Source organism: Paenibacillus sp. CB74, assembly GCF_055687625.1.
In genome coordinates, this window is record NZ_CM146009.1 from 1,498,201 (window position 1) to 1,613,543 (window position 115,343).

The following is a 115,343-nucleotide window of genomic DNA, read 5'->3' on the forward strand; positions in this document are numbered from 1 at the left end:
ATCCAGATCAGTTTGACCCGGTGGGCTTGTGTGTGAAGCAGATGCTTCCTTCGGCGACAAGGTGAAATTGTAGTCGGAGCGTGGGCTGGCGATTGCGGTTGAACCATTCTCCAGACGCTCCACATCTCTTTTCAATTCATTCAATTGGCGTTGCAGGCTGGTAACTCGGACCAATACTACTAGGATCAGAAGCGACAGAACGATCCATATCAAGGTGTTCATTTCCATGATGTCATGTGCCTCGCTTTCATGTATTCCTTATTAGCCATTATTTAAGTTGAACTGGGATTTCCTTGACACCACGAACAATCATACCAGGTCTCCATTCCAGTTCATTCACATCTGCCTGAAGCTGCATATTTGGAAAACGATTCAGAAGTGTGCTGACTGCAATCTCACCTTCCAGACGAGCAAGCGGGGCTCCGAGGCAGAGATGAATGCCTTTGCCAAAAGCCAGGTGTGAACTTTTTTCGCGGGTAATGTCGAAGATATCAGCATCCTTAAACTGCTGTTCGTCCCGGTTGGCGGAATCAAGCGCAACGATGACAAGTTCACCTTGAGCAATATGCTGTCCACGGAATTCAATATCTTCAAGAGCCCAACGGGATGTGCTGAACTCTACCGGTCCATTATAACGCAGCATCTCTTCAATGGCATTGTGAATAAGCTCGGGTTGCTTGATCAGCAGTTCGCGTTGCTCCGGATGCTCCAGCAGGGCGAGAATACCGTTCCCGATGAGATTAACGGTTGTTTCATGACCGGCAATGATTAATAAGGAGACCACGCCAAGCAATTCTTGTTCAGTTAACTGCTGCCCGGATTCTTCTGCAATGACGAGCTGGCTGATCAGATCTGTGCCCGGGTCTTGGCGTACTTTCGCGAACCAGGCCGTAAGGTAATCCGTAAATTCCTTCGAATGCTGCTCAAACAGCTCAGCGCTCTCCGCTGTGGAAGCGTCGATTACCGTATTGGACCATATGCGGAATTGGTCACGATCCTGGGCAGGGACTCCCAGAATTTCACTGATAACAATGATGGGCAGCGGGAAAGCAAAATCATCGATCAGATTCATTTTTTCCTGTGACGGGAGGTTGTCCAGCAGTTCATCAGCGATGTCCTGAATATGGCTTCGCATGTTAGCGACCATTTTGGGTGTGAATGCTTTCTGCACAAGTCCCCGAAGACGTCTATGATCTGGCGGATCGGAGAATAACATATTATTCGAGAAAATGCTTTGATTTTCAGCGCCATAACGTCGGACCATGTCTTTGCTGAAGCGAGGATCTTTCAAAATCTGGACTGCATCCTCGTATCGGGTAATAATCCAACCGAATTCTCCATGTGGAAACATGACTCTGAAAACAGGCTCATCTTTTCTTAACTTTTCATACACCGGGTAAGGGTTATGTGTGAATTCTTTGGTAAAAAACGCTGGCTTTGAGGATTCGTTTATTTCATTCGGTTTCAAATGCAAAATCTCCTCTCATATTCCTTCATATGTCTGCACCTTCTATATATTCAATACGTAGGCTTTTGAAACCTTGTTTTTGGTCCAGGTGAATGATTGAGCAGGAAAATAGAGGAAGATGGAAGAAGACATGGTAGATAGAAATGATTATTATGCTTGGTAAAAATGAAAACGAGGTGAACGCTGACATGTCTTACACACAACTTCCTTTGCATCAACACCGGATTCCGGCAAGTCGAATGGTTCTTGGCTGTATGCGTTTTGGGGGCGAATGGGACGGACTTCCCATTACTTCAGATCTTGTCGTGGAGGGTCATCGAGCGGTCGAAGCGGCTATCGAAATAGGGATTAATCACTTTGATCTGGCGGATATATACACACGTGGTAAGGCAGAGCATGTATTGGGGCGAGTCTTATCCGAAACTCCTGGCTTACGTGAACAGATCATTATACAGTCGAAGTGTGGTATACGTCTTGTGGGTGATGATGAAGGACCGCAGCGTTATGACACTTCAGGTGCACATATCCTGGCGAGTGTCGACGGTATCCTGGAACGGCTTGGCATCGATTATCTGGACATTTTGCTGTTACACCGTCCTGATCCACTAGCCCATCCACAAGAGATTGGAGAAGCACTGGCTGAGCTGCATCATTCCGGTAAGGTACGCCATTTTGGTGTGTCCAATATGGGGTCTGAACAGATTCGCCTTCTTCAACTTCATAGTAAAGTACCTCTGATTGTGAATCAGTTGGAGATGAGTCTGGACAAAATTGGATTCGTAGAAGCTGGTGTGACGGTGAATCGCCCCCAAGCCAGAGACAACGTATTTCCCTATGGCACGATGGAATATTGTCAGGCAGAACATATTCAACTGCAAGCTTGGGGTCCACTTGCTCAAGGTCGATTTACGGGCAGGGTCGTCGAAGGACAACGCCCGGAGATTGCGCATACGGCTGGGCTGGTTGATCGAATGGCCAAAGAGCGTGGGGTGACACCGGAATCTATTGTACTGGCTTGGTTAATGAAGCATCCAGCAGGGATTCAGCCAGTCATTGGTTCGATTCGACCAGAACGTATTCTGGCCTGTCGTGATGCAGCAAATATGGAGCTTACCCGTTATGAGTGGTACGAGCTGTATTCCGCTTCATGCGGGCGTAGGATGTAACTAGAGATATCAGAGGATTGCTTTGTTTTGATCGAAAAATTAATAGATATTGTGTGAAAGATGATTGTAGAAGAAGACACGGTTGCTGAGCTGTGTCTTTCTTTGTGATATCTGGCCTCATTTGGTTGAAACACAATATGGAAAGTGTAATGATTCCTATGATCATATGACCTACACTGCGAATGTACTAGTCATAAGCATGCTCTTTTGCTCGAAACCCGTGTGTCGAAACGACTATAAGGATAATTCAACTTCATATTTGTGCTAGAGGATATGTCCATGGGCTTAGGAAGAGTGCTGATAAGAAGGACGTTTCAACCATTTTTATCGTTTTACCGGGTAGATGTCAGGGTGCTGTGATAAAATGATAGGAATAAGAACATACGATCTGTTTATGTGAGAGGAGACACCTTGACGATGGAGATGCTTAAACCACCCGCCGAGACATTATACGAGGTTGAATTACGTGCACTGCGAGAAGAGGATCAGGGAAAACGTCCCCCGAACTGGCTGTTATCTCCCGCCTATGTGCGTGATTTTATTATTGGCAGGGATAAGCCAGCGCTATGGAATGGAGAAGAAATCCCGATTACCCGCAAATTTTATGGCAATGACGTGTTGATCGAACGTGCAGTAGTCACTCTGGCAGGCAATCGGGGATTAATGCTTGTGGGAGAACCCGGAACAGCCAAGACCATGCTTAGCGAACTATTAACCGCAGCGATCTCCGGCACCAGCCTGAACACGATTCAAGGTACAGCAGGTACGACGGAAGACATGATCAAGTATTCATGGAATTACGCCATGTTGCTGGATAAAGGCCCTTCGGAAGCGGCGCTTGTACCATCGCCGTTATATAACGGAATGAAGAAAGGCATTCTTACCCGATTTGAAGAGATTACACGTTGTCCCGCTGAAGCGCAGGATAGTCTGATCAGTATTCTCAGTGACAAGGTTATGAGCATTCCCGAACTGGATGGCGGTGTACTGTTTGCCCAGCCGGGATTTAACGTTATTGCTACAGCCAATATTCGGGATAAAGGTGTTAACGAAATGAGCGGTGCCTTGAAACGGCGGTTCAATTTTGAAACGATCAAGCCCATTCATAACGTGAAGATGGAAGCCAAAATTATTGAATCCCAGGCAAGAAGCCTGTTATTACATAGTGGAATTGATATTGAAATTAACCCGGATGTGGTTGAATTGCTGGCTACAACCTTTATGGAACTGCGCACCGGCATGACACGGGAGGGCTACAAGCTGGATACACCTCAAGCCTCTATGAGTACAGCAGAAGCGGTGTCAGTCTATGTTCAGAGTGCGATGACTTCCTATTACTACGAAGATAAGGCTATTGCGCTGGATCGATTAGTGCAGAACATGCTAGGGACCATTGCGAAGGAAAACGACAAGGATCTGTCCATTCTCAAAACCTACTTCTCCAAGGTTGTTAAAGAACGTTCCAGGGAAGAGGGAATATGGAAGGACTATTATGAGGAGAGAAAATGGATCGGTTAACAGCAGTTCTGGACCCTGATGTTGATCAGTTACAATCCTTGTTCAAGTCCCATGTCTATAACCTGAGTAATCATACGGTCTATTACCCAATACGACACCACAGTCCTGTATGTTCATATCACTTGTTACGATTAATCGAAGAGTACAAGCCGGATATCATTCTGATCGAAGGACCAGAGAGCGGTAATCCATTCATTTCGGTTCTGAGTGATGAGGCAACCTTGCCTCCTGTCAGTCTGTACTACACCTATGAGAGTGAGTTGCAGAGAGAAGCCTGCTATTATCCGATGCTTCGTTATTCGCCTGAATATGTGGCCATGAAAGAAGCAAAACGACTGGGCATTCCGGCGAAGTTTATTGACCTGGACTACCAACATTTCTCCACTCATGCATCCAAATCCGGCCAGATAGAGCAAAAGGAGATCTCCATCCAAGACGAAACCTTGCTTGCAGGGTCGGAATTTATCAACCGATTGTGCCAAAAAACAAACTGTCGCAGTTTTGATGAATTGTGGGAAAAGGTGTTTGAGATTGGTGGACTGGAGAAGTCTACTGAGGAATTCGTGCAGGATGTATTTACGTATTGTACGCTATCCCGAATGTGTTATTCCACGGAACGATTACAGTCTTCAGGTGATTTGGCAAGAGAAGTGTATATGAAACAACGTATTCAACAAGCGGTACTTGAGCATGAGCGTGTGCTTGTCATTACTGGTGGATTTCATACTTATGGACTGTTGATGTCAGAGAAACATGAATCAGAATTGGAACAGCCAGAAATGGATAAACAACATGCAGAACAACATTTGGATGCACAAGTTAAACCAGGTAGGTCTCCACACAGTGCGTTTGATCCAAGTGCGGTTCACCAACAGATGTACCCGATGGTCTATACCTTTGCTGAAGCAGATCGGCTTAATGGATATGCAAGCGGCATGCCTTATGTGAATTATTACGATCAGATCTGGAACCAGCTGCTTCGCAAGAAGAGTACACCATACAATCTAACGGCTCTGGACTTGTTATCTCGGCTGATGCGCAAATTACGGGACGGTCACGAACATGTATCAACCAGTGATGCGATTGAGGCGTACAGTATGATTCAGGGACTTGCCGGTCTTCGGGGTAAAAGGGAAGGCGGCGTGTACGAGTTGATGGATGCAGCACTCTCTTCCTTTGTGAAGGGGGAGCTTACCTTGGCTACCGATAAACCGTTGCAAGAGCTACAGCAGTTATTGACAGGAGACGTCATTGGAAGCGTGGCTCCCAATTCATTCAGTATCCCCATCGTGGAGGATTTCAAGGCGCGTTGTACAGTCTACAAATTGCAGATTCGCACAACAGGACAACACAAGAAAGTGCTGGATTTGTATGCGAAACCAGAGCATCGTCAGATCAGCCAATTGATTCAATGCATCACGTATCTGGTTCCAGAATTCGCAAAACGGCAATCGGGGCCAGACTGGATCGCAGAGCGTGACATGAATCTGGTTCGTGAAACCTGGGTTTATATGTACTCTTCCCGTATTGAGGCCAGATTGATAGAGAACTCACTCTATGGCGGAACGCTTGCTGGAGCAGCCACACGCAAAATGGAAGAACAAATGCAGGAGATCCCGGATCATCATAGCGGTGAACTTGCCGGGCTCATGCTTCAAGCACTGCTCATGGGACTTCAGAACACAGCAATGAAGCTCTATGAACAGGTGCGCTCGGCGCTGAGAACCGACGGGAATTTCCTATCCTTATGTAACAGCTTGCAAGTCTTGAACCGAATTCATCAACACCGCAGGTTGCTGGGATTATCTGACGAGCAACATCTCCCTGACCTGGTATCCGAAGCTTATAGGAACGCCGTGGACAAGTTGTTGCAGCTCTCCAGAGCCAATCCGGATGAACATGAAGCCATTATTCAGGGACTGAAGCTGCTAGCCATGCTCGCGGAGTCATCGGAGGCGTATTTTCAGGATGAGACATTCCGAATTCATCTGAATGAGCTTTTGTCTGATCACCAGCTTCCGGCACAGCTGGAGGGTGTGTGTGTGGCTATTTCCTCAGGTCTCGGAGACAGGCCCCGAGATGAGATTGTTGATCGTGCTCGCGGGTATATCCATGGTACACCGGATCAGACCCGTCAAACGGCACTTTTTTTACAGGGCGTATTCACAGTCGCACGTGACGCTTTTTTATATGAAGATCAGCTCTTATCCGAGTTGAATGTGTTGATTGAAAAGCTGTCATACGACGACTTCATCAGCATGGTACCGGAATTAAGGCTGGCATTCACTTACTTTACACCAATGGAAACAGGTTTGATTGCTGAACGGGTGGCAAGTCTGCATCAGGTTGAACCAGTGGAGATGTCAAGACCTGCGCTTGATGAACAGATGCTGATCCAGTCCAAAGCATGGGACGAAGCGCTTCGAAAGGAGTTTGCCGCATGGAAGCTAATATGAATGAGGCGAATCGGAGAGCGGGCGAATCCAGAGATAACCATGAAAGTTCCAATCTGGATGGAGGCAAACGAGGGGAGCATCCTTCTGCTGAAACCTTAAATCGCTGGCGTCTGATTCTTGGTGAATCGGCCGAAGAAGGGCTGTGCAATACAGACCAATACACTTCGAGTGAATTTCAATATACGGAAATGGATGAGATTCTGGGCTATCTCTATAACCGTGAATACGGTGAAGAACAAGGTTATCGAAAAGAGGGAGGACGCGGTGCGTCCAACCTGACTGTACCGAAATGGTTACACAAGGTCAGGGACCTATTCCCCAAACCAACGGTAGAAATATTGGAGAAGCAGGCACTCGACCGCTATGGACTGACTGAATTGTTAACAGACAAAAAGCTGCTTGAGTCCCTTGAACCCAACATGAATCTGCTCAAGAACATTATGCAGTTCAAAGGACGGATGAAAGGTGAGGTGTTAAAAAGCGCTAAAGAGATCGTGCGAACGGTGGTGGAAGAACTTCGCAGCAAGCTGGAGTCTCAGACTCGAGCCAGTATCATGGGTAAGCGCAGTCGTTATACCTCCAGTTCAGTACGATCCTTGCGCAATCTGAATTTCAAACGAACCATCACCAAAAATATGAAAAATTATGATAAAAATAAGCGCAGATTTGTGATTGATCGACTCTATTTCGACGGGAATATACAGCCCCATAACAAGTGGAACATCATCATTGGAGTGGATGAAAGTGGCAGTATGCTGGATTCAGTCATCTATAGTTCGGTAATGGCCAGCATCTTCTATCGCTTGAATGCGCTACGAACAAAACTATTCATATTTGATACCCAAGTGGTTGACCTGAGCGACAGACTGGAAGACCCGGTAGACGTGCTTATGAATGTACAACTCGGCGGGGGCACACATATTACCAAAGCGTTGCGTTATGGCGAGACGCTGATCGATAATCCAGGCAAAACGATCTTTATTCTGGTCAGTGACCTGGAGGAAGGTTACCCAATCGCGCAGATGTACAAAGCCTGTAAAGATATCATCGACGCAGGCTGCAAATTGCTGGTTCTCACTGCGCTCGATTTTAACGGAGATTCAGTCTATAACCAACATGCAGCACAGACGTTGACCAATATGGGCGCACATGTAGCAGCAATTACCCCAAACGAGCTTGCGGATTGGATTGGCGAGATCATCACTTAAATTCAAGGAGGAATGTGTAATGCTTACCACAGATCGTGCAGTAGAAACTTTGGTGGAGAAATTCGCAGTAACGTGTTCAAACGAGTATTCATTAAAAACAGATCGAAGCTCCGAGATTATTGATTATGTCTTGGGAACGACAGACAAGTTCCCGGATATGTTGGGAAATTCGAGTCATTATGTGTATCAGACGATTGATCTGCTCATGAAGCTCGCCAAAAAAGAGGACGGAGACATCTTTTACCGTGCCGGGGCTATTGTGATATATCTGGAATCGACTTATTCAAAAAGAAATACATGGAGAACGGATGCCTTTACCATCTGTATGGGAAATGATTCTGAAGCCTACGGCTTAAGCGGGAAGAGCAAAAGTTCTGATCGCATGGGCGGGTTGTTGGCCAGGTTGGAGAAGATCCAACAGTTTGCGGGCGAAAACGAAATTCTGGCTGAATTGAAGAGCAAATTAAAACGTGCCCAGTGGCTTTTTGATTCCAAAAAAGCGGACAGTCAGGGGAATTATCGGGATGTCATTAATGCATTAATGCTCCTGCAACTATATTCGAAGCTAAGTGATACCTCTTCTCATGCAGAGGTTGAATCTGCTGCGCAATCGTTGCCAGCGTTGTTTCAACATGTGATGGCGAATGATCCTGATCAGTTGCGGAATGAGCTACATACGTTGATCGAACCTATAGTGGTCAGTAACATTCAAGGGAAGCATAACGGCTCTTCCCAAGAATTAAAAGATGAATTCCTCAAGCAAAAGCGTAGTCAGCTCATAGCTGAGCTGTATCCCAATACGTCTTTCTCTCCTAAAGAGCAATGTTCACACGCTGTATTCCATCAAACGATGGTACTGGTGAGCAGTGCCTTGTTGTACCTGATTAATATTAGTGGAGGCAAACAACGGTTTCTTGATGCAAAGAGTGAGATTGGGAATGTTTTGCTTCACACCCTGCATCAGTTACATGAGATTTATCCACTTGAAGTTCGAAGTTACTTGCTGAGTATGGACCCGAGAGCAAAGAGTCCCAATGATCTGCTTGCTGGACTTGTGCCTCTGGATGAGCCTTATCAGTTGGTTGAAATGCTGAGAGACGAGCTTAATATGTATACCATATCCTGGAACATGTTACGATCCGCGGTCACGAATCATCCTGAACAAGCAATTCGAGCTTACGAGTTGATCAAAACGCCATTCCTCAAACTTTGCATTCAAAAATTCATGGAGGATCAGGGATTGGAGCTGCCCAATGCAGAGGAGTCATTGGAGCAAGCGGTATTCAGCGCTTTGCGGCATCCATTGGATGGGGGGCGCCAGGGAATTGCGATTGCAAGATACTTAAGTGGGGAAAACACCCTTGAGGAATATTGGCAAGACTCGAATAGTCGTGCGTTGTTTAATCAACTGAATCGGGACAAGAAGCGTGTTCATATTCTCATCAGTATTAGTTTTCTGCCCTTGGAGTCGGAAGCAATGCGCAGATTCGCAATCCTGACCACTCATCCCGATTGGACGCTGGATATTGTCTCAGACATGTATAATTCATACGCGTTTAGTGGAGAGAAACTGCTTCAACGTTATGGGCAAGATCCTGAGGTGCAGCGTGAGAAATTGCTGACCAGCCTGATCTCTCTCAATGGCATGACCGACTACAGATACAAAGCCATGCCACATGACGAATACCGCCGAATCATTCAGCAGAACTTGGACTATGCACTGACACAGTACAAGAAGCTGCCAACGGATACGCGCATTTTAATTCTGGAGATTACTTTTGAACAACGTGATGAGATCTCGAAGAAACAACTGTCCGAAGCAATTCGTGCCGGATTGCAGGATTCGTCCAAGAAGGCCAATGGTGTGGCTTTAGCCGAATTTAACCGGATTCCTGATGAGGACTTGTATACGCTCGTATACCTCTCGGAGAAAAAAGCGGGAATCAAGGAGATGGCTCTGACTGCAATCCGCAGTCTCGAAAACAGCAAGGAGCTGTACGGTGAGCTTTTGAAGAAAGAGAAGGCAGCGGATTGGAAGAACCTGATTCAAATTCTGCTCGATACCGCAGATCTGAGCCCGGAGTATGCTCATGCTGCGCTTGCTGATCAGGCAGATAGCAAGAAGCTGTCCAGACTAAGCTGGTTGTCCCTGAAAGATCTCCCATCCCTGATACGGACAGAAGATAATCAGCCGGTAGATGACCGAATTAAGCTTTATGTGCTGGTGCAATCCTTGGATCATACATCTGGTCCCAATGAAAGGTTAAATGAATTACGGGACTACGTAAGTGAGGCATCGCTCGCTCGTTTTGCAAGTGAATTGCTTCAGGTCTGGATTCAGGAAGGTGCTCCCGCGAAAGAGAAGTGGGTGATGTATGTTTCAGCACTCTTTGGTGATATTCAGATTGTAAATATTCTGGCTCCGCAAATTAAGGAATGGACCGAAAACAGTCGTGGTGCGATTGCAGCGGATGCTGTAAAAGTGCTCGCTTATCTGAAAGATCCATCCGCTCTTATGGCGATTGACAAGATCAAACGTGGTGTGAAGAACCGCCAAGTGAAAGGTGCAGCTGAAGAAGCATTGCAGCTTGCAGCTGATAATATGGGACTTACCTCGGAACAATTGGAAGATCGGCTGGTCACTACACTTGGTTTTGATGAAAAAGGGACCATGCAGCTGAGTTACGGGGAGCGCTCCTTCCTGGTTAAGGTGAATGGAGACTTGCAAGTGGTTGTACTCAATGAAGAAACGGGCAAATCCGTGAAGAGTCTGCCTGCTCCTGCACAGAAAGACGATGCTGAACTCGCAGCACAGTCCAAGGCACGTTTTACGCAGCTGAAAAAAGATCTCAAATTCATGGTTAATATTCAGGCGCAGCGTCTGGAAGAATCATTGTCCAAGCAACGTCTGTGGTCTGCCGATGAGTGGAAATCTCTGTTTGTTGATAATGTCATCATGCAAAAATTTGCTGTTGGTCTGATCTGGGGAACGTATGAGGATGGCGTTCTGATCAGCACGTTCCGTTATATGGAGGACGGCACCTTTAATTCCGTGGATGAAGATGAGGTTGATCTGCCTTCAGGTGCACAAGTGGGACTTATACACCCATTGGAACTGGATCAGGCGACGCTTGAAGGTTGGATAACGCAGTTGGAGGATTACGAGATCAAGCAGCCGTTTGAGCAACTGAATCGTGAAATTCATCAGCCTGAAGATGAGGACAAGACCAAGAATGAATACGATCGTCTACCTGAGTCTGATTTCTCACCAACGTCTTTCCCCAAAGCACTGGAGAAATACGGCTGGATCAAGGGGCCTGCACAGGACGGCGGCTGGTATCATGAATTTTATAAAGAGTACGGAGATCTTGTTGCGGAATTGCAATTCAGTGGTACGAGTATTACGTATTACGAGGGATTGGATGACATTACCCTGGAGTCCCTGCATTTCTTCAAACCGAATAACAAGCAATATTATTACTACGGTGACAACAAACCCATTGCTCTGGGCAACGTTTCAGGTCGCGTATTCAGTGAAACGATCTACGATATTTTGAGAGCAACGGGGCGTTGATAACGTGAGTGCGTTCAAGGAGAAATTCCGGATTTTTTCGAAGCTGTGTACAGAGGATTATCTGATCCGTTACGCCAACAAGGGATTGTACAAAAGGTCTTTGAAAGAGTTGGACAATGGTGTAACTGTAACATACACATGGAATGAATCATCCGTGAGCTGCGAGTTAAGTGATGGGACACAATGTACGCTTGAGGATACGCTGGATCATTGGAATTGTTCCTGTCCGTCAGAGCATATCTGCAAGCATGTGCTGATTGCAATTCTATATGATCAACGGAAACATTCGTTAGAGGATTCGATCAGTGTTGACGAGAAGCAAATGCCAGATAAGGACTCAGGGATATCGGAAAAGAATTCCTTGGACGTATTAAAAGGTTTAACAGTAACAGACTTTGTGTCAAACGTAGGATCAAATAGGGATGATTCAGACGTAGTTTCGCATTCGCCATCTCTTGAAATGGAGTCTCGTTTCCGCTGGATGACGGAGTCTGATCTTAGCGTGTTAATTAAACCATATAGTGCTTCCATGATAGAGGAAGTTGTATTCCGCTTAAGGTACCCTGAAGAGGTGAAGATCATTGAAGATTCACTTCTTACGGTACAGCTGACAAGCCAGAACATTGAGGTGTCTTTTACTGAGGAAGCCAGTCTTGCGAAAGCTCTTTGCAAGGTGCAGCAGACAGCCGGAAAGCTGGCCAAGCTTGAAGCATTGTTACGGTATCGTGCACTAAAAGGGCTGGATGATACGGATGCATTAAGTGGACGAGTGTACGAAGCCAAGTTTTCTTTGCAGACCGTGCAGGAATGTCGCATGATGCTGGCAGGATTGTTGAAGACGGGACTGGCCCGTCTTCCGCAGTCCTATATGGCACAATTGGAGACACTGGCCATTGCTGCCCATAGTGGCAACCTGCCTGACATCGAACGCAGTCTGCGAGGGATTCAAGGCGAACTACAGTTGTTTTTCAACAGACATATCCGTTTCTCCATGCAATCCATGCTGGATCGGGTAAGCAAGCTGTATCTTGCACTCCAGGTTCTTGAAGAGAAAAAGGTATCGACCATTCAGCAGAGTCAGCTCATTGGCAGTTTTCGAAGTAAATACTTTACGGTTCCTTCACTTCACCTGTATGGACTGGGAGCCGATGCATGGGAGACACGATCCGGTTTCCGTGGAATCACCTATTACTTCTATTGTTTCGATGATGGGGAAATCTACACCTATAGCGATGTACGTGCTGTGTATTATGATGATCAGCAGTTCTCATATACAGAGCATTATGGTGCATTTACACCATGGCTGCCTCATGTGACCTTTCGTCAGTTTGTGGGTGAAGAAGTTCAATTCCACTCCGTTAAAGTGAATGAAGAACGCCGGATTTCTTCCGGAGAAGGTGCCAAGCTTGCCATTTTGCCACGTTCGGGCGTGGAAACGCTGAATATGGGCAAAATCATGCAAGATGCATCGTCTGTACTTCAAGAGGAATCGCGAACATTTGACTTATTCACTGCGCCTAGAGAACGACTGGCTGTGATCAAAGTTGCCCGAATTGTGGACCATAGCTTTGTCAAACAAACGCAAGATCTTGTCCTAAAGGTTGAGAGTGCCGATGGAGAACTACTGACACTCACGCTCCCGTATTCAACAGATTGGCAGACAATGATCCAAAGACTGGAATCAGGATATGATTCCCAATCCCTTGAACACTTCTATGCGTTTGTGCGTGTGGAATCAAGACGGATTAGCCCAATCAGTTTCCTAAAGGGTCAAACGGTGCTTAGTCTTAAACTGGATATCGGGAATGGAAGGATGGGAAGACTTGGAAGAGCATAATCAGTTCATGCAAAGAATCAGCAGCTGGTCTGAAGAGTTGCTCCTGCGGGGGTTATCCCAGTTTGCGATCCGAGATATTGAAGTTCTTGAGCAGCTGGCAGCTGAATCCATGCAGTTGCAGATGGGTTTCCTGCATGAGTTGTTGAATCACATGATCAAAGAAGGGCGTAGCGTGGCTCTGGGACAAGGTAATGAAGAGATGCTGTTATTTCAGTATTGCCGTCTCACGCAATATGCGCAGCTCAGTGTGCAAGAAGAGACGTGATATTAGTTAATAACCGCGAAGCGAAGGCACATGAAGCGATATGATGTAGAAAATAAGATATAGCATAGAAATAAGAAGATTTGCAGAAGGCCACAAGGTCACTGCAAATCTTTTTTTATCGTGGAGTAAGTAAAAGTCATTTCTCAAACGAATATAAGTAGGAAGCACGGATCAACACCAGCATTTGTGACTCATATGCGCATGGAAGGGAGGGATATATAATCGTGGAAGAAGAACAGATACGGAAGGCAGTAGTGAATCGTGATCCTGAAGCCATGGAATGGGTGATGAACCACTACGCAGGTTTGTTATGGAAGATTGCTCATTCTATCCTACATCATGCATCGGCAGAAGAGATTGAAGAATGCGTAGCAGATACATTTTTTGCTTTTTGGCAGAATCCGGATGCATTCCAATCTGGGCGAAGTAGCTTGAAAAATTATCTTGCAACGATCACAAAACATAAAGCGATTGATCGCTACCGGAAACTTAATCGAAGAACTGAGCTTACATATGTAGAGGAGATTCATTCGGTGCAAACGGATGATTTGTTGGTTCAGATGATCAGTAAAGAGACATATACGGAACTTAATCAAATGATTGAATCTTTTCCAGAACCGGAACGGGAGATTATGAAACGTCGGTTTTACGAAGGACAGAGACCCCATGAGATATCGGAAGCATTGTCCCTACACGTTAGGCAAGTCCATAACAAGCTTTATCGCTCCAGGCAACGATTGAGGACATGGTGGATGAACAGGAAATAAAGGAGGCGATCAAATGCGAAAATCCGAGAAAGAATTCACTGAGCAGAACCTCTTTAATATTAAAAAGTTGTTCTATGATAAATTGGCGATGAATGAACCACCAACCGTTACGAGATCAGATTCATCATTATATCCATCCGCTCCATCTGCACAGACTAAGAAGTCCATGAATAGGGGAAGAAAGTATCGCAAAGCCATCTATATTCCTGTAACCGCTGCGTTATCGTTATGTCTTGTTACAGGTGCAGCTGCATCTGTGGGCATCATTGATCTGCCTTCTATTCTTCATTTTCTAGGTGCAGATCGGATTGGCATTCTTCAGCCTGTTCATCAGGTGAGTGAAGATCAAGGGATTCGAATGGAGGTTATAGGTGCTGTCAGAGACGGAGATACAACGGAAATCTATGTTTCATTATCAGATCTGACGGGTCATCGCATTGACGATACATTGGATGTATATGATTACAGGGTAACCGGAGGTAATGCAAACAACGCTCAGATTATTCATTATGATGATGCTAATAAAACGGCTATTGTCCGATTCCTCATTCAAGGAAAAGTCAGCAAAAATCGAATTACAGTTCAGGTCAATACGCTGATGTCGGGTACCTCTCGTCAAGATGGTTACAATGTCCAAGTAGACTGGGATCGATTGTTACAAGATAAGAAAATTAATGACTATGATATTCTGAATCAAGATCGTATAAGTGGCTTGGGAGGTAAAACCGATATTCAGATGGAAACCGATCCAATTCCGGTATTGCATCAGGATGTAACGAATATCCCTATTGAGGGCATCGCATGGATGCATATTTCCAATATGGGTTTTGTGGATGGCAAGTTACACATTCAGATTAATCCAGATAATGAAATTGGCGAGTACAATCATGGGTACTTCTACTTCACTGATGAGCAAGGTCAAAAGCTCGATATACCTGAATATTCCGTTAGCTATGGACATTATATGAAAGATGGGGTCGGGTATGGAGGAGATTATGAGGAGTATGTGTATGATCTGTCTGCTGTTGACGATTTAGATAAGTTGAGACTTCAAGGCAGTTTTACGAGTATTAGTGAAGTTGTAAAGGGGAATTGGAAAACGACGTTTAACTTGAGTCAAAATGGTTTGAGTAAAACAGGAAACGTTCAGCTTGATGCAAATGGAGCCTCACAGGCAAATGTAACCCTTTCCGCAGTTGGCGTCACACTTACAGGTGAGGCACTGAGCAAGATTCACATGGAGAATCTGAGTATTGAAGTTCACCTGAAGGATGGTACCAAGTTGACTGGCAAATCCGGTTTCCTCCAGCTTGATCAGGATCTCATTAAGTGGATATCCCCTAAGACCATTCCGGTGAACGATGTGAGCTACCTGTTACTCAATGGAAAGAAAGTGACTTTGCAAGATAGATAAATAATTAAAAGTGGATAGCAGTGATCGGAAGGCGGTTTTGTCACCGGAGTTGTAAGTGTGAATATTTTTAAGTCCAACTTATATAAAATGAATTACATGTCATATCCCGATTTATGACGCATACCATTAGGCGAATGCGGTCATAAGGGAGGAAACTGAGATGTCCATGAGCGAACCGCTGTTAACGCAGATTGTGAATCAACATATTCCGGCTGGTGCAACGGTCGTCACTATTGATAAACCTGTTCAACATCAAGCAATCTATGCGGCAGATCTTACCGGTGACGGTATGCCGGAGATTGCTGCAGTCTATCAGTTGAATGGTGAGCTATATTTGCTCATTCTGAAATTTGTTCAAGGGCATTGGATCAAGATGGCACTAATTAAGGGATTGGGTTATGGGGTGACTTTAATGACTGCTGCCCCTGTAACTTCAACGGCAAGGAACAATCTCATCATTGGTTGGCGGATTGGATCTATTTGGTCTAAGCTTGCTGTATATGAGTGGACTGAATCAGGGCTCAAAGATCTGGCGCCTGACGAGCTATATTATAGCTATGCAGAGATTATAGATATGCCTGGTCCGCATGGTCGAGATGGTAAGGTGGAGATTGCACTCTGGATTCATGACACAGGTGAAGCCTATCGTGTAGAGATTATCCGATGGCAGAATGGAAAGTGGGTTCCTGCACCGGACGTATATGCAACCTATTATCCCAAAGTGGTGCAATATTACGAGCAACTAACCCAGCAATATCCTGATTATATCTTCTACTGGTATTACCTTGCGGATGCTCAGTACCATGCAGGTCAGTATCCGGCAGCACTCGTTTCCGTTCAGAAGGCACTCCGTTTCCCGGAAGCGTATCCTTCCAGGGAAGTACTACAGGAACTGGAAAAGAAAATTAAGCAGGCGATGGTCCCCAGAAGCCATGCTCGGGTAACAACATGGTTATACCCCATCTCCGTTCGAACCACGAATGGGACGCGTTGGGGGTATATGGATGCCCAAGGTCACATTCGGCTTGAGCCAGTTCTGGATGACGCGCAAGCGTTCCAGCCCAATGGATTGGCTGTGGTTGTGAAGGATGGTCATGCCGGCGTAATTAATCTTCAAGGGAAGTATGTCGTTCAACCTGTATACGATTCCATCAATTCCTTTTCTGAAGAACGGGCGATAACCATTGATTCTCAAGGATTTAAGATGATTAATGAACAAGGTACAGTCCTGACCAAACGGGCATACCCGTATATCTCGAATATGAAGGACGGCCGAGCGTTGTTTTACGATTCCAATCCTGGTCAGACAGATGGAACGGTGAGTCTGTATGGTTATCTGGATGCTTCGGGCAATGAGGTGATACCGGCACAGTTCACATCAGGGAATGATTTTCAAGATGGCAAAGCGGTTGTGCAGATCAAAGATAATGAATATGCGCTTATTAATCACAATGGACAACGACTCGCTACTTATCCCTATGCCTATGTGGGACCACTGGGGGATGGACTGCTTGCTTTTCAAAAAGAGGCTTCTGGCAAATATGGGTATATCGACGAACGGGGGAATATTCGCATTCAGCCCAAGTTTTCATCGGCATTTCCTTTTAGTGGCGGGCAAGCGATTGTTAATACAGCGGAGGACTACAAATCGAACTATGGTGTCATTAATACGCAAGGATCATTTATTATTCAACCCGCGTATAATGATATTCGCGAATTAGGAGAGCATCGTTATGCGTTAGGGCAAGCCATTAATCCGGAGCAGCCTTATATTGGTTCTGTATACGCGATTGCAGAGATTAATGGCAGAAGGCTTACGGATTTCATATATCGCGATGTAGGCAATTATAAAAACGGTCTGGCATCTGCATCCGACGGAAGACAGACCTATCTGCTGGATCGGAGTGGAAGACCTGCTGCTGGATATCCCCATGTAGAAGGTTCGGGTACGCTGGAGGTCGTGGCACCAGATCTGATTAAGGCCTATGTAGATCAGCGCTTATCATATGTGAACCGGGCAGGACAGATCATTTGGCGGCAAAATACAATCGTTTCACTTCATCCGCCGTACCGTGTACGCGAAGAGAAGTACAAACCGAACAGGGACTACCTCGTATATTATCCGCAAGTGGAAGGATTAATGAACCAAGCGGAGCAAATTGCGCTGAATGCCAAGTTGAAGGAGCTCTCACAGGTTAAACCAATCCCTGCCGATCAGCAGCTAGATTACACGTATACAGGGGATTTTGATATCACGTTCTATCAGCAGCAATTATTGCAATTGCAACTCACAGGTTATAACTACCCGGCTGGTGCAGCGCATGGTATGCCTACGATGATCTATGCGATTATTAATCTGACGAACGGTCAGTTGTATGAGCTGAAGGATTTATTTAAACCGAATAGTGACTATGTCAAAGTGTTAAGCCAGATTGTGGGGGATCAGATCAAAAATGATCCTCAATACTCGTATGTGTTTCCGGACACTTATACGGGGATTAGTGCGGATCAGCCGTTTTTTGTCACTGCATATGCGTTGCATCTCTACTTCAATCCATATGATATCGCACCTTATGCAGCAGGGTTTCCAACGTTTACGATTCCGTTTGTGCAGATCAAGGATATCATTAATACAGAAGGTTCGTTCTGGAAAGCTTTTCATAGTTGATTGAGGGTACAGCCAACATTTTAACGAAAATATACACTAAGGACGTTAAGGCGAAAGACAGCGAATTTTTTCTGCTTTAAGCAAATGTCCGCTGATACTTAGCGTATAAAACAGTCAAAATGTTGGCGCTACCCCATATAGAGCTACTATAAATCAAACAATCCATCCTTTACACACATCAATCCACTCTGAATAACTAGAGTATTTTTCTAATTGTTTTATGGTAAGTTCAATAGCACTATTGCTACTCCCGCAAGCTGGATAGATTGTCTCAAAACGTTTTAGAGATATGTCTAGATAAACAGAAACATCATTTTTGATAGCAAATGGACAAACACCTCCAATGGCATGACCAACCATATCCATGGTTTCATCAGGAGAAAGCATTTTTGCTTTTGTTTTGAAATACTCTTTGAATTTTTTGTTATCCACTTTTGCATCCCCGGCAGCAACTACTAAAACAGCTTGTCCATTCACCATAAAAGAAAGTGTTTTTGCGATTCTCTCTGGCTCACAACCTAATGCAGATGCAGCCAAATCCACGGTTGCACTAGATACTTCAAATTCGATAATTTGAGAATTCATACCATATTGTTTAAAAAAATCTTTTACTTTTTCAATTGCCATAATCACCACACCTCATTTTAAATATTTTCTAGATGATCACAGATGAAACTTGCCTATGTTCTTGGGTAAAAAATCATGTTGTAAATGATACATGGTTCCTGATAGAGATTATTATAGGAATGAAAAACATTAGCACGGAAGCGGAGTGCTTGATTTTCTTTTAAAACAATTTTTTTTGTGTTGACTACCATTTCTAACATACCTTGTACCACAAAAACATATTCTTCCACACCATCAAGGTGTCTTTCAGATGGATGGTGACATCCAGGATCAAATTCGATATAAAATATTTCAACGTTACGGGTAGGGTCAAAAGGAAAAACAGGAAATGCTCTCATTTTTCCATCATTTTCAATGATAGCGTCTTTGGACCGTGTATCAACCACACTGCACTCATCTTCTAGCTCTTCCAATAATAAAGATAAAGGGACTTTTAAGCCGACTGCGATTTTCCAAAGAGTTGTAATCGTTGGTGAAGACTGTCCTCTTTCAATTTGTCCAAGCATAGGCTTACTTACATCAGTCAGTTTAGAAACATCTTCAAGTGTAAGATTTCTAGTTGCTCGTATTTCTTTTAAACGTTCTCCAATAGTTAATACCGGCGATTGCATTGCATCACTCCTTTTGTATGTTATAACATTTTAAAATATATGATAACATACAAGCGGTTGGATTCAATAGGCGACAGTTTAATGATATAAGTAACTACTTCTCATATTTATCCATAATAAATGGAAAATATTACGGGAGTTAAAGATCAAAAAAGTCACATTTGTCTATACAATTAAAAAAACGAAAATTTTCTCCGACGACACTTCTTTTGCTTGGCGAGAATTGTAAATAGAATCAAAAATGAAGCCGCCAGTCGGCTACATGAATATCTGAGCGGTATTCGTGAGATCAAGACACCCACAATATGGGGGGGCAAACGTTTTGAACGGATGCGTCGTTCTTTTGATGAATTGAAGTCAGCTTCCATTGGGTTGGAAGGCATCATGGGACCTACAATTGAGAAGAAAGCAAGAAGGATGAATATCTGGCCAAGTATGATGCGAAATCTGCAGAGTGGAAACAAAAGCTGGAGGCGGCTGTACATGGTGAATCCTTTGCCGTAATTGAGACAAATCCAAACAACCTGGTCGTCTATTGATATAAAGGGGCAGCTGAGATGTTATACGGTGAATGGGGCCTGAAGCGCACAGAGGACTGGGGCGGTAAACAGATCGTACTGGAGGCTCTGGTTACCGTTAATCCGGATCGTCTGCTATTGATGGAGAATAGCGAGAATAGATGGTAGACAGCAAGGTGTGGAATATCATGAATGCAGTGAAGAATGAAAAGATCTATAAAATGAGCTATAAAATGAGCTTATGGACCGCCTGGGTACGATGATTCTGGAAGATCAGAAGTAGTCGTTGGATGAGAGCAATTTACCATGGATTAACTTTAACATTTAACATAACCTAATAACGCCTATGTGTAATTTGTTCGAAATCATGTAACTTGAACGATCCTGGCTGCGTTTAGACATTGGGGTGATCTGATGTTGGTGAACGCGGTTCAACGTTACATGGTATTAGGACTGATATTTATCGGGATCTTCTTTACAGCACTTATCGTTCTTGAGAGGATTGAAGGGTACCATATTACAACGACAGAGTATTACGGCTTACGTAATCTAGGGGGCTTGATATATATTTTGTCGCTTATCCTGGGATTTGGTCACTATTTAGTCGTTGTTTATGTTGTTATTCTTATCCCGATCTCATGGCTGCTGCGGAAATATGTATGCTTTCCTATGATGAGAACTTTCATCTATATGATTGGGTTTGGATGGGGCGGGCTGTGGGTTTTTGATCTCATGTACAATCCATATTTCGTGAATGGATACCATCTGAACCGAATGACATCGATATGGATATTTGCCATCGCCGGTTTAGTCTATGCCATTGTGGAGAATAAGATTTGGCGAAGAGGGCAGACGCAGAACGAACAGAAGGCTACTTAACAAATGTTGAGTAGATTTTCTTGGTTTACATAATTATTATGGTGTATTTATTGGAGACTCAGAAGCTAAATATTAGAAAGGATAAGAGTAAGCAGTGTGAACAGCAATTAAGTTAATTCGAAGTTTGTTATAAAATTCACAAAGGTTGCAATTAAAATGAATAGTATTTATATCGTGAAAAGGTAAAATTTTCTGTTATACTATTTGAGTTGTGTACATAAAGTTAGATATTTTAATGAAGGGAGTTCAGGAAGTAATTTAGAAATTTAGTTTAAAATTGTAGTTTGGAGGAAAACATTTTGTATAAAGCAGGTTTTTGGATTAGATTAGGAGCAAATGTATTGGATAGTCTTATTATTTCAATTCCGTTAGTTATTATTGCAGGTGTGCTTACGGGTAATTTTGATACGGATGAACCGATTGCCAAATTACTTAGTGCGATATATTCAATTTTATTACCAGTTTACTGGTATGGCCGAACCATTGGAAAACGTATATGTGGAATTCGAATCCGTAAATACGATACACACGAACCGCCAAAAATTGGTACGATGCTGATGCGAGTTGTTGTGGCTGGACTTGTGTATGTAATAACTTTGGGTATCGGAGTTATTGTGAGTGCTTTTATGGTTGGTTTACGTGAGGATCGACGTGCGATTCATGATTTTATTGCAGGAACAGAAGTAGTCTGGGATTAAATGGAATGCTTATAATGAATGGGCTGTTGTACGGTGAACTTAAAATACTTGCATTAAAAGTCTTGATACTCAAGGCTTTTTTTCTTATGCACTAATCTTAACTTCACAAAATAAATGAAGTTAAGATTAGTGCATAACTTAAAAATGAACATAAACTTCTTGCATAACTTCTAGCAATAGGTTAATCTATTTTCAATAAATATTGGAATTAATTTCAAGGGGTGATTTATGTATAGTCCAATCCCATTAACTAAGTCAGAAAAAACAGGAGTTGGGTACTGGGAAGCCTACAGTCCTAAACTTAAGCGAGATGTCACCCTTCTGGGTGATCTAGAATACGATTACTGGCTCTTTATTGAAACAGATCCTAGAATTCTATCGTATTGTGAAAGACCAATTTTAATTGAATCCTCTTTCACAAGTAAAATTATCACCTCCGTACCTAGTTATTGGGTGAAATATCAAGATAACACCGAAGCAATCATTAAAGTTAGATTTTCAAAAGTAGAGACGTCAAAAAATGGAAAATTAAAAAATCAGTTGTTAATAGAAGAACAATGGTGTAAAGAAAAAAATATTAAACATTGTGTTGTAAATGATCAAGAAATTCGCTCTAACCCTCTTCTTCTCTCCAACAAGAAACTTCTTATCTCAATAGTGTCTAATAGGCTGCATCCAATTGATACAGACATACATCTAATCTCTCAAATACTTAGTCTGAAAAAAATAACTATACAGGAATTAAAAGCTAGCTTAGATAGTAAGATTCCTTTTTTACGAGTAACTGAAGGCGTTTGCTGGATGATTTATAAAGGATTTATTAAAAGTAGTTTAGATAGAGCTCCAATAGGTCCAAAATTGGAGGTGTGGATCGATGAGTAAAAGAAAATTAATAGAGAACACTGAATTAGGTCATGCTATTGACTTATCACAGTGGTCTACAGTTAACATCGATAAATTATCCAAACATAATCAAATTGTTTATGAGAAGAGAAAGAAAGCCGTAGAAATGTATTTTGCTGATCATTCTCATTTTGAAATAGAAGATAAGACAGGACTGCATCGTAACGAAGTGGCCCGATTGGTGAAAAGATGTCTTGCACTCGATGCTCAAAAGGCTCCATGGGGATACAGGGCCCTTATACCTAACAAAAGAATAACCGTTTATAAGCGTGAAAATCTTCCAAATGCTGAATTTGAATCATCTGGTATGAACGGATCTTTTGAACTCTTACTTGAAACATATCCTACTATCCGTGATGAAATTCATCGGTTGTATTACAGAAAAAAATCACGCTCTGTCTCAGATCCTGTTACAAGAGGTAAAGACATTCACAGAGCAATGGTAAAGGAATGTAGGAAAGTTGGTTTGAAAGCACCCAATGATTATCCGTTTAATACAAAGGAAGTGGCAAGGCGAAGTCTATACTCTTATCTTAAAACTTTAGAAGACCACGATATCAACAAAGCCTCAGGTCGATACGGTCAGGATATATCCAAGTTAATCAAGAGCACTGGTTCTGATGAAGTGTACAGACAGATCATAAGACCCTATGAGCAAGTACAGTTTGATGGCCATAAAATTGATCTACATGCTGTTTTAGTTCTAAAGACTCCTGAAGGTGATGATATCTATACCGTTATAGATAGAATTTGGTTACTTGTTATCTTTGATGTAGGTACTCGGACCATTTTGGGACACTATTTGAGTTTTAACCGTGAATATTCTTCAACCGATGTTTTACATTGTATTCGTAATAGTGTTGTACCTTGGGTACCTAAAATTTTGACAATCCCAGGATTGCAATATCCAACTGACGGAGGATATCCCTCTACGATCATTGAAGAAACTCAGTGGGCAATATGGGATGAAATTCTTTATGATCAGGCAAAGGCTAACTTGGCCACTATAGTCAAAGACAGATTAAAACAAGTTGTGAAGTGTAGAGTGAATCCTGGGAAAGTTGGTTTTCCTATTAAAAGAGCTCATATCGAAAGATGGTTCGGTATTTTTGAAGAAAATGGATTTCACAGATTACCTAGTACAACAGGTAGCAATTCAAAGGATCCGAGAAGGGCGAATCCTTCTAAATTAGCTAAGAAGCATCGTATAACTGTACAGCATGTTGAGGAATTGGTTGATGTCATGATTGCAGACTACAACGGTACCGAGCATGAAGGAGTGAACTTTATGACGCCACTTGAAACAATGAAAAGTCGGCTTCAAAATTTTTCTGTAAACCAACTACCAGAGGAGCAGAGGAACGAAGTAGCTTTTTTATCTTTACAAACAACACGTGAAATCAAAGGTGACGTTAAGCATGGTCGACGTCCATATATTCAATATGAAAATGTTAGGTACACAAGCTCATTGCTTTCTCGTTCACCTGGTTTAATTGGGAAAAAAGTCGATATTTTTGTTAATGTGGATGACCTACGAGTAATAAGAGCATTTCTACCTGATGGTTCCGAACTAGGAAAACTAAAAGCAGCAGGAAAGTGGGGCATTACACCGCATACCTTACAGGTTCGTAGAGAGATATTTAGGCTTAAGCGAAAAAAACTAATACGTTATTCTTCTTCAGAAAACCCTATAGAAGTTTATCAAAAATTTCTAGGAGAAGGAGCAAAAACGAGCAGTAGAAAGGCTGGAAAAGCATACGAACTATCCAGAAATCAAGAAAGAAATAAAGATGTCTCACTTGAGCAAGATGATCATATAGATCAGCCTAGTTTGCCAGGTGAAGTTTACCAAACTGAAGTTAATTCAAATAATACGATTTCCGCGAATCCTAAAAAAATAGTAAAACCGACAGAGGAGGATAAACATGGAGATTCAAGGAAATTTAGAAGAGCTATTATCTACTGAAAAAGAACAAAATTCTCCTCCAAGTTTAAAACGCCCACTACTGCCTAAAGGAGCTCATCCTGTTGAAACTGGTAAATACGATATCCCTACCAATGAAATTAACAATCTTTATGCAAGGGTGAAGGAAAGTATTGAAGACCGATTACCCGGAACAGTTGTCCATGGTAGACCACGTCTAGGAAAAACCCGTGCCATTGCTTATCTAATGAAGGCATTACCTATGGATTTCGAAAAATTGCCTATGTACAATTTGTTATGTCGTGAGCATACAAAACCAAATGAAGATGTTTTTTTTACGGAAATATTAAAGGATATAGGACATGGATTCTACTCTTCAAGAAATGCTGTTCTTAAGCGGGAGAGGTTATTGAAATTTCTTATTGAACAAGCGGATGCTGCTGGACAAAATCGAACTGTCTTTTTTTTAGATGATGCACAGAGGCTTCATGAAATTCAATATGGCTGGTTAATGGATATTTCTAATGAATTGGATCGTTATGGGATAAATCTAACTGTATTTTTAGTCGGCCAGAACGAACTACTTAATCAAAGATCTGTCTTTTTTGAAGAAGAAAAGTATCAAATCATTGGAAGATTTATGGTGGAGCCATACAAATTTCATGGAATTAGATCAGAGGACGATTTAAATGAGTGTTTGCTTTGTTACGATGAGGGGGCTTTTTACCCATACGATTCTGCGTGGTCGTTCACGAGATATTATTTTCCTGAAAGCTTTGAGAAGGAAGAATTCAGGCTGAGTAATTATTCAAAACAACTTTTTGATGTTTTTGTTTCATTGAGACAAGAAGCTGGGATCAGCAAGTCATTCGAAATTCCTATGCAGTATGTAACTAGAACAATAGAATTTGCTTTGAAAAAATATGGGTGTGAAGGAAATGATGTAGAGAGTCTGAATCAAGCCCTATGGAAAAGAGCAATCAAAAGCTCAGGGTATATAGAAGCAGAAATTTATAGAGGTCCAGATTGATGAGCCCGCCTAAAGATGTTTATACATGGAGAGCAAATTGGATAAAGCCTTATGAATCGCCTTGGAGTATATTCGAAAAATTTAAAATTGCTAATGAAGTTCTGGATTTAGATATTATTAGAAAGTTTGGAATAGATGAGGTGAAAAATCTTCGTGTTATTAGACCTAGCCATTATGATTTAGTTAAAATGTTCTCTTTAAATGAACAGTTAATTAAAGACGTATTTGGTATTGACCTAGTTCAAAGAAATCGTAAAAATTTAGATGAACTAATAAGGCTTTTACCTCAAGACCATTTATTGGGTGTAGTTAGTCCATGGGAAAGTGTTTATTTAAGAGAAAAATTGTACTTTTGTGTTCAATGTTTAGAGCAAGGTTATCACTCAATATTTCATCAGTTCAAACTATTGCATCATTGTCCATTCCACAATAAAAAACTCATACAATGTTGTCCAGAATGTGGCTCGGAATATGACTACTCATTATCCAACAAAATGTTTGATTCCCCATTCATATGTAGTTGTGGTCATGAATATTGTCAAATAAACCAGGATCAACTTTTTTATGATTCTTGGAATCAACCCCAAGAACATTACAATACACTTCCACCTGAGCTTCTTCAATGGCTAACACTAACAAATCATCAGAAGTCCAGGCTTAAAAAAATGTACTTTATCCCTCAAACTGATTTTGAAAAACATCCAAATTCACTAATAAACTTTTTAACTGTTACAAATAAAGCGAACAATATTCCAGGCCATAACTTTGTAGAGAGTAGTAAAAGTATTAAAACAATAAGAAGTTTTGAAGAGAAAAAATTTGCATTCAAATATTCAAAGAAAGGTGATTTCTCAAACCTAAATGAATTTTATATCAAAAAGGCTAGATTTGATATATTGCAGAAAGAATTTTACCAAAACTACAAACGGATTATTGCTGGTGTCTCCAAGCATATAAGGCAAACCATCTTAGCTGAACATAAATCTTGTCTATATGAATTGAAAAATTTCAAAGGGCGTGGACCAATTTGTAGTTATGCTTATGCGTATATAGCTTGGCGTAGAACCATTCAAAATTTTGATCATTTCTCATTAGTCGATAATATGGGGCGTCCAAAACGTCTTAATAAACCTATCTTTGAGTTTCCCTCAAGTGCTTACTTTCTCTATGACCTATATGATCAATGGAATAATCAGATAGATGATATTACCTTGAGTAGTCGAGCGGCCACGAAATGGTTGTTAAATCGAATCTTGGTTCAATTTTTGCTAAAGTGGTTTGATAACTGGCTTCAACATTCTAAAGAATTCATTTCAGAAGGAATTATGCCAGCAGTTCCTCAATTTGAAGATAAGTATCCTCTATTTATTGCTGTTTTCTCAAATGAGAGTAATGAAGAACTTGAATTTCATTGGTGGGACGATAAAAGAGAGTATAATGAGCTTGCGTGCCCATTTTCAAATAACAAGTGAGTTCATAAAGGTATAGGAAACTGTTTCATAACCTATACCTAGATCTTTTAATTTTATTTTTCTAAATTCATAATATCGAATAATTCTATAGCTAAAGTCTTAGAACTTGAAATACCTTTTAAATATTTAAAAGGACCATATATAGACCAATCAATCTTTTTTAAGCGTTTCACTGACTTAATAAATTCTTGATGGTCTATTTGTGTTGAGTTTTCTTTTTTACAGTGGAATAGCATTTTGGATGCTGCCATTGCTAATGCATCCAAACATACGATGTGAGTAAGTTTGTATTCTTTATAGTTTAACCATTCATGAGGATATTCTTGACGCATTATATTAAAAAATACAAGAACTATATCTACCTTTTCGTGTTTTGATAAGTTAGTAACTCCAGTGTCTTTGAAAAAATACTTTAACATACGATAAAGATTCTGAAGAGTAATATGTCTTCCTTTACTACGTTTACCTGTGATGCTACCAATATGATAGAAAGGACTATCGTTTAATATCAACAGCTCAGTAGACATCCAGCTTAGCTCGTCGTTTTCTCTTTTCAAAAACTTACTTAAAGAAGTACCTAGCCCTTTGGCTTTTGTATTAATTATATCAAAGAATTGAATTTCTTCATCGTCATCTAAATAATGAAACACCATGAAGGGAACATTTATTTCTGATTGTGTTTCCTTCGTATAACGTTTTATACCACCTAGCCGGTGCTGTCCATCCATTAAAGATGCTTTATTCTTGCAGAATAATCTTCCAAACATTGGTCTACTAGAATCATACGCTGTGAATTCCCACATACCAGATGCATTCAATAGAATCGGTGTGAATAATGCGTTATCCCCTTTAGAAAGGTATAAAGCAAATTCATCAACACGTTTTTGATCAACTGGCCGTTGATATCCTTTTCCAGATGGGTCGTTATATGGTTTAACATAGGTTAAATCCACAGCAATTGAGGATGGAAACGCGCTTTGATAAGCGATTTTTCCCCTCATTTTAGTTTGAACTACATTTTCTATAACTATTTGATGAGGTAATTGTCTCATTAAGTACACTCCTATAGAATTTTTATTATATCTAAATAAAATATATATCTTAAAATATATAATTACTAATGGTAATATATAGTTTGAGTATATTTATTTCATACATAAGTACACCTACTCTTAAAAGAGAGGTGATTGTACTTATGATAAAAATCAGTGCTTTCGTAGGTGAGCGAATAAAATCGTTAAGAAAATCAAAAGGATTGACCCAAGCGAACTTAGGTGAACAAGTAGATCTCCCACAGCCTTATATTGGTGGGATTGAAAAAGGGGAGAGAAACATTTCTTTGGAGACCCTGCAGAAACTAATTGAAGCTTTAGATGTTACACCAGCAGAATTATTCCGTCATTTTGAAAATGAACTACCAAACAAAGAGATGTTTGAAATCTTAGACAGAATTAACGAGGTTCTTTCACAAAGAAATATTGAAGAAATTAGAATAGTTGAGAACTTTATTTATGATCTTCTTAAAACAATTGATAAATTGAAAATTTCTAGTTAAATCTGTTCTTTAGTTATGTTCTTTAAAGCAGTTGATTCAGGTTTAATTAGTTTTTATTTCTAAAGGGAAAACTTGTTTTCTATTTCCTATATTTCTAAAAAATTATTGTCCAAGAGGTGTAAATAATCAAATGATAGAGAAAATTAGATTAAAAGAAATCGCATCTTATAATAATTTTGGCGTTAAACTAGAAAATCTTAAAAATGTCAACTTCATCTTTGGAAATAATGGATCTGGCAAGACAACATTATCAGAGTTTATTCGAAATCCCGTAAATTTCCCAAGTTGTTCTATGGAGTGGAAAGGCAACCCAATGACCACATGCGTTTATAATCGTAATTTCGTAAATGAGAACTTCTTAAGTAATTCCATTAAGGGTATTTTCACACTTGGCAAGGAATCTGTAGAATTACAAACAAAGATTGACGAGTTAAAGGGAAATATTATTAAGCATGATGAAGAGATCAGAAAGAAAAGAATACTACTAGGAGAAAAAAGTCACGACAGAGCGGTTATTGTCGATGAGTTTAAGGAAAAGTGCTGGAGGCTAAAGAAAAGCATTGATCCGGATTTTAAAGAGTTAATTGAGGGGTATAGAAATTCTAAAGAGAAATTCATGCAAAAATGTATAGAGGAATCAAAACTAATAAATTCCACAACCAGTATAAGAACTTTGGAGGAAATTAAGATTCTTAAGGAAGGTTTATATAATGGAAAGGTCGAGCTAGTAGCAATGCCTACACTAATCAATTATGATAATACTTTTGAAAGCGATCCAATTTTTAAAAATAAAATTATTGGAAAAGAAGATGTAGACATCGCAAGGCTTATAACAAAATTAGGAATAAGCGATTGGGTTAAACAAGGAATACTAAAAATCCATGATACAGATGGGAATTGTCCATTTTGTCAGCAATTACTTCCAGATTACTTTACAGAACAAATAAATTTATATTTCGATGATACATATGAACAAAATATTGAAACACTTGGAAATTCCTCTGAAAATTATTTGTTGCACACAGAAGAAATTATCTCTAAAATCAAATCGTTTTGTAATGTTCACTCCAATAATACTTTTGTAGATCTTGAGGAAATAAATTCAACATTACGTTTAATTGAATCAAAACATGAAGAAAATAAATTACTTTTAAAACAGAAAATCAAAGAGCCAAGCAGAAGCATTGAATTGGTTGAAGTTTCAGAATTAGTTCAATTACTAAACATTTCAATAACAGCATCAGTAATAAAAATCGAACACCATAACAAACGTATGGAGAATATAAAGCTTGAGCGAGAAAAATTATCAGCGGAAATCTGGTTATACATAGCAGATCAAATAAGCGAAGACTTGAAAATTTTTGATAATATTATAGCAGATAAAGATAAGATGATCAGAGGAATTGAAAATTCTATATCAAAAAAAATCGAGTATAAAATCTCTCATGAAAAAGAACTGGCTATAAATCAACAACAGATAACAAGCGTCGAACACTCGGTAAATGAAATAAATAAATACTTAAATTCTTTTGGCTTTAAAAACTTTAAGTTAGCAGCTGCTGCCGAGGAAGGAAATTATAAAATCATCCGTGAGAATGGTGAAGATGTAAAAGATACACTAAGCGAAGGAGAGAAAACATTTATTACTTTTCTCTATTTTTATCAATTATTAAAAGGTAGTAACGACATCAGTAAAATAACTACAAATAAAGTTGTTGTAATAGATGACCCAATATCTAGCTTAGATAGTAGTGTTCTCTTTATGGTGAGCAGTTTAGTGCGTGAAATCATGTTTGATGTTAATAGTGGGAAGTCAGATATTAAACAGTTATTTATATTAACTCATAATATATACTTTCATAAAGAAATAACTTTTAACAAAGGCTCCAAAAGGTTTGGAGAAGGGACTTATTGGATAATAAGGAAAGATAACAATATTTCATCAGTAAAATATTTTGAGGAAAACCCTATAAGTACTTCTTATGAACTCCTATGGAAAGAACTTAAATATTCAGATAATATCAGTTTTGTCTCTATCCAAAATAGTATGAGGAGAATACTAGAAAACTATTTTAAATTTTACGGTGGTATAAGTCTTGATGTACTTGAAGATAAGTTTGATCACGAGGAAAGAATGATCTGCCGCTCCCTAATATCTTGGGTTAATGATGGTTCTCATTTCATTAGCGAAGATTTGTATGTAGAAAATAATACAGATTTAATTCAAAAATACCTTGTTGTGTTTAAAGAGATTTTCATAAAGAATGGTCATTCTGCTCATTATTCCATGATGATGAAGGAAAATGTTGAACCAGTCTCTCCTGAAGACAAAATCGAGGATTCCAAACAAAGTATGAAGGAGATCTTATCTGGAGTACAGGAAGTTGCAAGTGTAATTTCCGAGTAAGAAATGCTTTCCGTATTTATCAACGAAAAAACGCATATAAAGGTTACCGTATGGGTATATTGCTATTAGGTAGCTAATTGACCTTAACTCACAATATAAGTAAAAGCGTGAACTAATTAGTGAATAAAAAATGCCTTCATAATGGTATTATCCCCTGTTAGTAGACAGTGTAAAAAGAGGACATGTTACAATGAGCTCAAACTCCAGTGAAGAAAGTCCAAACCTTTAATCGATATAGCGAAGAATCGAAGAAAGAGGCGGTTCGTCTGCTGTCTCAGGAATTATTGTTCCATTCAAGGTCGCTATTTTAGCGGCTTTTTTATTTTATCTGTACAAGTTCTTGTCCCAAGCCAAGGACAAGAACTTGTACAGATTACCGTAATGGGCAAGAACATGATCCGATTGCTGATTAGGTATATAACTAATCGGTTTCCACCCGTTAATCATTAAGCTAACGGGCAGGATAGTTCAATTGAACAAGGGTATAATCTCACCAAAAAAAAGAGGTGCAATTTGTTCCTAGCACATAGCATATGCTCAGCGTACTTTCTTGGAAAGAAGTTGTTAATATGACATAGAACATCACATTGTATGGGTTTGGATGAAAAAAACTCTCTTTTGGGAGAGTTTTTAGTGAAGATAAATTCATTTCATGATGAAACCAGAAATAAGCTGAAGATATTACGTAACCGTGATCGTTCCATAATACATGTACATGCCACAATTGAATTGATACGTTCCAGGCTTCAAGTCATTTAAAGTCACGAAGTTATCTCCCTTTTCGAGATACACATCTAATCCTAAATCAGTAGATTCAACGCTTCTTATACAAGTATAACCTGAGTGTTTTATGAAATTTATTTTTGTTGGAACACCCGCTTTTATCTTTATATTTTCATGGCTGAAACCCTTAGCTGTTACATCGACTGAAACGATTTGATACCCTACATTTTCTTGAAGGGTACTTTGATCGCTTGATTGTGAGTCTTGTGATTGAATCGCAGAGGTTTGGTTATCGTATAACTGGAAAAACAGTAATATCCCGATCGAAACGGTTCCAAAAGCAACCATAAGTACACCCCAAATAAATGGTAAACTAATACCATTTTTCTTGGTTTCATGAGTTTGGCCCGTTTCTTGATTGGCCAATTGGAGAACAACGCTCATAATAAAAATAAAAAGGATGTCAATAAATAATACCATCATATAGGAAAAACCCACCATGGCCCCGAGCATTGCACCCATCAATCCACCCATAATTCCTGCAAGCATCCCATCCAAAGCAGCCATTAAGCTTACAGGTTTTCCAATGAAGTATCCCGCTCCCAAACCAAACAAAATGGCGATTATTGATGGGACTTCTAAACTGTGTTGAAACACTAGGCCTAATTGAAAACCGAGTGCAAGACTAGATATCATACCAACGGTCATTGCAATCATCATACCAGCCATACCTGCAAGTTTCTCTTTTCGTTTATAGGCAACTAAACCAATGTATCCAGTGAATAATACAATCATAACTATGCTTAATATGGTTAATATCACATTTTTACCCCCTTAACATCTGGTGACTGAGATAGAGTGAATGTAGTTTCTATTCAATGTAAAGATCGATCTAACAATATATAAAATTTTATATAGTTCTGTACTACGAATTGTAGTGCAATTATTGAAATTACAATAGATCAAATTTCAATAATTCAATAATTGTTCATACATTTATGGCGAAATTGGTCTGTAAGTGAAAAATCAAGATGTTTGATGAGCGATAAGGATTATTCGAAGAATGTGTAGTAGCAAATCATAAGCCGGCCCGATATTGGGCCTGCTATAAAACATGGGCGAAGGCTTTTTGTTTATTTTATTTGGCTCACAATATACTCCGCATCTGCTCCAACGCCTCCGATCAGAGCCGATCCTCTGGATGACTGCCAAGGGATTCCTAGAAAAAACAACCCCTGAACATCACTCACGCCTCTTTGATGCCGCACCCCGCCTTTTTCATTAAATAGCGTTTTTTCTTTGATCCAGGTGTAGTCTGTACGAAAACCGGTAGCCCATATCACATTATCAACCTGCAATTTGCTGCCATCTTCGAACTGTACATGTCGATCCATAACTTGAACCGCCCGTGGTACAAGTTTGATTTTTTTATTACGGATCATCTTTTTTAGGTCTATACCGAAAATAGGGTCGGCTTTCTTTTGAATAAACTTGCCCAATTTGCTTTCAGCACTGACATTCATAATCCCCAATCTTCTGAACCAAGAAAAAATGCTCGTTCCCATGACTTGCAAAGGCATGAAGTGTAATGGACGGCCAACGGATAAAAAAACGTCCCGCTCCTTGGCCAACTCCACCGCAATTTGTGCTCCTGAATTTCCGGCACCAATGACGATAACAGTTCCTTTGTTCAATCGTTTGGGATGGGAGTACGCCGAAGTGTGAATCTGAAATACGCTTTCATGGAATTGATCAGTAGCTAAAGGTATGTAAGGTGACTGAAACGGGCCCGTGGCTACAATGACATTTGTTGCTTTTAACATCCCCTTGGTTGTATTTATATCGAAACTTTGCTCGGCTGCTTCAAGCGAAATGACTTCCGTAGATAGCTGAATTGGCAATGTAAAGGTAGTAGCATATTTCTCCAAGTAAGTCGAAATTTCGTCCTTGGTTGCATATCCGTTCGGATCACCTTCTAGCGGCAAGCCTGGTAGCGAACTGTACGATCTTGGTGTAAACAATGTTAAACTATCATAACGTTGTCTCCATGATTCCCCTATGCGATTAGACTTGTCAATCAATAAAAACCGAAGGTTTCGATTCTTTAAAAAATATGATGCAGCAAGACCAGCCTGTCCCGCACCAATAACAATGACATCGTATCGTTCTATCATGGCTCTCTCCCTTAAAGTCCATTTATTTCAATCTCTTATTACATAACTGAATGAAGGTAATCTACACCTAAGAACAAAGATGTGGTTGAGCATTGACGTATACATTAGTGGATGCTAATATGATTAACATATTAATAGAAACTAATATATAATGCAATACTTTACCGTACAATGATGTGAAGTAAAGAAACGGAGTGATTGGCCATGTCTGAACAAAATCATCCGAATTCCTGTTGTTCTGAAACGGAAGGATGCAACTCATCAGCAAAACAACCTGAGCCACAACAAAAAGTTCAGCAGGAAAGTTGTTGTTCAAGCCATTCCTGCACCGATTCCATTCAACCCAGCGTCAAACCAGGCACTACGTTTAAACAGCAGATTCAGTTCACGGTAACTTCCAAACCAACGAAAAAAAGTGACTGCTGTGCGGATGAAAAAGACTATTGCAGTGCGGGGCAAGAAAAAAGCAAAGAAGACTCTTGTTGTTCCAGCTCTGTAGCTTCCGTTCCAAGGGTCTCTGAGTCCGATTTGAAATTAGTTACAGGACAGATGCTTCAATATCGGGTTCTGGGCATGGATTGTTCTTCTTGTGCGGAAACGATTCAAAAGAGCATCTCCCGCATGGAAGGTACAGGAGAGGTTCAAGTGAATTTCAGCACGGCCAAGATGAGTGTTGCCGTCTCCGATCCATCCATCGGAAATCGAATTGAATCACAAGTTAAAAAATTGGGGTATTCCATTGAACCGATTACTCCGATACAAACCGGTCAGACCTATGTCATTGAAGGCATGGATTGCGGGGCTTGTGCCGTCACCTTGGAGAAACATATGCTCAGGTTTCCTGAAGTCCGTGAAGTTAACGTAAACTTCTCGACGGGGAAGATGCGGATCGATCATGATTTAACGAATGATAAAGTGAAGGAAGAGGTATCCAAAGCGGGGTTCAAGGCGTTGTTGCCTACCAATAGTCGGTCTTCATCTGATACGGTGGAAGAGAAATCGAAGAAGCCAATACCAGCAACCTTGTACTCCGGCATATTTTTGGTTATGGGATTTGTGGGCTCGTACGGCAATGTGTCGGAAATGCTCATCACATTGCTCTATGCTCTGGCTATCGTTATAGGTGGATACAAACCTGCCCGAAGTGCCTATTATGCAGTACGAAGCGTTTCACTCGACATGAACGTATTGATGACCGTTGCGGCTGTGGGCGCCGCACTGATTGGCGAATGGTTCGAAGGCGCCACGGTCGTTTTCCTGTTCTCGTTAGGGAACACCCTGCAGAATAGAGCGATCGAAAAAACAAGAAAATCCATTCGTGGTCTAATGAACTTGGCTCCTCCGGAAGCATGGGTCAAACAAGGGCAACAATTGGTGCGCACACCCGTAGAAGACATTCATATCGGGGATGTCATCGTCATCAAGCCGGGTGAAAAAATACCGTTGGACGGTGAAGTTACAAGAGGGCACTCTGTGGTCAATCAGGCTCCAATTACCGGTGAATCCATCCCTGTAGAGAAGGAACCTAGAAGTATTGTTTATGCAGGCTCGGTAAACGAAAGTGGTTCTCTTGAGGTAAGCGTCACAAAATTGGTGAAAGATACCACGATTGCGAGAATCATTCATCTGGTGGAGGAAGCACAAGAGAAAAAAGCCCCTTCGCAAGCCTTCGTAGACCGTTTTGCACGAATTTATACCCCGATTACATTTGCTATCGCTCTTTTAATCATGGTAATCCCTCCTATGTTTGGATGGGGCACTTGGGGCGATTGGTTCTACCGGGGGCTTGAGTTGCTTGTCGTGGCCTGTCCTTGTGCATTGGTCATCTCCACACCGGTCGCCATCGTGTCTGCCATCGGGAACGCAGCCAAAAACGGCGTGCTGATCAAAGGCGGAACGTTCCTAGAGGTTGCCGGTTCGATCAAGGCGATTGCCTTTGATAAAACAGGAACACTGACTGTGGGTAAACCCCAGGTATCTGCGTTATTTACGCAAAAGGTCTCCGAAGAAGAATTACTTCGCATTGCGTTAACGATTGAAGAGCATTCGCAACATCCAATCGCATCAGCCATCGTGGAGTACGCGAAGCAGCGGGAACTATCCCCGCTCCAAGGTGAACAATACGGAGCTCTCGTGGGTAAAGGTGCGTATGCAACCATTCAAGGCACCGAATATTTCGCTGGTAATCCAAAGCTATTTCAAGAAATGGGCGTACCGATGGTGCACCTGGAAGAGCAGGCTTCCCGACTCCAACAGGAAGGAAACACCTTGATCCTTGTCGGTACGCAATCCAATCTGCTCGGCATGATAGCTGTGTCTGATGCAATTCGGGAGACTACAATAACCACGATGCAGGCGCTGAAACAATCGGGCATCGAGCAAGTCGTGATGCTTACCGGAGACAATGAGGGCACGGCACGCAAAATCGCAAGGGAAGCTGGACTTGATCGTTATTTCGCCGAATTGCTTCCGGAAGAGAAGGTTTCCGCAGTGGAGCAGCTTCAAAAAGAAGGCAAGCTCGTGGCCATGGTAGGAGATGGGATCAATGATGCTCCTGCGCTGGCTACAGCCAACTTGGGCATTGCAATGGGAGGAGCCGGCACGGATACGGCCATGGAAACAGCAGACATCGTCCTGATGGCCGATAATCTGGAAAAACTTCCTCATACGATGAAACTGAGCCGCAAAGCGCTTCGAATTATTAAGCAAAACATCTGGTTTTCGCTGTTAGTAAAAGTCGTTGCTCTTTCTTTCATTTTCCCTGGCTGGTTAACCTTATGGGCAGCCGTGATGAGTGACACAGGAGCGGCATTGCTGGTGATTTTGAACAGCATGAGATTGTTGCGAATGAGAAGCTAAGATCTGAACGTTATTTAGAGACGAGGTTAATTTCTGAAACAAACAGCATTCGCTAAAATTGATCATTGCTACGTTACTGAGTGCGTTATTGCGGGGAGTAGGATAAATCATATATGACTACTCCCAGAACAACCCTGTACTTTCCGAATTCCACGAGTAGTTGTTTGAAGCTCATAAGCCTTAAACCTTGAAGTACAACGGTTGAATTGAATCTTCTATGGCAACATGCTAAATTTAAATTAGTATCAATAGTGTAAGGTTTGGGGGGATAAAAATTGAATACAACCGGCTGTGAGGTAAAAGCCAAGTTTCTGAGAGGATTCAGCGACAAAACGAGGTTGCTAATTCTAGATTCCATACATCAGAAAGAAAAAACGGTTTCGCAAATTGTAGAAGAGCTTGGGGGCAACCAATCCAACATTTCGCAGCATCTCGCCTGTTTAAAAGGATGTGGAATTATCATAAGCAGACAGGAAGGAAAGTACATCTATTATTCCTTAAGAAATGAACAGATCAGGAACCTATTGCAAGTCATGGATGATGTGTATGCACAAGTGGAGAATGAAGTAGCCTCATGCGATAGAAATGAAGCGTTGAACCTATAAATTTAACTGTCATGTACTTTTGACAGAAAATAACCTAAGAAGCTGATTCCTTCAGGAATCGGCTTCTTGTCGCTGGTAGCAGGATTATTTACCGAGGTGCAATTTTTACTGAATTGTACTCTAATAATTCGAAGGTTTTCTTAGAAGACCAATTATGACAAACAATACATATACGATACGATGCTTAAAGTAATTTCTCCATTGCCATCACATCTACAAAATTCCCCTCTAGAAAGCCATGATTCTGAAATACACCTACCTCTCGGTATCCGGCTCTATGATACAAGCTCTGCCCAAGCGTATTAAATGGAAAGGTGAAAAGAACAAACTTATAGAAGTTATGCTGCATACCGATTTTCTCTAATTTCCCAAGCAACTGTTTGCCTATCCCTTTGCCGCGGTGATCACGATGAATATAAATCGAAAGGTCACCGACACCGTCATAAGCGCTTCTAGGATTGTAGACATTAATGGATGCCCATCCGATAACACATTGGTTCACTTCAGCGACGAGTACGGTGTAGCGTCGCTGGTGTTTTTTAAACCATTCATACATATACACCTCGTCTTTTAACTCGGTTTCTAGCGTGGCAATGCGGTCTTCGATACCTTGGTTGTAGATAGTCAAAATGCTACCCAGATCCCCTTCGGTAGCTTGTCGTATTATTACCATGATGATCACTCCTACGTTTGTTTTTTACATGTTTATATATCATACTGTAATTCGAAATGGGAAGGGCAAAGAATAAAACAAAAAAACATTTGCGTTTTGCAAATAATAAGGGTATAACTATAACAAGAGGTGAGGGAATTGGAAAACAACTTAAGAGAGATGTTTCAGATCATGACACGGCGTTTTGGATTATTGGATAAAAACTGCTGCACCGCAGGAGGGTTGGATATTTCACTCGTTCAAAGTCATATCATTTATGAAATTGATCGTAAACATAATCCCTCCATTCAGCAGGTGGCAGATGCACTTTCCATTGACATCACAACGTTTAGCCGTCAGGTTCAAAGTCTCGTGAAGTTGGGATTGGTTCAAAAAACGCCATTACCAGAAGATCGGCGGATTTACATATTATCCTTGACTACACAAGGTAAATTTGTCGCTACTGTCATTGATGAGCAGATGAATGATTATTTAAAAGAAGTTTTTTCGCATATGTCTGAGTTTGAACGGGATATGGTCATCAACGCCGTCAAACTGCTAAACGAAAGTATGGCGAAATCCAGCGTATGCTGTACACCACTGGGATAATATTTATCCCATTTATTTAATATAATACTTGCAAAATACAAGTAATTATGAGGAGGAAACTAAAATGATTAAAAATATTCCTGTGAACCAAGTAAACTGCTGCGAAGCACCAGTACAAGAGAAGGGCAAATTGCCTGTTGCAATCATTGGAGCTGGACCGGTTGGTCTTGCGGCAGCGGCACAACTTATTTCAAAAGGTGAGCCGTTTATGTTGTTTGAAGCTGGAGATGAAGTGGGGGCAAACATTAGAAAATGGGAACATGTACGACTGTTCTCGCCATGGCAGTATAACATCGATAAAGCTGCTAAAGAGTTGCTGCTATCGGCGAATTGGGTTGCTCCACAAAACGAAAAGATCCCAACGGGTAAGGAGATTGTTGAGCATTATCTAAAACCCTTGGCTGCACTACCTGAAGTAAGTCCATACATGCATTTGAATACGAAAGTTACTGCGATCAGTCGTAAAGGGTTAAGCAAAGTGAAAACAAGTGGACGCGAGAAACTTCCGTTTGTTATCCATGTTGAACAAAACGGATCCCCGTTTATTTATGAGGCGCGGGCAGTTATCGATGCTTCTGGAACATGGTCCAATCCAAACCCGCTTCGTTCAGACGGTATTTTTTCAGAAGAAGAAAAAGCGCTTGAAAGCCACATTTCATACGGTATTCCTGCTGTATTAGGGAAAGAGAAAAATCGTTATAAAGGCAAGAAAGTTCTTGTTGTAGGAAGCGGACATTCTGCGATCAACACTTTGCTTGAACTTGCAGAGCTTCAAAAAGAGGAATCGGGAACTGAAATTGTTTGGGCAATTCGTAAGGCAAATATTGAAGATGTGTATGGCGGTCGAGAATTAGATGGGCTACAGGCAAGAGGAGAACTGGGTACCCGAATTCAAAAGGTGGTTGAATCCGGTACAGTAAAAGTCATGACGGCATTCCATATTGAAGAACTTAAACAACAAGGTGGAAAAATACAGGTTTCCGGAGCCATTCGAAATGTAAAAGTGGTTATTGATCATATTGATGAAATCGTAGGTAATACAGGTTCTCGTCCTGACTTATCGATTGTCCGCGAAGTGCGGGTATTAATGGACCCCAGTTTAGACTGCGTTTATGAGCTCGCGCCATTAATTGATCCCAATATACACAGCTGCGGTACAGTTAGACCTCATGGCGAAAAGGAACTACGTCAACCTGAAAAGGACTTTTATATCGTTGGTGCTAAAAGTTATGGAAGAGCACCAACCTTCTTAATGGCGACGGGATACGAGCAAGTCAGATCCATTGTAGCGGCTTTAGTGGGAGATATGGAGTCAGCACAAAAAGTAGAGCTGGAACTGCCGGAGACAGGTGTTTGCAGTCTGGGGGCTAGTGGTGCAGATAGCTGCTGTGAACCCGTACAAGTGGAGGAAGCCTCTACGAATTGCTGCTCTCCTTCAAAATCGGAAAGGTAGGATCAAATTCTTGCTACGGATAAACAAGAATTCAAAGCTACTACATCCTTAACGTGATGCAGTAGCTTTTTTATAGAAGGAGGGCAAAATGGAAAACATTATTTATGATTGCATTGTCATTGGCGGTGGTCAATCAGGTTTGGCAGCAGCATATTACTTACAGCAAGCTAGACGGAGCTTTATTCTACTCGAAAAAAGTGAAGAACATTTAGGATCATGGGCAAATTATTATGATAGCTTAACGTTGTTCTCACCCGCAGCGTACTCCTCATTGCCAGGACTTATATTTCCAGGCGGTGCAAATTATTATCCGCGCAGAGATGAGGTTGTTCAATACTTAAATTCCTATGCGGCTACATTTAAGTTTCCAATATACTCAGGGCAAGAAGTAATCAAGGTGGATAAGGAAGGCAATATCTATACGGTCCATACCTTGAGCGGAGAAAAGTTTCTTACACGGTCCATCATTTGCGCAAGTGGGGCATTTGTAAATCCTCGTATTCCAGACATTCCAGGGATGGATCAATTTAAGGGGGAAATGCTTCATGCCAAAGACTATCGAAATGAGGCAGAGTTTAAAAACAAACGCATCGTTGTTGTGGGCGGAGGGAATTCAGCTGTCCAAATAGCCGTTGAACTTGCCCGGGCGGCCCATGTAACAATTGCATCCAGAAGTCCGATCAAATTTAAGCCGCAGGTCATTGCGGGGAAAGATATTCATTTTTGGCTAACCATACTTAGACTCGATCAATCGACTTGGGGTAAACGCCTACTGCAGAAAAACAGTGAAGGTGTCCTTGATAATGGTTTTTATAAAGATGCAATTGATAAAAATAGGCCAGACACTAAAAATATGTTTAAAGCTTTTACGGAAAAAGGTGTAGTGTGGTCAGATGATGCTCGTGAAGATGTGGATGCCGTTATTTTTGCTACAGGTTATATTTCAAATTTTGAATATCTTAACGGATTGAATGTTCTTGATTCCCTGGGTAACCCCTTAAAACAAATCGATGAAAATATTCATTTTGTAGGTATACCCTGGCAGACATCATTTGCTTCGGCGACGATTCGAGGTGCAGGGGAAGATGCGAAGAAAGCGGTCCTAGCGCTTGCGAAAAAATTGTGAGGTATTGGATTTAGAAATGGTATAAGCTGTGAACTAAAATGAAGGGGAGTCATTGAGTATCAGACGAAGGATATTAAAGATGGAAGACGGTCACTCTTTCATTAAGTCAAAATGTGTATTTTTAGTTCGAGAGCAAAGATAGCGACGTTAAAGTCGGTAATTTTATTACCGGCTTTTTAGTGAATTGAATTTTATATAATTTTATATATATTCGCAATTGATTATATAATTGGTTTATTATATGATTATATCATTAAATGAAGCCAACGAAGATAATCACAGGGGAGGTACATATGGAACAAAAAATTCAGGAAATGGCTGAGGCATATAAGTTATTAGCTGATAAAACGCGGTTGACCATTATTGCGCTACTTCAGGAACAGGAACTTTGCGTATGTGATATCACAGACATTATTGGGATGTCTCAACCAAACGCCAGTCAGCACCTTCGAAAACTGAAGGCAGCTGGTTTTCTTAATGAAAAGAAAAAAGGGCAGTGGGTTTACTACTCCCTTAATCCTGAAGCGAAAGCATATGTTCAATGTGTGTATCCGTACCTGCCTTCCATGAAAGACAACATAGCAGGATTGAAAAACTGCTGTGGTCCTGAGGAGGAAGCATGACACTCATTGCAATTTTAATCTTTTTGCTTACACTCACTTTTGTGATTTGGCAACCTAAGGGACTTAATATTGGGTGGTCAGCATCTGCTGGAGCTGTTCTCGCTCTCCTATTTGGGGTCGTAAGTCTATCCGATGTGGGTACGGTTACAGGAATTGTATGGAATGCCACGCTTGCTTTTGTAGCCATTATTCTGATTTCACTTATTTTAGATGAGATCGGTTTTTTTGAATGGGCTGCTCTACACATGGCAAGGCTCGCAAGAGGCAATGGTAAGCTGATGTTCGTTTATGTTGTGCTACTTGGTGCAGGGGTAGCAGCGTTCTTTGCGAATGACGGTGCCGCACTGATATTAACGCCTATTGTGCTTGCCATGGTTCGAGCGCTCAAGTTTGATCAAAAGATGATTTTGCCTTTTATTATTGCAAGTGGTTTTATTGCAGATACAACTTCGCTCCCACTTATAGTCAGCAACCTCGTCAATATCGTTTCTGCTGATTACTTTGGTATTGGTTTTGTGGAGTATGCAAGTCGGATGATTATCCCTAATTTCTTCTCAATATTAGCGAGTCTTCTGGTCTTGTTCTTGTTTTTTAGAAAAAGTATTCCAGGGAACTACGAAGTCAGTCAGCTCAAAACGCCAGTTGATGCAATCAAAGACAAGAAGCTGTTCAAATTCTCTTGGGTGATTTTAGCCGTGCTTCTTGTCGCGTACCTGATGAGCGAGTTCATTCAAGTTCCGGTGTCTGTCATCGCTGGGATTATTGCAATCTTGTTTATTTTGGCTGCACGCCGCAGTCAGGCAATACAAACGTGGAAGCTCATTAAAGGGGCTCCATGGGCAGTCGTGATTTTCTCAATTGGTATGTACGTCGTAGTTTATGGACTACGAAACGTGGGATTAACGGATGAACTTGGGAAAGTCATTCAAGCCATTGCCGACAAGGGGCTCTACATCTCCACAATCGGCATGGGATTCCTAGCTGCGATATTGTCTTCGGTCATGAACAATATGCCCACAGTGATGATCGATGCGCTAGCTATTGATGCGACCAATACGCAAGGTGTGATTCGAGAATCACTGATTTATGCCAATATTATCGGCAGTGACTTGGGTCCAAAAATCACACCGATCGGCTCGCTTGCAACACTATTATGGTTACACGTACTGTCCCGTAAGGATGTAAAAATCACATGGGGGAGTTATTTTAAAATTGGGATTGTGCTCACTATCCCAACGCTCTTTATCACATTGACAGGACTATATTTGTGGCTTCATTTGATCCATGCAACAAGCGTAAATGTTTGGTTAATCATTGCGGTTATCACTGTAGTATTAATTGTTATCGCTATGTTGGTAAAAGCTTTGATTAACACAAAAATGGGCAAAGCGAAATTTCAAAATGAACTAGTAAAAGTTAGCCAAACCGAAGATAAAGGAGATCAATAAACATGAACAACAAACCACTTGTTTACTTTTTGTGTACAGGAAACTCTTGCAGAAGCCAAATCGCCGATGGATTTTTGAAAGCACTTGGAAGTGATAAATACGAGGTGAGAAGTGCTGGTCTAGAAGCTCACGGCTTAAATCCCCGTGCTGTTCAAACCATGAAAGAAGCTGGAATTGATATTTCAAATCATACATCGGATGTAATTGATCCTGAGATTTTAAAACAAGCAGATTACATCATCACGCTTTGCGGTCATGCCAATGATAATTGTCCCGTTGTACGTAATGACAAGGCTGAAAGATGGCATTGGGGCTTCGATGATCCAGCAAAGGCGACAGGTACGGAGGAAGAAATCACAGCTACATTCGCTGATGTCCGTGATTCAATCAAAGCTCGTATAGAGCAATTCTTGAAAGAGGGTAAGTAAAATGAATCATGCCGAGAAAAAGTACCATGCACTCATTGCTGACAAAATCTTTATGGGCGGAGCGGCAGACGTTGAGGCAATGGTTCTTAACGAAGGCATTGAAGTCGTGGTGGATCTGCGGGAAGAAGCAACAGAGTGCGCGTATCCTGCGGATCATGTGAAGTGGGTGAAAGTTCCGCTTGATGACAATACAAAAGAAAATGAAGCCGAGCTTTTTAAACATGCAATTGATGAGGTTGTTGGAGCTCATAACGCCGGCAAGAAAGTTGCCTTTCACTGTGGAGGAGGCAAGGGCAGAACGGGGACCGTTGCAGCTGGTATACTATTAGAACTAGGTTTGGCAAGTACACTTGATGATGCTGAAACAAAGGCAAAAGAAATCAGAAATATCATCAATATTAAGCCTGTGCAAAAGGAATTATTACAAAAAATATATTCCAAATAGATTTGATAAAGTCGAATTAGGAAACAATATCGTCCGGATTTTGCTTTCGGGGAACGATAGCTCACTAAAACAAGGAGGCCGTCGGCCAAGAGGGTGAGCTGCTTTTGTTCTACTACCGGGAAACGTTAGTTCAATACAACAAAGAAAGCAGCTGATCAATGTGATCGGCTGTTTTTGTTCAACTAAAGGGCCAGGATAGTTGAATTAAACAAGGGGATAATATCACCAAAAAACTAGAAATGCAATTTGTTCCTAGCATTTGCTCAGCGTACATTCTTGAAAAGAAGTTGTTAAAATGCTCAAATCAATCGGAGTATCTTCACAATATCTTCAAAGTTTTTGGGTAAAATGTTAAAGTGACTCGATTACACCCACCCATAAGTACAAAAAAATAAAAGTAAAGGTGCGTGAAAGCAGTGAAAAAATCACTTGTTTTACTTAGCTTGGCAGTTATATTGGTGTTGAGTGCCTGTGGGAACAAGGAAAACAGCAACAATTCCAACACGGCTACAGAAAGCGAGCACTCGAATATGGGTGAGATGGATCATTCAGGATCGGGTGAGGTTCCGGAGGGTATAAAGGATGCGGAGAATCCTACTTATAAAGTTGGAGACGAAGTCGTCATTCAAGCTGATCACATGGAGGGTATGAACGGAGCAAAGGCAACAGTAGTAGGCGCATATGATACGGTAGCCTACACAGTAACTTTTACTCCGACTACTGGAGGAGACCCAATACCGGATCATAAGTGGGTTATTCAAGAAGAAATCAAAGATGCAGGCAGTGAGCCCTTAAAAGAAGGGGACAAGGTTACCCTTGAAGCTGATCATATGGAAGGCATGATGGGTGCTGAGGCCACTATTGACTCAGCTGAGAGAACAACGGTTTATATGGTCGATTATACACCAGCAACCGGTGGAAACCCGGTTAAAAATCACCAATGGTTAGTAGAGAGTGAACTTTCTACAAAATAGCTCTTTATGATGAATGACGTCAGTAATGACGTCATTCTTTCTTATGCTGCAATATGTAGCGAAGTTAAACTACATACTTTATAGACTGTCGTGTTCAAAATCTCAAAAAATTAAAGAATATCTTTCAGAAGATCTAGCCTCTTAGTCGCTAACCATTGTTGGTATACACATGAAAAGAAAAAGTAAAAAAATTGAGGTCGAGAACAGGCAATTAATTCAATAAGATCGATATATAAATCCAAAGGAAGGCTTTCAAAGGCCTTCCTATTTTTATTGCGGGTAAGGGAAGGGCATTTGTTCTATTCTATGAAAAAGCGAATAGAAATGGTAGAGACAAAACGAAAAGGAAGTGAGGAACGAAATGGCACGTAGAAGAAGAAGGAGTAAGTTAGTCGTTTTTACATTTCTAGCATCCTTCATAATTTCCTTGAAGGTTATCCCTATGTACATTGACTTCATTCCTGAAGAGGAAAGCCTACCTCCACGCAACCAGGTAAAGATGAACAACATTACTTCAGATCAAACAGTCGGAATAAAATCTAAAGAAGTAACCAAACTGAGTAAGGATAATCAGGCTTCTAAAGATAAGATAACCAAATCAACGACTAAAACAAAAAATGAAAATACAAACCATGAGCATGTGACTAAGAAGCCAAATAATATAACCGTCACGAAAAACAAAGACCAGCAAAAAAGTGGTTCTAGATCCACACAACCACAAATTCTTATTTATCATACTCATAACCGTGAATCTTGGTTGCCGGAGCTGCAAGGCAAAACCTCTGCAGATGAAGCATTTGACTCTAATATTAATGTCACCTTACTAGGAGAGGACCTCACTAAAAAACTAACAGCAAAGGGGATGAATGTGATTCAATCTACTGCTGATTATCCAAGTGTAGTTAAGAACTTCGATTACGCTAAATCGTATAGTTATTCGAAGGATACATTGAGCCAAGAATTGTCTAATCATAAATCCATTGACTATGTCTTTGATATCCATCGTGATTCACAACCCAAAGATCAGACGACCATAGAGTTTGATGAACTTAACTATGCACAATTATATTTTGTCGTAGGAAAAGAAAATCCCAATTGGCAAGAAACGATGGAGTTTGCCACCAAATTACAGAATAAATTAAACAAGAAAATACCCGGAATATCAAAGGGGATATACTCAAAAGATCATTCTAGCGGTAACGGACAATACAACCAATCGCTTGCTGAATCTAGTGCCCTGATCGAAATCGGTGGTGTAGAAAATGTACTTGAAGAAAATTATAGAACGATTTCGATCTTGGCCGATGTAATCCATCAAATCTGGCATGAAGACCATGGCTCAACCCTCTCATAACAGTAAGTATGCACTCACCCTAATTAGCTCTGCTGATTGGGTTTTTTTATTGATTTTCCCCCACTAAAAGCTGATCATGGGCTGATACATGGAAATCGTGTTGACCATTGGCTATTGATGCGCTTGTATATTTAAGCTATTACATCTTGTAGATATAGGGTGTCCTCCTTTATATTTTCGTCAAAACACGCAGAATCTTCACAATTTTTCTCTATACTGACCTAAAATTATTTTAGACAAGGAGAATGACCCATGCCAAAAAAGAAAAAAGGGCTATCCCTGGGTGTTGGATTTTATCTCGCATTATCATTAGTAGTGATTGTCGGTTTTATTTTCTGGGGGGAGAGTAGAGAAGACAGGACTGCAAATTTGGATCTATTAACACCTCAGTCCACCACCCATCCGCATATCTTTAGTTTTGCAGATGATGATACAACCATATGGATGGGAACTCATAATGGTATATATGAATTTATAGATCAAAAATGGCAGCGAACTCGTAAAGAACTTATGACAAGTGATGTAATGGCAATTGAAACGAATCCGAATAATCCCATGAACATCTTTGTCGCGGGCCATGGTTTTGTGAAACGTTCTAATGATGGTGGGGAGACCTGGGAAACTGCAGAGAATGGACTTCCAAATAAAGCAAAACCCAATGAGCCGGATGTGCACTACTTAGCGATGGACCCGAGGAATTCAAGTCGATTAATTGCGTTGTTGGCTAGTGCTGACAACAATGTGTATCAAACGAAGGATGGTGGGAAACAGTGGAACAAAATCGGAAGTATCCCCCAAGGGGCGTATTCGATTTCTATACTTCCTTCGGCTAAAGAGACCATTTTGGCTGCAACGGAATCAGGGCTGGTTCGCTATAATGTCAAGGGCAGAGATTTGGAACAAATCCAGATTACAAACGAGCCGGCATACGGAGTACTGTCTTTGTTCGATGGAGGAACGATTATCATGACAGAGAGTGGATTTTTAAAATCTACTGATTTGGAAATATGGTCTGACCTCGACGTAGACTTAAATGGTGAGATGCCTTTGGGGATCAAAAGTTCAAAACAAGATCCCAATCGGCTCATCATTGTGACAGATCAGTATTCGGTTTATGAAAGCAATGATGGTGGAGAGAACTGGTCTTTAGGGGAATCGTGAAAGAATAAACCTAGGTAGCTCCTTTATTATGAAAAAGAATTTAAATCAAAGTGTATATATAAAGAAAAAGCTTGATAATTATACTATAGGGGGGTATTCTAAAGTCATCAAATGCAACGGTGGACTTAAGTAAGAGTTGCTTTGATTCAGTCATATGAAATACATGAAGAGGGCAATAAACTAAACGCATTCTTTATAACATTAATTCGGTTAAAGGAGAAAAAGAAGTGAACAATGAAAGATTGATGATTGCAGTTTCCCCACCGGTTCAAGTAGGAGGAAGCTTGTTTACTGCAGTACAACTTTCAGCTATCAGTAAACTTATGGGTCCAGAGCAAAAGACCGAGATGACTCCGTTTAAACAATTTTATATTGAAATATCGGCTGAATCGGAAGGCGTCGTAACTGACAATCTTCGAAGCATTGGACTTGAGGTAAACCCTGCAGGTTATGCAACTAAGGCCTTGATCGCTTGTAATTTCTGCAGAGGGGCTGAAGATTCCGGACTAGACATTGCTCAAAAGTTAAATCAAGCTATAGCTGGGATATTGACACCGACACCTCTGAAGATCGGATATGCTGGCTGTGCACTCGGGACTAGTGAACCACTCTTGAGAGATATCGGAATCGTTAAAATGAAAGACAAATTCGATATGTATATAGGTGGAGATCCAAAGGGAATCAAAGCTTCTTTGGCTGAACTTTTTCTAGCTGGTTTAACGGAAGCGGAAGTGACACAAAAGGTAATGAAAATAATCGATTATTACAAAATTCATGCAAAAGGTAAAGAAAAATTCAGCAAGTTTTTGAAGAGAATCACTGCTGAAGAATTAAAGAGAATGCTTTAATTCTATAGTATTTGGCAAAAATAAAATTAAAGCACTGCAAGTGGGGAACCGTCTAATAACAAATGAAGTGCATACTACGTAGCGTGAAAAACAATTCGTCCTTTCTGAGTCAAAATAAATTTTATGAGTCGCCATAATGGCGACTGTTTTGTTTTCCTAATATGATTTCAAAAGGTGATATATTCGGTGTGGAATAAAATTCATTTAAAACTTAGCTTTACCATTTTCAGCTTGTTTATTGGGATTTTAATATTGCTAAGTATTGTACTTAACCTCATATTCACGAATTTTTTGTCATCAAAGGTACACGATGAAGCTAATGAGTTAGCAGCACATTTGTCTACTATGCTTGAGGAGCAAGGCAACAGTGCGGAACAAATGGCTGATTTTACAGGCGTCCAGATGTACATCTTGAGTTCACAAGGAAGATTCATTGAATCAAAGACTTCAGACGCCTCCATTTATCCTAACTATATCTGGGATAATCGCAAATTGTTAGAAGGGAAGAAGGTGGAAAGAGAATTCACTTTTAATAACGAACTTTACCTGCTTCATGGTATCCCCGTAACCACTAATCCAACGGTCAAAGGGATTTACGTGATTAGTTCTCTAGAAAATATGAAAGATTCGATCCAAACGATTAGAAATTTACTGTTTATCACTGGATTTGGAGCACTGTTATTAGCGTTGGGTTGCATATTTTTTCTATCCAAAAGATTATCGAATCCATTATTAAAAATTGAAAGTGCAACTCGCCAAATTGCCAAAGGAGAACTGAATCTTGAAATTCCTGTGGAAACTAAAGATGAGATTGGTTCATTGTCACAAGCCATAAACGACCTCGCTAAAGAATTAAAACAATATCGAGATAATCGTTCGGAGTTCTTTGCCAACGTCTCTCATGAATTGAAAACACCCATTACTTATATGGAAGGGTATGCAGACATATTGGCTAAAGATCTTGTGGAAAATGATGAAGAAAAGAAAAAATATCTACAAATCATTTCTGAGGAAGCACGACGTTTAAATGTAATCATAAATGATCTCTTTGAATTGTCTAAGATGGAAGAAGGTAAAATTGACTTGAAACTGATGTCTGTAGAACCCACTTCGATTATTCAAAGGTCTATAGATAAGGTTCAATTAAAAGCCCAAGAAAAAGATCTTACGATTCGAAGTAAGTTGAGTCCCGTACCCCATATTTTTGTAGACTCTAACCGACTGGAACAGATTATTTTGAATCTATTGGATAATGCCATTCGTTACACAGCCGAGGGGTATATTCAAGTTTCTTTAACTTCTGAATTAGAAGGGGTTGTAATAAGCATTTGCGATACGGGACCCGGAATTTCAACAGAAGAACTTCCCAATATATTTGAACGTTTTTACCGGGTTGAGAAATCCAGATCCCGGGCATATGGAGGAACAGGACTGGGGCTGTCCATTGTTCAAAGTCTTGTTTTACAACAAGGAGGAACAATTCATGTGGAAAGTAAAATTGGAGAGGGGACGCAATTTAAAGTGATGTTCCCGTCCATCACCTCTTCTTCATTAAAATCACACAGCTTCAAAATATAATATGTGAAACAAATGAGCTAATGATCGTTCAAATTTACGGTCAGAAACCGCATATTACTAAAGATTAATGAAATGGATGGGATGACCATATGAATAAATTGAAAGCATTAGTTATTGATGACGAATGGAACATGAGAAATCTGTTGCGAATTTATTTAACTAAAGAGGGTTTTGATATTACGGAAGCTCATAATGGAACCGAAGGACTGTCCTATCTTCAGAAAAATTCGTATCATGTCATTTTATTAGACGTTATGATGCCGGATATGGATGGATGGCATCTTTGTGAAAAAATCAGATCGTTTACTGAAACACCTATATTGATGCTTACAGCTCGAGGGGATGTGAAGGATAAGGTACATGGGTTAGGTGTCGGTGCTGATGATTATATGGTGAAACCTGTAAATTCTGATGAACTCATTGCTCGCTTGTTTGCGCTTGTTCGACGCTCTTCACAGTCTTTAAGCCTTAAAGAAATCGGTAAAAAAATCATGTATACTGACATGATTATTTATCCAGATCGAAGACAGGTTATGGTACTCGACACAAATCTGGATTTGACCCAAAAAGAACTTGATATATTGCTTATATTGGCCGAGAATCCACAAAGAGTTTTCTCTAGAGATGAAATCATTGAACGTCTCTGGGGAAGTGACTTTTTTGGGGATAACCGAGTCGTAGACACCCATGTGAAAAATATCCGGGAGAAGTTGCAGTTGGCTGGATTGGAACAGAACCCCATTCAAACGGTTTGGGGCATAGGGTATAAGTGGTTGTATAGTGTAGAGGAGCCTTGAACTTATAACTAGAATTCGGCAATACAAAAAGAACATGTGCTAAGAAGCGATCGCTCCCTAACTTCAGCAGGAGACGGTCGTTTCTTTTTTAGAATAAGATATACGAGAATTCCACATTAAATCCACACAATTTAACAATATAATACTCTATAGGTTACAAATATTTAACTATTTTTGCCGAATTTCGTATTGAAAACGGGGGAACCATTTGTTGGGTGAATTATTCTTGTAAGAAAAGAATATAGGGAGCCTTTAACCGAATCCTTAAGCTAACTCCGTAGGCATCTAAGGGAGGAACAAAAGTTTGAAGAAAGTCATTTTATCGGTTCTTGGAGCAGCAGTTTTATTTACCTCCACAGCAACAGGTGCATTTGCTAGTCAGGCAAAGCTAACAGAAGAAATAAAAGAAGTGGTTGGAACGCCATACCTTTATGGTGGGACAACAACATCTGGTTTTGATTGTTCCGGTTTTATCCTGTATGTTTTTAATAAGTTTAAACTAGATTTGCCGCGCACCTCTAGTATGCAAGCAGCAAAGGGATCGTTTGTAGAGAAAGAAGAATTACGCCCAGGGGATCTCGTTTTCTTCAATACGAATGGTCGCAGCATTTCACATGCGGGAATTTATGTAGGTAACAATCAATTTGCACATTCATCAAGCAGTAAGGGTGTTCGAATTAGTAGCTTATCTGAAAGTTATTATAAAACCAAATATGTAACAGCTCGTAGAGTGGTTAGCGAGCAGAACTATCTTAAAATGGTTAACGATAGTCATTAAAATGGACAAGCCCGTGGGTAATTCACGGGTTTGTCCATTTTGTTTAGCAACTTGCCTCGAACAGATAGAACCATTCTCCAGTGAACTAAACTAATAAATAAGTAAATAACTTATCTAAACTGTGATTTATGATATGGACGGTAATCTTTCACAGATTCCACATACATAAAAGCTAAACTAATCTTATATTGATTAGAGGAGAATAGCCCTATGTGTGGATTTGTAAGTTTATATAACAAATATCGTATGCCAGTAGATGCAAACATTCTGCAACATATGACCGACTCCATAGCTCATCGTGGCCCAGATGATGAAGGGATATATATCCATGATCATATCGGTCTGGGTTTTAGGAGACTAAGTATACTGGATATTGAGCACGGGGCACAGCCCATGACCAATGAGAACAAAGATATTTGGTTGGTATTCAATGGAGAGATTTATAATTATAAAGAGTTGAGGGATTGGTTGAGTCAGAAGGGGTATACATTTTATACAGATTCCGATACCGAAGTATTACTGAGGCTTTATGAGGACGTTGGAATTAAATGTGTCAACTATTTACGAGGCATGTTTGGGTTCACCATATGGGATCAAAGGAGTGATCTTTTATTTGCGGCACGGGATCATTTCGGAATCAAGCCTGTTTATTACAGTGAGACCGCCTCCGGATACATGATTGGCTCTGAAATTAAAACGTTGCTGGCTTCAGGTAGGATTGATAGGGAAGTGGATGAAAATGCTCTTTATCAGTATCTCACATTTCAATATGTACCTGAACCTCTAACGATGTTCAAAGAGATCCATAAACTGAAAGCAGGCCATTATTTGATTGTACAGAATAATGGAATGACCATCAGACCGTATTACGAAGTGAAGTTTGAGCCCCATGAAAGTAGGTCGTATTCCGATTTAGTAGAGGAAACACGATCAGTAATAACGGAATCTGTTCGTATTCATAAGAACTCAGATGTCCCTAGGGGAGCATTCTTATCGGGTGGTATTGATTCAAGCAGTTTAGTTGGTTTACTTCATCGCTTGGAGCCAACCCAAACATTCAGCGTTGGATTTGATATGCCGGGCTATAGTGAATTGGATGATGCTAGGAAGACAGCAGCCTATTTAGGGACTGAGCATCATGAAATTCGGATTAATGCCCGCGACTATATAGATATACTACCTTCTCTAATATGGCATATGGATGAGCCAGTAGCAGACCCATCAGCCGTGGGTCTCTACTTTGTATCGAAGTTGGCTAGTCAGCATGTTAAGATGGCATTTTCAGGTGAAGGTGCAGATGAATTTTTTGGTGGCTACAACATTTATCGGGAACCCTATGCTCTCCGCATGTTTCAGGGTCTTCCAGGTCCATGGAGAAGTCTTGCAGGACATCTTGGAAGATTAATGCCTACCGGCATGAAAGGCAAAGGATTCTTGGAAAGAGGGAGTCTTATTCTGCAAGAACGTTACTTTGGAAATGCGAAGATTTTTATGGATCATGAAAAAAGTAAGGTATTAGCACCATGGTTATCGGAGCAGGGAGTATGTAAACCAACCCAGCAGGTGACTAAGCCACTTTATGAACAAGCGAAGTTATATGATGAAGTCACACAGATGCAGTATATTGATATTCATACGTGGCTACGTGGGAATATCCTAATGAAAGCAGACAAAATGTCGATGGCAAATTCCTTGGAACTTCGCGTTCCCTTTGTAGATACCAAAGTATTTGAATTAGCTGCTACCATCCCTACAAAGTATAAAGTTACACCCACAGCAACTAAATTATTACTCCGTGATGCTATGAAAGATGTGGTTCCACCTGATGTACAGCAACGAAAAAAATTAGGTTTTCCTGTCCCAACGAGAGTATGGTTAAAAAGTGAATGGTATTCATGGGCTAGGAATCTGATTATGACAGCAGACGTAGATCAATGGATCAATAAAACGTATGTATTGCAGCTACTTGAGATCCATAAGGAAGGGAAATTGGATGCAAGCCGTAAATTGTGGACCATTCTTGTATTTATCTTATGGCATCAAATATATATTGAAGATCGTGCGTATTCCTTTTCAGGTCCATCTTCCAATAGAATGATATTGTAATAAAAAAGTCAGTAACGTCGCCAATATAGTTCTGAAATATCGTCCCCTCGGATTAGAGTTCATTTTAATGAGTTCTCTATACCTGGGGGATTTTGGTATGCTAGCTAATAGAAGAGAATGATATGCATTTAAGCGGAACAGTATCGCTTTTTTACAATTAAGGTGTTTCTAAAAAAATGCGGCAACCAATCCTCGGTTACATTCCGGGAAAGATCGCCGCATTATAATTTCTTCTGTTTATCTTTTAACGTATTATTAGCAGATCTTAATAAAGAGTAAATCAATGCTACTTATTTATTCCGCTACGTTCTCCACACTCGGATCAGGTGTATAGTTACTTTCATAATCTGTATACATGACTTCCGTTACCATTCCCGCGGAAGCATGATGCAAGTCATGGCAATGGAACATCCAATTTCCAGGGTTATCGGCTTCAAAAGCAACAACATAAGTTTCCCCTGGTTTAACATTTAGTGTATCTTTTATGATCGTTGATCCCTGATAGGATTGACCATTTTTACTTAGCACTTGGAAAAACTGTCCATGGAGATGCATAGGATGGTCATCCGTTTTGGACTGATTCACAAAAGTAACTTTGACCTTGTCACCTTTCTGGACTTTTATGACATCTGTATCCGGAAATACCTTTTCGTTTATGGTGTACACCATTTCTCCATCTTTCATTTCTGTATTTAAATTCATTGTCACGTTTTGATCAAATATCTGATTCAACGAAAATAATGAATCTGACATGTTACCATACTTTTCGAAGTCAAACACAGGAAGCGTAGCTGAAGCATTGGAATTGTCATTTTGAACTTTTGAACCTTCGTATTGGATAACGGCTTTCATATTTTGTTTCGGCGACTCAATTCCATGTTCTTCAAGTAGCCAGGAGCCTGGATTATCCGCTGTAAATTCAATATCATAACGTTCTCCAGGAGCTATAGAAAGTAATTGATCTTTTATCATCTCGGGTTCATTTATGGGCTGTCCATCCGACGCTATTACTTTAAAATTGTGGCCATGTAAGTGCATTTGATGACTGATGTATCCTGCATTAATTAAGCGAATTCTAACTTTATCGCCCTCTTTAACCATGAGTTTATCAATGGCAGTACCTGATTTCCCGTTTATCGTGTATAGGTCATACATGCTCATATCATGTCCGCCCATACCCGTAGTGTTCTCGTCCATGTTCATATCCGATCCGGACATATTCATTTCATTATGATTCATCTCTTTCATACCCATATTGTCGGAATCACTCGTATTCATGTCGCTGGAACTCATCCATTCATCTAACATGAGAGTATAGTCCCGGTCATAGTCATTTTTCAGTTCCTCAACAACAAGGGAACCGTACAAGCCTTTATCCACTTGGTTTACACTGTCTTGATGAGAATGATACCAATAGGTACCTGGTACATTAGCTTTGAACGTATACGTAAATGTTTTACCTGGTTCAACGGCATCTTGTGTAACGCCAGGAATGCCATCCATGTTATTCGGAACGGGGTAGCCGTGCCAATGAATGGAGACAGGCTGATTCAACTCATTTTTTAGATTGATTTTTACGTTGTCTCCAACCTTTACACGGATTTGAGGTCCGGGGACAGAATTGTTGAAAGTCCAAACAGGTAATATCTTACCTTTGGAAACTTCAAGATTGCTCTCTTGTGCGGTGATCGTAAATTCTTTGCCATTTACCACTGGAGTACTAGATGTGAATTTCACAGGACTGGAACCAGCCGAAGTAGGATTATTCGTGTTTGAATGATCCATTCCTTCCATTGCATTATTTTTAATCGCATTAGTACATCCCGTAGCGAGAATAGCTAAAGAACCAATTACGATAAACCTCTTTAAAAGCATCAATTTCATATTCTTTCCTCCACCGTTTTGTATTTGATTGGTAATAACGATAATAGTATAGAAAATATATGTAGAAATAATGTAGATGAATTTCATTTTGTATAGTATAGGGGGGCTATAGTATAATATAAGATAAAATAATGAGGAGTGATCGGAAAATGGGAGACCTAATTCAAGAGCATGAGTCATGCAACACGGAAGAACGCAGGAGCCATCATTCTGAGAAAACAAAGAATAATTTAATTAACCGACTTAACAGAATTGAAGGACAAGTTAGAGGGCTAAAAGGATTAATCGAAAAAGATACCTATTGTGATAATGTGCTGAATCAGATCTCTTCAGTCCAATCGGCTTTGAACGGTGTTGGAAAACTTTTGTTAGAGCATCACATGAAAAGCTGTGTAATTGAACGAATTCAGGAAGGTGAAAACGAAGTTATAGATGAATTGTTAGTGACCATAAATAAATTAATCAAATAGTGCTGTAAACAAAAGAGGGTTTGCAAAAACTCTTTTTTTGTTTACAGCTAAATACTTTGACAAATATAGTGAGGGGGGGTATGGTATTAATGAAGGAGGTGATGTACATTAAAAGTCATTCATTTGGACAATATAGGATGAAGTTAATGGTCCAATGACAAACAATCATTGAGGCCTAATGCTCCTATCCGCTGCAGGTGCACTTAATGGAGTCAACAAAGCATATTGAAGTAGTGAATGAATTAATCAAAAGAGTTCATGCCTCAATGAAATAACATATATTTAAACTCAATTAAAGGGGAGTATGAAAAATGGAAAATGTTACACTAAAAGTAAAAGGTATGTCATGTGGGCATTGTGTAAATTCAATTGAAGGTGCCTTAAATCAAATAGGCGTAGAAGGAAAAGTAATTCTCGCGGAAGGTAAGGTTGAAGTTAAATTTGACGAAACCAAACTAGAGTTTTCGGATATTAAAGAAGCAATTGAAAATCAAGGCTACGACATAGTCGAATAACATGATCTTCTTGAATCATTACTTCAAGTTAGAAGAAGGTGAAGCGTATGCATGTCGAGGTATTTACAACGCCAACTTGTGAAGATTGCAAAAATTTCAAAAAATTCTTAAATGATCATCAAATACCGTATACAGAGTTTAGTATAGCTGATCATCCAGAAAATGCTGTCCTTCTGCGCGAACGAACAGGTAAAAATTTGGTCCCTACAATTTTCATTGAAGGTAAAGTTTATTTCGGATTTGTCTTCAATCGTCAAGAAATTGAAAAAACACTTCTTGGATAAGAACCCTAAATGATATTTCGGTTCACTCCATCGATTGTGAAATGTGCACAGAATTATCCTCTTTCACACTCTAGAGTAGTAGATTATCTTCTGAAATGCCGCCATGAATAGAAATTTCTATATGGGGTAAATATAGAATAAGGGACTACCCTACTACTTTAGATACGAGAGGAGAATTATAATGTCACATCAAAAGTACAAAGAGTGTATTGAAGAGTGTTTAAAATGTATGGTTGCATGTAATCATTGTTATGTTTCTTGTTTAGATGAGGAGCATATTGGAATGATGAAAGAATGTATTCGCTTGGATCGTGAATGTGCGGATATCTGTGAATTTGCCGCTCATGCCATGTCGATCAATAGCAAATATGTTAAAGAGATATGTCTTGCTTGCGCAGACGCTTGTGAAGCTTGTGGGAACGAATGTAAAAAACATGATCATGAGCATTGTCAACAATGTGCAGAAGCGTGTTTTGCTTGTGCAAAAATGTGTCGTGAAATGGCCGCTTAATAAAAGAAATGTAGCACAGAAGGAGTTTTCTCAGAATCAGTTCATAAATTCTGAGAGAACTCCTTTTATTAAATTCCTAAGAAATAATTCGAATTTTGAAAAGGAAGAATAACATAATTACATATCAACAATAAAATGGGCTTAAAATTTTCGGGTATTGCGCTTGACAAAATATAGGGTAGGGGGGTATTCTTTATACATGAAGTGAAGTTAATATTACTGAAATAAAAATCTCATATATAAGGAGAAGTGAATTATGAAAAATGAAGTGTTAAATGTGAATGGCATGTCTTGTGTACATTGTGTCAACTCAATCGAAGGTGCTTTGAAATCGCTCGGTGTTCAAGGGAATGTTAATCTTGAAAATGGCACTGTTACCGTAGTATATGATGAAAATAAGGTGACTCTAGAGACCATTAAAGAGGCTATTGAAGAGCAAGGATATGAAGTCTAAAAGGTGAGGTGTATATATAGTGTCAACAATTGAAGAGAAAAAATCACAAACATCAATTCAACTCTCAGGTATGACTTGTGCTGCTTGTGCTTTAAAAATTGAGAAGGTTTTGAACAAGCTGGAAGGTGTATCAGAAGCTAACGTAAACTTTGCGATGGAAAAAGCGACAGTAACATATGACCCAAGTAAAGTCGACATCGGTAAGATGGAAGCAAGCATTGAGAAGCTTGGCTACAGTACAGTTAAGGAAGCCGTTGATTTGGAACTTGTCGGTATGACTTGTGCGGCTTGTGCCTTAAAAATCGAGAAGACTCTGAATAAGTTACCTGGCGTAAGCACGGCCACCGTAAATTTCGCCATGGAAGTTGCTCATGTCGAATATAATCCGGCAGATGTTTCTGTGACTGATATGCAAAAGAGAGTAGAGAAACTCGGCTATCAAGCTGTACCGAAACAGGAACAAAGCGACCCAGCTGAACGTCGACAAAAAGAATTATCAAAACAAAAAAGAAAACTTCTTATTTCTGCGATTTTATCGTTTCCCTTACTCTGGGCAATGGTAAGTCACTTTTCATTTACTTCGTGGGTATGGTTACCAGATCTCTTTATGAATCCATGGTTCCAATTGGCATTAGCAACGCCAGTTCAATTTTATATCGGAAGACCCTTCTATATTGGTGCATATAAAGCTTTACGCAATGGCAGTGCAAACATGGACGTTCTTGTTTCATTAGGGACCTCAGCTGCTTATTTTTACAGTCTGTATTTAACCATCGTTTGGGCAATTGAAGGCGGTAGCGTACATCATGGACCTGCGATGTACTATGAGACAAGTGCCGTGTTGATTACCTTAGTGGTTATGGGGAAACTGTTCGAATCCCTGGCAAAAGGACGTACGTCAGAAGCTATTAAATCCCTAATGGGACTTCAAGCCAAGACGGCGATAGTTGTCCGAGAAGATCAAGAATTGACCATTCCCGTGGAAGAAGTGATTGTAGGTGATGTTGTAATTGTTCGACCAGGGAGTAAAGTGCCTGTGGATGGGGAAGTTCTGGAAGGACTCTCGTCTGTGGATGAATCGATGCTTACTGGTGAAAGTCTCCCTGTAGAAAAAAAAGTGGGGGATGCTGTTATCGGAGCAACCATGAACAAAAACGGTGTGCTTCGAATGAAAGCAACAAAAATAGGTAAAGAAACAGCTCTTGCACAAATTATTAAAGTTGTCGAGGAAGCGCAAGGATCAAAAGCTCCTATTCAACGGGTAGCAGACGTCATCTCAGGGATTTTTGTGCCGATTGTTGTAGGAGTCGCTGTAGTGGCATTCTTGGTATGGTACTTCGGAGTAACACCGGGTGATTTTGCTGGTTCTTTAGAAAAAGCAATTGCCATTCTGGTTATTGCTTGTCCTTGTGCACTTGGGCTTGCTACACCAACCTCCATTATGGCTGGTTCTGGACGTGCAGCTGAACTTGGAATCTTGTTTAAAGGTGGAGAACATCTGGAACAGACCCATAAAATTGATGCAATTATTCTCGATAAAACAGGTACAGTAACAAAAGGTAAACCTGAACTTACCGATGTTTTGGTCGAGGGCGATGAAACAGAATTCCTTAAACTTGTGGGGGCAGCTGAGAAAAATTCAGAACATCCATTAGCTGAGGCTATAGTTGCGGGCATTATGGAAAGAAATATTGAACTGCTCAGAACAGAATCCTTTGAGGCCATTCCAGGCTTTGGAATCAAGGCTGTTGTGAGTGGTAAAGAGTTATTAATTGGTACACGTCGTCTAATGGATAAATTCGATGTAGAAGCAAAACAAGCTTACAACATGATGTCTACTTTAGAGGAATCCGGGAAAACAGCTATGCTTGTCGCTATTGATAAAGAGTATGCGGGGATGGTTGCTGTGGCAGATACCATTAAAGAAACCTCTCAGGCTGCTGTCAGCCGTTTGAAGGAGATGGGTATCCAGGTCATTATGATTACAGGGGACAACGAACGGACGGCAAAAGCGATTGCGGCTCAAGTTGGCATTGACCACGTCCTGGCTGAAGTTCTCCCTGAAGGTAAAGCGGAAGAAGTTAAAAAACTGCAAGCACAAGGTAAAAAGGTAGCGATGGTAGGAGATGGTATAAACGATGCTCCGGCCCTTGCTATGGCAGACATCGGAATGGCTATTGGTACAGGAACAGACGTTGCTATGGAAGCTGCTGATGTAACATTGATGCGTGGCGATCTTTCAAGTATCCCTGACGCTATTTATATGAGCCGTAAAACTATGGCTAACATTAAACAAAATTTATTTTGGGCACTCGGTTACAATACGCTGGGTATTCCAATAGCTGCGATCGGCCTTTTGGCTCCATGGGTAGCTGGTGCTGCAATGGCATTAAGTTCAGTATCTGTTGTTCTTAATGCACTTCGGCTACAACGTGTGAAAATACGTAATTCTTAAAAACTGACGTGATAAAATCATTGTATAATATAAAGATAGGGGTACGTTTGTGTTACATTATATAAAGTATCAGTAACAGGGGTACCCCTCTGTGTACGTTAGAAAAAGATTGCCAAAACTCACTTGTAAACTAGAAATTCGTTCAGGAGAATGTTAGGTTGAAAAAATGGATTATATTCTGTATTAACCTGGTTGTATTTATGCTTGTTTTCATGAAGCGGGATTTATTGTATGCATGGATAGCTGGGGATAATACGGCTAGCTTACCTCTGATGTTTCTTGTAATTACTATTCTTGCTATGTTTCCTGTGATCCCGTTTGGCATTGTAGGTGGAGTGATCGGCGCTAAATATGGTGTAGTATTGGGCAGTACTATGAACGTGGCCATATCCACTTTAGCTGCGATTATTGTCTATCTATTGGCAAAATACTTACTTTATTCTTGGGGAAGAAGGATTACCCAGAGATTTACATCTCTAGATCAACTACATGCGATGAGTAGCCAGCGCCTGTTTTGGATGATTCTATCAGCTCGCATCATACCCATTTTACCAGCTGCGGCAATCAATATTTACGCAGGAGTATTCCATTTAAATTTTAAGATTTTCATACTCGCAACCTTATTAGGTAAAATCCCCGCAATGATGACCTTTGCCTATATAGGGCATGAAATATGGAATGAAGAAACACGACTAGTACAAGTCAGTTTGATGTATGCTTCATTTTTATTACTGGTTTTTATCGGCTATAGAATATATCTTCGATATAAAGAATAAATACAATTCAATAAGGTGACAAAAAAGGCTCTACGTCCTCGTAGAGCTTTTTTGCTTTGCCTTCAGCTATTTGAAATTTGGTTGTATTGATATAACAAAAAAACACACTTCCTTCAAATTTAAAATTTACACTGTTACTTAAGAACGACCAAGAGGAGTATTATCAGATGAACAATCATTACGATGCAGAAGAACCAGCACCAATCAGTTCTAAGTTTCGCATTAACTTTTTCTTTTTTGTATCCTTTGTCATTTTTTCAGTTATCATCATTCGTCTCGCTTATATGCAATTCGTAGAAGGCCCCGAGCTTAGCCGTTTACAAAGTGAAAGTGTCACCAGAACAAGTCCTTTGTTGCCCGTTCGTGGTTCCATTTATGATTCATCAGGTAAAATAAAATTGGCATATTCCGAGCCCATTCAGTCGTTATACATCACATTGTATAAAAATTATAGTCAACAGGAGGGGGGGCCTAAAAATCCCAATCGTGAGGAAGCTGGTCAATTTGCAGAAAAATTGTATGAAGTATTTCAGGAATTTAAAGATCCAGGGAGTAAAGAGTTCTCGGTAGATGATATTTTGAATGCGATGGATCTGGAATATCGACAGACCCAAGGTTATTCTCCGAGATTGATCAAGAGTGACCTATCTGATAGAGAAGTCGCTTACTTTCTTCAGAATAAAAATATCATTCCTGGATTGAGTGTAGTGGAAGAAAGCAAACGCAAATATGATAAGGATAGCGTGGCTGTTCAAGCTATTGGTTACATGAAAACATTCAAAACATCAAAGACACTAGCAAAATATAAAGAAATTGATCGTTTAAATCCAACTCAAACCAATCCTGGGCTTGTATACTCTGAGCTAGAAAATGTTGGTGTTGATGGTCTTGAACTTCAATATCAGGACGTGTTACGAGGACAAAGTGGTTTTAAAGAGATCCCCATTAATGCGTTAAATTTGCCTGAAGAGGGAGGAAACATGCTCCCTCCAGAAAAAGGATACGATATCATCTCGACCATCAACAAAAACGTACAAGTTCAAACAGAACAAGCTATAAAAGAACAGTTGAATTGGTTACAGCGGACTCCAGTTTCAGGAAAACTTCATACTAATGCAAAAACAGCTTTTGCTGTCGCAATGGAAGTAGATAGCGGTAATGTCGTGGCTATGGCAAGTATGCCTGATTATGATCCGAATGCGGAATGGGATTATGAAAAGATTAAGTACATCTATAGAAATGGTACAGTTGAATCCTTTCCTCCAAACGACACCGGAAAGCACCCAGAGTCAACCGTATTATTGGGGTCAACAATAAAACCATTAAGTGTTTTGATTGGCTTAAATGAAGGATTTTTCACTCCGAATTCAACATATCAGGATCGCGGATATGCGGAGTTTGGTAAAGACCGTACCAGAGTCAGAAACTCTTCAGGAAGTGTATATGGACTTCTAAACCCCGAAACAGCCATTATGAAATCATCTAATGCTTTTATGATTGACATGATCGGTGAGCAGCTTTGGAACAAGTATAATGTTGAAGGTATTAAAGTATGGGACAGATATATGAAAGAATTTGGCTTGGGCGTGGACACTGGAGTGGATTTGCCCAAAGAATTTAGAGGTAGAATTGAATATAACCAAGAAAATCAATCTGCACTCACAGGCTTAGCTTTTGCTTCATTTGGGCAACAAGGGAAATATACAACAATGCAGCTTGCACAGTATACCGTGATGTTAGCGAATAAAGGACAACGTCTTGAACCACACCTAGTAAAAGAAATACGTGACTCTAAGGGTAATTTAGTTAAAAAAATTAAACCAAAAACACTAAATACAGCAAATTATGATGACAGATACTGGAGTGCCATTCAACGTGGAATGTCTACCAATGTAGATGCCGCGTTCAGTGGGTTTCCCTATGATTTCGCGAGAAAGACAGGCACCTCTCAGCAGACTATTTATATAAATGGTCAATCGATTAATGTTGAGAACGGCGTATTTATCGCCTTTGCACCTCGTAAGAATCCAAAACTGGCAGTAGCCGTGGTTGTACCTGAAGGGGGGTATGGATCAAGTAGCGCAGCACCCATTGCTCGTGAAATATTTGATGCCTATGATAGGGAATATGGACTGGGTAGCAATCCAGCAAAATGAGCCGTCAAATAAAAACAAAAATATTATTCAATTGATTTATAGTGGCCATATGATAGCAAGAGTTGTTAGTAAGAACTGGGGGATAGGGCAGAATTCCGATTGTTGCACGCTTTTCTTGTTTGGACTTGAAAAGTGAAGAAGAAGTCACTTAGGGGATATCGTTTAGGCTCCTGCGACACAACACAGAAATAACTATATCGGAGAACAACAACGTAGGCTGAAAATCATAAATGTCCTTGGATGTACTAGCGAGCAAGCATTTGATATAAACTAAGGTTCATCTTAGACATAGTATTCGGCTATGGAAATAAAGTAATAGCACAAGCCTCGAATTTCATATATATCCTCCATTGTAAACAATTCCATTTGGGATGGAGGAGTACTATGGTTATCACACCGGATATCCCGGATCTTCCCTTTACCGTCGAAGAGGGAATGAAGTGCTTTGTGTTAGTTGCGGAGCCTGTAACGAGAGAACTATTGCCTGGAATAAAAATGAAGGGCTGGGGGTATAACGGTTCCATTCCGGGTCCAACTATACGAGTTAAACAAGGCGATTGGGTTAAGATCAGGGTTATAAACCATCTACCGGAGGCAACCAGTGTCCATTGGCATGGCCTGGATATCCCCAACTCTATGGACGGTGTTCCTGAAGTTGAACCAACACCCAAAATTAGACCAGGTGAATACTTTGATTATTGTTTTCAGATTATGAATGCACCGGGAACGCATATGTATCATACTCATCACAATACAGTTACTCAAGAATTAATGGGACTAGGGGGTGGATTTATAATAGAATCGGAATGTAATGACTATATTCATAGAGATTACTTCATCATGCTTCAGGAATTTCATCTTCAAGGCCTGCCTAAGGGTGAATTGAAGAAAGGAGATTACGATTTAGACCCCTTAACGGACAGTTTTAATTTTTTCACAATGAATGGGCGTTGTTTTCCATATTCTAATTCTTTACCAGTTAAATATGGCGAAAACATTCGTATTCGTCTTGGGAACATAGGAATGAATGCACATCCCATTCATCTTCATGGACATCAATTTCTTCTCACAGCTGCAGACGGTAATGAAATCTCAAGTTCCGCCAGATTACTTCGAAATACGATAGAAGTTTCGAGTGGAACGACATACGACTTACTCTTTTGCGCGAATAACCCAGGAACATGGCCCTTCCATTGCCATATGCCACATCATATATCCAATAACTTCACTAAACCAATTGGTGGAATGTTTAAGACAATTGTCTATGAGAAATAAGAAAAAAATGATAACCCAGTAAAGAAAGCGAATGGAGGGGCTAAAATCTCATTAAGTGGAGAAATATTTTTTGATCCAAAGACGGGATTAGAGAACCTTACGATCTGGTCCTCTATAAATAACAAAGAACTACATGCATCAATAACCATATATAATGATCAAAAGAATACAACCTCACTTTTAGTTCATATATTCTATAATGATGGTTCGTACATTTTTCCAGTATACCCCGGAAATTCAAGAGCATGTAGCTGTCAAAACATAACCCAAATAATTGTAGCACCTGAATCAGAAATTACGAATAACTGTAGTGGGAAATTTATTATGGAAATATTCTGACTACATTCAGCAGTTCTAATGGTAATTAAATGAAAAAATGAAAAGAGATCCTCAAACCTCTCGCTATGCACACATTGTGGCAGCAGACCGCAGATGGCGAGGGACAAGAACATATTCCCATTGAAGTCGCTATTTTAGCGGCTTTTTTATGTTATCGGTACAAGTTCTTGTCTCAAGGTAAGGACAAGAACTTGTACCGATTGCCGAAATGGACAAGGACAAGAACATATTCCGATTAGATGATCATCTAAATAATAAGCATATGTAGTTAAAACCTCAATAACACTTAGAGGTTCACCGAGTATCGGGAGAAGGCTGTTAGCATTTAAAAATTAAACTAGCTCTCAAGAGTAATTAAAGCTTTTTCTGGACAAAATTCTTGAGTATGTGCAGGAATGTCTTGATCTACCCCAATCAACCGTATCTCAACATTTGCAGAAACTTCGCAGTGCCGGTGTTGTCGCTACAGAACGGATCCATTATGTGGTATTATTTGGATTGAAGATAAAGCTCTACGGAGGACGTACAAAATATGTAGGAAAGGGTGTAATTATGAAATTAAATCATCTGAACCTAACAGTTACTGATGTTCCAGCTGCTCGCGAGTTTTTAGAGACTTATTTTGGTATGAAATGTGAAGGTACGAGGGGAAACGCATTTGCAGTTATGTTTGATGATGAAGGCTTTATTCTCACTCTAATGAAAGGTAAAAACGTACTCTATCCAGTGACTTTTCATGCATCCATGGGTGGTACTTCTACTGCTGTCGCTGCGCCAAATATACCGGAATTTTGCTCCCCGCCGGAAATAATGTTTAATTTGATGTTAAATTTATCCTTGATTATCTTCCCAAACCAACCCGGCTGCTGGTATGGATATATATGGTATGGTAAGAACGATATCAAATAATCTCATATAATTACGTAAAATAATAATTTGACGAATAAAAATATTGAATTATAATATGTACAAAGTATCCTTTAGAAAAAAGGAGAATCCCATGGAAAAGCAAACAAAAATTAAATATTTAGAACGTATTGAAGAAAAACTTGATGATTTGCCCTGGTATGTTACAGAGTATATAGATAGCAGAAAAAGAAAATTATCACCAACCACCATGCTCAACTATTGCCATGATTATATAATTTTTTTTGACTGGCTAATTTCTGAGGGGCTTGTTAAATGTAGTCGTAAAGAAGTTGAGTTAAGTACACTGGAATCATTGACTATACGTGATGGGGAAAATTTTCTTTTCTTTTTGGAGAATCAACTAGGGAACTCTAAAAGTACTGTGAACAGAAAATTGGCTGCACTTAAATCATTGTTTAATTACTTACAGAATAAAGCTGAAACTTCTGAATTAGCTCCTTATATTAAGCGTAATCTGATGGCCAAGTTAGAATTAAATCCTGTTTTAAGCACAGCTCAGTCGAGTGCACAAAAAATCAGTGGTAAGATTCTGAAGCATGAGGAGTTCAATCTATTCAGACAATTTATTGCAAATGATTATGGTGAATTGATTAAAGGAAATAAGAGATTATATAACTATTTTTTATTTAATCGTGAGCGTGATACAGCCATCGCTTCTTTGATTCTGGGATCTGGATTGAGACTGTCCGAAGTGGTTGGCGCTAATATTGAAGATGTAGACTTGACTGAAAATTTACTACGAGTAGTCCGTAAAGGCGGTAAGGAGCAGTATGTTTACTTTAGTGATCTTGCATTATATGACATCAAAGAATATATAAAAATTAGAGATCAAAAGTATAAACCCAGCTCAAAAGAGATAGCCTTATTTATAGCTGCTCCTGTAGGAAGAAAAGGAGGCACACGAAGACTTACTCAAAGAGCCATAGAAAAGTTAGTTCAAAAATATGCTAATCTTTATGGTAAACCATCTTTAAATGTGCATGCATTGAGACATTCATTTGCAACTCGATATCATAAGGCTAACAATGATGTTCCAAAACTGAAAGATCAACTAGGTCATTCATCAGTACAGACAACGATGATATATACACATTTATCAGATGATGATTTGAAGAAAGCGGTTAATAAAATGGATTTAAATTTTTTTATGCAATAAACTTTAAGTTCAATTGTTAACTCAGTAGATCATTATTGAAGATAAAGTTATTGCATATTTGATGGATGCTATGATTTAAGCAATAACTTTATCTTCATTTTTTGCTTGTGCAATAACCTTAAGTTCACTAATGCAATAGGGTTAACTTCAACGGACAGCTGTACAGGGTTAAAATCACTGTGCAGCTTTTAAATCATTATTACTGTTTCACAAAATTCGTATTTTGTACATATGTTTTAAACGTCTTTGCCTTCAGAGAACGATTTGAGCCTTATCCCGCCCACATTAGTTCCGTTATTATAATATTTAGATAATAATCTAATCAGCAATGACACAATGTTCTTGTCCTTGGACATCCTTTCAACTGTTTCCGTTCACTATTCGGTATGGTGTGCAGTGGTACTTTCTGGGCTGCGGTTAATCGCGTGGAAACGATGTTCTCTAAGCTTGAGCCGCGATGTCTATTTTATACCTGGATAAATCTAAGGGTTAGTTTCATGAAACAGATCAAATACCTATACCGACAATGAAACCTTGTTCCCATATCTCTATAATGGAACAGAGCCTTCCCTTCAGAGTAAGATTTGGTCCGCCCTACACTTCACCTGAAGGATAAGAAAACTCTGCGATATACAGGTATCCCCCCGTTACCAATATTCTAGTTATCTACCGTAACTAGTTCGGAAAGTAACTATATCTTAAGGTAATAATAAAATCTGAACTAGTTCTTATATTTCAGAATCATTATTTAGTGGCTGAACGTTATCATAAACAAAAAAAGGTACCTCTGTGGAGAGGTACCTTTAGCAACGGATAAGCATTGAATAATGCTGCAGATTTCAAACACCATAAATAAATTTAGTTGTCATTGTATACAGCCTCCCTTTTTCGCAGTACCACTACGATATCTGTCTGAGGTACAAATAAATTATAATTCGTTACATGCACTTGTCTCGTTTCGGTTACGGATTCTATCTTTAATTCAGGAGGAAGACAGCGCTCTATGTGAGTAATTAATGTTTCTTTGGTAAATCTCCAAATTACACCATCAATCGAAGAGTTCGCCATATAACCACGGTCTGTTACAGAACCTGAAAGAGACTTGAGAACAACCGGGTCCGCAATAATGATAGATCCACCGTCACGTAACAGTCTGCAGCTCTCTATGAAGGCTTTTTTGTGATAGCGAATGTGATGAAAGCTTCTTGCAAACAAAATCATATCGCAGCTATGATCAGGTAAAGAAGTTGGCTTATCAATGAAAGCATGGATATAAGAATTAAACCTTCCCCACTTCTTTCCAAGTTTTAGAGCATTTAAATTCGGATCCATGTTGAGAAAACGAACATCCTTCTGCTTGCGAAGATACTTGTTCAATAAACCTGTACCACAGCCCACCTGAAGAACATCGCCCTTTAAAGGGGGTAAAATTTTATAGACATTACGAGGAATAGGGAAATTTTGAACGTACATGGCCAATTCGTAGAAAATCGGATAACGCTCTTGCAATCGAACCAATTTACTGGTGTAGAAAGGTTTCCGCTTTTTGTGACGTTTAAAGTCCCATTTGTTCAAATAGTAGACAGGGGTTAACAGCAAGAACAGAATAATAAAGACACTTTGGACGCTATAAATTCCTAGTTTACTAAAACGATCATTGGAATTATGAGGCATCATTTGTTTAGAAGTATTCAAAAGCATCACTCCCCTCTCACAACGCTATGAATGGTGTAAAACCTGTTCTAACATAACAAACGAATCCAATTTAATGACTTACGAAGCGAAGGGAATCTGATCATGCACAATTCAATCGTATTTAGAGAAGCGTATTTTTTTGACTCCTTCTCCCCCGTCCATTTGAAGCTGACAAAAGAAGAGCCGTTTACGATGATGCATCACTATATTTTGTTGAAATCGCTTATGTATAGAAATCATTTTTTCGTGAAGGCCTCAATTGGACAATGTTTGTCGAGCGGCGTAATGAATTTCGCAATGTATTCGAACTAATGTTACATCAACAGGAGGCTGATACACCTCATCTGAGCATCGAAAAAGCCGCCCACAGGCGACCTTTTGAGCAAGAATACGATTTTCAACTTGAGGACGCTGGATTATATAGGTCTGCATCATGTTCGGAGATCCAATCAATTTGCTTGTATCCACGGCCAGCCATCGTTTGCTGTCGTACATCCAGAACCTCTAATTTCGGTGCCTGCCAAGGCGCTTTTTTCGTTTCCAGCGGTCGTCTCCTCCTTTCTACAAAACTGGAACCAAGATGCAAGCACCCTTACATTACTTGCGTGATACAACTTTCAAAGATACAAAATGTATCTTTATGGGAATTATAAGACACAATACGTATCTAAGTAAACAAATATTTCATCCCTTTCCTTCTATAAATATCTGCAAAATTCAATCCGATTGCTTACATCCTTACTAATAGATATATTACCCTTGCGAAGAAATGCCGCGCCTTCGTTCACTTTCGCTCGTTGTTGGATTTCCATCTTATCACCTGTTTCATCATAATATATACTACCCTTTAACAGCGCCTGCAGTCATACCGTCTATGAAGTATTTCTGGAAAGCAATGAATAGTATGAAAATTGGAACGATGGAGAAGAAGGAGCCCACGATCAAGAGGTCATAGTTATTGCCATAAGGAGTTAACAACGTTTTCAAACCGATTGGAAGTGTATACTTACTCTGATCTCCTAACACCATGAATGGCCACAACAGATTATTCCAGCTATTCATCCCATTCAGAATGGCCATTGCCGCAAAGGATGGCTTCATAATCGGCATAATTAGCCTGAAATAAATTGCATACTCGTTTGCCCCATCAACTCGCCCAGATTGAATAATCTCTTTGGGTATGCTTCTTAGATATTGCCTGAAGAAAAATATTGTCGCGGCATTGGCTATACCTGGCAAAATGATTGCCGAATAGCTATTCACCATTCCCAAATCATTAATTAGGCTATACAAAGGAACCAGCAGTATTTCAAAAGGCACCATCATAATGAGCAAAACACATATAAAGAGGAAGTTCTTGCCTTTAAAATCATATGCTGCAAAACCATAAGCAACAAATGCGCTTACAAAAAGTGTTAAAACCACTTGAACAATTGTTAGAATCAAACTATTCCAAAACCACACAAAATAATCATGTTCTCCAGTAAACAGAAAGATGAAATTATCAAAACTCATGATTTCAAAATCCAAACTTAGGTTAAGACCATATCTAACTAATGATTCACCTGGCTTAAAGGAAGATAGGGCCACTGCGTAGAATGGGATCATAATTATAACGAATAGTATAATGAATAAACCAATAATTACTATTCTAGAGATGAAATCACTCCTCGTCTGACTTCTGCCCACTTTAATCCTCCTCCTTTTTGAACATTCCACTAAATTTCAACTGTGTTAAATTGATAACCATCGCAATGACTAACAGAATGATACCAACTGCAGCTGCGTAACCCAGCTTATTCTGCTCAATCCCTTGTCTATACAGATATCCAACAATGGTTAAGCCAATATTTTGGGGCGATTTGTTACCGTTGAACATCATCAGACTCTCGGTAAACATGGCTAAACCTGCATAAACACTAATTGTGGTAACATATACCGTGGTCGGCTTCAATAATGGCATTGTGATCATTCTAAACTTCTGCCAAGCAGATGCACCGTCAATTGAAGCAGCCTCATAATATTCATTGTCAATGCTTTTCAAACCCGATAGATAGTAAAGCATATTAACGCCTGTCCATCTCCAACATGCGAGGATTAACAGTGCTGCCATACTCCAATTTCCGTCTTTCAAAAATTTAATAGGTTCTACACCAAATAGACCCAGGAAACTGTTCATTAATGAACCTTCCATTTCACCGAATGTCAGGCGGAAAATGGTACCCGCAACTGCGACAGATGTCAATGCAGGGAGAAAGAACGAAGATTTAAAAAACTCTCTTCCCATCATTAACTTACTGTTGATCATAACGGCGAATAACATGGGAAAGGGAATTAACAGCACTAAGGTTCCTAACATGTACACAACGCTATTTTTAATCGATATCAAAAACACTTTATCTGTAAGCAATTTCGAATAATTTGCTTCACCAATCCATTTAGGATCCTGCCCCAACATCCGATCTTGAAAACTCATTATGAATGAATTTACAAGCGGGAAAAACCAGAACATCAAAAATATGAGTATAAATGGCAATACAAAAACATAAGGTGCAACTTTTTGAGAGTATACAAATTTCTTTATCATATTCTCAATCTCCCTTGACTATGGTTAAACCTGCCGACCACTATACCTGCCAACAGGTTTAACCAAATCATTTACGTATTATATTTATTTCAATTCTTGTTCAATGGCTGCTTGTGCTTCATCCAACGCTTCTTTCACGTCTTGGCCATCTTCAAAGATCGCGTTCAAAGTAACCGTATTGAATATATTGCCGATGGTTGGTGAAGCTTTAACGGACTTTATCGCTTGAATTTCGTCCTTGATTTCATTCAAAGTATCAAATGCATTTGTTTTAAAGTATTGGACGTATTCATTTTCAGGATTTTTCGTTACGGCATCATCTTTCCATACTTCCATGTTGATTGGGTCAAATCCAAGTGTATTCCAAATTTCAGTCGTAGCTTCTTTCGAAAGCTTAGCAAAGGCTACAAATTCTTTTGCCAACTGAACGTCTTTACCATTTTTAGTAACAACTGTGCCAGTACCGCCTAAGCCAACGGAACGAGGGTTACCTTCTTCGAATACAGGCAATGGAGCTATTGCATACTTCCCTTTAAGGTCTTTCATTTCGTTTACAAAGCGGGACATGTACCACTCAGGCATTAATGCACTTGCGTAGTTGCCTTTGTTATATTCGCCTTTCGCTTCTTCTGTGTCGGGTTGTCCGCCAGGGATCGTATGAATAACATTGTTCTTCTGCAGATCGACTAACATTTCAAACGCTTTAATCATTTCAGGCGAATTCACTTTTGGATTACCATTTTCATCTGTAAAATCAGCATTTTGCTGAGCGAGTAGCAGCGATGCTTGGAACGAAGCTGACGTATCAGCAGTACCTAAGTACTTGCCAGTCTTTTCGTAAACCTGGATACCTGCTTGTTTGTAATCTTCCCACGTTATGATTTTCTTGTAGTCAACACCTGCTTGTTCGAGAATTTCAGTGTTGTAGAAAGCAAGCGTAGCCCCTACGTGATAATCAAAGCCATAAACCTGATCGTCTTTGGAGTAAATCTCGACACGTGAAGGAACAACAGCGTCTTTGTATGGTGCATATACATCATTCAAAGATTCCAGGGGAACGTTGTCACCTTCCAAGAATTTCGGGAATTTACCTAGCTCAATATCCGCGATATCAGGAGCACCTTTTCCACTTGTAACTGCCAGTAAGAGCTTGTTATGCATATCATCGTAAGGCATAACCGTTACATTTAACTTAATCTGTTTGTCTGGATTCTGTTGGTTCCATAACCCCAGCATTTTATCCAAATGCTTGCCGTGCAAATCTACAAATGTCCAAAATGATAATTCTGTTGCATTCTCACCGGCATTAGCGCCTAATTGACGTGTTTCCGTTTTTGAACCAGAAGGATTACCACATGCAGTAAAAACAAGTGACATAATAAGGAGTGTAACGATGGAGATTAAAGCACTGCGTTTTTTCATTTGTTCGTCATCCTCTCTTTTTGTTATGCATTTGAAAAGTCGGCTGACTAGTTAGTTCTGTTGATTTAAGCGGTTACAATCCATCTTGGCACCACCATCCTTAACATAATTCTAACCTTTCAAAGAAAAGACCCCTTCGCAACAATTTCTTAGACTCCGTACTGTAAGCGCTTAACATGCCGTATTATAATATATATGAAATAGGCTTTATATAACCATTTGATTATAAAATCATAAAGTTTATGGTGAGATGCTACTCTTTGAAAAAGCTGGCGCTCTACAAACAAATTCGAGAAAACTCGCTGACGAAGGATTAATTATACGCGTACAAGGCAAAGGCTCATTCGTCTCTTCAAGTCTTGTTGTTTCTAGCATATACAGATCAAGGTATCTCGATTGACAAAAGCTTGTGGCGTCACATCCCTCTCAACATTCTACGCAGCGAGCATGCATTGGACTATGTAAGCGGATTCTTGCTGAACCACAGTGGAATTTCGGCAGCCTTCTCCTTGACTGAAGAAACAGCACGCCTTACATCGTCCCGCTATCCGTCGTCTGAACGATCACTCCAATATCGATTTGCTATCTTTCGATAATCCACATCTTTCTGGCGTAGCTTATGTGCAGCAGGATGAACAGGAAATGGCACGAACAGCAGTCAAGCTGTTACGTGAACAGATGGATGATACTTATTCTCCTAAGAACGCCATTATTCCCGTGCAACTCATCTTTCCTTGACACGACAATCGTTGCAAGTTCTTGTCCTTAGCTCGGGACACGAACTTGTGCCGATAAAATAAAAAAAGCCGCTTCGATAGCGACTTCAATGGGAATATGTTCTTGTCCCTCGGTATATCCACTTCTAATACAGCAGGATCAGCATTATTTAAGAATATTTATTGGCAAAATGGAAGTCATTTTTTAGATCACGTTTGATTGCTGCTCGTAATGAAGTTGAAACCTTATTTTCATTAGCTATTTCTTTAAGTCTAGTTTGTTTTCTTGCTCAGAGAAAAAAGTCTTATCGTTTATTTATTTCGCGATGTAGGAAACTTATAAATAATTCCTTTGATATGACCTACGAATACAATACCGCACACCTTGCCGGCGTGAGTTTCAACACTCATACTGCGTAGAAGCTGCCGGGCTTTTTGGTGAGAAGCGGGGAAATCCTACAATTCTTCAGAATAAAAAGCTTTAGATACGGATTCCGTAGCTTTATCAATAAAAGCAGCAATTTTACTCGGGCTTTCCTTCAGACCACTACTCACCCACTTTTTAATAATAGCTATACTGCCATGAGCGGTAAACGTATACCAGGACTCAAATAATTGTGGATCAAAATATGTTAATTCCGTCTTCCACCGTTCAATAGTTAAATCGTGACTGATATAAAGGATTCGTTCTAATAATTCTTTATCGCCATGCTCTGAGAACAGAACCTCACATATCGTTTTATTCGCTTTTATGTACTTACATAATTCATAAGATAGCGTTTGAGGGTTGGAAGAACTCATCCCAACTTGCTTAATGTCTTCGTAAAGATCATTTTCAATCGTTGAAAGAAGCTCAAACTGATTAGCATAGTGTGTATAAAAGGTGTTGCGATTAATCCCTGCTTCTCTGCAAATGTCGGTCACTGTAACTTTATTGATAGACCGTTCTGTCAACAGCTTCAACAGGCTTTCTTTGATAACCATTTTTGTATATCTCACTCTGTGATCTGTTTTTTTGTCTGCCATAATATCCTCCCAATTTAAAATAATGAACAAATATAAGGTGGTTTGTCAGATAACTAACATATCTCAATCGAACAGCCTGTTGTTTAAGTAACACAGTGAAATTATAATTTATTTGAACGTTCAATTCTACTTTTTAAACTTAAATGGAGGTAAAATATGGGTGATATAACTGTAGTACCTGTATGGATAATTCAAGATATTATAGTCTTAATTGCTGCTGTTCTAATGGTTTTCTATATCCTGGATAAGGAAACACATCCCAAAACGGTTCTACTGCAGTTTATAGGTTTTGTGTTTTTTTACGCAGCCGTTTTTGAAATTACTGCTTCATCGCTTGGGGAAGGTTTTTACGCTTATGGGCGGAATATTTTAATGTTATTTAATATACCGATTACTGTCCCTATTATTGAGTTTCTGATCATTTATTCAACTTTGCGTGTTCTAAAGTCTGTAAATATACCGTCCTGGACTAAACCATTTATTACGGGATTGAGCGCTATGGTTTTTGACTTTTCACTCGACCCGGTGGCTGTTAAACAGATATTTCAGACTACAGATGGACTCATGGCAAGATGGACTTATTATCCGCTAGCCGGTGAGCCTCAGATCTATGGGGAACCTGTGATGAATTTTACAGGATGGATTTATATAGCGGGATATTGGACCGTCTTTATTCTAATTGGAGAATGGTGGCATAAAAAGAAAGGCTACAGTAAATCAATTGGTTATATCTATCCGTTTCTGGCGGCCATTCTGTCATTAGCGTGTATGTTCTCACCTTTATCTAACTTCTTTAATTATATGGGGCCGTTCTTCGAAAGAACCTCTAATATGCAATGGGTGATGTTGATTACACTTTCTGTAATTACAATCGGAATTTTAGCATTAGCTTTTATAAAGTTTTGGGACCGGAAGGTTAATTATTCAATCACTCCCAAAAAAGATTTTCCAATCATGTTTACTTTTGTTGGGTTCCCCCTAGTCAATACTATATTTTGCATTATAGGAAGTTACACGGAGGTGTTGTGGCTAGTCGCTCTGGCTCAGATCTTCTTATTGCTAGGCTGGATTGGAATTTACATTATGGGTAAAAAAACAAGTCCAATCACGAAATAACCATAAACCCAAGCATTGAGGCAAAGACACACTTTCATTACTGTTCCTTTTCGGTATTTTAATTTTGGTGCTTCTTGCTTACATGAAAAGAAATAGACCGTCCACCCTAAGCTAACAGTCTATTCCGACGACCACCTAGCGGCCGACTGCTCTTAATGTAGTTAATGTACACTGGAGTCGTGTTACAGCACGGCTCCTTACTTATTCTTCAGTTGTCCATAACAATGTGAACATAAATAAGTGTTAACTGATGGGAAATGTTAACACATACTTTTTCTTAATTACCAATTTCGGAGATATGATAAAAAATAGATAGTAATAGTTGATTAGCTGCTTTTTGGTGTTTTCATATGCTCAACAATGTGTTCCAAGCGCTGAATAATCTTCGCTTAGAGAGCAAAGCTTATTTTTAAAGTCACTTTCATTCCGCTGCACATGAACAATAAACTGATCCCTTTCGTGCTGATTTCTAAATAAAAGTATGACTTGAAACAAACTTTTACGCGAAATCCCTTCTTTATCGTTATTCTCAATGTAAAAAAATCGATTAGTTTATGAGCCGTACTACCTTCAAAGAAATATCCAACGATTTGTTTCCCTTAAATTGTGATATCGAATATCAAACTGTCGATTCATCGCATAGGTGTAAAAATTAACTTATCTCTAAACTCAAAACCCAATTTTTAAAGCAGTCTAGTACTTCTTCCAAATTTGTTGCTCCTCCTGCACCGTGAAAGACTCTATCACTCACGATACAGTAGAACCAATCTTCTTCATTTCTCTCTTCTTCGATCATATCAAAAGGAACATCCTCTAAAAAAGTACCTATTAAATCGATTTTGACAGACCAACCGGGATTATCCACAGTATCAATTTTAACACCGTATGAATGCTCCCAATCACCATTACAGTTTTCAAGATACCAGTTTTGAAGCCATTTTAATGTGTTCATCATCTCTACCTCTTCTGCGGAATTTCATCTTTTCTTTATGGTCTAACTCCCCAGGTATTGATTTATTTTTAACATGAGGTGTTGGTACATTTTGCTTTGTTAAATTGTTGATATGTCCTTTTCCATCAAGTGAGCATATTGTCCTTATACAATTTATTTCTAACGACAATATAATTAGTGTTCTATGGCTACCAAATACTTTTCATTTGCCTTTTTATTGATTAAAGCAACTTCAAAATCAGATTCCCATTTAAGTTCGCCTAAATGCTTAGTATAAGCAAATTCATCTGGTTGTTCTGATATGACCTTTTCTAAAAGCACTTGCTTACCATCTCGTTGTAGAATAGATATGAATATATCCATGCTTTCTACATTATGATGGCATATAACTTTAGCAGTGTACTTCATATTAGAACTCCTTACTGTTTTTTTCCAAGTCCATTCATTTACATAACCTAACTCTTCTATCTGTAATGCTATTTCTCTAAATGGATCAATATTCCAACCATTACGTAGAGCGAGTTTCTCGATCCCGTCCATGAGTAGTCGAAGCGTAACCTTTTTTTTCTCCAACTCATGTTTTGCACGAAAGTCATTCAAATTAAATTGGATTGGCGCCGAACAAACACCTGAATCATTAACAATTCTTTCGTCCGAAATATTTTCTACACATTCTATTAGGACTTTCCAACTATCTTTCGTTTTGTATTTCCCGAATAAACGTTCAAACATTGCTGTAATACAGCGAGTTTCCAATCTAAATGAACGTCTTTTCCATTTCCAATTCAATTCATAATCTAATTTTGTTGCCTCGTTGTACTCACATTTTTGTGTTTTCATTATAGATTCAATGCTTTCATCATTCGCAATATATGGTAAGTCTAAGTCAAATGCTTTTAGATACATCTGATTCTTTCCTTCCTGTAATCCCATGGGCGTAGTTTTGATGTATCATTGTACATTGTCCTTGGACATAATCCATTCATTAATTCTACCATAATAAACGTATTCACAAGCTAAAGACCCGCCTGATCCGCAAGGATCCGGCAGGTCTTTTATTGGCCGAATGATATTTGAATATCTATAGATTGCTTTGCGAGATTCGAGCTTCCGATTGCTTTGAAGACGGATCAAAGCTCCTTAAGCTCACTTTGTCATCTTACTTGGACAAGCCGTACGCTTTTCGGATCAGCGAGAAATATTCGTCCGCCTTAACGACCTGAAACTCGGCTCCAAGAGATTCCGTAATCGCCAGCACATCCGATGGGGTCATGCTCCATGCATTAATCCCAACCGAAATAAACGTTGGAGATTTGCCATCCCATTCGGTCTTGGTACGATTCAAAATATCTTTACCATCCTGCACCGTTGAGATGCCTCGCAGAATGGAAACCGGAAAGTTGTCATTCATGATCTGAACATTGGCTTTGTCCTCGCCTGCGAGGAACAGGCCTGGAAGTTTATAGTTCTTCTCATACGCAGCTGCAATCGAATCACTCAGCGGAATGTCTTTTCCAAGTTCACGATTGAGTACAAAAGGGTACGACATGTTAGTTTTCTTCAGATATGAGAAGGTTTGTTTCAGATACGCCGGGAATGTGTCTGTTGGCCAGACATTTGGATTGAAATAACCCACTCCGGATGGGCCTGCAACAAGCTGATCATTTGGCGTCGCGGTTGAACGGTAATAGTTTAGAATGGCAGGCGCTGCATCGTAGAGCAACGGACTGGAAGTCCAGTTGATAGGCACTTTACCCCGAGCGGGATCAGCCCACAGGTTGCGCATATGATTCTGATCGTATTGCAGGTTGTCACCTTCGCCAAAGGTATAGGTTACATAGATTTTGTTCTCCAGCTTGGATTTTATCGGTTTGGGAGCAGGCTGTTGTTTTACGTTTGTTCCTGAAAATACGGTCATGTTATGGAACCAGTCGGAAGGAACAACATAGACACCATGACGAGATGTGAGTTCTATGCCAGCAACTTCGCCTTCAAAATCATTGTCGAACCAACCCAGATAAGGTGTCCCTGGCTTTACATCAGACAGAATCTTCTCAAATAGCGCCTTTTCCTCTGGCACACTGGTAGACAACCAGAACACCATGGCTTTGTTCGCTACAGCATAATCGCGGAGATAGCCATAAGGTTCCTTTTCTTCAGACGAGAGTGGTTGAACATTACTAGCAGATACCTTGTATTGGTTCCACATCTCGATCGATACGGTTAGTTGCTTTGTGTCCGCTGCAGGCTTAAATTCGTATACAAAGTAGTTTCCATTATCTGCGAAGCGGTGATCGCTTCCAGGCAAAAATTTGGAGTTATGTCGGTCATAGAGAAACGCTTCTTCCTCAGAAGAACCCGTTTTGAAATCCGCAATAATCTGTCCATCTGCTTTCACCGTCACTTGATGAACGGCAGGTCCCCAGCCATCCTGAGGAAAGGCATCATTAAAGCGGAGGTAGACCGCTTCTTTTCCCAAATAGGATGACAAGTCATAGTCATAGGTCTTCCTGTTACTTGCATCACGAATCTGTTCCTTCTCCACTCCAACCGTTTGGAATGAATCAAAATTTCCGGACGGAATCGGGATGGAGGTGTTTGGACTCAATCCGACCAACATTCGTTGAGTGGACTGGCTCCAGAGATGCTCATACTGCCAGTTGTATGCATCCATACGATTCTTGAACTTGCCCTGCAAGTCTTCGATTACCGACAGGTGATACGGTGCAGCAGTCAATTGTTGAGCCAATTCAGGACTGGCAACAACAGCATTTTTGAGTCCGGCTAATGTCGTGGCCACGTTAATGGAGTCCGGCAGCTGCGGATCATATACGATAACGCCTTTGATCTCTTTCGCATATTTATTGAAAACATCCATTACGTTGTCATGCTGCTTATAAGGGACGTTCAAGTCCTGCAGCCAAGGGTCTACTTTATTCTGTTGAATGTAGATTCGCGGCTTTTCTCGATTGATTACCCCTTCAAGCGTCGTCAAAAGCAATTTGATATCGCCAGATTCCTCATATACATTCGCCACATCCAAACGTTCTACTTTATTGAAAGTTGGAAGCGCTTGATTTTGGGGCCACTTCAACGAGTTGGTATGCTTCAACTCATCTGTGGCAGCAAATGCACTAGCCGATAACACGGTTGTACAGACCAGGGCAACACACAAAACAGTTAATTTACGAATCATAAAGTTCATATCTCCTTTTAATGTTTTTATGATTTGTTGTGATGTTGCGTCTGTGATGTTCTTCGCGTTCGTCGGATCAACCTCACCTGTCCATTAATTCCTGATGTCAGCGCTGATTTTCCATACAAATTCTCCAGTGTATTTGCGGCATGTAAGTTCATTTCATTCATTCCTTCTTGAATATATGGCGTTATGTTCCATTGGTAAGGCGGCCATAAACGAATACCTGCTTCAATATCATTCACATATAGGCTTGCTGTCTCCCTTATATCTTCGGCTTCCAGCCATAGCTCCTCATTTGCAGCTAAGTTTACGTTAGACAGATCCACCTGCTGCGAGTAGACACCCGTACCTGAATAATAAGGATAGCCAGCAGTATTCCAACATCCACCCGATTGTTCCACATCGGTATTTAACGTCGTATCGTTTTCTATCGCGAACGGACCAATCAGAAATGCTGGGAATGAAATAGCAGGCATCGGTTCCAATAACGAAACCGTCAGAATTTCCAGCTCATTCTCGCCAGCCAACAAATGTGGAGTGATATCTACACTGTCATAATCACCATCCTGCCACGAAGAGCGTCTTAACGCTTTCTGTCGTACCCCATTAACGAATATTTCCAGATTACGCCTACGCTGCAAAAATCCGATATGGGATGGAATGTTCTGATCTACATCATCCAGAAGCAATTCCATCCTGCCCCATGATTCTTCTCCCGCCTTACCGGAACGATCCGAAGCATACCGGGATTGAAGCCGTTCAATCAATTTTGGCGTCATGCCAAACGTCGTGCGATACGTATTTACTTGCCCGGGCATGGTCGCGTTCATCCTGGAATGTCGGTCATTCAACGTAACATGCCATTGATCTAGCAGAAAAACGTTGGGGCCTGCGGTCCTGAACCCCCACTGCTCATCTAGAATGACCTCTACCACATTCGTGGAAAAAGATTTATCTCCTAGGCACGCTTGCTCTGTATACTCCGCATGATCTGTACGTTCTTGCGGAAAAGAGGAGCTCTCTTGGGGGCTTACCGACAGCACACGCAGCTCTCCGGGTACGAATGAAAGGAACGATTCAGCGTCAATGCTGCATACAGTTCCACTCTCCATCTCCCACTCTTCCAAGCCACCTTTCTTTTCATCGCAAATGAGCTTAATGGTCACGGGGTGCTCCGACCAATTCATCAGCCATACATACACCAGATTTCCAATTCTGCGTTCGACGCTAATCAAATCGTCAGACTGACCTTCAATCCAATCCCATCGTATTACCGGTGGTTCTCTGATCAACTCCCCGAATTGAATACAAAACGCTTCGAGTTGATCCAGACGCTGACTCTGACCGCCTTGATGAACAGCGTCATCCATGGAATAAAAGAGGCTGTGCCCCTTGCCAACAGCACGTAATTTTCCGTGCGGCGGATCGGAACCAAACAGCTGCTGGATATCCTTCAACAACACCGGATCATGCCGCAAAGATTCACTATGCTGCGGAATCGTACCTATCGCAATTAACGTGCCGCCCTGGTTAACAAAGGATACAAGCCTGGCTGCAACATCCCTTGACATCACCTCTATCTCCGGCATAATGACCATCGAATAGCCATGACCATCTCCATCAAATTGCAAACCCTCTCCTTCAACAAGGAGCGCTTCGCGAAGCTGGCATTCATCCACATAGTCGTAGTCGATAGATGATCGCAGCAAGCGATCTGACAAAAGCGAGAACAGCACATCTGATGCAGGATGCATATCCGCTTCGCCTGATGTGAACATGGTTTCATATACCGTATGGATAGGCGATAACAGCAGAACTTCTGGCATTCGTTTTCCTTTTGCTCCAAGCAGACTCAATCGCCCTATATAATCGGCAAAAGCACGATAATGCAGCCAATGGGGTGCATGTTTGAATTCAGTCGGCGGAAAGTCGGTCTTCCGATACCCGGCAAACGAATAATAGAATGCATGCGGAATAAACAGATTAACTCCCAAAAAGGCCATAAAATTGGCATCAAGTCGCCGCTGGCGCATGGAATAACCATGACCACTTGCACCAAAGGCTTCACAGATCACCCGCTCCTTCCTGTTCAGCTGCGCGACAGAAGCAGCCGTCTTGACGGACACAATGCGATGCGGATTTGCCTTTGACCCGATGCCGGGAGTGAGATAATCCACGCCTGCATAGTGGAATTGCTGCAATACCCTGGTCTGATTGCCCTGAGATCGAGCCTGCCCCCAGACAGGCTCCTCCAGCGTATGACCGATATAGAGCAGACCGGATTGTTCACACCATGTACGAATCGCTGCATGATATCCATCCACGTACCAGCGGGTGATCGTATCATAATATCCCTGTCTTGCGGATCGGCTGCCGTCTGCCATGGGATACAACAATGCCCCCAACCGCGGGATTAGATCATAACCATTCTCTTGCTGATATCGTTCAGCCATTCCCTCGGTCCAAGCGAAGACGAGGCCGGGCAACGTAGCATCCACATCATGAACGGCGGTTCGGATGGCCTCCACCCCGAAGAAGCCATCGTGAATCATAAGACCCGGCTCGTCAGTAAACACCCCTTGAATGGTTGATCCGTAATAGGGCTTTAATGCCAGAAACGGTTCATAAGACATCTGAATGAAAGACTGAACCGCTTCAGGATTCAATGTATCCAGGTAATACCCTTTAGCGAAGGTGATTCCCTCGGCAATCTCACAGGACCAGCAAGCGAGAACAATATAAGAATCATGGGCGTGACCCGGACTCCACTCCTCTCCCCAATAATGCGTGATATTTTCCGGTTCATCATGAAGCAACCACTCTCCATCGCGGTTAACCGCGCGATAGGCCAGGATGGCAATCAGCTCATTGTGATCATGGGAGGCAAAATCCAGCTTCAAGCTTTCCGGCGGCGCATCTCGCACATATCGCTTTTCCTCTATTCTCAAATAACGCATGCGATATTCCGGTTGTTCCCGTGTCAGTCTGCCGCCCAAGGTTCCGCTCGGCCAATTCTCCTCATCGTACAGCCAGACGACCATATTCCGTTTCTTGCATTCTGCTGTGCAAAACTCCAGCACATCCATAAATTCCGGCGAGAGATATGGGATTAGCATTCCGTGCCGGGCATGCAGAACCACACCGCCGGCACCCGCTTCATACATGGATTGAATCTGACGCTCCAGTTCGGTCTTCTCCAGCGCATGATTCAGAAACCAGAAAGGCTGCGGACGATAAGTTGCATCCGGATTCGCAAATTGCTGCTTGAGCTGATGTAAATGATCACAGATTTCCTCTGTGCCTGCCTTCATATTCACTACCTGCCTTCACACCCATTAGTCTGTAGACTGTCTCATGAGTAATTGGATAAAGAAGCCGCCGACCACAGAACGATTCTGAAAATTCATCTGCTTAGCGGTGATCGTGTCATACCAATCCGTTACGGGAACACGAGATGAGGTTTCGTTCATGAAATCCCACAGCGGTGAAATGAAAGACTCAAACTGCGCTTTCGTTGAACTCATGGAGGCACACCATACCAGCCAATCGGATTTGGTATACGTTTCACGGCTATCCAGCGGCAAGCCATAGCGGTTTTGTTTGTGCATGTAATATTCAAGTTCTTTGGCGGCGATCTCTTTCGGGAACAGGTGCAGGTCGAGCAGATGATCCCACACCAGATTGTACTTCATGCTCCATGACTCGGTTGGACTGTCAAACGTCAGCTTATAATGGTCCCCGGCATCTGCCATGGACACCCACTCCTGAGCCATGTTCCGAGCTTCCTCCAGGTACTTCGCCCCTTCCTGCAAACCGAGCTTTTCACACAGGTAGGAATACGCAGCAATACCCAATATGGCCTTGATCGATAAATTGGTATTGTGCGCCAGATGCCCGGCGAAGTCATCCGTGCACAGCTGGTTTACAGGATCGAGTCCATTGTGCAGCAAATAATCTGCCCATCGCGTAAGAGGTTCCCAATGCTGCCGAGCAAATTCGATATCTCCCTCATATTTGCTGACCGCCGCAGCCATCAGCAGCATATTGCCGCATTCCTCAATCGGCATCTGGTATTCCAGCTTATTCTCACCGTACACCTGACCGTTGGCCCTAGGGTAGGTTCCTACATCATGAGGAGCAAAATCAAACGTCCAATCCGGGCTCATCGCATACTTGTAAATTGGACGCATCATGCCCTTGATCAGTTCAGGGTTGTATCTCAGGAATAATGGGATCGAAGGGTAACTGACATCCACCGTAGCGATACATCCGTTGCTGAAATTCTCTTTGGAGAAAAATAAAACATTCCCCTCCTCATCGGCAACCAGCTTATGCGCTGCAATCGCCTGTCTGTAGGTTAGCGCCACAATATCCCGGTATTTCTCACCGCCTGCGGCCTGACTCTCTGCCATGAGTTCAAGATTAAAGCTGTCACAGCGCTGCTGAATCTCTTCGTATTGTTGAGCTGCCAGTAATAGCATTTCATGAAACGTTAATCCATTTCTTTTCCAATAGGCATGTAAAGGCTGTTGAAAATATTCAATCGCATGGATATCGTCATACGCAAGCATGAGAAATTCGGATATCGGTTCGTCCCGGACAGCCCCCAGATCGATCTCGGCGGCCATAACCGGCATGTTGTCCGATACAGCTCGCGGCTGAGGATGATCATCTTCAATAGGCAATTGTCCAGTGCGTGCATACTGCTCACGGCCTGTTACTGAATGAATGGCCGTCTGGATATCGGAAGATTGGGGAACAGCCAGAACCATATATCCCCAATCGATTCGTGTATCATCACCGGCAAGCTGTAATACGGGCTGATCCACAGTGCCCATGGACATGACATTCCATTGCCCCTCAATCACATGGCGTTCCCATGTAATGTGTTGATCGGATGTGTTTACACACCATTCACCTGTCACATCAAAATATATTTTGACTTGATGGGATGCCCCATCAATGGATTTGGCCTGAAAAGTCAAATACGTCACCGGCCTGGATAACAGGTCCAGATCATCCAGCAATAAAGGTGTATGGAACTGAACATGAAGTTCAATTCCTTCCCCTTGAAACGTATATCGAGTCGTTACAGGCTGGACAGTCAGGTTGGTCTGCACCAGCACTTCAGGTTCCTGGACAGCTGTACGCTCCTCCGATCCCACTTTCCCCATAAATCGTCGAAGCTTTCCATCGATCACCGCCAAGCCCACCATGCCATTCGTTTTGTTCGTCCAATGCCGGGTATGATCTTCATACAGATGGTCCGCGGCTGACCATACGCTAAAATAAGGGTCCACAGTAACCAGAGGTACGGAAGGTGGTCTGAACTCAGTCGTCATATGAATGCAACTCCTTCAAATTAAAATTAAGAATATGGGGGGTGATCAGTTCGGCATCTGAACGGTAACTACGTCTTTCCCTTTCAAGTTTTCGTTCGTAAACTGCATGGCTTGATCATATCCGGTCTTTCGAAGCTGCTCGCGAAGCTCGTTGATAATGCCCAACGCCGCTTCATCCGATTTCGCAAAGATGGCTTCCTTCCAGGCATCACCCATCCGGTCCATGGAAGGCTTCAGCATCTCCCATTCCGGTGCTTTGGTAATCACATCGCCCGGGTTATAGGCTGTAATGACATGAATGCCATTAGGACGCAGAATTTTTCTGGCTTGTTCCATGGCATCCAGCCGTTTCTGATCGGCCCAGATATCTCCGCCTGCGACCGAATTGATTCGATCAGGCCCCGTGATGGATTCCAAACCAATGGAAATGCCTTCGTTCTTGCGAACTTTACCCGATTGATCTGCCGTAAATTTATCGAACCACTCCTTTTTGGCAACAGGTTTACCCTCCTTCATATCCCAATGAACGCCCTGCACTCCGTATCTTGCCAGCATAAATCCTTCATCGGAAGCCATGTAATCGAGGAACTTCAGCGCCGCATCTACACATGCGCCCTTGCAGTTTTTGGTGATCACTGTTACGTTGTTGCCCTGAATGCCCAGATCCGCAGGGCGATTCGGTTCAACATCTGCACGCTCTAAAGGGCCGATCGGGATGTAATCGCTTCCAGGGTGTGAAGTAACATATTCTTTGGAGGCATCCAAAATGGCCGGATAGTGTGCGGCCAGAGTGGCGATGCGGCCCTGATTGATTTTCTCCTTGGCGATCGGGTCAGTTTGGGTGAATGCTTCCGGGTCCATTAACCCTTCTTCAACCAATTTCCGATAGAACAGGGTGTATTCTTCATAACCTTTGGTGAAAAAGTTATGCTCTACCGTTCCGTCACCTTTGTCAACATAACTGCCACCCGAATTGAACATGGTATTGCCGATGCCGACGGACCAGCCGTTGCTGAAGCCACCCAGTGGAAAGACCGGCTGCCCGTTCTCTTGCAGATTGGCATCCTTGATTGCTTTGAGGAAGTTATAGAATTCCTCCTTTGTCACGACCGATTGAGGGTCTATACCCACCTTATCCGCGATATCCTTGCGAACATAGAAGCCGTACAGCCAATCCATGCCATCTTCATTCTGGGCAGGCTGGTTTTGCAGGAGTAGATATTTTTTGCCGTCATAGGCATTAATCGCTTTTTCGTAGAGCGCTGGGGGTACATTTTCTTCAGCAATGGATTTCGCGAGGTTAGGATAGTCCCCCAATTTGTCGGAAATATCGACGAGCTGCCCTTCTTTGGCCGCCTTGATAATGCCATCCAGCTCACCTCCCCATGCGGGTCCGGTATAGATATCCGGCAGATCCTGCGTGGCAAATATCTGGTTTACCTTCTCGGTCTCACTGCCTTTGGTATACTCCCAATCCAGCGTGACGCCAGTCTTCTCCTTGATGACTTCTTCCACAGGCGTTATTCCGTTGTCCGAACCACCTGAACCGTTCCAGTTGTGCAATATTTTGAGCTTGTATGAACCATCAGCTGCTTCTCCGCTATTCCCGTTTCCTGATGAATCCGTGCATCCGCTCAACGATCCTCCAACCAAGATGGACACGAGTAATACGGATACGCCTTTCGACCAAATTCGGTTCAAACCAATCGCCTCCTGAAATATGATGATGAATGATCTGGGTCAAGCCTGATAAAACTCAGCAAATTCCAGGTTAGGATCACCTAACCTTTCACCGAACCGATCATCACTCCTTTTACGAAATATCGTTGCAGGAACGGGTAGATACACAGGATCGGGAAGACGGTAATGACAAGCAAAGCCATACGCAGGGATTCGGGTGTCGCACCCGCTCCGCCTGAACTGCCAATCGTCTGCCCGCCCTGTTGTGCTGCGCGCTGCATCGAATTGGACAGCGACTCCGCTTCGGTCAGCATCTCCTGCAAGAGGGTTTGCACCGGAATCAGATCCTTGTTGGATACATAGTAGGCACCCGAGAACCAGTCATTCCAGTGGGCGACCCCAATGAAGAGGGAGATGGTTGCCAGTACGGGTCCCGAGAGAGGCAGAATGATGCGAATGAAGATTTGAAAATCCCCGTACCCGTCAATGTGGGCTGATTCCTCCAGCTCTTCGGGAATTCCTTGCAGAAAGGTCCGGATAATGATGATATGCATGAAGTTGAATAACAGCGGCAAGACGTACACCCAGAAGGTATTGATCAGATGCAGCTTCTGAAGCGTAATGAAGAACGGGATGAATCCGGCACTGAAAATCGTAGGCAAAAAGATGTAAAAGGTGAAAAATGAACGGCCCGGCAATGATTTTTTTGAGAGCGCGTAAGCCATCAATGTACACAGAATCACATGAAGGAACGTACCCAGCACGGTTCGCATGATGGTGATCTGGTACGCCTTCCAGATGCGTGCATTATCAAATACCTGGGCATAGTTCTCCAATGTAAATTGGCGTGGAAGGAAATAGATCGCGCCCTGCATGGAATCTTTGCCGTCATTCAGCGAGTACGCCAGGATGTAAATAAACGGGTAGATCATGGAGAATCCGACCAAAGCGAGAATGGTATAGTTTATAACTGAAAATAAGGACCATTTGCGTGTCATCACATCACCTCCTTAGAACAGGGATACATCACTGACTTTGCGGGCAATCCGGTTGACCGTTAGCACCAAAATAAGCCCAATTACACTCTGGAACAGCCCCACAGCTGCCGCGTAACTCAGACGCCCTTCCCGGATACCCGAGTTAATGGCGTGCACGTCGAGTACACTTCCCATGCCAGCGGTCGCAGGTCCATTCAGAAGAAGTAGCTGCTCATAACCCGCGCTCATCAAGTTACCCACGGCGAGAATAAATAATATAATGGCGACATTACGGATACCCGGCAGGGTCACATGCCACACCTGTTGGAAACGCCCTGCACCATCGATCTTGGCAGCTTCATATTGCTGCTGGTCAATTCCGGCAATCGCAGCCATGAATATGATGGAGTTCCAGCCGATGTTCTTCCAAATATCCGATCCAACAATCATCTGATAGAACCAGGTGGGATTGTTCAGGAATTGGATTGGATCAGTTCCGAACGACCCCAGCAAATCATTCACTGGTCCACCGTATGGCGTGAGCAATCTCTGCATCAGGGTGACAACCACAATCCAGGATACAAAGTAGGGTAAATAGGAAAGTGTCTGAACGGTTTTCTTGAACCTGATCATGCGGATTTCATTTAAAAGAATGGCGAGAATGATTGGCATCGGAAAGCCGATTAACAGCTTCATGAGACTGATGATCACCGTGTTGCGGATGATATCACCAGATTGATAATAGTTAAAGAACTGTTGAAAGTACTTGAAACCTGCCCAAGGGCTCCCGGTAAAACCGCCAACGAAGGTATAGTCCCTGAAGGCAACCTGGATTCCATATAAGGGAACATAGGAGAATAAGAAAAACCAGATAATGCCAGGTAACATGAACAAGTAAAAGAGCTTATGCTTCCAGATGCGCTTCATTAACACACTGTTCTTAATCACATTCCCAACGCTCCTTTCTCTTAAACTAACCTTTCAATCGCAGCGAGATGATCTCGAATGGTGTAAAGGACAAAACTACGTCGGCTTGATCCTGAAGCTCCAGCGATGAAATGTTATTCTCCATGAGATCCACTTCCCAGACTTCTTCAACATCCCAACCGATAGACAGTTTCGTTTTAACCTGGGTTCCCGAGGTCTCATACAGACGGACGATAATGTCATTGCTGTCCTCGGCTTTTTTGATGGACTCCACCATGATGTGCGGATGATCCGGCTGCAGGAATGCTTTCGTGTAAGGTAGCTGTTCCTCTTCGACATCCATTGAAGGTGCAGACAAGGAACTCATGCGCAGCGGAATATTGAGCTCATTGCCTCTTCGATAGATTTCAGCCTGAATATGGTTCCCCTGATGCGGATATAACGAATAGGTGAATTGGTGCTCTGCACGATCCGCCAGCGGATCCGGGTAGGAACTGCTGCGCAGCAAATGAAGGTCAAGCACATTGTTAATGGCTCGATGCCCGTATTTGCAATCGTTGAGTAAGCCGACTCCGTAATCCGGTTCTGATATATCCACCCATTGGTGAGCGCATATCTCATCCTTGGCAAAGTCCCACATCGTATTGCGGTGAGTCGGCCTGCTCAGGCTGCCAAACTGGATTTCACAGTGTACCTGATCGGTACGAATCTGCACCGGGAACGAAGTGCGTAACATTTTACCGTTTTCCTGCCAATTCACGACCGTCTCAAAATCAATACGCCGACTGTCCTCAGTTAAAATAACGGTTTGGGTTAGAGACGATTCTCCGTAGCTGTAATCAAAAACCAGCCCAACTTTCGGACCATCCCGAAGCTCACGGATATCATTCAGAATTAATGGCATCCCCACTTGCGCTGAATAATCATGGCGGAAATCCCAGGCATCGCCTTCGTCATGATATACACGAAGATCGTTCCCCCGCTGTCCTTGCAGGATAACTTCACGTGCCTCCAGCTTATCCAGGATTGAGGTAATGCCGCCATTGGGGTCAAATTTCACGATGAGAATGTCATTCTCCATACTGTACTCCTTGGCTGTGTCACGGAAATCTGTTTCCAGCGCAGCAACATCCGTTTCAATACCCGTTGCGATCTCCCCCATGACCTCCTGATCTTCATGATTAAATACCACGGTGTAGCCCATGGATGGAACCTGCACCTTATGCCATCGTCCATGGAGGTGCAGCCACTCCTGACGTTCCCACGGTAGTGAGTTGAATACCACAGTTGAATTGGAGCTTTCCTTTTGGGAAGAGATATAATCTGTAATATAGCTGTAGGTTTCGGTGATCATGCCTTCCGTCTGCTGGAGCAATGCTTCATACCGTATTAACGACTCGTCATATACTCGCTTAATCGAAGATCCGGGGAGGATATCATGGAACTGGTACAGAAGCACTTCCTTCCAGATCGTCTCCAATGTTTCGGCCGGATAAGACTTGCCCATGCGTGAAGCCAGTACAGCAGCAAATTCCAGCTCGCGCAGAGCTTTCTCCATCTTGCGGTTATACCACTTGCTCCGTGCCTGACTGGTCAGGGTTCCTTGGTGCTTTTCGAGATACAACTCCCCACGCCAGGTCTGGAATCGCTCTCTTTCTTCATTCAATCGTTCAAAAAATTTCCAGGAAGGTTCCTGCACAACAGGTGCCAGACCGAGCAGGTTCTTCTCCCGCTCCAACCGTTCCAAATGCTCTTCTCCCGGCCCGCCGCCGCCGTCTCCAATCCCGAAGAGCATCAATGCGTGGCTGGAAACATTTCTGTCCAGATACTCCCGCTCTGCTTTGGCAATGGAACGTGGGGCGGCCGGACTGTTGTACGTATCCTCAGGTGGCATATGTGTTAACACCGAGGAACCGTCGATCCCTTCCCACAGAAAGGAATGGTGAGGATGGCGGTTGTACTCACTCCAGGAGAGCTTCTGGGTCATCATGTAATCTACACCGGATTTCTTCAACAACTGCGGCAAGCTTGCGGAGTAGCCAAATACATCTGGCATCCACAGCGACTTCATCTCCATTCCAAATTCCTGTTGGAAATAACGTTTGCCATACAGAATCTGGCGTACAAGAGATTCACCGCCTGGCACATTGGTATCCGATTCCACCCACATGGCTCCTTGCGGTTCCCATCTGCCTTCCTGCACCCGTTCCTTGATCTGGTCATACATCTTGGGATAGTGCTGCTTCATCCAATCGTATAGCTGAGGCTGACTCGCTCCGAACACATAATCGGGATAACGCTCCATCATGCGAAGCACCGTGGAGAATGTTCTTGCGCCTTTTCGGATCGTCTCACGGATCGGCCATAACCAGGCCAAATCAATATGTGCATGCCCAACCGCACTTATGTTCAGCACAGGATCGCCGCCACGACGTGATAATGGTTCGTTCAATAATAACTTGGCGCGATGTATGCGGTCAGGCGTTAATTCCGTCAATACTATGGAAGCGTCATACAGGGATTGAAGAATCCTTTCTCTGCGCGCCATGTTGACAGGAAGGTGTTCTGCCGTCTCCAGAAGCACTTCGGTATCGTAATACAAGCTTCGTATATCTTCATGACAAATCGCCAACATCGCTTCTTTTACCGTACCGCCCTGATACTTTCCAAATAAGTCGTTATTGCCGGCATCAGCCCACAGCTCGAATGCCCCGTCCGTCACCGTTATTGACGAATGGTCCAGTTCAACAACTCTTTTCCCAGGGAGACCCAGTGTGAATTCAAACTCTGAATTGATCGTTGTCAATCCCTGTACAGGCGTTCCTTCGTGGTCCACCAGACAGAGTTCGCCGTTCACGTCCAGCAGAAGAACAGCCTTGGCGTCACTACCGGACGGTGGAATGCTCCCTGTAAAACAAAACCAGGCACAATCCCATAACTTCCCCCAATGCTCGCCCTGTGAAAGAGTGATTTGCTGACCTGACATTCTTTCCTCGAATGGAACAGGCTCCGGGGTAACCCATGCCTTTACATTCAACTGGGCAATGGGCTCATATATGGCTTCACGGAGTTTGGACAGCATTTGATTCAGATGTCCGAGTCTAATCGGTTCATATGGCATAATAGTTGTGTTCTCTCCTCTCGTTCATCAAGTTTTCGCTTTTGCATTCTCATGATCCCACCTTACTTGAATCTCCACCTTGTTCTTGCTGCCATGCCCATAGTTCAGCAGTACGGTTTTCGATTTTGAATCCCATTTCCATTCGGCAAGCACAGTCTGGTGTTGATCTATACTGCAAACGGATATGGGTTCAAATGGGCAATAGAATCTGGCGGTGGCCTGCATGTTGGTCGGACCCTTGGCTACACATTGAAAACCTGTATTCGTTATCGTCAGATCTTCAATTCTGGAAGAGGCAGAGATCAGGCTCACCTTGTCTTGCTGTGGCCTTCCGGCCGTAATGTCGTATAACAGTGCTTGCTCACCAGGAGCCAACCTTACTTCTTGCCGAACATGCAGGTCAGGATCGAACAAGTCCACCACCGGACCTGGGATAATCAGTGGTTCTTCGGATATGGACTCTTCCAGGACAGAGGCTATGATGTAGGGCCCACGTTTAATTTTAAAATAATGCTTGGCTTCCCAACGGAAGTTGGTATCCTGTAGTCTCTCCCATGTTTCTTTCACAGTCTGGCGAAGTTGATCTGCACTCGCTTTACTTGACGCACATGCAGCCGGATGTACAGGAAGCCAATACACCGCCCCTTTGCCCACAGGATGAACCCCTTCCTGTTCTAACTTAAGCCCTAGCTCTTCAAACAAGTGCTCGCGTGGTGAGGGATATATGGTATTCGTGCTTTCCCTGCGCTGGTCATCATTCCACCAAGCCCGGATGTTGTGATAGGGGTCACTGTCGTCTCCCACATAAATCAATGCACCACCATCCTGTACCCATTGGGCCAGTGCATAATGGATATCGGAGTGCTCCAGCTTCATGTACTCATAACTCAACAGCAGAACACGATATGGAGCCAAGTAATGTGGATAGCGCCTCACATTATCAAGCTGGACGGGTCTCACAGGTATTCCGTGTTTAAGCAATGGCAGGGCAAGCCCATAGAATGGAGAGAAATCCAGCAGCTCCGTGTCGCCATCCTCTTGAAAACCTTCCGGATCTGTGCCGTCATACTTTCCTGCATTCGGTGCTTCCGGCTCAGGCTTCATGCGCTGAAACATCGCTGAGTCGGCAATCAATACACCAATGCGGGGAGATTCACCTTCTGTTTCGATATAATCTTGATCCATATTTCCAAGTGTGTGCATGACATGCAGCAATGTCGTTGCATAGTCAGGTGGAATCCGCTCTTTATGCGTGCCTTCATCGGAAGGATAAGTTCCTTTGAAAATTCTTCGCGGCCAAGGTGCGACCTCGTAATGGGAAACCCCGGGATGAAGCAGGGAAGCAGCAACGGTCTTCAGGTAGTTCTGTTTATAGTCGGCCCATGTATAATTCGGATTGTCCTCGATAGGGTCATGCAGAAACCACATTCGTCTGTCTGTACCCCGCACAAGCTCTTGCATGACACCATATTCCAAGTAAGCGGTTTCAAAAGTGCGTTCTTTGCGCACCCCTTCATACACGTTCGGTGTTCGTGATGTCCCGGTCCAGATTTGTGCAATATATCCATCTACAGAGGGAAGCTCTATCAATCGAGACTGCGGGCTAACAATGCGCCACTGCGTATAATTGATCAGGCTGTGGGTCGGAACGTAGAATCGCAAGATGCGATTGTAACGTTTCAGAGCGTAATCTTTCATCTCGGTACACAATCGGTCTAACACACGTGTGTATAAATACGCTTTCAATTTGGAAGCCCGAAACTGTGCATCGGGTGAGGAGTGAGGCGGACTCCAGGGTTCTTTGTAATATAACTGCCATTCTCTCTTAAACGATTCCGAGTACCCCCCATTTACCCAGAATTCAGGCTCCTCCAGATGGATCGCCTCTACGCCAGAATCAACAGCTGCACGGATGCGTTCAGCGATATATTTACCAAAGGAAACCGTTGGGACCATGTAAGGAATAATAGGTTCCTTCCCATGTACAATCATCTCGCCATCGCGATCCATCTGGGCTTCATCCCAGTGCGTTTCCCCGTCTATTTCCCCGTCCAGATAGTCGTTATAGGTCCCCCATGCTACTCCTGTCATTAAATGAACCACGTACCCTTTATCCTTCCATTCCTGGATACGTTGCGGCATCGTATCGTACATTCCATAGACCATGACAAAATCCGTTTGCAGATCATAATCAGGATGATAGGGTGCTGATTCCTGGAATCCGGTTCGTTCTTCTTTCCGATCTCTAACCACAGCTATGACCTCCCTGCCCCTGTTGGATTGGTCTTTCGTTGTAAATATTCACCATTTTACAAAATATAATATATATTAAGAATATATTCAATATGTTTTTATAAAAATAAAAAAGTCCTTTCCGTACATCTACGGAAAAGACTTAAATTTAAGCATTCATATATGATTAGGGACATCTTCCAGTCGTTTGACGAACGACAAGTTCAGGTTCAATCAGAATTTTGCTGAAGCCCGTAATCTCGCGGCTATTCCGAATGACTTCTAGAAGCTGGTTGCCTGCTCGGATTCCCATCTCTCTCTCAAATTGCTTTACATGTGTAAAAATACTGAATTCCTCCACGATGGAAGTGGGGTCATCAAAGCTTACAATCGATACATCTTCGGGAATGCGAAGACCGGCTTGCTTGGCCATTTGATAGATCTGAACCCCCAGCCTGCCATTCAGCGATATATAAGCAGTCACCATTTTGTTGCTGATATATCGGTACAACGGATGGGCTTCGGCGTCTTTCAGAACAGACAGCGGTTTGAAATCTGTAATCATATGTGCAGGGTTAATCAATGCTTCTTTATCCTTCAGTGCTTCAATATAACCATCAATCCGCTCCTGGACAGTGACGGTTTGCAATGGAGAATCCGAGCAGATCGCTATATCACGATGTCCAAGCTCCCATAGATGTTCAACGGCCAGCCTCACGCCCAACCTTCCATCAGCCGCAATGTAATGGGTTTCGACGCCAGGCAAATATCGGTCAATCAGTAAAAAAGGGAAGCCGGATAACTTCATGCCGAGAATCTCCTCGTTATAGTTACCTTCGTCCACAGGAAAGATTAACAGCCCCTCAGTTCCAAGTGCCTTTAACTCCCTGATCGCATCCTTTTCTTTCTCGATGTTGCCATGCGTCAGCATGATCATGCTGCGATAACCTTCCTGATTGAGTGACTGCTCGATCCCTTCGATGAGTCGAATCGCAAAGTAGTCATGAATCGTAGGCATGATCACCCCAATCATTCTTGTACTCGATCTGCCTCCCTTTACTGCCGGAGATTCAGAAAATGCGGTGTCTACTGCATCTGTGCCTTCCGCGACAAAGCTTCCTTTCCCCGGAACGCGTGCAATCAATTTCTCGTTAGCCAAGCCTGTCAGGGCATTCACAACTGTAATTTTGCTAACGTTAAATCGATCCATGAGTTCCTTCTCTGTCGGTATTCGATCACCCGGCTTCATATTTTCGGAAGCAATGAATTTGCGGATGTAGTCTTGAATTTGTTGGTACAACGGTATTCTATCATTCGTACTCATGATAATCACATCACCAATTCATTCATTATATTTTTATATATAAAATATATTTTTACACATATAAGTACAATAAACAACCGCATAATGCCTGTCAATCCTTCATTTCTTGACTCATCTTCTCTATTGGGGAGACAAACCATTTTTCTGGGCGCAGGATCATCAGGTGTTGATTCCCTACTCTCGTGTGGCCATAAACTAATCGTGCTTGGTGATCCCTTAGGGCACAAAAGCCTTATTGGTTCAGCGATTCAGGCATTCCAACATTAGAGTTGCAGTCCGCCCAGAATCAAAACTTCTGAATCGAATTTTGCTATGCGGCGTGGTGAAAAGTGGAGACGCCTACGATTTTTTTCGACGCGGCTATCCATTAAGACTTCCCGATCGCAGACTTAGGATTGAAACTCTTTTCCCCATACTCTTATAGAATCGATGATACTCGACAATTTATTTCCTTGTTCAGTGAGGGAGTATTCTACTTTGGGTGGCACAGTGTCATCTACTATCCTCTTCACAATTCCATCCGCCTCAAGTTCCCTGAGCTGTAAAGTCAACATCCGTTGTGTAATCCCTGGTATTAATCGTTTAAGTTCATTAAATCTGACCGATTTTTCGGATAAAATGTCGATAATGATTCCCTTCCATTTTCCTCCTATCATATGTAAAACCATTTCAACAGGACAAGCCTTTATAACCTCTTCACTGCAATCGCCATAATTTTTTAATCCATATCCCATATTGCCACTCCATTCATTAAGTTACAAAAATGTGCGTACTTATAAGTCTCAATCATTTCCACTATATTAACTATATCAAAAATGAAAGGAGATATATCATGGGTACAATGAGAGAATCTTAATGGCAGTCACAACTATAAGAATTAAATATATTTTCGTAGGTACAGGTTTTAGAAAACAGATTAGGGAGGCAATCTTATGAATAAATCCAAGATCGTATTAATTACAGGTGGCAATAAGGGTATTGGTTTTGAGACAGCAAGACAATTGGGAAACATGGGGTATGAGATTTTAATAGGAGCAAGAAGCGAAGAAAAAGGACAAGAGGCCGTAACGCACTTGGAAACGGAGAACATTAAAGCTAAAACGGTGGTTCTTGATGTCACAAAACCCAGCTCCATTCTCTCCGCAGTAGAATGGATTGAACAAGAATATGGATACCTTGATATCTTGATTAATAATGCAGGCGTGTTTTTTGAAGGCACCACATCTCCAAGTGAACTGGAACTGTCCGTTCTCAAGAATACTTATGAGACAAACGTTTTCGGCGTATTTTCTGTCACGAAAGCATTACTTCCCTTGCTCCAAAAATCTTCTGCCGGAAGAATCGTAAATCTTTCCAGCGGATTAGGTTCCTTAACTTTGAATTCAGATCCAACGTCGGAATTTTATAATGTGAATTCGCTCGCCTATAATAGTTCCAAAACGGCTGTAAATGCTTTAACTGTTTTCTTTGCTAAAGAATTAAGAGATACTCCTATTAAAATCAACTCGGTTTGCCCTGGATTTACAGCTACCGATTTAAATGGTAATAGTGGCTATCGCACAGTCGAACAAGCAGCTTCCAGTGTAGTTAAGCTCGCCACAATCAATAATGATGGTCCAACCGGTAGATTTTTTGATGAAAATGGAGTTGTGCCTTGGTAAACCATTTTACCCGAGCAATTTCTGAGTATTCCGTAAGTTACATGCAGTTTCCCAGTCCCATTCACCAGAGTAGCGGGAGTAGACTCTCTGTGTAGTCAACGGCTATAAGGGTCAAATTCATGTGCCTGACCAAGGACATGAACTTGACCCTTTAAATTGAAAAAAACGCGCCTAGAGCGGGTTTGTATCGGAATGATCTTAGTGGTCAAACCCTCAATCCCTCCACCCGCATAGCAGGTGGTTTTTGTTTCGCGCGTTTCACGCACTCAACTAGCTAAAGCCATAATAAAAGCCTGGGCGGCATACACTCAGACCTTTCACTTGGTTCTGCTTTACCATCCGATAGCCGCACCATCGCAGCGGGGGTCTGTGCCCCCGAGCAGGAAACCATTGTCATCGATCATAATGGCATGCGCATGTCCCATGACTCTAGCAAACTCTTCAACTGTGTTTACCTTGTGTCCGGCTAGCTTTAAACGCTGCTGCACTTCTGCCGCGATTCGGCCCTCCACTCTCAATTCTTGTGTTGCCTCTCCCCACGTTCTTCCCCACACCCAGCGGGGTTCACGCACAGCGGTCTGGGGAGTCATACCATAGTCCACCATGCGAGTCAGCAGCGCGGTCTGAGTCTGGGGCTGACCTTCTCCTCCCTGGGTACCGTACAAAATATATGGCTTCCCATTACGGCAAGCCATCGCCGGCATCAGCGTATGAAAGGTTCTTTTGTCCGGTTCCAGCCTGTTCACATGCGACGGATCAAGGGAGAAGAATGAGCCTCGGTTCTGCAGCAATATACCGGTGTCTCCCCCAACCACAGCCGAGCCGAATTCAAAATAGAGACTTTGGATAAATGACACAGCATTCCCCTCGCTGTCTACTACTGCCGCATATGCCGTATCATGACCTACCGGCTGGGTATCCATGGGCAGAGCTCGCTCCATATCGATGCAGGCCGCCAGCTTCGCAGCATAGGATTTGGATAGCAGTCGGTCCAACGGAATGGAGGAAAATTGTGGGTCTGTCAAATAACGATCACGGTCACGGAAGCTCAGCTTCAGCGCCTCCACGAGCAAGTGATAGTACTCATAGGAACCGTGCTCTATATTCTCCAAATCAAACTGTTCTATAATTTGAAGCGCCATTATACCGGTAAAGCCCTGTGAATTCGGTGGGACTTGATAAAGATCAAGCCCTCGGTAACTCCCTTTGATCGGCTCCACCCATTCACCTCTGTGTCTCGCAAAGTCCTCCAGTGTCAGTAGACCTCCCTGCTCCTTAAGTGAGCGAACAATCTCCTGACCAACACTGCCTGAATAAAATACATCACGACCTTGATCCGCAACCTGGAGCAGGCTGCTTCCCAAAGCAGACTGCACAAAGCGGCTGCCTTGCTCCGGAACCTTGCCTCCAGGCAGATAGATGGCGGCAGTCTGTGGATAAGCTGCCAGCACATCGAAACGCTCAGCCGTATTGACATGCTGGTCCGGCGATAGCGGGAAGCCTTCCAGCGCATAACGGATCGCGGGCTCAAGCACCTCCGCCAGCGTCTTCGAGCCATATTCCTGTAATATGGCATCCCAACCGTCCACCATACCCGGCACGGTAATGACGCTTCGGGGTCCCCGCTGCGGGATGGCTGATTCGCCGGCAAAGCAGGCCGCGGTAATCCGACTGCCCGAACGTCCACTCGCGTTATATGCCCTGACCTTTCTCTCTTCGGTGCTATAGGTCAGCCAGAAGGAATCACCTCCCAGCCCCGTCATATGGGGGTATACGACGGCAAGACAGGCGCTCACCGCCACGGCGGCATCAAAGGCGTTACCTCCCTGCTGCAAAATACGCGATCCTGCCGCGCTGGCCAAAGAGTGAGGACTGACTACCATCGTCTGTGTGCCTGTGACTTGTGGAACCATCTTGCCACCTTCTTTCTCTTCTATGTTCAACTGAGGGTAATTCCTGTTTGTTGCTAATCATGTTACCAGTTCAGACGCGAATGCCTGAGCGGTATGCAAAGCAGACTGCCATCTGCCGGAGGCATACACCCAGCGACTCATTTTTGTACCTGATAACAGCTGCGTCACATCCGAAGCATCCGTGACAACAAAGTTGCACTCATGCCCTTCTTCTATTCCATACTCGTCGCAGCCCGTGATTCCAGCAGGTATATCCGTGATCATCCGCAGCAGCTGTACGAAATCCCGTTCACTGCCCATATGGGCAGCATATGATGTGATTTGTGCAATCTGTATCAGATCCCCGCGACCGAACGGATGGAATGGGTCTTGAATATTGTCGGAGGCAGCAGCAAGCGGAATGCCTTCTGCAAGCAGCTCGCGAATGCGTGTTGTGCCCCGTCTTACCAGGCCGCGATCTTCCCGTCCTTGAAGATACAGGTTCACCGCAGGCAGCGTTACCGCGTTCAGACCGGCTTCCTTCATCTTCGCCATCACATACTGTGCATCTTTTTCCGTCATTGCGGACAATGAGCACAGATGATCTGCCGTCACTCTGCCCTGATAACCGTAGCGAATCGTATGCTCAGCGATGCTCAGCACGGTTTTTTTTCCGGGATGATCACTTTCATCAGCATGCAGATCAATGGGTACACCGAAACGTTCTGCTATACGAAAAATCCTGCTAATCTCTCCTTCAGAGTCATCTGCCAGATGAGGGGCTCCGCCAAGTACATCAATTCCCATCCGCAGTGCTTCCTCGATGGCCTCATCCGCAGCTTCATGATTGCCACGGAACGGAACCATGAGCGCATATTGGATAGCCATATTACCCTTCAACTTCTCCCGTACTTCCAAGGCTGCCTCAATTGTCCGAAAGGCCACCTCTCTCCCCAAATGAACAGGGAAGTCGAGGTGGCTCCTTATGGTCGTGGTCCCGTAGCTCAGTGCCATTCTGGCAGCCGTCAGCATGCGTTCCGCTAACTGCTCCTTGCTGAATGTCTGTACAGCCTGGCTGTAATTAAGAATAGCTTCATGAAGTGTACCGGATCGATTCGACACCTGCTCAAGCGAGAAGGCCTTATCCAGATGCATATGACAGTCAACCAGGCCAGGAAGCATCATGCCGCCCTGCAGATCGATGCAATCTGCGTCTGCGAGCCGTTTCAGATCCGATCCAGCCTGATGCGGGACCATCAGACGGGAAGCGCCGCTTTCCCATGCATCAAGGAAATCATCTTGCCGACGGATGCTAACCCATTTTCCAACCTCCGCCTTTAGTTCATAAAGACCAAGGTCTTTCCGGTGCGGAAGGCATACATTAATGAAACGCAGCCCTGCACTCATTGTGCGGTAGCCAGCGCCTGAAGCACGGCCAGATCCTCCTCGTCAAGCTCGGTGGCCGGACCCGCTTTGATCATATCCGAGAACATTTCGTCCGGTACCATGGTCGTCAGACAATACAGACGTGTGCTGCCCGTGTTAATAATATCGTGATGGTTGCCCGGTGGAATGATAATGAACGAGCCTTGGCGGATCGGAGTCTCATACTCGCTGCCAACTTTGGCTAGCCCCTCCCCTTTTAACACATAAAAATATTCATAAGCTTCCCGGTGTTCATTGGATGGAGTTCTGCCTCCAACCTCGAAGATCTCCACAAATGAAGTGAAAGGAACCTGCTCCCTGTCGCACAGCAGGATGAACTTATTCGTATCCTGTGCGGAAATTTTGTGGACGGGACAATTCTCAAAGTTACCAGCAACCAGACCTGGAATGTTCACCATATACATTCAACCTCACTTTGATTGATTTTAATTTATGCTTCGCTTTTTATCTTTTTACCGGTAGCCTCAAACAGGATATGTCCTGTTCTGTACTGCGAACAGCTGTGGTAGCAATTTTCAACCCACCTGTTCCCGTGCTGTTCATCTCGTCTCTAACACCGTTTGGATGCCGGGCGAATAACGGGAAGGCGCTGCCTGTCAACTCAAGCCGGACATACGAGCCAGCCGGAAGGGTGGCCGCCAAGGGACGCAGCCGGATCTGCGCTGTTCTCCATTCATTGGAAGCATCTGCTCCTTCACTGCAGATTTCCGTGCGACCCACACTCAGTAGCCGGGCCGTTCCTTTCTCGGATACGGTGGTGAGGATGGCTACCAGATCCGTCGGCCCCCCTAATGTTTGGTACTGCACGGATAACTCCGGGGACCCAAAAATCGGGATATCCTCTGCAAGCGGCCCTCCCGTATATACCAGAATTTCTTGCCGTTCCTGAATGGCAGCTCGGTCCGACGGCAGGTAAGAGTCCAGGCGCATCGGCAGACGTGAGTCGTACACGAATACATCCGGCACAGCTTCCTCTACATCTTCCTTATGCTTTTCGAGTCTCCCCCCTCCTGCCGCACCATTCGCCGGGGTCTGTGACCCGGACAGATAAAACCATTTGGACGAAGAGGCCCCATCCTTAAATTGCGAAGGTAGCTGTTCCGCCGTATGCCATTCATGACTCAATTGGTCAAAATATCGGATCGGCAGTTCACCAGACAGTTCCATGTCTTCCTTGCCCTTCAGCCAATAATCAAACCAGCGCAGCTGCTCCAGATGATGACCACCATCCGCCTGCTCGCCATGATCGATTCCGCCCGCTCTTCGCCCCCATGGAATATGGGCCCACGGGCCGACAATGAGCCGATGAAAGCAATCCGGTGTGGCCGTAGCTTGCAGAGCTTCGAACGACTGTAACGTGCCCATGAGGAAACCGTCATACCATCCCCCAATATGAAGCGCCGGCACGGGTTCCTTTACGATATCGTTGATCCAGTTCATCTGCTCCCAGTACTCATCGTACGCTTGATGATCGATCCAATCATAAAATGCGGGAAAGTATTGCTCCAGAATTGGATGTCTTTCATTCAATGGCATTTTCCAAAGCATCTCATCGGGGCTGCGCATGAGTCGTGAGCATTGCTCTGCCGTTTCGAAGTCACCCGCTCTTTGTGCCGTGTCACGAGCCAGTTGGAAAGCCCACGGCAGATGGTTGCCAAGTGCGAAGGAGCCATGTGGATAAAACAAGCCATGATACATGTCTGCCGGACACATGCTCGGTGCAATCGCCTTGAGCGCAGGCGGGTGAAGGGAAGCTGCTGCCCATTGTGTTAGCCCTTGATAAGAGAAACCGTACATGCCTACGTTCCCGGTCGAGCCGGACAGACTGGCTGCCCATTCGATGGTATCAAATCCGTCCTCTGCTTCTTGAACAAACGGATTAAATTCGCCTTCCGACTCGCCCCGCCCTCTGACATCCTGGATTACCACGATATATCCCTTACTTGCATACCAGACGGGGTGGGCATGCGTAACGGTAGAAGCAATCGACCGTCCGTAGGGCTGGCGCATCAGCAGCACAGGATATTCTCCTGTCTCGTCCGGCAGGTATATATCTGAATACAACGTTATGCCGTCGCGCATCGTGCAAGGGACCTTTCGGCGGATGACTACATTTCCAAATTTCATGCAACTCGCTCCTTTGCTGTAGATACGGATTGACTAGTAAAATCCGCATGTCACGTTAACTGCTGCAGGCTGCGCCATTCTTCCGTCACCCGTTGATCAGATACCGCTAACTGCCGAACGCTTTAATTTCTCCTGATTCAAAATTCCCTTCGGGTCATTGCGATGTTTGATTTCCCACAAACGATCATGGGCGTACGATCGCCCGCCTTCCTTCAAATCCCATGTATGCGGATTGTTGACGATAACGCGGTTTTTCTCGTAACATTCCATCAGCTGATTCAGGTTTTCCTCCGTTGTGAAGGGAACCAGCGGCAAGCCGGAGATCAGCAAATTTCCGTTTTGCCGGGCAAACTCGATATGATTCATTACTTCTGGATATTCCTTTTTCATTGATGAGATTTGCTCAAGGGCACTAGAGGGGTCAAAATTGAGCTGCAGGTAAGTCAAGTCAGGATCTGCCTTGCGCGCCCACAAAGTTGTATGATTCCATGTGAAATCGGAGACACCTACACCTTTGTGATACTGTTCGGCAGAGACCTTCATAGCCAAGAGCCCTCCATACTCCGATAGGATACGTTCAAGCTGGGATTCGTTGGCTGTGTCCACTTCCAGTAATGCGACAGCATGGTCAGCGGGGAGATCAAGCGGAAGAAAATAGGATGGTACCGGCCATTCATGGATGGAAATTAGCCTTTTCACCAAGGAAGTGTCCTCAGCTACCGACTGTCCGAAGCGAAAAGCCTGTTCAAAACGGTCAAAGGTCACTGCCCACTGCATCCATTCCACTCGGGGAGCCAGATTGATTTCCACTTCGGACAAAATGCCGATTGTACCGTAAGTATGCAGGTAAGGCAGCACTTCGTCCCCCTGGAGCTCAATGGTACGGGGATGAACCTCAACGGTCATGATTTTTAGTGATCGTACCAACCCATCCCAGATCGTCCCCCAGCTGATCGAACCGATGCCGCCAAAACCGCCGCATAAAAAACCGCCGATCGTCGCGGATTGAAAGGTGGAAGGCATCGTACGCAGCTCGTAACCTGCCTTGCGGGCAGTAGATTCCATTTTGCCGAGTCTGGCCCCGGCCTGGATCCGCATCGTGCCTTCTCCCATTTCGAGCACCTTGTTGTATTTGGCCAGATTCAGGACGATTCCGCCTGTGACCGGAACGCATTGGCCATAGTTGCCGGTGCCGTTCCCCCTGATGGTCAGCGGAACTCCCACCTCTGCTGCTATGGAGAGCAGATCGTCAAGTTCTTTCTCGGTGCGCGGACTGGCGATGCACTCGGCGACCTTACCCTGTAGCTGACTGGCCAGCACAGGAGAGAAGTGATGATAATCCATCGAATATTTGGCAAGCGCTGCCTCCTCCCACTGCAGCAATTCCGGATCCATGCGTTCTTTCAATACGGCTATCCAATGTTCATTCATTCGGTTCCCCTCCCGTATGTTGTAATACTGATCTCCATAGGAATCTCTTAGGAATTCGGCAAGAACTCATCCGTAAATACTTTGCTGACATCAGGCTCCTCTTTCAATGCCCCAATCTCCTTTAGCTGCTTTCCGAGCTCCGTCCAGCGTTCCTCTGTCATGTAGCCAACACCATGTGTCGCCGCATCACCTTCATATACAAACGGGATAAGTGCTTCTGCGGCATAGTTCAGCTTTTCTTTCGTAAAATCAGGGTTTTCCTTTAAAATGACGTCATTCACGGTATCATAATTGGTCTTGTAATAATCCCAGCCCTTCATCGAAGCCTCGACATAACCACGCACAATATCAGGATGATCCTGGATATACTGCTCCGTGGTGAACAGCACATTGGAATAAGGGTTATAACCGGCATCCGCCAGTAGCAGGAAATCAATGTCTACATTCTGCTGCTTCATCTCGTACGGCTCACTGGTTACATATCCCTGAATGGCAACCGTTTCATCGGCTACAAAAGGAGCCAAAGAACCGGTATAAGCCAATTCCTTCACGTTACCCAATTGGTATTTACTCTTCACAAAATCCCAAAACACCGAGCCTATCCCCACGTATACGGAGCGGTTGTTCAAATCGGCCAGGGAGGACATGTTCTGATTGGCATGAACCATAAGTCCCTGCGGGCTTTTCTGAAATATCGTCGCAATCGCTACAAGAGGGATTCCTTCTTCACGAGCGACCAGCAATTGATCCGCTGTTGCCAGTCCGAACTGCGCCTTGCCTGAAGCCACAATCTGTGTTGGAGACACCTGCGGCCCACCTGCCTGGATGGTCATATCGAGACCAGCCTCATTGTAATATCCTTGTTCCTTTGCCGCATACAGACCCCCGTGCTCTGCTTGTGCAAACCAGTTCGTCACCTGTGTAATTGCCGTGAGTGCCTCACTTCCCCCTGCAGCAGAGGCATTCTCAGCCGTTGGCTGATTCCCGCAAGCCGCCAGCAATGTGGATAAGGAAAATATTGCTGCGAGTAAAACGACAGTTCCCTTTTGTCTGTACTTGTTCATCTCATTACCACTCCCCAAGGAAATTTACTGATGATTTATACGACTTCTCCTACCGGATTTCGAAGCGTCATAAAGCCACTGATTCTACACTCGGCCACATCTCCTTGCTGAATCCGGACGGACCCGGGTGTACCTGTCATGATCACATCACCCGGATAGAGAGTCATCATCTGTGAAAAATACGAGACAATGAACCATGGATGATACATCATGCGAGACACCGTATTGCTATGAATAACCTCATCATTCAACATCGTTTCAACGACGAGGCTCTGCAGATCACTTATTTCATCAGGTGTTATTAGTTGTGGTCCAAGACTGAAAAATGTATCGAAAACCTTGGATCGCTGCAGGAATCTCGGGTTCCGTGCGTGAATGTCCTGGTTAGTCATATCCAGCGTTGCGGCAAAACCTGCAATGACCTCCTGCGCACGTTCTTCCGGCACATTTTTGCAGGTTCGGCCGATGATAATGCCAAGTTCTGCTTCTGATGTCACATTCACATCCTGTGCCGTCAGCTGGATATACTCTTCCGGCCCGATCAGGCTTGAGTCCGGCTTCATAAAGCAGACTGGCTCACGCTCTGGAGGAGTGGATGCGAGATCGATTGCTTTTTGCACATAATTCATGCCAATTCCCCATATTTTACGAGGGTGGCGGAAGAGAGGGGCAGCTATGGCTTCTTTTGAAGGTATGAAAGGTATTGATGAAACTGCTCTATCCCCGTTCTTCTGATACCACTGGATTAGCTCCTCTAGCTGGCCTTGCTGCAAAATCTCCATAACGGAGGTGCCCCATGAGCTTCCTTCCGCCCTATTGATCTCCTCCAGAAGAAAGAATCGTTCCGCATGTTCAATCGCGGCCTGTTCACCATCGCCGTGTTTCAGACTGACGAGCTTCACAGGGTGCTTCCTGCTGGCTGCTGAACCGGTTCAGTCCCGCGGACATCGGTGATTTCAAAATCACACAGTTCCTCCAGCGCCTCTGACAAAATCGTTGAGATTCTATCCTGAATAATGCTGCCTTTCTCAGGCGTGGCCGTCGTAGCATCACCAGCAATGCCGGTAGCGGAGATATCAGCCATCTTCCAGGCGAAACGAATTTTCCCTTCTAATGTAAGAAAGCGGTAAGAGGACATATCAGGAAGTTCTTTGACGAGGAACTCCTTGTCCACCCAGTCCGGTTTGATGGACATCACGAGAGAGGTCTCATAATCACCACCATGAATACCGTATTCCAGCTCCTCGGAAGACAGGAGATCCTCTGCCACATTCAGACTGCCGGGACTGAGATAGAAAACCATCATCCCCGTTCTGATCCGTATTTCTCGTGATACCGTATTTAGCAAATCCGCGTTGCCGCCATGGGTGTTAAACAACAGTAACTTGCGAAAACCACTAGCCTTCAGACTTTCTGCAATGTCCAGCATGATGGCATGCAGTGTGCTTGCAGATAAGGAAATCGTGCCCGGAAGTCCGATATGTTCATTGCTTTTGCCATACGAGACCGGAGGCAGCAGCCAGATCTCCTTATCCGCCCGCACCCGCTCCAGCGTTTGTGATAATGTCGCTTCCCCAATCAAAGTGTCCGTATATACAGGCAGATGGGGGCCATGCTGCTCCACAGCTCCGACTGGGAGAATAATCAGCGCCTTATCCTTCGGCAGTTCTTGGACCTGTTTGCTTGTCAGACGGGGCAAAAACCGTTCCTCCCACGCTGTTCCTTCATATCGTTGAAACATAACAGACACCCTTTCTCCTGCGGCTTTATTGTTTTTACGCGTAGCTTCATGTCCATATATCGAATGATGTTCTTATCCTTTTACTTCAGAATGTACTGCTGAAAGAAAGGATGTGGCCCATTCCAGCAGACGTTGATCTTGTCCCGGACCGGCAATGATCGAAATACCGACCGGGCAGCCCAGTACCTCCGCAGCCGGAATCGTAAGCTGCGGCAGACCCGACAAGCCGGAAATGCAGGTTAAACGCATCGTTTTCACTCTTCGTTCTTCAATTAAAGGCCCGCCCAAGCCCAGCTTCGGGGCCGCTCCAGTCGTCGTCGGAATCACAAGCACCGTATCCGTTCTGAGTAGGTCAGCCATGTGCTTGCACACCTCAACCCGGCGTTTGGCTGCCTTCTCCTGATCGGCACGTTCAATGGTGCTTGCCCAGGAGAATCGCCCGGCCGTATCTGGTCCGAAGGTCGGCTGCTCACGTTCAATCCAGGCCCCGTGCTCCTGCCATATTTCATAACCCTGGATCGTCCTGAACATGGTCATCCATTCAGGTAGACCCTGCGGGGCGATGCGAACAGTTTCATGGCTCGCAGCCATGCCGCAAAGCAACTTCAGGTAAGGGGTAAGCGCCTCTTTGCTCTCTGTGTCAGCAAGCTCCCACGCATCCTCACCGATGAGCACCCGGCTGAAGCCTGTACCCGAGTCTGTCTGCGGCAAAAGCACTTCTCCTACCCGGCACAGCGTTTCGAGATCACGTGCCATCCAGCCGACGGTGTCGAAGCTGGGAGCGAGTGGGATAACGCCTTTCGCGGAGACAAGGCCATGCGATGGACGCATTCCATAAATTCCACAGTACGAAGATGGAACACGGACCGATCCTCCCGTGTCCGTTCCAAGGGAGAAGTCAGCAAGCCCAGCGGCGACGGCAACCGCCGATCCGCTCGATGAACCGCCAGGGATGCGATCGGGAGCCCTTGGATTCACTGGTGTTCCATAATGAACATTTTCACCATTCAAGCTGAACATCAGCTCATCCGTATGCGTCATGCCCGTTAGCCTTGCTCCTTGCTGCAATAACAGGTTGAGCGTTTCCGCGTGTTCCGCCTCGGGTCCATGCGTCTGGAGCCAACACGGATTACCCGCGCCATTTGTATTGCCACGGACGGCATATACATCCTTGACCATAAAGCTGAGTCCGTTCAGCCTACCCTGACCTGTCGGTTCAACGATCACCTGGTTGACAGTGGTGTTCCATTGGTCCTTCATTGCTTCATCCCATCCTTCCGTTCAGCCTTCTAACGATGCCAGCTCTTCCGAGGTATTTCTCTCTATAGGAGTCGCTCCCTCGCTCAGCTCTTGTACCAACCAGGTGGAATCCGTAACGAAGCCATAACATTGCTTGATATTGTACAATGTCGCTTCTATGCAGAAATCCGGGGAGCTTGTTGCCGAGCAATCCTCCAGAAGTATGCCGTCATATCCGAGACAAGCCGCGTCCTGCAGAGTATGCATGACACACTGATCGAGATTTACTCCGGCAAACAACACCGTTTGAATATTGAGATTGCGTAGAATACTGTCCAGTGGTGTATCCCAAAACCCGCTCATGCGATATTTATCCACATAGATATCATCGGGGGACGAATCCAGACCATCGACAATTGCCGTTCCCCAACTGCCTTTCTCCAGCACCTTGGAGCCGTTCCCCGGCAGCGGGTCCCCGATGCCGTTGCCCCGACCATCCGAATTGTAGACATGGAGCACGGATGGCGGCACGTTCATTCGGTCTTCCCGGTTGCCCCAGTTCACCCATATCACAGGCACTCCCGCTTTGCGCAGCTCGGGCATCAGTCGGTTCAGCCGGCTGACCGGATTAAGGAGCGGAGAGGTATCGACCCCAATGGAATCCAGCCATCCACCAGGTGTACAGAAATCATTCTGCATATCGATGACAATAAGTGCCGTATGCTCGAGATCAAATATGACTTCCTGCGGCTGTGCAGGGAGGGTTACTGACTTGCCGTACTTTTGCGTTCGCCTTAGATCCACCAGCGTTTCGGACACTTGCCAATAGCTCTTTCGATTTCCAAGTTTGAACATATTAAGTCCCCTCATTTTTTCTGAAATTTCTGATTTGAAGCTTCAAATACGTTTGGTTCAGGTTTATGGCCTCATCAGATACTCCGTTGTAAACGCCTGGGTAACATCTAGTGCCTTCGTTAATCCTCCGCCCTTGATCATCTGATCCTGCAGGGTGCTCCAGCGTTCCTTTGTCATGTAACCAATACCATTTGCTTCGGAATCCTTGTTAAGAATAAATGGTTTTTCCTGCACTGCCTCATAATTCATTGCTTCTACCGTCATATCGGGATTGTAGGTTTGAATTAACGGGTTTACCTTTTCATAGTTGTCTAGATAATAGCTCCAACCTTTCTGACTTGCCTGCACCACAGCTTCAACAACATCAGGGTGCTCTTTAAGGTAATCTTCCGTCGTAAAAAGAACGTCTGCATAGTTCGCATAACCGGAATCGGCGATTTTCAGATAATCCACCTCAACCCCCTGCTGAGAAAGTGCGTAAGGCTCATTCGTGATGTAACCCTGATTGAGCGAACTGGGGTCATTGATAAAATTGACCAGCTGCCCGTTATACTTCATTTCTTTTACATCTGTCAGATTGTATTGGCTCTTGATATATTCCCAATAAGGCACCGCTGTACCGATGTATACGGTTTTGCCGTTCAGGTCTGTGAAATCCTGAATGTTCTCCCCCTTGTGGTACATCAGAACCTGCGGTGTGCTTTGGAAACCGGCAAGGATACCGACAACAGGGATTCCCTGTTCCCGCGCCTTCAGAATTTCATCCGCATACGAGATACCGAATTCAGCTTTGCCTGCAGCGACAAGCTGCATGGTTGACACCTCGGGGCCTCCTGGCTGAATCGTCATGTCTATGCCCTTGTCCTTATAAAAGTTCTGCTGCAATGCCGCAAAATAGCCTCCATCTTCCCCTTTGGCGTACCAGCCCTCGATCAGTTTCACCTGCTTCAAATCTGTTCCCGCTTCCCCTCCCGCCGAGGCGGCGGATTCTAGAGCGGAGGAATTGGAGCATGCGTTTAGAAGCAGTAGGATCAAAGAAGCAGTCGACAGCAGCCATTTCTTGTAACGAAAGTTCATATGATGTTTGGACATGTTGGATCTTCTCCCCCGGTTCTGGTATCATTTCATTGCTGATTCATGCCAGGACTTCAAAAGTTTGTTCGACACCATGTTGATGATCAGGAAAAATGCGATGCCTAGGGCGGATGCCGCTAAACCGCAGGCGAACAGATAAGGCGTTTGCAGGCGGGTTGCCGCAACGGTAATCCCGTAACCGAGTCCGCCTTGTCCGCCACCAATGCCTGCAATGTATTCACCCACGATCGCTCCGACAACCGAACTGGAGCATGAAATTTTCAGTCCTGCCATAATGTACGGAAGTGCCGCCGGAAATCTCAGCCTCCAAATGGTTTGCAGCTTGCTTGCATTATACAAATAGAATAAATTTTTCATGTTCTGATCCGTTGAATTCAATCCGATCAGCGTATTCGATAAAATCGGGAAAAAGCTGATTAAGAATGAAATGATCACAATGGCATTTATTCCCGCTCCGAACCAGATCACTATGATTGGCGCTACCGCAACGACCGGAATAGTCTGTAGGATAATAGCGTAGGGATATACGCTTTTTTCCACTGTTTTGGACAGAGCCAGTAGTATGGCCAATGAAATACCGAGCACTACACTGATCGTAAAACCAATCAACGCCTCCACAATGGTTGTGCTTACCGACGTAATCAGATTCGCGCTGTTCTCAGCAGCGGCTGCGGCAATATCGGATGGCTTGGGCAAGATATATGGGGGCATTCCGAGTATCCGCACGATTAATTCCCATCCACCGATAAACAGGACAAACACGACGATTGGCGGCAGAATTTTTTTCAGCAGTCCAATGAATGGGCTCTCTTCTGCCGGATGATGGCTGCGGGCATTCTCCTTCCCAGAAGCTCGGATACCTGGTGTCGTTTCAACGGCTGGATTAGCTACCATCTCTTCCATGTTGCTTCCCTCTCCTCTCATTTCTGGCTATCAATGATTCAGTACATTGGACACGCTGCGTACATATTCACCGAATTCAGGTTGCGTCCGGAATTCATCATCCCTCGGATAGGCAAACGGAATATCAATGAAATCCGAAATTTTACCGGGACGAGGCGTCATCACCACGACTTTTGTTGATAGAAACACACTTTCGAACACGTTATGCGTAATGAACAGAACCGACATCTTCTTATCCTGTTCCCAAATATTTAGCAGTTCATTCTGCAGCGTCTGCCGGGTAATTTCATCAAGGGCGCCAAACGGTTCGTCCATTAACAGCAACTTGGGACGAGATATCAACGCTCGTGCAATAGATACTCTCATCTTCATTCCGCCTGACAACTCGCGGGGCAGCACCTTCATATAATCCTTCAGGCCTACCAGCTCTAGAACACGCTCCCCTTCGGTAATTCGCTCCTTTTTGGATACGCCACGCAAAGTAAGAGGCATGGTGACATTATCAATCAGCTTGGCCCACGGGAGCAGGGTATGCTCCTGAAATACAAAGGCAATTTCATTCTGTTTACGTGCTTCCTTTGGAGAAGTACCCAGCACGGTCAGATGACCGGAGGTCGGTTCCGTCAAACCGGCAATCATATTGAAAATGGTAGATTTCCCGCAACCGGAAGGACCGACAAAACATAGAAATTCTCCTTCCCCCACATGCAGATTCGCATGCTGCACAGCTACAGTGCCATTGGGGTAGATTTTGCCGACATCATCGATTACAAGCATGGAAAGACTGTCCTTTTGGGCCGCTGCCTGTTGATTTTGGGTGAGCTGCATCTGAATCCCCTCTTCTCTTTGAAGTTGTGTCCTATCATATAGCCAAAAAATATACGTGTAAATAATCCTGACACAATTTTGGTTTTTTATCTAACGGTATACGCTTTACGTTGGTTCAAAAACAGAACAATTGATGTTTTGGGTTAACTTATATCACATATATATAACAAAAGGGATTGCGAAAATTCGACAAGCCCCTATATAATTGCTTAAAAAGTCACGTGATGTCCGGTACCTGATTCAGATATGTATCGTTTAGGAGGATGGATTGACATGCAATTAACGATAGAAGATGCGTTGGCGGTGTACCCGTTATCGGAAGGCAAGTTGGCAGCCGGTAAAAAAGGAATTTCTCGAACGATTAGCTCCATCAATTTGATGGATGCACCGGATGTGATCAACTGGATGAAGGAAGGGGAACTCTTGTTGACTACAGCGTATGCGATTAGGGATTCACCCGAGGAGTTTGTTAATTTGCTGCAAAAGCTGAATGAACGTGGGGCCTCCGGACTTGGCATCAAGCTTGGTCGATACTGGGCGGAAATACCAGAGATAGCCCTGCTTGAAGCTGATCGGCTGGGCTTGCCCCTAATTGAGCTGCCTTTCCAATTCACCTTCTCCGAGCAGATCACCGCTCTCTACCAATCCGAGTTTCAACGTGATACCCGCCGGCTGAATGAATTGCTTGAAACGCAGAAGAAGCTGGTTGATTTTGCGATGCAGGCGGATGAGTACACCAATTATTTTCAAAGTATCACAAGCATTTTAGGGGTTCCTTTAGCCATCGTTACCTCTGAAGGACAGACCTTGTATAATATGACCCGCTGTTCCGATATGGAGTTGTTAAGCGATTGGCCTTGGAATCAGGACAATCGGTTTTATAAGTCGGCGAGCAACCTGCTGTATCGGGTACCCCTACTGAAAAACGGAAAGTCATACGGTTACTTGCTGATACAAACTGAAAATCTGCTGGAAGCACATGAAATGGAGGGCATTTTTCACCAAGCTGCCGTGATTCTTTCCTATCATCTGGAGGTCATCCAGAATCAGGAGGCTACTGCGGCAGGCAGTCGTCTTGGCACGGCCATGGAACGTTACTTAAAGGGGAACGCCTCTCTGAAAACGGTGCTCGAATTTGCCGAAGCATTGGGAAGCGCATTTTGGAGCACGCCCTACGTATGCATGGTATCTTCCTCAAGAGCGGATGCATGGGACCATGAAAGTCAGAGGCGCAAACTGAGGGAGATTCATAATAGGCTTCAGGATCATCCCAAAACGTCCTCCTTGGAATCCCATCATTTTTATGTGATGAATCGCATATATTCACTCTTCCCCCTTCTAGAAGAAGAGGCCAAGGATCGAAGGAAGTATGAGGATTCGGTACGTTTATATGCGGATTTGATGCATTCATGGGACCACGGAACAAGGACATGTTTTATCAGTAAAGTAAGAACGGGAATGGAGGAGTTCATCGATGGCTTCCGGGAGTGCGGGGATGCTGAGAGAATCAGTACGGAGCTTGGTTTAAGTGAACCGATTGTCATGTTTGCTGACCTGGAATTTATTTATCTCTTCAAACATATTCCACAGGAGGTCATGATCAGGTATTGCTCTTATTTATTCCGTCCTCTACTGGACAAAGAAGAGGAATACACCAGCGAGATGATGCACACACTTGAAGCCTATTTCGCCAACAACGGTCAAGTGAATGAAACTGCACGTGAGTTATATATCCATCGCAACACCGTACTGTACAGACTGGAGAAAATTTCGGGGCTGCTGAATCTGGATTTAAAGAATACCGATCATCTGCTGCTCTTAAAGCTGGGACTTATGTTTAGGCATTTAATGTCTTCCGAGAGACAAATTTTTCAAAAAAAGGTCTAGGGTATACCTAGGAACCTCAATTTCTTTGCTTTATATCTAACGTCCGCCATGCAACAAGCATTCTAGGATGAGATATGAGCCTCAGTGATCCAAAAACGTACCCATACAATTGCCATAGCTAACAAAATTGATCCAATCACAGTATTGGAACTTTTGGATATCAATCAGCAATGACTGGAGGTCGCGCAGACTTCGCCAAAGTAAATCATTTCGAGGTAAATTCCTTCTTCTATTTTTATTTTCTTCATACTGTACACTTCCAGCTAGCAAATGATATCGTTTAGCTTTAAAAAGGGGGAGGCTACTCTAATCTAATCCGTAATATGTAGATTAGATATATATCTAATCATCAATTGGAACAGATTCTTGTCCAATACGGTAATCGGTAAAATAAAAAAAGCCGCTAAAATAGCGACTTCAATGGGAGCGTGTTCTTGTCCCACGACACCAGACCGTCCTTCGGATAGCCGATTGCGCGAATGTTATTCCTTCTCTCGAGCCCCCATCATTTTGCCGAAGAGTTAAATGTGCCTCCCGGCCAGCAGGTGCCAAGTCCCAGTGAGGAGGTATGACGCACCACCTGCTCCATGACAATTCTCATCCGTTCGATCGAAAGCTCCCTCAATTCCAACGCCGGTACCAGGAATCGGTTCGTCCCGCGGATGACGCCATAGGAGAACTTTTTCTTGTTATAAACAAAAGTGCACTTTCAGTTTACAGGAGGCAAGCCGGGATCGATCCCTGTCATGTCGACGGATATATCCCACAGTCGCTTGGCAAGCTTCGGATCTCGCGCCTGCTCGGAGCAGGAGCATTCACGGGAAGGTCCCCGCAACTCGCCTAATCCTGACGGCCCGTAATAGCCGCCTGGCTTTATCTTCCCTGAGGCTGCGTGCAACGCGCCCCAGGCACCCATGGCAGGTTTGGCAAAGAATAGGCCGATCAACGGCATCATTACTTTGCCAGCCATGTTATCGCGTCCAAGGTCCGTTCCCACAAGGCCCGGGTGACAGGCCACGACTGTTACTGGTGATCCCGCAGCCCGCAGCCGCCGGTCCAACTCGAAGACGAAGAGCATATTCGCGAGCTTACTGGCGCCATAGCGTGGGAGCCATTTGTAGCTCTTTTCTGCATTAAGATCGTCCCATTCGATTTTCGCGTCTTTGTGTTGACCGCTACTTGTGACGACGATGCGCGACCCAGGCGTTTCCATGAGCTTGGGCAGCAACAGTGTGGTGAGCGCGAAGCAACCGAGGTGATTGACACCGAACGTCAGCTCGAAGCCTTGCACTGTATGCCTCAGCTTCGAACCCTGTACGCCGGCATTGTTGATCAATACATCGACGCGCGGCTCCTTGGAAGCCAATTCGGCTGCACTCCGCACACTCTCCAGGTCCGCCAGGTCGAGCGGCAGGAAAGCTAGGTCAGCTCCGGGGGTCTTCATCCGAATCCGATCCATGGCTTCTTTCGCCTTCGTTTCGTTGCGGCAGGCCAGCAGCACCCGTGCACCTCGCGCTGCCAGTACTTGCGATACTTCGAAGCCAATTCCAGTATTGGCCCCGGTGACGATGAAGCATTTGCCCGACTGGTCAGGTACATTGGCATCCGTAAATCCTGTGTGACCGATTTCTCCGCTTTTGCCCGTTTGGCGTGTCAAATAAATCACTCCTCTAATTTTTCGGCGAGTTCAGCGTCTTTGTTAGTTAGGAACATTTCTTACTTGTATTCTTTGATGAGAACTAATGCTAGGAAGTGATTGTCATGGCATATATTCCGCTGAACCAAATTGTCGATGCGCTTGAAGAGCTCCAGCATGATCACAAACAACTCTTGCTCCCAGACGCCCAACGGTTAGTCCCGTCGCCTATATACGCTGAAACACCTTTATCACGTGCGATGTGATTTAGCTTCTTAATAAAATTGTGTTCACCACCGCCATGACCCGTT

Annotated in this window: 92 protein-coding genes, 3 pseudogenes and 1 riboswitch (1 of these 96 running past the window's edge); of the genes and pseudogenes, 54 read left to right on the forward strand and 41 right to left on the reverse strand. The window is 42.8% G+C overall.

Features of this window, described 5'->3' with window-relative positions:
• A protein-coding gene (locus tag ACX9NY_RS06870) for a ribosomal protein L7/L12 (protein ID WP_472477753.1) crosses the window boundary here: on the reverse strand, positions 1-228 show its 5' portion. Its footprint begins 120 nt before the window's first position; only the first 228 of its 348 coding nucleotides appear in the window; the start codon lies at positions 226-228; the stop codon falls past the left edge of the window.
• 40 nt (positions 229-268) lie between these two features.
• The gene (locus ACX9NY_RS06875) at positions 269-1,468 is read right to left on the reverse strand and encodes a cytochrome P450 family protein (protein ID WP_339255654.1); all 1,200 of its coding nucleotides are present in this window, start codon (positions 1,466-1,468) and stop codon (positions 269-271) included.
• A gap of 188 nt (positions 1,469-1,656) precedes the next feature.
• Here ACX9NY_RS06875 and ACX9NY_RS06880 point away from each other — a divergent pair, with 188 nt between their 5' ends.
• The 10 genes from ACX9NY_RS06880 to ACX9NY_RS06925 all read left to right on the forward strand — a co-directional run bounded on the left by ACX9NY_RS06880 (position 1,657) and on the right by ACX9NY_RS06925 (position 18,341).
• Positions 1,657-2,634, forward strand: a complete 978-nt coding sequence (locus ACX9NY_RS06880) for an aldo/keto reductase (protein ID WP_472477755.1) — start codon at positions 1,657-1,659, stop codon at positions 2,632-2,634.
• Positions 2,635-3,051: 417 nt separating this feature from the next.
• Entirely contained in the window at positions 3,052-4,152 is a 1,101-nt protein-coding gene (locus ACX9NY_RS06885; RefSeq protein WP_339234181.1) for an ATP-binding protein, read from the forward strand.
• Complete coding sequence (locus tag ACX9NY_RS06890; RefSeq protein ID WP_472477757.1) at positions 4,140-6,608, forward strand: DUF5682 family protein; 2,469 nt, start codon at positions 4,140-4,142, stop codon at positions 6,606-6,608. Before ACX9NY_RS06885 ends, ACX9NY_RS06890 begins: the two co-directional genes overlap by 13 nt.
• A complete protein-coding gene (locus ACX9NY_RS06895; protein WP_339255648.1) occupies positions 6,593-7,816 on the forward strand; it encodes a VWA domain-containing protein in 1,224 nt (407 codons plus the stop codon). The genes ACX9NY_RS06890 and ACX9NY_RS06895 overlap by 16 nt, the downstream gene beginning before the upstream one ends.
• Positions 7,817-7,835: 19 nt before the next feature.
• A complete protein-coding gene (locus tag ACX9NY_RS06900) occupies positions 7,836-11,390 on the forward strand; it encodes a DUF4132 domain-containing protein (protein WP_472477759.1) in 3,555 nt (1,184 codons plus the stop codon).
• Between the two features lie 4 nt (positions 11,391-11,394).
• Positions 11,395-13,227, forward strand: a complete 1,833-nt coding sequence (locus ACX9NY_RS06905; protein WP_472477761.1) for a hypothetical protein — start codon at positions 11,395-11,397, stop codon at positions 13,225-13,227.
• A complete protein-coding gene (locus ACX9NY_RS06910) occupies positions 13,214-13,492 on the forward strand; it encodes a hypothetical protein (protein ID WP_472477763.1) in 279 nt (92 codons plus the stop codon). The genes ACX9NY_RS06905 and ACX9NY_RS06910 overlap by 14 nt, the downstream gene beginning before the upstream one ends.
• 224 nt (positions 13,493-13,716) lie before the next feature.
• Positions 13,717-14,259: a sigma-70 family RNA polymerase sigma factor gene (locus ACX9NY_RS06915; RefSeq protein ID WP_339255640.1), complete on the forward strand. Its 543-nt coding sequence runs from the start codon at positions 13,717-13,719 to the stop codon at positions 14,257-14,259.
• A gap of 13 nt (positions 14,260-14,272) precedes the next feature.
• Positions 14,273-15,673 (forward strand): hypothetical protein, encoded by a 1,401-nt coding sequence (locus ACX9NY_RS06920; protein WP_472477765.1) that lies wholly within the window; start codon positions 14,273-14,275, stop codon positions 15,671-15,673.
• Between the two features lie 160 nt (positions 15,674-15,833).
• Entirely contained in the window at positions 15,834-18,341 is a 2,508-nt protein-coding gene (locus ACX9NY_RS06925) for a WG repeat-containing protein (protein ID WP_472477767.1), read from the forward strand.
• Between the two features lie 153 nt (positions 18,342-18,494).
• Here the strand turns inward: ACX9NY_RS06925 and ACX9NY_RS06930 are convergent, their stop codons facing one another.
• Both ACX9NY_RS06930 and ACX9NY_RS06935 read right to left on the reverse strand, forming a co-directional pair.
• On the reverse strand, positions 18,495-18,968 hold the full coding sequence (locus tag ACX9NY_RS06930) for a YbaK/EbsC family protein (RefSeq protein ID WP_472477769.1): 474 nt from the start codon (positions 18,966-18,968) through the stop codon (positions 18,495-18,497).
• A 53-nt stretch (positions 18,969-19,021) separates the two neighbouring features.
• Entirely contained in the window at positions 19,022-19,579 is a 558-nt protein-coding gene (locus ACX9NY_RS06935) for a helix-turn-helix domain-containing protein (protein WP_307535746.1), read from the reverse strand.
• Between the two features lie 213 nt (positions 19,580-19,792).
• On the opposite strand from ACX9NY_RS06935, the gene ACX9NY_RS06940 reads away from it, so the two are divergent.
• From ACX9NY_RS06940 to ACX9NY_RS06975, 8 genes are all read left to right on the forward strand, one after another.
• Positions 19,793-20,083 carry a hypothetical protein gene (locus ACX9NY_RS06940; RefSeq protein ID WP_342570139.1) on the forward strand — a complete coding sequence of 97 codons (291 nt, stop codon included), beginning with the start codon at positions 19,793-19,795 and terminating at the stop codon, positions 20,081-20,083.
• Between the two features lie 53 nt (positions 20,084-20,136).
• A complete protein-coding gene (locus tag ACX9NY_RS06945; RefSeq protein ID WP_472477771.1) occupies positions 20,137-20,265 on the forward strand; it encodes a hypothetical protein in 129 nt (42 codons plus the stop codon).
• A gap of 246 nt (positions 20,266-20,511) precedes the next feature.
• Positions 20,512-20,976, forward strand: coding sequence for a hypothetical protein (locus ACX9NY_RS06950; RefSeq protein ID WP_472477773.1), 465 nt, complete (start codon positions 20,512-20,514; stop codon positions 20,974-20,976).
• 299 nt (positions 20,977-21,275) lie between these two features.
• Positions 21,276-21,674, forward strand: a complete 399-nt coding sequence (locus tag ACX9NY_RS06955; RefSeq protein WP_342570134.1) for an RDD family protein — start codon at positions 21,276-21,278, stop codon at positions 21,672-21,674.
• Between the two features lie 228 nt (positions 21,675-21,902).
• Positions 21,903-22,556 (forward strand): PDDEXK family nuclease, encoded by a 654-nt coding sequence (locus ACX9NY_RS06960; protein WP_472477775.1) that lies wholly within the window; start codon positions 21,903-21,905, stop codon positions 22,554-22,556.
• Positions 22,549-24,543 carry a hypothetical protein gene (locus ACX9NY_RS06965; RefSeq protein WP_472477777.1) on the forward strand — a complete coding sequence of 665 codons (1,995 nt, stop codon included), beginning with the start codon at positions 22,549-22,551 and terminating at the stop codon, positions 24,541-24,543. Before ACX9NY_RS06960 ends, ACX9NY_RS06965 begins: the two co-directional genes overlap by 8 nt.
• On the forward strand, positions 24,503-25,531 hold the full coding sequence (locus ACX9NY_RS06970) for an ATP-binding protein (protein WP_175395204.1): 1,029 nt from the start codon (positions 24,503-24,505) through the stop codon (positions 25,529-25,531). Before ACX9NY_RS06965 ends, ACX9NY_RS06970 begins: the two co-directional genes overlap by 41 nt.
• Positions 25,531-27,003 carry an RING finger protein gene (locus ACX9NY_RS06975; protein ID WP_472477780.1) on the forward strand — a complete coding sequence of 491 codons (1,473 nt, stop codon included), beginning with the start codon at positions 25,531-25,533 and terminating at the stop codon, positions 27,001-27,003. Before ACX9NY_RS06970 ends, ACX9NY_RS06975 begins: the two co-directional genes overlap by 1 nt.
• A 53-nt stretch (positions 27,004-27,056) precedes the next feature.
• Here ACX9NY_RS06975 and ACX9NY_RS06980 read toward each other — a convergent pair whose 3' ends face one another.
• Positions 27,057-28,055, reverse strand: coding sequence for a DGQHR domain-containing protein (locus ACX9NY_RS06980; RefSeq protein ID WP_175395202.1), 999 nt, complete (start codon positions 28,053-28,055; stop codon positions 27,057-27,059).
• Between the two features lie 143 nt (positions 28,056-28,198).
• On the opposite strand from ACX9NY_RS06980, the gene ACX9NY_RS06985 reads away from it, so the two are divergent.
• Positions 28,199-28,558 (forward strand): helix-turn-helix domain-containing protein, encoded by a 360-nt coding sequence (locus tag ACX9NY_RS06985; protein ID WP_175395201.1) that lies wholly within the window; start codon positions 28,199-28,201, stop codon positions 28,556-28,558.
• 130 nt (positions 28,559-28,688) lie between these two features.
• Positions 28,689-30,965 (forward strand): AAA family ATPase, encoded by a 2,277-nt coding sequence (locus tag ACX9NY_RS06990; RefSeq protein ID WP_472477782.1) that lies wholly within the window; start codon positions 28,689-28,691, stop codon positions 30,963-30,965.
• A 681-nt stretch (positions 30,966-31,646) separates the two neighbouring features.
• On the opposite strand, the gene ACX9NY_RS06995 is transcribed toward ACX9NY_RS06990, so the two are convergent.
• Positions 31,647-32,510, reverse strand: a complete 864-nt coding sequence (locus tag ACX9NY_RS06995; RefSeq protein WP_472477784.1) for a cupredoxin domain-containing protein — start codon at positions 32,508-32,510, stop codon at positions 31,647-31,649.
• Positions 32,511-32,821: 311 nt separating this feature from the next.
• Positions 32,822-33,862 (reverse strand): flavin-containing monooxygenase, encoded by a 1,041-nt coding sequence (locus tag ACX9NY_RS07000; RefSeq protein ID WP_472477786.1) that lies wholly within the window; start codon positions 33,860-33,862, stop codon positions 32,822-32,824.
• 204 nt (positions 33,863-34,066) lie between these two features.
• On the opposite strand from ACX9NY_RS07000, the gene ACX9NY_RS07005 reads away from it, so the two are divergent.
• Both ACX9NY_RS07005 and ACX9NY_RS07010 read left to right on the forward strand, forming a co-directional pair.
• Positions 34,067-36,721 (forward strand): heavy metal translocating P-type ATPase, encoded by a 2,655-nt coding sequence (locus ACX9NY_RS07005; protein WP_472477788.1) that lies wholly within the window; start codon positions 34,067-34,069, stop codon positions 36,719-36,721.
• A gap of 275 nt (positions 36,722-36,996) precedes the next feature.
• Positions 36,997-37,326: an ArsR/SmtB family transcription factor gene (locus tag ACX9NY_RS07010; RefSeq protein WP_443146625.1), complete on the forward strand. Its 330-nt coding sequence runs from the start codon at positions 36,997-36,999 to the stop codon at positions 37,324-37,326.
• Between the two features lie 184 nt (positions 37,327-37,510).
• On the opposite strand, the gene ACX9NY_RS07015 is transcribed toward ACX9NY_RS07010, so the two are convergent.
• Positions 37,511-37,999: an arsinothricin resistance N-acetyltransferase ArsN1 family A gene (locus ACX9NY_RS07015; RefSeq protein ID WP_175395196.1), complete on the reverse strand. Its 489-nt coding sequence runs from the start codon at positions 37,997-37,999 to the stop codon at positions 37,511-37,513.
• 159 nt (positions 38,000-38,158) lie between these two features.
• On the opposite strand from ACX9NY_RS07015, the gene ACX9NY_RS07020 reads away from it, so the two are divergent.
• The 15 genes from ACX9NY_RS07020 (at position 38,159) to asnB (ending at position 53,706) form a co-directional block, all read left to right on the forward strand.
• Positions 38,159-38,587, forward strand: a complete 429-nt coding sequence (locus tag ACX9NY_RS07020) for a MarR family winged helix-turn-helix transcriptional regulator (RefSeq protein WP_029881702.1) — start codon at positions 38,159-38,161, stop codon at positions 38,585-38,587.
• A 64-nt stretch (positions 38,588-38,651) separates the two neighbouring features.
• Complete coding sequence (locus tag ACX9NY_RS07025; RefSeq protein ID WP_472477791.1) at positions 38,652-40,040, forward strand: NAD(P)-binding domain-containing protein; 1,389 nt, start codon at positions 38,652-38,654, stop codon at positions 40,038-40,040.
• Between the two features lie 88 nt (positions 40,041-40,128).
• The gene (locus tag ACX9NY_RS07030) at positions 40,129-41,166 is read left to right on the forward strand and encodes a flavin-containing monooxygenase (protein ID WP_472477793.1); all 1,038 of its coding nucleotides are present in this window, start codon (positions 40,129-40,131) and stop codon (positions 41,164-41,166) included.
• Positions 41,167-41,459: 293 nt separating this feature from the next.
• A complete protein-coding gene (locus ACX9NY_RS07035) occupies positions 41,460-41,789 on the forward strand; it encodes an ArsR/SmtB family transcription factor (RefSeq protein WP_175395193.1) in 330 nt (109 codons plus the stop codon).
• The gene (locus tag ACX9NY_RS07040) at positions 41,786-43,237 is read left to right on the forward strand and encodes an arsenic transporter (protein ID WP_472477795.1); all 1,452 of its coding nucleotides are present in this window, start codon (positions 41,786-41,788) and stop codon (positions 43,235-43,237) included. Before ACX9NY_RS07035 ends, ACX9NY_RS07040 begins: the two co-directional genes overlap by 4 nt.
• A gap of 2 nt (positions 43,238-43,239) precedes the next feature.
• Complete coding sequence (gene arsC, locus ACX9NY_RS07045) at positions 43,240-43,665, forward strand: arsenate reductase (thioredoxin) (protein ID WP_175395191.1); 426 nt, start codon at positions 43,240-43,242, stop codon at positions 43,663-43,665.
• A gap of 1 nt (position 43,666) precedes the next feature.
• A complete protein-coding gene (locus ACX9NY_RS07050) occupies positions 43,667-44,110 on the forward strand; it encodes a protein-tyrosine phosphatase family protein (RefSeq protein ID WP_175395190.1) in 444 nt (147 codons plus the stop codon).
• 416 nt (positions 44,111-44,526) lie between these two features.
• Positions 44,527-45,084 carry a YdhK family protein gene (locus ACX9NY_RS07055; protein ID WP_175395189.1) on the forward strand — a complete coding sequence of 186 codons (558 nt, stop codon included), beginning with the start codon at positions 44,527-44,529 and terminating at the stop codon, positions 45,082-45,084.
• A 361-nt stretch (positions 45,085-45,445) separates the two neighbouring features.
• Positions 45,446-46,438: a stage II sporulation protein P gene (locus ACX9NY_RS07060; protein WP_175395188.1), complete on the forward strand. Its 993-nt coding sequence runs from the start codon at positions 45,446-45,448 to the stop codon at positions 46,436-46,438.
• 252 nt (positions 46,439-46,690) lie between these two features.
• Complete coding sequence (locus ACX9NY_RS07065) at positions 46,691-47,599, forward strand: WD40/YVTN/BNR-like repeat-containing protein (RefSeq protein ID WP_175395187.1); 909 nt, start codon at positions 46,691-46,693, stop codon at positions 47,597-47,599.
• 227 nt (positions 47,600-47,826) lie between these two features.
• Positions 47,827-48,447, forward strand: a complete 621-nt coding sequence (locus ACX9NY_RS07070) for a nitrite reductase (RefSeq protein WP_472477799.1) — start codon at positions 47,827-47,829, stop codon at positions 48,445-48,447.
• A 186-nt stretch (positions 48,448-48,633) separates the two neighbouring features.
• Positions 48,634-50,025: a sensor histidine kinase gene (locus tag ACX9NY_RS07075; RefSeq protein WP_472477801.1), complete on the forward strand. Its 1,392-nt coding sequence runs from the start codon at positions 48,634-48,636 to the stop codon at positions 50,023-50,025.
• Positions 50,026-50,114: 89 nt separating this feature from the next.
• Entirely contained in the window at positions 50,115-50,822 is a 708-nt protein-coding gene (locus ACX9NY_RS07080; protein ID WP_175395185.1) for a response regulator transcription factor, read from the forward strand.
• A 165-nt stretch (positions 50,823-50,987) separates the two neighbouring features.
• A riboswitch (cyclic di-AMP (ydaO/yuaA leader) is annotated at positions 50,988-51,121 on the forward strand.
• Positions 51,122-51,126: 5 nt separating this feature from the next.
• Positions 51,127-51,600, forward strand: coding sequence for a C40 family peptidase (locus tag ACX9NY_RS07085; protein ID WP_301882202.1), 474 nt, complete (start codon positions 51,127-51,129; stop codon positions 51,598-51,600).
• Between the two features lie 210 nt (positions 51,601-51,810).
• Positions 51,811-53,706 carry an asparagine synthase (glutamine-hydrolyzing) gene (gene asnB / locus ACX9NY_RS07090; RefSeq protein ID WP_175395183.1) on the forward strand — a complete coding sequence of 632 codons (1,896 nt, stop codon included), beginning with the start codon at positions 51,811-51,813 and terminating at the stop codon, positions 53,704-53,706.
• 294 nt (positions 53,707-54,000) lie between these two features.
• Here asnB and ACX9NY_RS07095 read toward each other — a convergent pair whose 3' ends face one another.
• On the reverse strand, positions 54,001-55,590 hold the full coding sequence (locus ACX9NY_RS07095) for a multicopper oxidase family protein (protein WP_472477804.1): 1,590 nt from the start codon (positions 55,588-55,590) through the stop codon (positions 54,001-54,003).
• Between the two features lie 149 nt (positions 55,591-55,739).
• Between ACX9NY_RS07095 and ACX9NY_RS07100 the strand changes: the two genes are divergently transcribed.
• The 13 genes and pseudogenes from ACX9NY_RS07100 (at position 55,740) to xerS (ending at position 66,911) form a co-directional block, all read left to right on the forward strand.
• The gene (locus tag ACX9NY_RS07100; protein WP_024634433.1) at positions 55,740-56,060 is read left to right on the forward strand and encodes a metal-sensitive transcriptional regulator; all 321 of its coding nucleotides are present in this window, start codon (positions 55,740-55,742) and stop codon (positions 56,058-56,060) included.
• 311 nt (positions 56,061-56,371) lie between these two features.
• Positions 56,372-56,575 carry a cation transporter gene (locus tag ACX9NY_RS07105; RefSeq protein ID WP_024634434.1) on the forward strand — a complete coding sequence of 68 codons (204 nt, stop codon included), beginning with the start codon at positions 56,372-56,374 and terminating at the stop codon, positions 56,573-56,575.
• Between the two features lie 47 nt (positions 56,576-56,622).
• Complete coding sequence (locus ACX9NY_RS07110) at positions 56,623-56,859, forward strand: glutaredoxin family protein (RefSeq protein WP_024634435.1); 237 nt, start codon at positions 56,623-56,625, stop codon at positions 56,857-56,859.
• 181 nt (positions 56,860-57,040) lie between these two features.
• The gene (locus ACX9NY_RS07115) at positions 57,041-57,370 is read left to right on the forward strand and encodes a four-helix bundle copper-binding protein (protein ID WP_081718281.1); all 330 of its coding nucleotides are present in this window, start codon (positions 57,041-57,043) and stop codon (positions 57,368-57,370) included.
• A 256-nt stretch (positions 57,371-57,626) separates the two neighbouring features.
• Positions 57,627-57,824 carry a cation transporter gene (locus ACX9NY_RS07120; protein WP_024634437.1) on the forward strand — a complete coding sequence of 66 codons (198 nt, stop codon included), beginning with the start codon at positions 57,627-57,629 and terminating at the stop codon, positions 57,822-57,824.
• Between the two features lie 19 nt (positions 57,825-57,843).
• On the forward strand, positions 57,844-60,279 hold the full coding sequence (locus ACX9NY_RS07125) for a heavy metal translocating P-type ATPase (RefSeq protein ID WP_175395181.1): 2,436 nt from the start codon (positions 57,844-57,846) through the stop codon (positions 60,277-60,279).
• 158 nt (positions 60,280-60,437) lie between these two features.
• Positions 60,438-61,055: a TVP38/TMEM64 family protein gene (locus tag ACX9NY_RS07130; protein ID WP_472477808.1), complete on the forward strand. Its 618-nt coding sequence runs from the start codon at positions 60,438-60,440 to the stop codon at positions 61,053-61,055.
• Positions 61,056-61,222: 167 nt separating this feature from the next.
• Positions 61,223-63,211 (forward strand): peptidoglycan D,D-transpeptidase FtsI family protein, encoded by a 1,989-nt coding sequence (locus tag ACX9NY_RS07135; RefSeq protein ID WP_472477810.1) that lies wholly within the window; start codon positions 61,223-61,225, stop codon positions 63,209-63,211.
• A 384-nt stretch (positions 63,212-63,595) separates the two neighbouring features.
• Positions 63,596-64,486 (forward strand): multicopper oxidase family protein, encoded by an 891-nt coding sequence (locus tag ACX9NY_RS07140; RefSeq protein WP_472477812.1) that lies wholly within the window; start codon positions 63,596-63,598, stop codon positions 64,484-64,486.
• A 102-nt stretch (positions 64,487-64,588) separates the two neighbouring features.
• Positions 64,589-64,825 (forward strand): S-Ena type endospore appendage, encoded by a 237-nt coding sequence (locus tag ACX9NY_RS07145; RefSeq protein WP_435874305.1) that lies wholly within the window; start codon positions 64,589-64,591, stop codon positions 64,823-64,825.
• A gap of 378 nt (positions 64,826-65,203) precedes the next feature.
• A pseudogene (locus tag ACX9NY_RS07150) lies at positions 65,204-65,299 on the forward strand (ArsR/SmtB family transcription factor); the annotation flags it as partial.
• 78 nt (positions 65,300-65,377) lie between these two features.
• Positions 65,378-65,563, forward strand: a pseudogene (locus ACX9NY_RS07155) (VOC family protein); the annotation flags it as partial.
• 262 nt (positions 65,564-65,825) lie between these two features.
• Positions 65,826-66,911, forward strand: a complete 1,086-nt coding sequence (xerS, locus tag ACX9NY_RS07160; protein ID WP_024634443.1) for a tyrosine recombinase XerS — start codon at positions 65,826-65,828, stop codon at positions 66,909-66,911.
• A gap of 858 nt (positions 66,912-67,769) precedes the next feature.
• Here xerS and ACX9NY_RS07165 read toward each other — a convergent pair.
• From ACX9NY_RS07165 to ACX9NY_RS07190, 6 genes are all read right to left on the reverse strand, one after another.
• Positions 67,770-68,606: a class I SAM-dependent methyltransferase gene (locus ACX9NY_RS07165; protein WP_472477814.1), complete on the reverse strand. Its 837-nt coding sequence runs from the start codon at positions 68,604-68,606 to the stop codon at positions 67,770-67,772.
• A 397-nt stretch (positions 68,607-69,003) separates the two neighbouring features.
• Positions 69,004-69,192: a paeninodin family lasso peptide gene (locus tag ACX9NY_RS07170; protein ID WP_472477816.1), complete on the reverse strand. Its 189-nt coding sequence runs from the start codon at positions 69,190-69,192 to the stop codon at positions 69,004-69,006.
• 254 nt (positions 69,193-69,446) lie between these two features.
• Positions 69,447-70,265 carry a carbohydrate ABC transporter permease gene (locus ACX9NY_RS07175; RefSeq protein ID WP_472479230.1) on the reverse strand — a complete coding sequence of 273 codons (819 nt, stop codon included), beginning with the start codon at positions 70,263-70,265 and terminating at the stop codon, positions 69,447-69,449.
• Positions 70,266-70,296: 31 nt separating this feature from the next.
• Positions 70,297-71,193: a carbohydrate ABC transporter permease gene (locus ACX9NY_RS07180; RefSeq protein WP_472477818.1), complete on the reverse strand. Its 897-nt coding sequence runs from the start codon at positions 71,191-71,193 to the stop codon at positions 70,297-70,299.
• 84 nt (positions 71,194-71,277) lie between these two features.
• Positions 71,278-72,615: an ABC transporter substrate-binding protein gene (locus ACX9NY_RS07185; RefSeq protein ID WP_472477820.1), complete on the reverse strand. Its 1,338-nt coding sequence runs from the start codon at positions 72,613-72,615 to the stop codon at positions 71,278-71,280.
• Positions 72,616-73,787: 1,172 nt separating this feature from the next.
• Positions 73,788-74,357, reverse strand: coding sequence for a TetR/AcrR family transcriptional regulator (locus ACX9NY_RS07190; RefSeq protein WP_342570099.1), 570 nt, complete (start codon positions 74,355-74,357; stop codon positions 73,788-73,790).
• A 156-nt stretch (positions 74,358-74,513) separates the two neighbouring features.
• On the opposite strand from ACX9NY_RS07190, the gene ACX9NY_RS07195 reads away from it, so the two are divergent.
• On the forward strand, positions 74,514-75,473 hold the full coding sequence (locus ACX9NY_RS07195) for a hypothetical protein (protein ID WP_472477822.1): 960 nt from the start codon (positions 74,514-74,516) through the stop codon (positions 75,471-75,473).
• 25 nt (positions 75,474-75,498) lie between these two features.
• Positions 75,499-75,588: pseudogene (locus tag ACX9NY_RS07200) on the forward strand (hypothetical protein); the annotation flags it as partial.
• Positions 75,589-76,125: 537 nt separating this feature from the next.
• Here the strand turns inward: ACX9NY_RS07200 and ACX9NY_RS07205 are convergent.
• The 12 genes from ACX9NY_RS07205 to ACX9NY_RS07260 all read right to left on the reverse strand — a co-directional run bounded on the left by ACX9NY_RS07205 (position 76,126) and on the right by ACX9NY_RS07260 (position 95,961).
• Entirely contained in the window at positions 76,126-76,428 is a 303-nt protein-coding gene (locus ACX9NY_RS07205) for an immunity 53 family protein (protein ID WP_472477824.1), read from the reverse strand.
• A 171-nt stretch (positions 76,429-76,599) separates the two neighbouring features.
• A complete protein-coding gene (locus ACX9NY_RS07210) occupies positions 76,600-77,331 on the reverse strand; it encodes a hypothetical protein (protein ID WP_472477826.1) in 732 nt (243 codons plus the stop codon).
• Between the two features lie 253 nt (positions 77,332-77,584).
• Entirely contained in the window at positions 77,585-79,621 is a 2,037-nt protein-coding gene (locus ACX9NY_RS07215) for a GxGYxYP domain-containing protein (protein ID WP_472477827.1), read from the reverse strand.
• Between the two features lie 26 nt (positions 79,622-79,647).
• On the reverse strand, positions 79,648-82,935 hold the full coding sequence (locus ACX9NY_RS07220) for a glycosyl hydrolase (protein WP_472477829.1): 3,288 nt from the start codon (positions 82,933-82,935) through the stop codon (positions 79,648-79,650).
• A gap of 24 nt (positions 82,936-82,959) precedes the next feature.
• Positions 82,960-84,966: a glutaminase family protein gene (locus ACX9NY_RS07225; RefSeq protein WP_472477830.1), complete on the reverse strand. Its 2,007-nt coding sequence runs from the start codon at positions 84,964-84,966 to the stop codon at positions 82,960-82,962.
• A gap of 45 nt (positions 84,967-85,011) precedes the next feature.
• Positions 85,012-86,667: an extracellular solute-binding protein gene (locus tag ACX9NY_RS07230; protein ID WP_342570090.1), complete on the reverse strand. Its 1,656-nt coding sequence runs from the start codon at positions 86,665-86,667 to the stop codon at positions 85,012-85,014.
• Positions 86,668-86,747: 80 nt separating this feature from the next.
• On the reverse strand, positions 86,748-87,644 hold the full coding sequence (locus tag ACX9NY_RS07235) for a carbohydrate ABC transporter permease (RefSeq protein WP_091020055.1): 897 nt from the start codon (positions 87,642-87,644) through the stop codon (positions 86,748-86,750).
• Positions 87,645-87,656: 12 nt separating this feature from the next.
• A complete protein-coding gene (locus tag ACX9NY_RS07240; protein ID WP_472477832.1) occupies positions 87,657-88,571 on the reverse strand; it encodes an ABC transporter permease in 915 nt (304 codons plus the stop codon).
• A 25-nt stretch (positions 88,572-88,596) separates the two neighbouring features.
• A complete protein-coding gene (locus ACX9NY_RS07245; protein WP_472477834.1) occupies positions 88,597-91,671 on the reverse strand; it encodes an alpha-mannosidase in 3,075 nt (1,024 codons plus the stop codon).
• 27 nt (positions 91,672-91,698) lie between these two features.
• Positions 91,699-93,924, reverse strand: coding sequence for a hypothetical protein (locus ACX9NY_RS07250; protein WP_472477836.1), 2,226 nt, complete (start codon positions 93,922-93,924; stop codon positions 91,699-91,701).
• A 166-nt stretch (positions 93,925-94,090) separates the two neighbouring features.
• The gene (locus ACX9NY_RS07255) at positions 94,091-95,227 is read right to left on the reverse strand and encodes a GntR family transcriptional regulator (RefSeq protein ID WP_472477838.1); all 1,137 of its coding nucleotides are present in this window, start codon (positions 95,225-95,227) and stop codon (positions 94,091-94,093) included.
• A gap of 389 nt (positions 95,228-95,616) precedes the next feature.
• Entirely contained in the window at positions 95,617-95,961 is a 345-nt protein-coding gene (locus ACX9NY_RS07260; protein WP_307534208.1) for a winged helix-turn-helix transcriptional regulator, read from the reverse strand.
• A gap of 198 nt (positions 95,962-96,159) precedes the next feature.
• Between ACX9NY_RS07260 and ACX9NY_RS07265 the strand changes: the two genes are divergently transcribed.
• Positions 96,160-96,888: an SDR family oxidoreductase gene (locus tag ACX9NY_RS07265; protein WP_339255545.1), complete on the forward strand. Its 729-nt coding sequence runs from the start codon at positions 96,160-96,162 to the stop codon at positions 96,886-96,888.
• 332 nt (positions 96,889-97,220) lie between these two features.
• On the opposite strand, the gene ggt is transcribed toward ACX9NY_RS07265, so the two are convergent.
• From ggt to ACX9NY_RS07330, 13 genes are all read right to left on the reverse strand, one after another.
• A complete protein-coding gene (gene ggt / locus ACX9NY_RS07270) occupies positions 97,221-98,801 on the reverse strand; it encodes a gamma-glutamyltransferase (protein WP_472479232.1) in 1,581 nt (526 codons plus the stop codon).
• A 57-nt stretch (positions 98,802-98,858) separates the two neighbouring features.
• On the reverse strand, positions 98,859-100,187 hold the full coding sequence (locus tag ACX9NY_RS07275; RefSeq protein ID WP_472477841.1) for an amidohydrolase family protein: 1,329 nt from the start codon (positions 100,185-100,187) through the stop codon (positions 98,859-98,861).
• A complete protein-coding gene (locus ACX9NY_RS07280) occupies positions 100,184-100,624 on the reverse strand; it encodes a cupin domain-containing protein (protein ID WP_192267689.1) in 441 nt (146 codons plus the stop codon). The genes ACX9NY_RS07275 and ACX9NY_RS07280 overlap by 4 nt, the downstream gene beginning before the upstream one ends.
• A 46-nt stretch (positions 100,625-100,670) precedes the next feature.
• Positions 100,671-102,353 carry a CocE/NonD family hydrolase gene (locus tag ACX9NY_RS07285; RefSeq protein ID WP_472477844.1) on the reverse strand — a complete coding sequence of 561 codons (1,683 nt, stop codon included), beginning with the start codon at positions 102,351-102,353 and terminating at the stop codon, positions 100,671-100,673.
• A gap of 96 nt (positions 102,354-102,449) precedes the next feature.
• Positions 102,450-103,784: an FAD-binding oxidoreductase gene (locus ACX9NY_RS07290; protein WP_472477846.1), complete on the reverse strand. Its 1,335-nt coding sequence runs from the start codon at positions 103,782-103,784 to the stop codon at positions 102,450-102,452.
• Between the two features lie 47 nt (positions 103,785-103,831).
• Positions 103,832-104,848, reverse strand: coding sequence for an ABC transporter substrate-binding protein (locus ACX9NY_RS07295; RefSeq protein ID WP_472477848.1), 1,017 nt, complete (start codon positions 104,846-104,848; stop codon positions 103,832-103,834).
• A gap of 35 nt (positions 104,849-104,883) precedes the next feature.
• Positions 104,884-105,750 carry a fumarylacetoacetate hydrolase family protein gene (locus tag ACX9NY_RS07300; RefSeq protein WP_472477850.1) on the reverse strand — a complete coding sequence of 289 codons (867 nt, stop codon included), beginning with the start codon at positions 105,748-105,750 and terminating at the stop codon, positions 104,884-104,886.
• Positions 105,747-106,589 (reverse strand): creatininase family protein, encoded by an 843-nt coding sequence (locus ACX9NY_RS07305; RefSeq protein ID WP_472477852.1) that lies wholly within the window; start codon positions 106,587-106,589, stop codon positions 105,747-105,749. The genes ACX9NY_RS07300 and ACX9NY_RS07305 overlap by 4 nt, the downstream gene beginning before the upstream one ends.
• Before the next feature lie 72 nt (positions 106,590-106,661).
• Complete coding sequence (locus ACX9NY_RS07310) at positions 106,662-107,849, reverse strand: amidase (RefSeq protein WP_472477854.1); 1,188 nt, start codon at positions 107,847-107,849, stop codon at positions 106,662-106,664.
• Between the two features lie 21 nt (positions 107,850-107,870).
• Complete coding sequence (locus ACX9NY_RS07315; protein WP_472477856.1) at positions 107,871-108,683, reverse strand: cysteine hydrolase family protein; 813 nt, start codon at positions 108,681-108,683, stop codon at positions 107,871-107,873.
• Between the two features lie 63 nt (positions 108,684-108,746).
• Positions 108,747-109,775 (reverse strand): ABC transporter substrate-binding protein, encoded by a 1,029-nt coding sequence (locus ACX9NY_RS07320; RefSeq protein ID WP_472477858.1) that lies wholly within the window; start codon positions 109,773-109,775, stop codon positions 108,747-108,749.
• 27 nt (positions 109,776-109,802) lie between these two features.
• On the reverse strand, positions 109,803-110,681 hold the full coding sequence (locus tag ACX9NY_RS07325) for an ABC transporter permease (RefSeq protein ID WP_472477860.1): 879 nt from the start codon (positions 110,679-110,681) through the stop codon (positions 109,803-109,805).
• Between the two features lie 30 nt (positions 110,682-110,711).
• Positions 110,712-111,509 (reverse strand): ABC transporter ATP-binding protein, encoded by a 798-nt coding sequence (locus ACX9NY_RS07330; protein ID WP_342570068.1) that lies wholly within the window; start codon positions 111,507-111,509, stop codon positions 110,712-110,714.
• A 273-nt stretch (positions 111,510-111,782) separates the two neighbouring features.
• Between ACX9NY_RS07330 and ACX9NY_RS07335 the strand changes: the two genes are divergently transcribed.
• Positions 111,783-113,396, forward strand: coding sequence for a PucR family transcriptional regulator (locus ACX9NY_RS07335; protein ID WP_472477862.1), 1,614 nt, complete (start codon positions 111,783-111,785; stop codon positions 113,394-113,396).
• Between the two features lie 709 nt (positions 113,397-114,105).
• Here the strand turns inward: ACX9NY_RS07335 and ACX9NY_RS07340 are convergent.
• The gene (locus tag ACX9NY_RS07340; RefSeq protein WP_339255519.1) at positions 114,106-115,053 is read right to left on the reverse strand and encodes an oxidoreductase; all 948 of its coding nucleotides are present in this window, start codon (positions 115,051-115,053) and stop codon (positions 114,106-114,108) included.
• Between the last annotated feature and the right edge of the window lie 290 nt (positions 115,054-115,343).

Coding starts and splice junctions, on each gene's coding strand:
- ACX9NY_RS07040 (WP_472477795.1), top strand. CDS start 41,786: ATGACACTCATTGCAATTTTAATCTTTTTGCTTACACTCACTTTTGTG.
- ACX9NY_RS07140 (WP_472477812.1), top strand. CDS start 63,596: ATGGTTATCACACCGGATATCCCGGATCTTCCCTTTACCGTCGAAGAG.
- ACX9NY_RS07235 (WP_091020055.1), bottom strand. CDS start 87,644: ATGACACGCAAATGGTCCTTATTTTCAGTTATAAACTATACCATTCTC.
- ACX9NY_RS07005 (WP_472477788.1), top strand. CDS start 34,067: ATGTCTGAACAAAATCATCCGAATTCCTGTTGTTCTGAAACGGAAGGA.
- ACX9NY_RS07030 (WP_472477793.1), top strand. CDS start 40,129: ATGGAAAACATTATTTATGATTGCATTGTCATTGGCGGTGGTCAATCA.
- ACX9NY_RS07310 (WP_472477854.1), bottom strand. CDS start 107,849: ATGAAGGACCAATGGAACACCACTGTCAACCAGGTGATCGTTGAACCG.
- ACX9NY_RS07000 (WP_472477786.1), bottom strand. CDS start 33,862: ATGATAGAACGATACGATGTCATTGTTATTGGTGCGGGACAGGCTGGT.
- ACX9NY_RS06965 (WP_472477777.1), top strand. CDS start 22,549: ATGAGTAAAAGAAAATTAATAGAGAACACTGAATTAGGTCATGCTATT.
- ACX9NY_RS06975 (WP_472477780.1), top strand. CDS start 25,531: ATGAGCCCGCCTAAAGATGTTTATACATGGAGAGCAAATTGGATAAAG.
- ACX9NY_RS06960 (WP_472477775.1), top strand. CDS start 21,903: ATGTATAGTCCAATCCCATTAACTAAGTCAGAAAAAACAGGAGTTGGG.
- ACX9NY_RS06985 (WP_175395201.1), top strand. CDS start 28,199: ATGATAAAAATCAGTGCTTTCGTAGGTGAGCGAATAAAATCGTTAAGA.
- ACX9NY_RS06920 (WP_472477765.1), top strand. CDS start 14,273: ATGCGAAAATCCGAGAAAGAATTCACTGAGCAGAACCTCTTTAATATT.
- ACX9NY_RS07255 (WP_472477838.1), bottom strand. CDS start 95,227: ATGAGTACGAATGATAGAATACCGTTGTACCAACAAATTCAAGACTAC.
- ACX9NY_RS07190 (WP_342570099.1), bottom strand. CDS start 74,357: ATGGCAGACAAAAAAACAGATCACAGAGTGAGATATACAAAAATGGTT.
- ACX9NY_RS06970 (WP_175395204.1), top strand. CDS start 24,503: ATGGAGATTCAAGGAAATTTAGAAGAGCTATTATCTACTGAAAAAGAA.
- arsC (WP_175395191.1), top strand. CDS start 43,240: ATGAACAACAAACCACTTGTTTACTTTTTGTGTACAGGAAACTCTTGC.
- asnB (WP_175395183.1), top strand. CDS start 51,811: ATGTGTGGATTTGTAAGTTTATATAACAAATATCGTATGCCAGTAGAT.
- ACX9NY_RS07050 (WP_175395190.1), top strand. CDS start 43,667: ATGAATCATGCCGAGAAAAAGTACCATGCACTCATTGCTGACAAAATC.
- ACX9NY_RS07315 (WP_472477856.1), bottom strand. CDS start 108,683: ATGTTCAAACTTGGAAATCGAAAGAGCTATTGGCAAGTGTCCGAAACG.
- ACX9NY_RS07035 (WP_175395193.1), top strand. CDS start 41,460: ATGGAACAAAAAATTCAGGAAATGGCTGAGGCATATAAGTTATTAGCT.
- ACX9NY_RS07100 (WP_024634433.1), top strand. CDS start 55,740: ATGGGAGACCTAATTCAAGAGCATGAGTCATGCAACACGGAAGAACGC.
- ACX9NY_RS06990 (WP_472477782.1), top strand. CDS start 28,689: ATGATAGAGAAAATTAGATTAAAAGAAATCGCATCTTATAATAATTTT.
- ggt (WP_472479232.1), bottom strand. CDS start 98,801: ATGGTTCCACAAGTCACAGGCACACAGACGATGGTAGTCAGTCCTCAC.
- ACX9NY_RS07295 (WP_472477848.1), bottom strand. CDS start 104,848: ATGAACAAGTACAGACAAAAGGGAACTGTCGTTTTACTCGCAGCAATA.
- ACX9NY_RS06930 (WP_472477769.1), bottom strand. CDS start 18,968: ATGGCAATTGAAAAAGTAAAAGATTTTTTTAAACAATATGGTATGAAT.
- ACX9NY_RS07285 (WP_472477844.1), bottom strand. CDS start 102,353: ATGAAATTTGGAAATGTAGTCATCCGCCGAAAGGTCCCTTGCACGATG.
- ACX9NY_RS06980 (WP_175395202.1), bottom strand. CDS start 28,055: ATGAGACAATTACCTCATCAAATAGTTATAGAAAATGTAGTTCAAACT.
- ACX9NY_RS07335 (WP_472477862.1), top strand. CDS start 111,783: ATGCAATTAACGATAGAAGATGCGTTGGCGGTGTACCCGTTATCGGAA.
- xerS (WP_024634443.1), top strand. CDS start 65,826: ATGGAAAAGCAAACAAAAATTAAATATTTAGAACGTATTGAAGAAAAA.
- ACX9NY_RS07245 (WP_472477834.1), bottom strand. CDS start 91,671: ATGCCATATGAACCGATTAGACTCGGACATCTGAATCAAATGCTGTCC.
- ACX9NY_RS07105 (WP_024634434.1), top strand. CDS start 56,372: ATGGAAAATGTTACACTAAAAGTAAAAGGTATGTCATGTGGGCATTGT.
- ACX9NY_RS07015 (WP_175395196.1), bottom strand. CDS start 37,999: ATGGTAATAATACGACAAGCTACCGAAGGGGATCTGGGTAGCATTTTG.
- ACX9NY_RS07265 (WP_339255545.1), top strand. CDS start 96,160: ATGAATAAATCCAAGATCGTATTAATTACAGGTGGCAATAAGGGTATT.
- ACX9NY_RS06890 (WP_472477757.1), top strand. CDS start 4,140: ATGGATCGGTTAACAGCAGTTCTGGACCCTGATGTTGATCAGTTACAA.
- ACX9NY_RS07135 (WP_472477810.1), top strand. CDS start 61,223: ATGAACAATCATTACGATGCAGAAGAACCAGCACCAATCAGTTCTAAG.
- ACX9NY_RS07060 (WP_175395188.1), top strand. CDS start 45,446: ATGGCACGTAGAAGAAGAAGGAGTAAGTTAGTCGTTTTTACATTTCTA.
- ACX9NY_RS07225 (WP_472477830.1), bottom strand. CDS start 84,966: ATGACGACTGAGTTCAGACCACCTTCCGTACCTCTGGTTACTGTGGAC.
- ACX9NY_RS07320 (WP_472477858.1), bottom strand. CDS start 109,775: ATGTCCAAACATCATATGAACTTTCGTTACAAGAAATGGCTGCTGTCG.
- ACX9NY_RS06935 (WP_307535746.1), bottom strand. CDS start 19,579: ATGCAATCGCCGGTATTAACTATTGGAGAACGTTTAAAAGAAATACGA.
- ACX9NY_RS07260 (WP_307534208.1), bottom strand. CDS start 95,961: ATGGGATATGGATTAAAAAATTATGGCGATTGCAGTGAAGAGGTTATA.
- ACX9NY_RS07065 (WP_175395187.1), top strand. CDS start 46,691: ATGCCAAAAAAGAAAAAAGGGCTATCCCTGGGTGTTGGATTTTATCTC.
- ACX9NY_RS07205 (WP_472477824.1), bottom strand. CDS start 76,428: ATGATGAACACATTAAAATGGCTTCAAAACTGGTATCTTGAAAACTGT.
- ACX9NY_RS07220 (WP_472477829.1), bottom strand. CDS start 82,935: ATGAAGGCAGGCACAGAGGAAATCTGTGATCATTTACATCAGCTCAAG.
- ACX9NY_RS07120 (WP_024634437.1), top strand. CDS start 57,627: ATGAAAAATGAAGTGTTAAATGTGAATGGCATGTCTTGTGTACATTGT.
- ACX9NY_RS06925 (WP_472477767.1), top strand. CDS start 15,834: ATGTCCATGAGCGAACCGCTGTTAACGCAGATTGTGAATCAACATATT.
- ACX9NY_RS07275 (WP_472477841.1), bottom strand. CDS start 100,187: ATGAGTGCAGGGCTGCGTTTCATTAATGTATGCCTTCCGCACCGGAAA.
- ACX9NY_RS07195 (WP_472477822.1), top strand. CDS start 74,514: ATGGGTGATATAACTGTAGTACCTGTATGGATAATTCAAGATATTATA.
- ACX9NY_RS06885 (WP_339234181.1), top strand. CDS start 3,052: ATGGAGATGCTTAAACCACCCGCCGAGACATTATACGAGGTTGAATTA.
- ACX9NY_RS06900 (WP_472477759.1), top strand. CDS start 7,836: ATGCTTACCACAGATCGTGCAGTAGAAACTTTGGTGGAGAAATTCGCA.
- ACX9NY_RS07305 (WP_472477852.1), bottom strand. CDS start 106,589: ATGTTTCAACGATATGAAGGAACAGCGTGGGAGGAACGGTTTTTGCCC.
- ACX9NY_RS06950 (WP_472477773.1), top strand. CDS start 20,512: ATGTTGGTGAACGCGGTTCAACGTTACATGGTATTAGGACTGATATTT.
- ACX9NY_RS07115 (WP_081718281.1), top strand. CDS start 57,041: ATGTCACATCAAAAGTACAAAGAGTGTATTGAAGAGTGTTTAAAATGT.
- ACX9NY_RS07325 (WP_472477860.1), bottom strand. CDS start 110,681: ATGGAAGAGATGGTAGCTAATCCAGCCGTTGAAACGACACCAGGTATC.
- ACX9NY_RS07290 (WP_472477846.1), bottom strand. CDS start 103,784: ATGAATGAACATTGGATAGCCGTATTGAAAGAACGCATGGATCCGGAA.
- ACX9NY_RS06895 (WP_339255648.1), top strand. CDS start 6,593: ATGGAAGCTAATATGAATGAGGCGAATCGGAGAGCGGGCGAATCCAGA.
- ACX9NY_RS06880 (WP_472477755.1), top strand. CDS start 1,657: ATGTCTTACACACAACTTCCTTTGCATCAACACCGGATTCCGGCAAGT.
- ACX9NY_RS07210 (WP_472477826.1), bottom strand. CDS start 77,331: ATGTATCTAAAAGCATTTGACTTAGACTTACCATATATTGCGAATGAT.
- ACX9NY_RS06945 (WP_472477771.1), top strand. CDS start 20,137: ATGTTATACGGTGAATGGGGCCTGAAGCGCACAGAGGACTGGGGCGGT.
- ACX9NY_RS07185 (WP_472477820.1), bottom strand. CDS start 72,615: ATGAAAAAACGCAGTGCTTTAATCTCCATCGTTACACTCCTTATTATG.
- ACX9NY_RS07180 (WP_472477818.1), bottom strand. CDS start 71,193: ATGATAAAGAAATTTGTATACTCTCAAAAAGTTGCACCTTATGTTTTT.
- ACX9NY_RS07095 (WP_472477804.1), bottom strand. CDS start 55,590: ATGAAATTGATGCTTTTAAAGAGGTTTATCGTAATTGGTTCTTTAGCT.
- ACX9NY_RS07110 (WP_024634435.1), top strand. CDS start 56,623: ATGCATGTCGAGGTATTTACAACGCCAACTTGTGAAGATTGCAAAAAT.
- ACX9NY_RS07280 (WP_192267689.1), bottom strand. CDS start 100,624: ATGGTGAACATTCCAGGTCTGGTTGCTGGTAACTTTGAGAATTGTCCC.
- ACX9NY_RS07020 (WP_029881702.1), top strand. CDS start 38,159: ATGTTTCAGATCATGACACGGCGTTTTGGATTATTGGATAAAAACTGC.
- ACX9NY_RS07080 (WP_175395185.1), top strand. CDS start 50,115: ATGAATAAATTGAAAGCATTAGTTATTGATGACGAATGGAACATGAGA.
- ACX9NY_RS07215 (WP_472477827.1), bottom strand. CDS start 79,621: ATGATTCGTAAATTAACTGTTTTGTGTGTTGCCCTGGTCTGTACAACC.
- ACX9NY_RS07330 (WP_342570068.1), bottom strand. CDS start 111,509: ATGCAGCTCACCCAAAATCAACAGGCAGCGGCCCAAAAGGACAGTCTT.
- ACX9NY_RS07025 (WP_472477791.1), top strand. CDS start 38,652: ATGATTAAAAATATTCCTGTGAACCAAGTAAACTGCTGCGAAGCACCA.